At 61.9% G+C, this 101,837-nt stretch carries 110 protein-coding genes, 2 tRNA genes and 1 riboswitch; of the genes, 103 read left to right on the top strand and 9 right to left on the bottom strand.

Features of this window, described 5'->3' with window-relative positions:
• The 46 genes from tuf (NCS03_RS13010) to dsbD form a co-directional block, all read left to right on the top strand.
• A partial coding sequence (gene tuf / locus NCS03_RS13010; RefSeq protein WP_250435275.1) for an elongation factor Tu occupies positions 1-1,185 on the top strand: 1,185 nt, incomplete at its 5' end.
• Between the two features lie 67 nt (positions 1,186-1,252).
• Positions 1,253-1,328 (top strand) — tRNA-Trp (locus tag NCS03_RS13005).
• A 35-nt stretch (positions 1,329-1,363) separates the two neighbouring features.
• Positions 1,364-1,744, top strand: coding sequence for a preprotein translocase subunit SecE (secE, locus tag NCS03_RS13000; protein ID WP_008343790.1), 381 nt, complete (start codon positions 1,364-1,366; stop codon positions 1,742-1,744).
• Position 1,745: 1 nt separating this feature from the next.
• Positions 1,746-2,303, top strand: a complete 558-nt coding sequence (gene nusG, locus NCS03_RS12995) for a transcription termination/antitermination protein NusG (RefSeq protein ID WP_014192489.1) — start codon at positions 1,746-1,748, stop codon at positions 2,301-2,303.
• A 147-nt stretch (positions 2,304-2,450) separates the two neighbouring features.
• Positions 2,451-2,882 carry a 50S ribosomal protein L11 gene (rplK, locus tag NCS03_RS12990; protein WP_008343796.1) on the top strand — a complete coding sequence of 144 codons (432 nt, stop codon included), beginning with the start codon at positions 2,451-2,453 and terminating at the stop codon, positions 2,880-2,882.
• Positions 2,883-3,581: a 50S ribosomal protein L1 gene (gene rplA / locus NCS03_RS12985; protein ID WP_008343797.1), complete on the top strand. Its 699-nt coding sequence runs from the start codon at positions 2,883-2,885 to the stop codon at positions 3,579-3,581. It abuts the gene before it with no gap.
• A 303-nt stretch (positions 3,582-3,884) separates the two neighbouring features.
• Positions 3,885-4,382: a 50S ribosomal protein L10 gene (gene rplJ, locus NCS03_RS12980; protein ID WP_034473109.1), complete on the top strand. Its 498-nt coding sequence runs from the start codon at positions 3,885-3,887 to the stop codon at positions 4,380-4,382.
• An 83-nt stretch (positions 4,383-4,465) separates the two neighbouring features.
• Entirely contained in the window at positions 4,466-4,843 is a 378-nt protein-coding gene (gene rplL / locus NCS03_RS12975) for a 50S ribosomal protein L7/L12 (protein WP_008343803.1), read from the top strand.
• 368 nt (positions 4,844-5,211) lie between these two features.
• Positions 5,212-9,318 carry a DNA-directed RNA polymerase subunit beta gene (gene rpoB / locus NCS03_RS12970; RefSeq protein ID WP_008343804.1) on the top strand — a complete coding sequence of 1,369 codons (4,107 nt, stop codon included), beginning with the start codon at positions 5,212-5,214 and terminating at the stop codon, positions 9,316-9,318.
• Positions 9,319-9,339: 21 nt separating this feature from the next.
• Complete coding sequence (gene rpoC / locus NCS03_RS12965; protein ID WP_008343805.1) at positions 9,340-13,581, top strand: DNA-directed RNA polymerase subunit beta'; 4,242 nt, start codon at positions 9,340-9,342, stop codon at positions 13,579-13,581.
• Between the two features lie 166 nt (positions 13,582-13,747).
• On the top strand, positions 13,748-15,595 hold the full coding sequence (recQ, locus tag NCS03_RS12960) for a DNA helicase RecQ (RefSeq protein ID WP_008343806.1): 1,848 nt from the start codon (positions 13,748-13,750) through the stop codon (positions 15,593-15,595).
• Positions 15,596-15,813: 218 nt separating this feature from the next.
• Entirely contained in the window at positions 15,814-16,194 is a 381-nt protein-coding gene (gene rpsL / locus NCS03_RS12955) for a 30S ribosomal protein S12 (RefSeq protein WP_006998493.1), read from the top strand.
• 183 nt (positions 16,195-16,377) lie between these two features.
• Positions 16,378-16,848, top strand: a complete 471-nt coding sequence (gene rpsG, locus NCS03_RS12950) for a 30S ribosomal protein S7 (RefSeq protein WP_008343817.1) — start codon at positions 16,378-16,380, stop codon at positions 16,846-16,848.
• A gap of 119 nt (positions 16,849-16,967) precedes the next feature.
• Positions 16,968-19,070: an elongation factor G gene (gene fusA, locus NCS03_RS12945; protein WP_008343818.1), complete on the top strand. Its 2,103-nt coding sequence runs from the start codon at positions 16,968-16,970 to the stop codon at positions 19,068-19,070.
• 69 nt (positions 19,071-19,139) lie between these two features.
• Positions 19,140-20,330: an elongation factor Tu gene (gene tuf / locus NCS03_RS12940; protein WP_008343820.1), complete on the top strand. Its 1,191-nt coding sequence runs from the start codon at positions 19,140-19,142 to the stop codon at positions 20,328-20,330.
• 145 nt (positions 20,331-20,475) lie between these two features.
• On the top strand, positions 20,476-20,787 hold the full coding sequence (gene rpsJ / locus NCS03_RS12935) for a 30S ribosomal protein S10 (RefSeq protein WP_006998489.1): 312 nt from the start codon (positions 20,476-20,478) through the stop codon (positions 20,785-20,787).
• 223 nt (positions 20,788-21,010) lie between these two features.
• Positions 21,011-21,670 carry a 50S ribosomal protein L3 gene (gene rplC / locus NCS03_RS12930; protein WP_008343843.1) on the top strand — a complete coding sequence of 220 codons (660 nt, stop codon included), beginning with the start codon at positions 21,011-21,013 and terminating at the stop codon, positions 21,668-21,670.
• The gene (gene rplD, locus NCS03_RS12925) at positions 21,670-22,290 is read left to right on the top strand and encodes a 50S ribosomal protein L4 (RefSeq protein ID WP_008343845.1); all 621 of its coding nucleotides are present in this window, start codon (positions 21,670-21,672) and stop codon (positions 22,288-22,290) included. Before rplC ends, rplD begins: the two co-directional genes overlap by 1 nt.
• A complete protein-coding gene (gene rplW, locus NCS03_RS12920; protein WP_008343846.1) occupies positions 22,287-22,601 on the top strand; it encodes a 50S ribosomal protein L23 in 315 nt (104 codons plus the stop codon). Before rplD ends, rplW begins: the two co-directional genes overlap by 4 nt.
• Positions 22,602-22,603: 2 nt before the next feature.
• A complete protein-coding gene (gene rplB / locus NCS03_RS12915) occupies positions 22,604-23,431 on the top strand; it encodes a 50S ribosomal protein L2 (RefSeq protein ID WP_008343849.1) in 828 nt (275 codons plus the stop codon).
• A 10-nt stretch (positions 23,432-23,441) separates the two neighbouring features.
• Positions 23,442-23,717 carry a 30S ribosomal protein S19 gene (rpsS, locus tag NCS03_RS12910; RefSeq protein WP_008343850.1) on the top strand — a complete coding sequence of 92 codons (276 nt, stop codon included), beginning with the start codon at positions 23,442-23,444 and terminating at the stop codon, positions 23,715-23,717.
• Between the two features lie 12 nt (positions 23,718-23,729).
• Positions 23,730-24,059, top strand: a complete 330-nt coding sequence (gene rplV / locus NCS03_RS12905; RefSeq protein ID WP_007730533.1) for a 50S ribosomal protein L22 — start codon at positions 23,730-23,732, stop codon at positions 24,057-24,059.
• A 10-nt stretch (positions 24,060-24,069) separates the two neighbouring features.
• Complete coding sequence (gene rpsC / locus NCS03_RS12900) at positions 24,070-24,864, top strand: 30S ribosomal protein S3 (protein ID WP_008343851.1); 795 nt, start codon at positions 24,070-24,072, stop codon at positions 24,862-24,864.
• A gap of 2 nt (positions 24,865-24,866) precedes the next feature.
• Entirely contained in the window at positions 24,867-25,283 is a 417-nt protein-coding gene (gene rplP / locus NCS03_RS12895) for a 50S ribosomal protein L16 (RefSeq protein WP_008343852.1), read from the top strand.
• Between the two features lie 10 nt (positions 25,284-25,293).
• Entirely contained in the window at positions 25,294-25,488 is a 195-nt protein-coding gene (rpmC, locus tag NCS03_RS12890) for a 50S ribosomal protein L29 (RefSeq protein WP_008343853.1), read from the top strand.
• Positions 25,485-25,757, top strand: coding sequence for a 30S ribosomal protein S17 (gene rpsQ, locus NCS03_RS12885; RefSeq protein ID WP_008343854.1), 273 nt, complete (start codon positions 25,485-25,487; stop codon positions 25,755-25,757). The genes rpmC and rpsQ overlap by 4 nt, the downstream gene beginning before the upstream one ends.
• 302 nt (positions 25,758-26,059) lie before the next feature.
• The gene (rplN, locus tag NCS03_RS12880) at positions 26,060-26,428 is read left to right on the top strand and encodes a 50S ribosomal protein L14 (protein ID WP_006998478.1); all 369 of its coding nucleotides are present in this window, start codon (positions 26,060-26,062) and stop codon (positions 26,426-26,428) included.
• Positions 26,429-26,437: 9 nt separating this feature from the next.
• Positions 26,438-26,746, top strand: coding sequence for a 50S ribosomal protein L24 (gene rplX / locus NCS03_RS12875; RefSeq protein ID WP_008343860.1), 309 nt, complete (start codon positions 26,438-26,440; stop codon positions 26,744-26,746).
• Between the two features lie 14 nt (positions 26,747-26,760).
• Entirely contained in the window at positions 26,761-27,300 is a 540-nt protein-coding gene (gene rplE, locus NCS03_RS12870; protein ID WP_008343862.1) for a 50S ribosomal protein L5, read from the top strand.
• 7 nt (positions 27,301-27,307) lie between these two features.
• Positions 27,308-27,613: a 30S ribosomal protein S14 gene (rpsN, locus tag NCS03_RS12865; RefSeq protein WP_008343864.1), complete on the top strand. Its 306-nt coding sequence runs from the start codon at positions 27,308-27,310 to the stop codon at positions 27,611-27,613.
• 14 nt (positions 27,614-27,627) lie between these two features.
• Entirely contained in the window at positions 27,628-28,023 is a 396-nt protein-coding gene (rpsH, locus tag NCS03_RS12860; protein WP_008343866.1) for a 30S ribosomal protein S8, read from the top strand.
• Positions 28,024-28,041: 18 nt separating this feature from the next.
• Positions 28,042-28,572 carry a 50S ribosomal protein L6 gene (gene rplF, locus NCS03_RS12855; RefSeq protein WP_008343868.1) on the top strand — a complete coding sequence of 177 codons (531 nt, stop codon included), beginning with the start codon at positions 28,042-28,044 and terminating at the stop codon, positions 28,570-28,572.
• Between the two features lie 12 nt (positions 28,573-28,584).
• Positions 28,585-28,950 carry a 50S ribosomal protein L18 gene (rplR, locus tag NCS03_RS12850; protein WP_008343872.1) on the top strand — a complete coding sequence of 122 codons (366 nt, stop codon included), beginning with the start codon at positions 28,585-28,587 and terminating at the stop codon, positions 28,948-28,950.
• A 14-nt stretch (positions 28,951-28,964) separates the two neighbouring features.
• Positions 28,965-29,483: a 30S ribosomal protein S5 gene (rpsE, locus tag NCS03_RS12845; protein WP_008343875.1), complete on the top strand. Its 519-nt coding sequence runs from the start codon at positions 28,965-28,967 to the stop codon at positions 29,481-29,483.
• Between the two features lie 10 nt (positions 29,484-29,493).
• On the top strand, positions 29,494-29,676 hold the full coding sequence (gene rpmD / locus NCS03_RS12840) for a 50S ribosomal protein L30 (RefSeq protein ID WP_006400644.1): 183 nt from the start codon (positions 29,494-29,496) through the stop codon (positions 29,674-29,676).
• Positions 29,677-29,705: 29 nt separating this feature from the next.
• Positions 29,706-30,140 carry a 50S ribosomal protein L15 gene (rplO, locus tag NCS03_RS12835; protein ID WP_008343934.1) on the top strand — a complete coding sequence of 145 codons (435 nt, stop codon included), beginning with the start codon at positions 29,706-29,708 and terminating at the stop codon, positions 30,138-30,140.
• 41 nt (positions 30,141-30,181) lie between these two features.
• A complete protein-coding gene (gene secY / locus NCS03_RS12830) occupies positions 30,182-31,528 on the top strand; it encodes a preprotein translocase subunit SecY (RefSeq protein ID WP_008343935.1) in 1,347 nt (448 codons plus the stop codon).
• A gap of 8 nt (positions 31,529-31,536) precedes the next feature.
• Complete coding sequence (gene infA, locus NCS03_RS12825; protein ID WP_004521905.1) at positions 31,537-31,755, top strand: translation initiation factor IF-1; 219 nt, start codon at positions 31,537-31,539, stop codon at positions 31,753-31,755.
• A gap of 20 nt (positions 31,756-31,775) precedes the next feature.
• The gene (gene rpmJ, locus NCS03_RS12820) at positions 31,776-31,892 is read left to right on the top strand and encodes a 50S ribosomal protein L36 (protein WP_004199844.1); all 117 of its coding nucleotides are present in this window, start codon (positions 31,776-31,778) and stop codon (positions 31,890-31,892) included.
• Positions 31,893-31,933: 41 nt separating this feature from the next.
• Entirely contained in the window at positions 31,934-32,299 is a 366-nt protein-coding gene (rpsM, locus tag NCS03_RS12815; RefSeq protein WP_008344037.1) for a 30S ribosomal protein S13, read from the top strand.
• 28 nt (positions 32,300-32,327) lie between these two features.
• Entirely contained in the window at positions 32,328-32,732 is a 405-nt protein-coding gene (rpsK, locus tag NCS03_RS12810) for a 30S ribosomal protein S11 (RefSeq protein ID WP_006052224.1), read from the top strand.
• Between the two features lie 160 nt (positions 32,733-32,892).
• Complete coding sequence (gene rpsD / locus NCS03_RS12805) at positions 32,893-33,516, top strand: 30S ribosomal protein S4 (protein ID WP_008344042.1); 624 nt, start codon at positions 32,893-32,895, stop codon at positions 33,514-33,516.
• A 134-nt stretch (positions 33,517-33,650) separates the two neighbouring features.
• The gene (locus NCS03_RS12800; protein ID WP_008344045.1) at positions 33,651-34,628 is read left to right on the top strand and encodes a DNA-directed RNA polymerase subunit alpha; all 978 of its coding nucleotides are present in this window, start codon (positions 33,651-33,653) and stop codon (positions 34,626-34,628) included.
• A gap of 138 nt (positions 34,629-34,766) precedes the next feature.
• Positions 34,767-35,162 (top strand): 50S ribosomal protein L17, encoded by a 396-nt coding sequence (gene rplQ / locus NCS03_RS12795; protein ID WP_008344047.1) that lies wholly within the window; start codon positions 34,767-34,769, stop codon positions 35,160-35,162.
• Positions 35,163-35,330: 168 nt separating this feature from the next.
• Positions 35,331-35,642, top strand: a complete 312-nt coding sequence (gene cutA / locus NCS03_RS12790; RefSeq protein WP_250529240.1) for a divalent-cation tolerance protein CutA — start codon at positions 35,331-35,333, stop codon at positions 35,640-35,642.
• On the top strand, positions 35,635-37,455 hold the full coding sequence (dsbD, locus tag NCS03_RS12785; protein WP_250529239.1) for a protein-disulfide reductase DsbD: 1,821 nt from the start codon (positions 35,635-35,637) through the stop codon (positions 37,453-37,455). Before cutA ends, dsbD begins: the two co-directional genes overlap by 8 nt.
• A 36-nt stretch (positions 37,456-37,491) precedes the next feature.
• On the opposite strand, the gene hemB is transcribed toward dsbD, so the two are convergent.
• Both hemB and yihA read right to left on the bottom strand, forming a co-directional pair.
• A complete protein-coding gene (gene hemB, locus NCS03_RS12780) occupies positions 37,492-38,490 on the bottom strand; it encodes a porphobilinogen synthase (protein WP_008344053.1) in 999 nt (332 codons plus the stop codon).
• A gap of 254 nt (positions 38,491-38,744) precedes the next feature.
• Positions 38,745-39,407 (bottom strand): ribosome biogenesis GTP-binding protein YihA/YsxC, encoded by a 663-nt coding sequence (yihA, locus tag NCS03_RS12775; protein WP_008344055.1) that lies wholly within the window; start codon positions 39,405-39,407, stop codon positions 38,745-38,747.
• A gap of 301 nt (positions 39,408-39,708) precedes the next feature.
• Between yihA and NCS03_RS12770 the strand changes: the two genes are divergently transcribed.
• The 5 genes from NCS03_RS12770 (at position 39,709) to msrQ (ending at position 45,762) form a co-directional block, all read left to right on the top strand.
• Positions 39,709-40,383, top strand: coding sequence for a c-type cytochrome (locus tag NCS03_RS12770; protein WP_239295394.1), 675 nt, complete (start codon positions 39,709-39,711; stop codon positions 40,381-40,383).
• A 176-nt stretch (positions 40,384-40,559) separates the two neighbouring features.
• Entirely contained in the window at positions 40,560-42,791 is a 2,232-nt protein-coding gene (locus NCS03_RS12765; protein WP_250529238.1) for a cytochrome c biogenesis protein ResB, read from the top strand.
• Between the two features lie 4 nt (positions 42,792-42,795).
• Complete coding sequence (gene ccsB / locus NCS03_RS12760; RefSeq protein ID WP_008344060.1) at positions 42,796-43,998, top strand: c-type cytochrome biogenesis protein CcsB; 1,203 nt, start codon at positions 42,796-42,798, stop codon at positions 43,996-43,998.
• A gap of 132 nt (positions 43,999-44,130) precedes the next feature.
• Positions 44,131-45,120, top strand: a complete 990-nt coding sequence (msrP, locus tag NCS03_RS12755) for a protein-methionine-sulfoxide reductase catalytic subunit MsrP (RefSeq protein ID WP_175983045.1) — start codon at positions 44,131-44,133, stop codon at positions 45,118-45,120.
• Between the two features lie 3 nt (positions 45,121-45,123).
• Positions 45,124-45,762: a protein-methionine-sulfoxide reductase heme-binding subunit MsrQ gene (gene msrQ / locus NCS03_RS12750; RefSeq protein ID WP_008344065.1), complete on the top strand. Its 639-nt coding sequence runs from the start codon at positions 45,124-45,126 to the stop codon at positions 45,760-45,762.
• Between the two features lie 50 nt (positions 45,763-45,812).
• Here the strand turns inward: msrQ and lysA are convergent, their stop codons facing one another.
• Both lysA and lptM read right to left on the bottom strand, forming a co-directional pair.
• The gene (gene lysA / locus NCS03_RS12745) at positions 45,813-47,075 is read right to left on the bottom strand and encodes a diaminopimelate decarboxylase (protein WP_175983046.1); all 1,263 of its coding nucleotides are present in this window, start codon (positions 47,073-47,075) and stop codon (positions 45,813-45,815) included.
• A gap of 44 nt (positions 47,076-47,119) precedes the next feature.
• Entirely contained in the window at positions 47,120-47,401 is a 282-nt protein-coding gene (lptM, locus tag NCS03_RS12740) for an LPS translocon maturation chaperone LptM (protein ID WP_008344068.1), read from the bottom strand.
• Between the two features lie 35 nt (positions 47,402-47,436).
• Between lptM and cyaY the strand changes: the two genes are divergently transcribed.
• Positions 47,437-47,754: an iron donor protein CyaY gene (cyaY, locus tag NCS03_RS12735; protein WP_008344070.1), complete on the top strand. Its 318-nt coding sequence runs from the start codon at positions 47,437-47,439 to the stop codon at positions 47,752-47,754.
• Positions 47,755-47,816: 62 nt separating this feature from the next.
• Here cyaY and NCS03_RS12730 read toward each other — a convergent pair whose 3' ends face one another.
• Complete coding sequence (locus tag NCS03_RS12730) at positions 47,817-50,225, bottom strand: penicillin-binding protein 1A (RefSeq protein WP_250529237.1); 2,409 nt, start codon at positions 50,223-50,225, stop codon at positions 47,817-47,819.
• A gap of 262 nt (positions 50,226-50,487) precedes the next feature.
• Here NCS03_RS12730 and pilM point away from each other — a divergent pair, with 262 nt between their 5' ends.
• The 12 genes from pilM to ugpQ all read left to right on the top strand — a co-directional run bounded on the left by pilM (position 50,488) and on the right by ugpQ (position 62,520).
• Positions 50,488-51,489 (top strand): type IV pilus biogenesis protein PilM, encoded by a 1,002-nt coding sequence (pilM, locus tag NCS03_RS12725; RefSeq protein WP_175983049.1) that lies wholly within the window; start codon positions 50,488-50,490, stop codon positions 51,487-51,489.
• Positions 51,486-52,166: a PilN family protein gene (locus tag NCS03_RS12720; RefSeq protein WP_033536969.1), complete on the top strand. Its 681-nt coding sequence runs from the start codon at positions 51,486-51,488 to the stop codon at positions 52,164-52,166. Before pilM ends, NCS03_RS12720 begins: the two co-directional genes overlap by 4 nt.
• Positions 52,163-53,032 (top strand): type IV pilus inner membrane component PilO, encoded by an 870-nt coding sequence (locus NCS03_RS12715; protein ID WP_250529236.1) that lies wholly within the window; start codon positions 52,163-52,165, stop codon positions 53,030-53,032. Before NCS03_RS12720 ends, NCS03_RS12715 begins: the two co-directional genes overlap by 4 nt.
• A gap of 53 nt (positions 53,033-53,085) precedes the next feature.
• The gene (locus tag NCS03_RS12710; protein ID WP_250529235.1) at positions 53,086-54,540 is read left to right on the top strand and encodes a type IV pilus secretin PilQ; all 1,455 of its coding nucleotides are present in this window, start codon (positions 53,086-53,088) and stop codon (positions 54,538-54,540) included.
• Positions 54,541-54,633: 93 nt separating this feature from the next.
• Complete coding sequence (locus NCS03_RS12705) at positions 54,634-55,179, top strand: shikimate kinase (protein WP_008344080.1); 546 nt, start codon at positions 54,634-54,636, stop codon at positions 55,177-55,179.
• A 16-nt stretch (positions 55,180-55,195) separates the two neighbouring features.
• The gene (gene aroB, locus NCS03_RS12700; RefSeq protein WP_034473117.1) at positions 55,196-56,272 is read left to right on the top strand and encodes a 3-dehydroquinate synthase; all 1,077 of its coding nucleotides are present in this window, start codon (positions 55,196-55,198) and stop codon (positions 56,270-56,272) included.
• Between the two features lie 44 nt (positions 56,273-56,316).
• On the top strand, positions 56,317-57,537 hold the full coding sequence (locus NCS03_RS12695; protein WP_250435266.1) for a deoxyguanosinetriphosphate triphosphohydrolase: 1,221 nt from the start codon (positions 56,317-56,319) through the stop codon (positions 57,535-57,537).
• 29 nt (positions 57,538-57,566) lie between these two features.
• Positions 57,567-58,892 carry a sn-glycerol-3-phosphate ABC transporter substrate-binding protein UgpB gene (gene ugpB, locus NCS03_RS12690; protein ID WP_250435264.1) on the top strand — a complete coding sequence of 442 codons (1,326 nt, stop codon included), beginning with the start codon at positions 57,567-57,569 and terminating at the stop codon, positions 58,890-58,892.
• Positions 58,893-58,941: 49 nt separating this feature from the next.
• Positions 58,942-59,826: a sn-glycerol-3-phosphate ABC transporter permease UgpA gene (ugpA, locus tag NCS03_RS12685; RefSeq protein ID WP_008344088.1), complete on the top strand. Its 885-nt coding sequence runs from the start codon at positions 58,942-58,944 to the stop codon at positions 59,824-59,826.
• Positions 59,823-60,668, top strand: coding sequence for a sn-glycerol-3-phosphate ABC transporter permease UgpE (gene ugpE, locus NCS03_RS12680; RefSeq protein WP_008344090.1), 846 nt, complete (start codon positions 59,823-59,825; stop codon positions 60,666-60,668). Before ugpA ends, ugpE begins: the two co-directional genes overlap by 4 nt.
• 3 nt (positions 60,669-60,671) lie before the next feature.
• Complete coding sequence (locus tag NCS03_RS12675; protein ID WP_008344091.1) at positions 60,672-61,757, top strand: sn-glycerol-3-phosphate import ATP-binding protein UgpC; 1,086 nt, start codon at positions 60,672-60,674, stop codon at positions 61,755-61,757.
• Positions 61,758-61,770: 13 nt separating this feature from the next.
• On the top strand, positions 61,771-62,520 hold the full coding sequence (ugpQ, locus tag NCS03_RS12670; protein WP_250529234.1) for a glycerophosphodiester phosphodiesterase: 750 nt from the start codon (positions 61,771-61,773) through the stop codon (positions 62,518-62,520).
• A 10-nt stretch (positions 62,521-62,530) separates the two neighbouring features.
• Here the strand turns inward: ugpQ and NCS03_RS12665 are convergent, their stop codons facing one another.
• Together NCS03_RS12665 and NCS03_RS12660 are read right to left on the bottom strand one after the other, a co-directional pair.
• Positions 62,531-62,908, bottom strand: coding sequence for an ElaB/YgaM/YqjD family protein (locus NCS03_RS12665; RefSeq protein WP_033536968.1), 378 nt, complete (start codon positions 62,906-62,908; stop codon positions 62,531-62,533).
• A 294-nt stretch (positions 62,909-63,202) separates the two neighbouring features.
• On the bottom strand, positions 63,203-63,928 hold the full coding sequence (locus tag NCS03_RS12660) for an OmpW/AlkL family protein (protein WP_034473121.1): 726 nt from the start codon (positions 63,926-63,928) through the stop codon (positions 63,203-63,205).
• A 206-nt stretch (positions 63,929-64,134) separates the two neighbouring features.
• Between NCS03_RS12660 and NCS03_RS12655 the strand changes: the two genes are divergently transcribed.
• The 3 genes from NCS03_RS12655 (at position 64,135) to NCS03_RS12645 (ending at position 71,411) form a co-directional block, all read left to right on the top strand.
• On the top strand, positions 64,135-64,842 hold the full coding sequence (locus NCS03_RS12655; protein WP_008344100.1) for a transposase: 708 nt from the start codon (positions 64,135-64,137) through the stop codon (positions 64,840-64,842).
• 330 nt (positions 64,843-65,172) lie between these two features.
• A complete protein-coding gene (locus tag NCS03_RS12650; RefSeq protein ID WP_250529233.1) occupies positions 65,173-69,876 on the top strand; it encodes a glutamate synthase-related protein in 4,704 nt (1,567 codons plus the stop codon).
• A 68-nt stretch (positions 69,877-69,944) separates the two neighbouring features.
• Complete coding sequence (locus NCS03_RS12645; protein ID WP_008344103.1) at positions 69,945-71,411, top strand: glutamate synthase subunit beta; 1,467 nt, start codon at positions 69,945-69,947, stop codon at positions 71,409-71,411.
• A 69-nt stretch (positions 71,412-71,480) separates the two neighbouring features.
• Here NCS03_RS12645 and NCS03_RS12640 read toward each other — a convergent pair whose 3' ends face one another.
• Entirely contained in the window at positions 71,481-73,223 is a 1,743-nt protein-coding gene (locus NCS03_RS12640) for an ABC transporter ATP-binding protein/permease (RefSeq protein ID WP_008344104.1), read from the bottom strand.
• Between the two features lie 231 nt (positions 73,224-73,454).
• Positions 73,455-73,579: riboswitch (TPP riboswitch) on the top strand.
• 187 nt (positions 73,580-73,766) lie between these two features.
• Between NCS03_RS12640 and NCS03_RS12635 the strand changes: the two genes are divergently transcribed.
• The 29 genes from NCS03_RS12635 to tatC all read left to right on the top strand — a co-directional run bounded on the left by NCS03_RS12635 (position 73,767) and on the right by tatC (position 95,140).
• The gene (locus NCS03_RS12635; RefSeq protein ID WP_250529232.1) at positions 73,767-74,909 is read left to right on the top strand and encodes an FAD-dependent oxidoreductase; all 1,143 of its coding nucleotides are present in this window, start codon (positions 73,767-73,769) and stop codon (positions 74,907-74,909) included.
• A 16-nt stretch (positions 74,910-74,925) separates the two neighbouring features.
• On the top strand, positions 74,926-75,123 hold the full coding sequence (gene thiS / locus NCS03_RS12630; RefSeq protein ID WP_008344107.1) for a sulfur carrier protein ThiS: 198 nt from the start codon (positions 74,926-74,928) through the stop codon (positions 75,121-75,123).
• Positions 75,124-75,146: 23 nt separating this feature from the next.
• Positions 75,147-75,953 (top strand): thiazole synthase, encoded by an 807-nt coding sequence (locus NCS03_RS12625; protein ID WP_008344109.1) that lies wholly within the window; start codon positions 75,147-75,149, stop codon positions 75,951-75,953.
• Entirely contained in the window at positions 75,950-77,023 is a 1,074-nt protein-coding gene (thiE, locus tag NCS03_RS12620) for a thiamine phosphate synthase (protein ID WP_250529231.1), read from the top strand. Before NCS03_RS12625 ends, thiE begins: the two co-directional genes overlap by 4 nt.
• Positions 77,024-77,120: 97 nt before the next feature.
• Positions 77,121-77,936: an ABC transporter ATP-binding protein gene (locus NCS03_RS12615; protein ID WP_250529230.1), complete on the top strand. Its 816-nt coding sequence runs from the start codon at positions 77,121-77,123 to the stop codon at positions 77,934-77,936.
• Entirely contained in the window at positions 77,933-78,700 is a 768-nt protein-coding gene (mlaE, locus tag NCS03_RS12610; protein ID WP_008344114.1) for a lipid asymmetry maintenance ABC transporter permease subunit MlaE, read from the top strand. Before NCS03_RS12615 ends, mlaE begins: the two co-directional genes overlap by 4 nt.
• Positions 78,701-78,793: 93 nt before the next feature.
• Entirely contained in the window at positions 78,794-79,390 is a 597-nt protein-coding gene (gene mlaD / locus NCS03_RS12605; RefSeq protein ID WP_250529229.1) for an outer membrane lipid asymmetry maintenance protein MlaD, read from the top strand.
• A 10-nt stretch (positions 79,391-79,400) separates the two neighbouring features.
• Complete coding sequence (locus tag NCS03_RS12600) at positions 79,401-80,303, top strand: MlaA family lipoprotein (protein WP_008344117.1); 903 nt, start codon at positions 79,401-79,403, stop codon at positions 80,301-80,303.
• A 124-nt stretch (positions 80,304-80,427) separates the two neighbouring features.
• On the top strand, positions 80,428-81,057 hold the full coding sequence (locus NCS03_RS12595) for an MlaC/ttg2D family ABC transporter substrate-binding protein (RefSeq protein WP_008344118.1): 630 nt from the start codon (positions 80,428-80,430) through the stop codon (positions 81,055-81,057).
• Complete coding sequence (locus NCS03_RS12590) at positions 81,054-81,341, top strand: STAS domain-containing protein (protein ID WP_081851876.1); 288 nt, start codon at positions 81,054-81,056, stop codon at positions 81,339-81,341. Before NCS03_RS12595 ends, NCS03_RS12590 begins: the two co-directional genes overlap by 4 nt.
• A gap of 198 nt (positions 81,342-81,539) precedes the next feature.
• Positions 81,540-82,466: an ABC transporter ATP-binding protein gene (locus NCS03_RS12585; RefSeq protein WP_008344124.1), complete on the top strand. Its 927-nt coding sequence runs from the start codon at positions 81,540-81,542 to the stop codon at positions 82,464-82,466.
• A complete protein-coding gene (locus NCS03_RS12580) occupies positions 82,463-83,218 on the top strand; it encodes an ABC transporter permease (protein ID WP_008344126.1) in 756 nt (251 codons plus the stop codon). The genes NCS03_RS12585 and NCS03_RS12580 overlap by 4 nt, the downstream gene beginning before the upstream one ends.
• A 20-nt stretch (positions 83,219-83,238) precedes the next feature.
• The gene (locus NCS03_RS12575) at positions 83,239-83,478 is read left to right on the top strand and encodes a BolA family protein (protein ID WP_008344127.1); all 240 of its coding nucleotides are present in this window, start codon (positions 83,239-83,241) and stop codon (positions 83,476-83,478) included.
• Between the two features lie 151 nt (positions 83,479-83,629).
• On the top strand, positions 83,630-84,901 hold the full coding sequence (murA, locus tag NCS03_RS12570) for a UDP-N-acetylglucosamine 1-carboxyvinyltransferase (protein WP_008344128.1): 1,272 nt from the start codon (positions 83,630-83,632) through the stop codon (positions 84,899-84,901).
• Positions 84,898-85,590, top strand: coding sequence for an ATP phosphoribosyltransferase (gene hisG / locus NCS03_RS12565; protein WP_008344130.1), 693 nt, complete (start codon positions 84,898-84,900; stop codon positions 85,588-85,590). The genes murA and hisG overlap by 4 nt, the downstream gene beginning before the upstream one ends.
• Before the next feature lie 46 nt (positions 85,591-85,636).
• A complete protein-coding gene (gene hisD / locus NCS03_RS12560) occupies positions 85,637-86,959 on the top strand; it encodes a histidinol dehydrogenase (RefSeq protein ID WP_008344133.1) in 1,323 nt (440 codons plus the stop codon).
• A gap of 75 nt (positions 86,960-87,034) precedes the next feature.
• A complete protein-coding gene (gene hisC / locus NCS03_RS12555) occupies positions 87,035-88,111 on the top strand; it encodes a histidinol-phosphate transaminase (RefSeq protein WP_175983057.1) in 1,077 nt (358 codons plus the stop codon).
• A 16-nt stretch (positions 88,112-88,127) separates the two neighbouring features.
• The gene (gene hisB, locus NCS03_RS12550; RefSeq protein WP_008344136.1) at positions 88,128-88,715 is read left to right on the top strand and encodes an imidazoleglycerol-phosphate dehydratase HisB; all 588 of its coding nucleotides are present in this window, start codon (positions 88,128-88,130) and stop codon (positions 88,713-88,715) included.
• 41 nt (positions 88,716-88,756) lie between these two features.
• The gene (locus tag NCS03_RS12545; RefSeq protein WP_008344137.1) at positions 88,757-89,377 is read left to right on the top strand and encodes a YchE family NAAT transporter; all 621 of its coding nucleotides are present in this window, start codon (positions 88,757-88,759) and stop codon (positions 89,375-89,377) included.
• Positions 89,374-90,015, top strand: a complete 642-nt coding sequence (gene hisH, locus NCS03_RS12540; RefSeq protein WP_008344139.1) for an imidazole glycerol phosphate synthase subunit HisH — start codon at positions 89,374-89,376, stop codon at positions 90,013-90,015. Before NCS03_RS12545 ends, hisH begins: the two co-directional genes overlap by 4 nt.
• Positions 90,016-90,167: 152 nt before the next feature.
• Positions 90,168-90,920, top strand: coding sequence for a 1-(5-phosphoribosyl)-5-[(5-phosphoribosylamino)methylideneamino]imidazole-4-carboxamide isomerase (hisA, locus tag NCS03_RS12535; protein WP_008344140.1), 753 nt, complete (start codon positions 90,168-90,170; stop codon positions 90,918-90,920).
• 77 nt (positions 90,921-90,997) lie between these two features.
• On the top strand, positions 90,998-91,771 hold the full coding sequence (gene hisF, locus NCS03_RS12530) for an imidazole glycerol phosphate synthase subunit HisF (RefSeq protein ID WP_250480707.1): 774 nt from the start codon (positions 90,998-91,000) through the stop codon (positions 91,769-91,771).
• Positions 91,772-91,787: 16 nt separating this feature from the next.
• Positions 91,788-92,180 carry a phosphoribosyl-AMP cyclohydrolase gene (gene hisI / locus NCS03_RS12525; protein WP_174447750.1) on the top strand — a complete coding sequence of 131 codons (393 nt, stop codon included), beginning with the start codon at positions 91,788-91,790 and terminating at the stop codon, positions 92,178-92,180.
• Positions 92,177-92,545 (top strand): phosphoribosyl-ATP diphosphatase, encoded by a 369-nt coding sequence (locus tag NCS03_RS12520; RefSeq protein WP_008344143.1) that lies wholly within the window; start codon positions 92,177-92,179, stop codon positions 92,543-92,545. The genes hisI and NCS03_RS12520 overlap by 4 nt, the downstream gene beginning before the upstream one ends.
• A gap of 32 nt (positions 92,546-92,577) precedes the next feature.
• Positions 92,578-92,970 carry a DUF4870 family protein gene (locus NCS03_RS12515; RefSeq protein WP_008344144.1) on the top strand — a complete coding sequence of 131 codons (393 nt, stop codon included), beginning with the start codon at positions 92,578-92,580 and terminating at the stop codon, positions 92,968-92,970.
• A 30-nt stretch (positions 92,971-93,000) separates the two neighbouring features.
• Positions 93,001-93,363 carry a histidine triad nucleotide-binding protein gene (locus NCS03_RS12510; RefSeq protein ID WP_008344145.1) on the top strand — a complete coding sequence of 121 codons (363 nt, stop codon included), beginning with the start codon at positions 93,001-93,003 and terminating at the stop codon, positions 93,361-93,363.
• Between the two features lie 155 nt (positions 93,364-93,518).
• The gene (tatA, locus tag NCS03_RS12505; RefSeq protein WP_008344146.1) at positions 93,519-93,755 is read left to right on the top strand and encodes a Sec-independent protein translocase subunit TatA; all 237 of its coding nucleotides are present in this window, start codon (positions 93,519-93,521) and stop codon (positions 93,753-93,755) included.
• A gap of 36 nt (positions 93,756-93,791) precedes the next feature.
• The gene (tatB, locus tag NCS03_RS12500; RefSeq protein ID WP_008344147.1) at positions 93,792-94,319 is read left to right on the top strand and encodes a Sec-independent protein translocase protein TatB; all 528 of its coding nucleotides are present in this window, start codon (positions 93,792-93,794) and stop codon (positions 94,317-94,319) included.
• 44 nt (positions 94,320-94,363) lie between these two features.
• Positions 94,364-95,140: a twin-arginine translocase subunit TatC gene (tatC, locus tag NCS03_RS12495; RefSeq protein WP_008344148.1), complete on the top strand. Its 777-nt coding sequence runs from the start codon at positions 94,364-94,366 to the stop codon at positions 95,138-95,140.
• 97 nt (positions 95,141-95,237) lie between these two features.
• Here the strand turns inward: tatC and NCS03_RS12490 are convergent, their stop codons facing one another.
• Complete coding sequence (locus NCS03_RS12490) at positions 95,238-96,455, bottom strand: S1C family serine protease (protein ID WP_008344149.1); 1,218 nt, start codon at positions 96,453-96,455, stop codon at positions 95,238-95,240.
• Positions 96,456-96,475: 20 nt separating this feature from the next.
• Here NCS03_RS12490 and NCS03_RS12485 point away from each other — a divergent pair, with 20 nt between their 5' ends.
• From NCS03_RS12485 to NCS03_RS12455, 7 genes are all read left to right on the top strand, one after another.
• Positions 96,476-97,222 carry a Nif3-like dinuclear metal center hexameric protein gene (locus tag NCS03_RS12485; RefSeq protein WP_008344150.1) on the top strand — a complete coding sequence of 249 codons (747 nt, stop codon included), beginning with the start codon at positions 96,476-96,478 and terminating at the stop codon, positions 97,220-97,222.
• A gap of 218 nt (positions 97,223-97,440) precedes the next feature.
• Entirely contained in the window at positions 97,441-98,061 is a 621-nt protein-coding gene (gene petA / locus NCS03_RS12480) for a ubiquinol-cytochrome c reductase iron-sulfur subunit (protein ID WP_008344151.1), read from the top strand.
• Positions 98,062-99,444: a cytochrome b gene (locus NCS03_RS12475; RefSeq protein ID WP_250435251.1), complete on the top strand. Its 1,383-nt coding sequence runs from the start codon at positions 98,062-98,064 to the stop codon at positions 99,442-99,444.
• Positions 99,445-99,467: 23 nt separating this feature from the next.
• Entirely contained in the window at positions 99,468-100,223 is a 756-nt protein-coding gene (locus tag NCS03_RS12470) for a cytochrome c1 (RefSeq protein WP_175983059.1), read from the top strand.
• Between the two features lie 93 nt (positions 100,224-100,316).
• Positions 100,317-100,928: a glutathione S-transferase N-terminal domain-containing protein gene (locus NCS03_RS12465; RefSeq protein ID WP_008344155.1), complete on the top strand. Its 612-nt coding sequence runs from the start codon at positions 100,317-100,319 to the stop codon at positions 100,926-100,928.
• A 62-nt stretch (positions 100,929-100,990) separates the two neighbouring features.
• Entirely contained in the window at positions 100,991-101,473 is a 483-nt protein-coding gene (locus NCS03_RS12460) for a ClpXP protease specificity-enhancing factor (RefSeq protein WP_008344157.1), read from the top strand.
• 18 nt (positions 101,474-101,491) lie between these two features.
• Positions 101,492-101,567 (top strand) — tRNA-Thr (locus NCS03_RS12455).
• Positions 101,568-101,837: the final 270 nt, after the last annotated feature.

Genomic DNA, 101,837 nt, shown 5'->3' with positions numbered 1-101,837 from the left:
AAAGGTAAATTCGAGCGGACCAAGCCGCACGTAAACGTGGGCACGATCGGTCACGTTGACCACGGCAAGACCACGCTGACGGCAGCGATCACGACGGTTCTCACGCAGAAGTTCGGCGGCGAAGCGAAGGCGTACGACCAGATCGACGCAGCGCCGGAAGAAAAGGCACGCGGTATTACCATCAACACCGCGCACGTCGAGTACGAAACGGCTAACCGCCACTACGCACACGTCGACTGCCCGGGCCACGCCGACTACGTGAAGAACATGATCACGGGCGCCGCGCAGATGGACGGCGCAATCCTGGTGTGTTCGGCTGCTGACGGCCCGATGCCGCAAACGCGTGAGCACATCCTGCTGGCCCGTCAGGTTGGCGTGCCGTACATCATCGTGTTCCTGAACAAGTGCGACATGGTGGACGACGCCGAGCTGCTCGAGCTCGTCGAAATGGAAGTGCGCGAACTGCTGTCGAAGTACGACTTCCCGGGCGACGACACCCCGATCATCAAGGGTTCGGCCAAGCTGGCGCTGGAAGGCGACAAGGGCGAGCTGGGCGAAGTGGCGATCATGAACCTGGCCGACGCGCTGGATTCGTACATCCCGACGCCGGAGCGTGCAGTTGACGGCGCGTTCCTGATGCCGGTGGAAGACGTGTTCTCGATCTCGGGTCGCGGCACGGTGGTGACGGGTCGCGTCGAGCGCGGCATCGTCAAGGTCGGCGAGGAAATCGAAATCGTCGGTATCAAGCCGACGGTGAAGACGACCTGCACGGGCGTGGAAATGTTCCGCAAGCTGCTCGACCAAGGTCAGGCAGGCGACAACGTCGGTATCCTGCTGCGCGGCACGAAGCGTGAAGACGTGGAGCGCGGCCAGGTTCTGGCCAAGCCGGGTTCGATCACGCCGCACACGCACTTCACGGCTGAAGTGTACGTGCTGAGCAAGGACGAAGGCGGCCGTCACACGCCGTTCTTCAACAACTACCGTCCGCAGTTCTACTTCCGTACGACGGACGTGACCGGCTCAATCGAGCTGCCGAAGGACAAGGAAATGGTGATGCCGGGCGACAACGTGTCGATCACGGTCAAGCTGATCGCTCCGATCGCCATGGAAGAAGGCCTGCGCTTCGCAATCCGCGAAGGCGGCCGTACCGTCGGCGCCGGTGTCGTGGCGAAGATTATCGAGTAAGAGCCAGAAATCGTCTCGGTAGTTAGTGGTTTCGGGGTCGGCAATGTCCGTCGACCCCAAATGGTTTAGGGGTATAGCTCAACTGGCAGAGCGTCGGTCTCCAAAACCGAAGGTTGGGGGTTCGATTCCCTCTGCCCCTGCCAAAATTCTCGCGCCAAGTGGCGCTGTTTAAGGTGTTATGGCGAATCCTTCCGTCGAAACTGTAAATACTTCCGGCGACAAGTTGATGTTGGTGGCGGGCGTATTGTTGGTCTTGGCCGGGTTCGTTGGATTCTTCTGGCTCTCGGGCCAAGAATGGTACGTCCGCGGCGCAGCGCTTGCTGTTGGTGTCATCGCGGGTGTCGCAGTCGGTCTGCTCTCTGCGCCGGGCAAGGGTTTCATCGCTTTTGCCAAAGACTCGTACAAGGAAGTCCGCAAGGTTGTCTGGCCGACTCGCAAAGAGGCCACGCAAACGACCCTGGTGGTCTTCGCGTTTGTTCTGATCATGGCCATCTTCCTTTGGCTTAGCGATAAGTCGATCGAATGGGTGATTTTCTCGGCGATTCTGGGTTGGAAATGATATGAGCGATACTCCGACATCCCCGAGTGGAAAGCGTTGGTATGTGGTGCACGCCTACTCCGGCATGGAGAAGAGCGTGCAACGTGCGCTTCAGGAGCGCATCGAGCGCGCAGGCATGCAAGATCAATTCGGTCAGATTCTTGTCCCGACCGAAGAAGTTGTTGAAGTAAAAGGCGGCCACAAATCGGTCACCGAGCGTCGTTTCTTCCCGGGTTATGTCCTGGTCGAAATGGAAATGACGGACGAAACGTGGCATCTGGTCAAGAACACGGCCAAAGTAACCGGTTTCGTTGGTGGTGCGCGCAATCGCCCGAGTCCCATCTCGCCACGTGAAGTCGAAAAGATCATGTCGCAGATGCAGGAAGGCGTCGAGAAGCCGCGGCCGAAGACGCTCTTCGAAGTCGGCGAGATGGTCCGCGTGAAGGAAGGTCCGTTCACCGACTTCAATGGCAACGTCGAAGAAGTGAATTACGAAAAGTCCCGAGTGCGTGTTTCTGTCACGATTTTCGGGCGTTCGACGCCGGTCGAACTCGAGTTCGGTCAGGTCGAGAAGCTTTAATCGAATACATCGCGCGTGGCTTTCGGGCCATCGCGCGATTCGCGCTTACGGTCCGCGTCATGACCGTTGAGGAGCGTCAGTAGTCGGCAACGTCGAACGCGCGCTATCACTCACCGAACGCTCACGCGTTCAGCAGAGGTTTTCAACATGGCAAAGAAAATCATCGGCTTTATCAAGCTGCAGATTCCTGCAGGTAAAGCCAACCCGTCGCCGCCGGTCGGTCCGGCACTGGGCCAGCGTGGCCTGAACATCATGGAGTTCTGCAAGGCGTTCAACGCGCAGACTCAGGGCATGGAGCCGGGTCTGCCGGTGCCGGTCGTCATTACGGCATTCGCGGACAAGAGCTTCACCTTCATCATGAAGACGCCGCCGGCTACCGTTCTGATCAAGAAGGCGGCCGCAGTGCAGAAGGGTTCGAGCAAGCCGCACACCGACAAGGTCGGCAACATCACCCGCGCTCAAGCGGAAGAAATCGCGAAGACCAAGATGCCGGATCTTACGGCAGCTGATCTGGATGCAGCCGTGCGTACGATCGCCGGCAGCGCGCGTTCGATGGGCATCACTGTGGAGGGCGTGTAAATGGCTAAGCTTTCTAAGCGCCTTCAGGCATTTGCGAACAAGGTTGATCGTCAGAAGCTGTACGCGATCGACGACGCGCTGGCTCTCGTGAAGGAATGCGCGAGCGCCAAGTTCGACGAGTCGATCGACGTTGCAGTGCAGCTCGGCATCGACGCGAAGAAGTCGGATCAGGTGGTTCGCGGCTCCGTGGTTCTGCCGGCTGGTACCGGCAAGTCGGTTCGCGTCGCAGTGTTCGCGCAAGGCGACAAGGCTGAACAGGCTCGCGCAGCTGGCGCAGACGTGGTCGGCATGGAAGACCTGGCCGAGCAAGTCAAGGCCGGCAATCTGAATTTCGACGTCGTGATCGCTTCGCCGGACACGATGCGTGTCGTCGGTACGCTGGGTCAGATCCTCGGTCCGCGTGGTCTGATGCCGAACCCGAAGGTCGGTACGGTTACGCCGGACGTCGCTCAAGCGGTCAAGAACGCGAAGGCGGGTCAGGTTCAGTTCCGCGTCGACAAGGCCGGTATCATCCACGGCACGATCGGTCGCGCATCGTTCGAGCCGGCATCGCTGCGTCAGAACCTGTCGGCGCTGATCGAAGCGCTGCAAAAGGCGAAGCCGGCGACCAGCAAGGGCGTGTACCTGCGCAAGATCGCGGTGTCGAGCACGATGGGTGTCGGCGTTCGCGTGGATCAAGCCACGCTGGCGCAACAGTAAGAATTTCGAGCGCGGTCAGATGACCGCGCTTCATATGGGCTTTGGGCGGTTGCAAGATTGCAGTTTCGATTGAGCAACCGGTTGTCAAAGACCGTTGGTGGCGGTGCAGCAGGCAGGCATTGCCTTAATTCAAGCCAACGCAGATGGCGAACCCGAAACAGTTTTGCAGTGGTTGAAATCGGTTATCGAGCGTCGTGAGACGTCTCACCAATCGATCGAAATACTCCTAACAGTCGGACGCCGTTGTTGAACGTGGTGCATGAGGGTAGTTCGCCCGAGTGCATCGAATCTGGAGGTTTAACCGTGCCACTGAACAAAGAAGATAAGCAGGCAGTCGTCGCTGAAGTCGCCGCGCAAGTCGCGAAGGCTCAGACGATGGTGCTCGCTGAGTATCGTGGGATCACGGTTGGCGATCTGACCAAGCTGCGCGCGAAAGCGCGTGAGCAACAGGTGTATCTGCGCGTGTTGAAGAACACGCTGGCGCGTCGCGCCGTCGAAGGTACGCCGTTCGCTCCGCTGGCTGAGCAGATGACCGGTCCTCTGATCTACGGCATCTCGGAAGATGCCATTGCCGCTGCAAAGGTCGTCAACGACTTCGGCAAGAGCAATGACAAGTTGATCATCAAGGCTGGTTCCTACGAAGGCAACGTGATGGACAAGGCAGGCGTGCAAGCGCTGGCCAACATCCCGAGCCGCGAAGAACTGCTCTCCAAGTTGCTGTTCGTCATGCAGGCACCTGTTTCCGGCTTTGCGCGCGCTCTGGCCGCGCTGGCTGAAAAGAAGCAGGGCGAAGCTGCGTAACGACCGCGCTTGGGCGCTAGTCGCTTAAGTTAGGCAAAGCTAGATCGCTAGCTCGATCCGAATTCAATCTAGGAGTATTTCACATGGCAATCGCAAAAGAAGACATCCTCGAAGCCGTTGGCTCGATGTCGGTGCTGGAACTGAACGAGCTGGTCAAGGCGTTCGAAGAGAAGTTTGGCGTGTCGGCTGCTGCTGTCGCAGTTGCTGGGCCCGCAGGTGCCGGTGGCGCCGCTGCTGCTGCTGAAGAGCAGACGGAGTTCACCGTGAACCTGCTCGAAGCAGGCGCGAACAAGGTTTCCGTCATTAAGGCTGTTCGTGAACTGACCGGTCTCGGCCTGAAGGAAGCGAAGGATCTGGTTGACGGCGCACCGAAGCCCATCAAGGAAGCGGTGCCCAAGGCTGCTGCTGAAGAAGCCAAGAAGAAGCTGGAAGACGCGGGCGCGAAGGCTGAAATCAAGTAAGTTTCATTGCGCTATGCGAAGGCTGGCGGTTTTTCACCGCCGGCCTTTTTGTGCTTTGTGGGGACGCAGTTTGTATGCTGGTCAGCAAGCATAAATGTCTCCACAGAAGCCAAAGATAACGGTCGGAACGGCAGAATTTTCCGATTGTTCTCTTTGTCTTCTGAAGCGACTGCAGAAGGCAAGTTTGGTCGGGTAGCGGGAAACACAGGCATCCGCTGCCGTCAGCCAGCGGTTGGTAGCGGCCAACCACCAAGCTTCTAGATTCGCGCGTCCTCCCCGGACAGTTGCGCGGGTCTCAGTCGGTGAACACCGGGCTGTGGCATCGAGGTATCCCGCCTCGGTAACGCCCGCCGTGATTCGGAGATCGTATGCAATATTCCTTCACCGAGAAGAAGCGTATTCGCAAGAGTTTCGCGAAGCGCCCCATCGTTCACCAAGTTCCCTTTTTGCTGGCGACCCAGCTTGAATCATTCCAGACGTTTCTGCAAGCGGACACGTCTTCCTCGCAGCGCAAGTCCGAAGGCTTGCAGGCTGCGTTCAGCTCTGTTTTCCCGATCGTCTCGCACAACGGTTTCGCGCGTCTCGAGTTCGTCAGCTACATGCTGTCGCCGCCCGCGTTCAACATCAAGGAATGCCAGCAGCGCGGTCTGACGTACTGCTCGGCGCTGCGCGCGAAAGTGCGCCTGGTTCTGCTCGACAAGGAATCGCCGAGCAAGCCGGTCGTCAAGGAAGTGAAGGAGCAGGAAGTGTACATGGGCGAAATTCCGCTCATGACGCCGACGGGTTCGTTCGTCATCAACGGTACCGAGCGCGTGATCGTGTCGCAGCTCCACCGTTCGCCTGGTGTCTTCTTCGAGCACGACAAGGGCAAGACGCACAGCTCCGGCAAGCTGCTGTTCTCGGCTCGTATCATTCCCTATCGTGGCTCGTGGCTCGACTTCGAATTCGATCCGAAGGACGTGCTGTACTTCCGCGTCGACCGTCGCCGCAAGATGCCGGTCACGATCCTGCTGAAGGCTATCGGCATGTCGCCGGAGCAGATCCTCGCGAACTTCTTCGTGTTCGACAACTTCGCGCTGATGAGCGAAGGCGCGCAAATGGAATTCGTGCCTGAGCGTCTGCGCGGCGAAGTCGCGCGCTTCGACATCCAGGATCGCGATGGCAACGTCATCGTCACGAAGGACAAGCGGATCAACGCGAAGCACATTCGCGACCTCGAAAACGCCAAGACGAAGTTCATCTCGGTGCCGGAGGAATACCTGCTCGGCCGCGTACTGGCGAAGAACGTGATTGACCCCGAAACGGGCGAAGTGATCGCGAACGCCAACGAAGAAATCACGGAAACGGTTCTCGAGAAGCTGCGCGAAGCGAAGGTCAAGGACATCCAGACGCTCTACACGAACGATCTGGATCAGGGTCCGTACATTTCGTCGACGCTGCGTATCGACGAAACCGCCGACAAGATGGCCGCGCGCATCGCGATCTACCGCATGATGCGCCCGGGCGAGCCGCCGACCGAAGAAGCGGTCGAGGCGCTGTTCAACCGTCTGTTCTACAGCGAAGACGCGTACGACCTGTCGAAGGTCGGCCGCATGAAGTTCAACCGCCGCGTCGGCCGTGACGAAATCATCGGACCGATGACGCTGCAGGACGACGACATCCTCGCGACCATCAAGATCCTCGTCGAGCTGCGTAACGGCAAGGGCGAAGTGGACGATATCGACCACCTCGGCAATCGTCGCGTGCGTTGCGTCGGCGAGCTCGCGGAGAACCAGTTTCGCGCGGGTCTCGTGCGCGTCGAACGGGCTGTGAAGGAACGCCTCGGCCAGGCCGAAAGCGAAAACCTGATGCCGCACGACCTGATCAACTCGAAGCCGATTTCGTCGGCGATTCGCGAGTTCTTCGGTTCGTCGCAGCTCTCGCAGTTCATGGACCAGACCAACCCGCTGTCGGAAATCACGCACAAGCGTCGCGTTTCCGCACTGGGCCCGGGCGGTCTGACGCGCGAGCGCGCGGGCTTCGAAGTCCGCGACGTGCATCCGACGCACTACGGCCGTGTGTGCCCGATCGAAACACCGGAAGGTCCGAACATCGGTCTGATCAACTCGCTCGCTCTGTACGCGCACCTCAACGAGTACGGCTTCCTCGAAACGCCGTACCGCAAGGTCGTGGACAGCAAGGTGACGGATCAGATCGACTATCTGTCGGCGATCGAAGAAGGCCGCTACGTGATCGCGCAGGCGAATGCCGCCGTGAGCGAAGACGGCACGCTGACCGACGAACTCGTGTCGTCGCGTGAAGCGGGCGAAACGCTGATGGTCACGCCGGACCGCATCCAGTACATGGACGTGGCGCCGTCGCAGATCGTGTCGGTGGCTGCATCGCTGATCCCGTTCCTCGAGCACGACGACGCGAACCGCGCGTTGATGGGTTCGAACATGCAGCGTCAGGCCGTGCCTTGCCTGCGTCCGGAAAAGCCGGTCGTCGGTACGGGCATCGAGCGCACGGTCGCGGTCGACTCGGGCACGACGGTTCAGGCGCTGCGCGGTGGCGTGGTGGATTACGTCGACGCGGGCCGTATCGTGATTCGCGTGAACGACGATGAAGCCGTCGCCGGCGACGTCGGCGTGGACATCTACAACCTGATCAAGTACACGCGTTCGAACCAGAACACGAACATCAACCAGCGTCCGATCGCGAAGGTCGGCGACAAGGTTGCGCGCGGCGACGTGCTGGCTGACGGTGCATCGACGGATTTGGGCGAGCTCGCGCTCGGCCAGAACATGCTGGTCGCGTTCATGCCGTGGAACGGCTACAACTTCGAAGACTCGATTCTGATCTCGGAGAAGGTCGTTGCGGACGATCGCTATACGTCGATCCACATCGAAGAACTGAATGTCGTTGCTCGCGACACGAAGCTCGGACCGGAAGAAATCACGCGCGATATCTCGAACCTCGCGGAAGTGCAGCTTGGCCGTCTCGATGAGTCGGGCATCGTCTACATCGGCGCGGAAGTCGAGGCGGGCGACGTGCTGGTCGGCAAGGTCACGCCGAAGGGCGAAACCCAACTGACGCCGGAAGAAAAGCTGCTGCGCGCGATCTTCGGCGAGAAGGCATCGGACGTGAAGGATACGTCGCTGCGCGTGCCCTCGGGCATGAGCGGTACGGTCATCGACGTGCAAGTGTTCACGCGCGAAGGCATCACGCGTGACAAGCGCGCGCAACAGATCATCGACGACGAACTGAAGCGTTATCGCCTGGATTTGAACGACCAGCTGCGCATCGTGGAAGGCGACGCGTTCTCGCGTCTCGCCCGCATGCTGAACGGCAAGGTCGCGAATGGCGGTCCGAAGAAGCTCGCGAAGGGCACGAAGATCGACCTCGCGTACCTCGAAGATCTCGATCACTACCACTGGTTCGACATCCGCCTCGCGGACGAAGAAGCCGCGGCACAGCTGGAAGCGATCAAGGACTCGATCGAGCAGAAGCGTCACCAGTTCGATCTCGCGTTCGAAGAGAAGCGCAAGAAGCTCACGCAAGGCGACGAACTGCCGCCGGGCGTGCTGAAGATGGTCAAGGTGTATCTCGCCGTGAAGCGTCGCCTGCAGCCTGGCGACAAGATGGCGGGTCGTCACGGTAACAAGGGTGTCGTGTCGAAGATCGTGCCGATCGAAGACATGCCGTACATGGCCGATGGCCGTCCGGCCGACGTCGTGCTGAACCCGCTCGGCGTGCCGTCGCGGATGAACGTGGGTCAGATTCTCGAAGTGCACCTCGGCTGGGCCGCGAAGGGTCTCGGCTGGCGCATCGGCGAGATGATGCAGCGTCAGGCGAAGATCGAAGAAATGCGTCAGTTCCTCACGCAGATCTATAACGAGTCGGGCCGTCAGGAAGAGCTGGACAAGTTCTCCGACGACGAGATCCTCGAACTCGCGAAGAACCTGCGCGAAGGTGTGCCGTTCGCGACGCCGGTGTTCGACGGCGCGACGGAACACGAAATGACGCGTGCGCTCGATCTGGCGTTCCCGGACGACATCGCCACGAATCTCGGCATGACGCCGTCGAAGAACCAGGTCACGCTGTACGACGGCCGCACCGGCGAAGCATTCGAGCGCACGGTCACGGTCGGCTACATGCACTACCTGAAGCTGCACCACTTGGTCGACGACAAGATGCACGCACGTTCGACCGGTCCGTACTCGCTCGTCACGCAGCAGCCGCTGGGTGGTAAGGCGCAGTTCGGTGGTCAGCGCTTCGGTGAGATGGAAGTGTGGGCACTCGAGGCGTATGGCGCGTCGTATGTGCTGCAAGAAATGCTGACGGTCAAGTCGGACGACGTGACGGGCCGGACGAAGGTTTATGAGAACCTCGTCAAGGGCGATCACGTCATCGACGCGGGCATGCCGGAATCCTTCAACGTGTTGGTGAAGGAAATCCGCTCGCTCGGTATTGATATCGATCTGGACCGCAACTAATCGGACTACGGAGAGAAAGCAATGAAAGCTCTGCTCGATCTATTCAAGCAAGTCCAACAAGAAGAAGTTTTTGATGCGATCAAGATCGGCCTCGCGTCGCCCGACAAGATTCGTTCTTGGTCGTTCGGCGAAGTGAAGAAGCCGGAGACCATCAATTACCGCACGTTCAAGCCGGAGCGGGATGGTCTGTTCTGCGCGAAGATTTTTGGTCCGATCAAGGACTACGAATGCCTGTGCGGCAAGTACAAGCGCCTGAAGCATCGCGGCGTGATCTGCGAGAAGTGCGGCGTCGAAGTGACGCTGGCCAAGGTGCGCCGCGAACGGATGGGCCACATCGAACTGGCCTCGCCGGTCGCGCACATCTGGTTCCTGAAGTCGCTGCCGTCGCGTCTGGGCATGGTGCTCGACATGACGCTGCGCGACATCGAGCGCGTGCTGTACTTCGAAGCATACGTGGTGATCGATCCGGGCATGACGCCGCTGAAAGCGCGGCAGATCATGACCGAAGAGGATTACTACAACAAGGTCGAAGAGTACGGTGACGAGTTCCGTGCCGAAATGGGCGCGGAAGGCGTGCGCGAACTGCTGCGCGCGATCAACATCGACGAACAGGTCGAGACGCTGCGCACGGAACTGAAGAACACCGGTTCCGAAGCGAAGATCAAGAAGTACGCGAAGCGCCTGAAAGTGCTCGAGGCTTTCCAGCGTTCGGGCATCAAGCCTGACTGGATGGTGCTCGACGTGCTGCCGGTGCTGCCGCCGGAACTGCGTCCGCTCGTGCCGCTGGACGGCGGCCGTTTCGCGACGTCGGACCTGAACGACCTGTATCGCCGCGTCATCAACCGTAACAACCGGTTGAAGCGTCTGCTCGAACTGAAGGCGCCTGAAATCATCGTCCGCAACGAAAAGCGGATGCTGCAGGAAGCCGTCGATTCGCTGCTCGACAACGGCCGTCGCGGCAAGGCGATGACCGGCGCGAACAAGCGTCCGCTGAAGTCGCTCGCTGACATGATCAAGGGTAAGGGCGGTCGTTTCCGTCAGAACCTGCTCGGTAAGCGTGTGGACTATTCGGGCCGTTCGGTGATCGTGGTCGGCCCGACGCTCAAGCTGCATCAGTGCGGTCTGCCGAAGCTGATGGCGCTCGAACTGTTCAAGCCGTTCATCTTCAACAAGCTGGAAGTGATGGGCGTCGCGACGACCATCAAGGCCGCGAAGAAGGAAGTCGAGAACCAGACGCCGGTCGTGTGGGACATTCTCGAAGAAGTCATTCGCGAGCATCCGGTGATGCTGAACCGCGCGCCTACTCTTCACCGTCTCGGCATTCAGGCTTTCGAGCCGGTGCTGATCGAAGGGAAGGCGATCCAGCTGCATCCGCTCGTTTGCGCGGCGTTCAACGCCGACTTCGACGGCGACCAGATGGCCGTGCACGTTCCGCTGTCGCTCGAAGCGCAGATGGAAGCGCGCACGCTGATGCTGGCGTCGAACAACGTCCTGTTCCCGGCCAACGGCGATCCGTCGATCGTGCCGTCGCAGGATATCGTGCTGGGCCTGTACTACGCGTCGCGCGAAGCGATCAACGGCAAGGGCGAAGGCATGACGTTCACGGGCGTGTCGGAAGTGATCCGCGCGTACGAGAACAAGGAAGTCGAACTGGCATCGCGCGTCAACGTGCGTATCACCGAAATGGTGGCGAACGAAGACCAGAGTGAAGGTGCGCCGAAGTTCGTGCCGAAGATCTCGCTGTACGCGACGACCGTCGGCCGTTCGATCCTGTCGGAGATTCTGCCGCCGGGCCTGCCGTTCACGGTGCTGAACAAGCCGCTGAAGAAGAAGCAGATTTCGCAGCTGATCAACACGGCGTTCCGCAAGTGCGGTCTGCGCGAAACGGTGATCTTCGCCGACCAGCTGATGCAAATGGGCTTCCGTCTCGCAACGCGCGCCGGTATCTCGATTTGCGTCGACGACATGCTCGTGCCGCCGCAGAAGGAAACCATCGTCGGCGACGCCGCGAAGAAGGTGAAGGAATACGACCGTCAGTACATGTCGGGTCTCGTCACCGCGCAGGAGCGCTACAACAACGTGGTCGACATCTGGTCGGCAACGTCGGAAGCGGTCGGCAAGGCGATGATGGAGCAGCTCGCAACGGAGCCGGTGGTCGATCGCGACGGCAACGAAACGAAGCAGGAGTCGTTCAACTCCATCTACATGATGGCCGACTCGGGCGCGCGTGGTTCCGCGGTGCAGATTCGTCAGCTCGCCGGTATGCGCGGCCTGATGGCTAAGCCGGACGGCTCGATCATCGAGACGCCGATTACCGCGAACTTCCGCGAAGGCCTGAACGTGTTGCAGTACTTCATCTCGACGCACGGCGCTCGTAAGGGTCTGGCGGACACGGCGTTGAAGACCGCGAACTCGGGTTACCTGACGCGTCGTCTCGTCGACGTGACGCAGGATCTGGTCGTCGTCGAAGACGATTGCGGCACGTCGAACGGCGTGGCGATGAAGGCGTTGGTGGAAGGCGGTGAAGTCGTCGAAGCGCTGCGTGACCGTATTCTCGGTCGCGTCGCGGTGGCGGACGTCGTCAATCCGGAAACGCAGGAAACGATCTACGCTTCGGGCGATCTGCTCGACGAAGATGCGGTGGAGGAAATCGAGCGCCTCGGCATCGACGAAGTGCGCGTGCGCACGCCGCTCACCTGCGAGACGCGTTATGGCCTGTGCGCCGCGTGCTACGGCCGCGACCTGGGCCGCGGTTCGCGCGTGAACGTCGGTGAGGCAGTCGGTGTGATCGCTGCTCAGTCGATCGGCGAGCCGGGCACGCAGCTGACGATGCGTACGTTCCACATCGGTGGTGCGGCATCGCGTGCGGCGGTGGCTTCGACGGTGGAAGCGAAGAGCAACGGTACGCTGCGCTTCACGGCCACGATGCGTTACGTCACCAACGCGAAGGGCGAGCAGGTCGTCATTTCGCGTTCCGGCGAGGCGATCATCGCGGACGACTTCGGTCGCGAGCGTGAGCGTCACAAGATTCCGTACGGCGCAACGCTGCTGCAACTCGACGGCGCTGCGATCAAGGCCGGTACGCAACTGGCTCAATGGGATCCGCTGACGCGTCCGATCATCACCGAGTGGGGCGGTACGGTGAAGTTCGAGAACGTCGAGGAAGGCGTGACGGTCGCGAAGCAGATCGACGACGTGACCGGTCTTTCGACCCTGGTCGTGATCGACGCGAAGCGCCGTGGCTCGCAGGCTGGCAAGAGCGTGCGTCCGCAGGTGAAGCTGCTCGACGCGAACGGCGAGGAAGTGAAGATCCCGAACACCGAGCATTCGGTGCAGATCGGCTTCCAGGTCGGCGCACTGATCACCGTGAAGGATGGTCAGCAGGTGCAGGTCGGTGAAGTGCTGGCGCGTATCCCGGTTGAAGCGCAGAAGACGCGTGACATTACCGGTGGTCTGCCGCGCGTGGCCGAACTGTTCGAAGCGCGCTCGCCGAAGGACGCCGGCATTCTGGCGGAAGTCACGGGCACGACGTCGTTCGGCAAGGACACGAAGGGCAAGCAGCGTCTCGTCATCACGGACCTCGAGGGCAATCAGCACGAGTTCCTGATCGCGAAGGAAAAGCAGGTGCTGGTGCACGACGGTCAGGTCGTCAACAAGGGCGAAATGATCGTCGACGGTCCTGCCGATCCGCACGACATCCTGCGTCTGCAGGGTATCGAGGCGTTGTCGCGCTACATCGTGGACGAAGTGCAGGACGTGTACCGTCTGCAGGGCGTGAAGATCAACGACAAGCACATCGAAGTGATCGTGCGTCAGATGCTGCGCCGCGTGCAGATCGTCGACAACGGCGATACGCGTTTCATTCCTGGCGAACAAGTCGAGCGTTCGGACATGCTCGACGAGAACGACAAGATGATCGCGGAAGACAAGCGTCCGGCGACGTACGACAACGTGCTGCTCGGTATCACGAAGGCATCGCTGTCGACCGATTCGTTCATCTCGGCGGCGTCGTTCCAGGAAACGACCCGCGTGCTGACCGAAGCGGCGATCATGGGCAAGCGCGACGATCTGCGTGGCCTGAAGGAAAACGTGATCGTCGGCCGTCTGATTCCGGCCGGTACGGGTCTCGCGTTCCACAAGGCGCGCAAGGCGAAGGAATCGTCGGACCGCGAGCGTTTCGACCAGATCGCGGCCGAAGAGGCTTTCGACTTCGGTACGCCGGAAACGCCGGCGGCGGAGCAGCAGCCGCACACCAACGAGTAAGCGTCTCTCGCTAGTAGCATCGATGAACCGCTCAGCTTCGGCTGGGCGGTTTTTTTTCGTCTGCACGTTTCGCTGTCGGCATCGTCCGAATGGCTAACGCCGGTTTCACGCGCTAATGCGTTGGTAGAATTCGTTATCTCCCACGTCGCAGTGCGCGCTTTTCCACATGTCCCGGTCGCTCGAAATACTCAACGAAATCTTCGGCTATCCCGCATTTCGCGGACAACAGGCGGAGATCGTCGAGCATGTCGCGAACGGCGGCGATTCCCTCGTGCTGATGCCCACCGGCGGCGGCAAGTCGCTGTGCTATCAGATACCGTCGCTGGTACGGCGCGAGGCGGGTTTCGGGGCGGGCATCGTCGTGTCGCCTCTCATCGCGTTGATGCAGGATCAGGTCGCCGCGCTGACCGAGGTGGGCGTGCGCGCCGCGTATCTCAATTCCACGTTGTCCGGCGCCGAAGCAGCCGCGACCGAGCGCGCCCTGCGCAACGGCGAGATCGACTTGCTGTATGTCGCGCCTGAACGCCTGATGACACCGCGCTTTCTCGATCTCCTCGACAGCGCGCCGGTCGGTCTTTTCGCGATCGACGAGGCACATTGCGTTTCGCAATGGGGGCACGATTTCCGCCCTGAATACATTCAGCTTTCCGTGCTGCACGAGCGGTTTCCCGATGTGCCGCGCATCGCGCTCACCGCGACCGCCGATGCGATCACGCGCGACGAAATCGTGCATCGCCTCGCGCTCGACGACGCGCGCATCTTCGTTTCGAGCTTCGATCGGCCGAACATTCGTTATCGGATCGTCGAAAAGGACAATGCGCGCTCGCAGCTGCTCGATTTCATCCGCGCGGAGCATACGAACAAGGACGGCACCACCGATGCGGGCGTCGTCTATTGTCTGTCGCGCCGCAAAGTCGAGGAAACCGCAGACTGGCTGAAGGGCCAGGGCATCCGCGCGTTGCCGTATCACGCGGGCATGGAGTTCGAGACGCGCCAGAAGCATCAGGAGATGTTCCAGCGCGAGGAAGGCATCGTCATGTGCGCGACCATCGCGTTCGGCATGGGCATCGACAAGCCGGACGTGCGCTTCGTCGCGCATCTGGATTTGCCGAAGAGCGTCGAGGGCTACTACCAGGAAACCGGACGCGCTGGCCGCGACGGCTTGCCGGCGAACGCGTGGATGGCTTACGGATTGGGCGACGTCGTGCAGCAGCGGAAGATGATCGACGAATCCGACGCCGACGACGCCCACAAGCGGGTGCAGACCGGCAAGCTCGATGCACTGCTTGGACTTTGCGAGGCGGCCACGTGCCGCCGCGTGCGTTTGCTCGCGTACTTCGGCGAGACGAGCACGCCGTGCGGCAATTGCGATACGTGCATCGAGCCGCCCGCGTCCTTCGATGCCACTCGCGAGGCGCAGATGGCGCTGTCGTGCGTGTATCGCGCACAGCGGGCGAGCGGATTCCATTTCGGTGCCGGGCACCTGATCGACATTCTGCGCGGCACGCGCAGCGAAAAGGTCCTGCAACGCGGCCACGAGAAAATTTCGACGTTTGGCGTCGGCGCGGCGCTGTCCGAGCCCGAGTGGCGCGCAGTGTTCCGGCAATTGGTGGCGTTCGGCTATCTCGCAGTCGATCACGACGGCTTCGGCGCGCTCGTTCTGACGGATGCCAGCAAGCCAGTACTCAAGGGCGAAGAGCGCGTCACGCTGCGCAAATACGTGAAGCCGACGCGCGCGCGGCAGTCGTCGAGCCGCACGGGCGAACGCGCGGATCCGACCGCTGGCATGTCACCGCGCGAGAAGTCGCGCTGGGAGCGCTTGCGGACCTGGCGCGCGGAAACCGCAAAGAGCGACGGCGTGCCCGCCTACGTCATCTTCCACGACGCGACGCTCGCCGAAATCGCGCGCAGCGACCCCGATACGATCGACGACTTGCGCCATATTCCCGGCATCGGCGTGCGCAAACTGGAGCGTTTCGGCGACGAACTGCTCGACGTCGTCGGTTCGGATTGAGATTCGTCGCTCGAAAATCCATCGAAATCGTCGCAACGTATTGACCCGATTGCGATTTTCAGAATATCATGCTTGGTTCTCGTCATTGGTCCGTCTTCGGATCTGGCCTAGCGCCGGATGCGAAGCGCGGGAATCGTCGGCGAGATCGCTAAACACGCAATTCTTTTCGCTTTGCCCGATCGAATTGCGTGGATTTTGTTCATTTTTAGGATTAGACAATGCCAACCATCAATCAACTGGTTCGCAAAGGCCGCGCGTCGGAAACGACGAAGAGCAAGTCGCCGGCCCTGCAGGACTGCCCGCAGCGTCGCGGCGTGTGCACCCGCGTGTACACGACGACGCCGAAGAAGCCGAACTCGGCACTCCGTAAGGTCGCCAAGGTTCGCCTGACCAACGGCTTCGAAGTCATTTCGTACATCGGCGGTGAAGGCCACAACCTGCAAGAGCACTCGGTCGTGCTGATCCGCGGCGGCCGTGTGAAGGACTTGCCGGGTGTGCGTTACCACATGGTTCGCGGCTCGCTGGATACCCAGGGCGTCAAGGACCGTAAGCAAGCTCGCTCGAAGTACGGTGCGAAGCGCGCTAAGGCTGGCAAGTAAGTCGCCGGTCGGAAGTAACGAATCAAGGTCGCCGCAAGGCGGTAAAGGCGGTGGTGCCGGAAGTGCCGGTGCTATCGAGTAAGTGGTCACCCGGCCAAGCTGGTTTAGTCGAATAGATGGATCGGGTTAGTTGGTGGCCGCGGAGCGGGGAATCGCTCCAACTGAAAAAGTAAAGGAAGAATCATGCCGCGTCGTCGCGAAGTCCCCAAGCGGGAAGTGTTGCCGGATCCGAAGTTCGGCAACGTAGATGTAGCCAAGTTCATGAACGTGCTGATGCTCTCCGGCAAGAAGTCGGTTGCCGAGCGTATCGTGTACGGCGCTTTTGAACAGATCCAGACCAAGGGTGGCAAGGACCCGCTGGAAGTGTTCACGGTTGCGCTCAACAACGTGAAGCCGGTGGTCGAAGTGAAGAGCCGTCGCGTTGGTGGTGCGAACTATCAGGTTCCGGTCGAAGTGCGTCCCTCGCGTCGTATGGCATTGGCGATGCGTTGGTTGCGTGAAGCCGCGAAGAAGCGCAGCGAAAAGTCGATGGCCCTGCGTCTCGCAGGTGAACTGCAGGAAGCGGCTGAAGGCCGTGGTGGCGCAATGAAGAAGCGCGACGAAGTTCACCGCATGGCAGAAGCCAACAAGGCATTCTCGCACTTCCGTTTCTAAGCTCCCGCTCACCGGGCAAACGGAAAATCAGGGCGGGTGCGCTAGTTTTGGCGCCTCGCCCGTTTGTGTTAGGACGCGGCCGGTATTTCGCCGGCGCGTCGACCGAAAAAGGATCCAAAGTGGCTCGCAAGACACCTATCGAGCGCTACCGCAATATCGGTATTAGCGCTCACATCGACGCCGGCAAGACGACGACGACCGAGCGCATCCTGTTCTACACGGGCGTGAACCACAAGATCGGTGAAGTTCACGACGGCGCAGCAACGATGGACTGGATGGAGCAGGAGCAGGAGCGCGGCATCACCATCACGTCGGCTGCTACCACGGCCTTCTGGAAGGGCATGGGCGGCAACTACCCCGAGCACCGCATCAACATCATCGACACGCCGGGACACGTCGACTTCACGATCGAAGTGGAACGCTCGATGCGCGTTCTCGACGGCGCGTGCATGGTCTACTGCGCAGTGGGCGGCGTGCAGCCGCAGTCGGAAACCGTGTGGCGCCAGGCGAACAAGTACAAGGTTCCCCGTCTCGCGTTCGTCAACAAGATGGACCGTACCGGCGCGAACTTCTTCAAGGTCTATGACCAACTGAAGAACCGCCTGAAGGCGAACCCGGTTCCCGTCGTCGTGCCGATCGGCGCTGAAGAAAACTTCAAGGGCGTCGTCGACCTCCTGAAGATGAAAGCGATCATTTGGGACGAAGCATCGCAAGGCACGAAGTTCGACTACGTCGACATCCCGGCCGAACTCGTTGACACGTGCAACGAGTGGCGCGAGAAGATGATCGAGTCGGCTGCGGAAGCCAGCGAAGAGCTGATGGAAAAGTACCTCGGCGGCGAAGAGCTGAGCGAAGCGGAGATCGTCAAGGCGATCCGCGACCGGACCATCGCGTGCGAAATCCAGCCGATGCTGTGCGGCACCGCGTTCAAGAACAAGGGCGTGCAGCGCATGCTCGACGCCGTGATCGACTTCCTGCCGTCGCCGGTCGACATTCCCCCGGTTACGGGCGAACTCGAAAGCGGTGAAAAGGCCGAGCGTCGCGCAGCCGACGACGAGAAGTTCTCGTCGCTGGCGTTCAAGATCATGACGGACCCGTTCGTCGGTCAGCTGATCTTCTTCCGCGTGTACTCGGGCGTCGTGAATTCGGGTGACACCGTGCTGAACGCGACCAAGGACAAGAAGGAACGTCTGGGCCGTATTCTGCAGATGCACGCGAACCAGCGCGAAGAAATCAAGGAAGTTCGCGCGGGCGACATCGCCGCGGCCGTCGGCCTGAAGGAAGCGACCACGGGCGACACGCTGTGCGATCCGCAGCACCCGATCGTTCTGGAGCGCATGATTTTCCCGGAACCGGTGATTTCGCAGGCAGTCGAGCCGAAGACGAAGGCTGACCAGGAAAAGATGGGCCTGGCGCTGAACCGTCTCGCGCAGGAAGACCCGTCGTTCCGCGTCCAGACGGACGAAGAATCGGGCCAGACCATCATTTCGGGCATGGGCGAGCTCCACCTCGAAATTCTGGTCGACCGCATGAAGCGTGAATTCAACGTGGAAGCGACCGTCGGCAAGCCGCAGGTTGCATACCGCGAAACGATCCGCACGACGGCGGCAGACGTCGACGGCAAGTTCGTCAAGCAGTCGGGTGGTCGCGGCCAGTACGGTCACGCGGTCATCACGCTCGAGCCGAACGAGCAGGGCAAGGGCTACGAGTTCCTGGACGAGATCAAGGGCGGTGTGATTCCGCGCGAATACATCCCGGCAGTGGACAAGGGCATCCAGGAAACGCTGAAGTCGGGCGTGCTGGCTGGCTTCCCGGTTGTGGACGTGAAGGTTCACCTGACGTTCGGTTCGTACCACGACGTCGACTCGAACGAAAACGCGTTCCGCATGGCCGGTTCGATGGCCTTCAAGGAAGCAATGCGCAAGGCAAGCCCGGTCATCCTCGAACCGATGATGGCTGTGGAAGTCGAAACGCCTGAAGACTACATGGGCAACGTGATGGGCGATTTGTCGGGCCGTCGCGGTATCGTCCAGGGCATGGAAGACATGGTTGGCGGCGGCAAGATCGTCCGCGCCGAAGTGCCGCTGTCGGAAATGTTCGGCTACTCGACCTCGCTGCGTTCGCTGACGCAAGGCCGTGCAACGTACACGATGGAATTCAAGCACTATGCTGAAGCTCCGCGTAACGTCGCCGACGCGATCATCAACGCCAAGGGTAAGTAATTCCCGCAAGTAATTCGGCGCAAGCCACAAGCTTTAAACCGATAACCAAACTTTTGAACGAAGGTAATCATGGCAAAAGGTAAATTCGAGCGGACCAAGCCGCACGTAAACGTGGGCACGATCGGTCACGTTGACCACGGCAAGACCACGCTGACGGCAGCGATCACGACGGTTCTCACGCAGAAGTTCGGCGGCGAAGCGAAGGCGTACGACCAGATCGACGCAGCGCCGGAAGAAAAGGCACGCGGTATTACCATCAACACCGCGCACGTCGAGTACGAAACGGCTAACCGCCACTACGCACACGTCGACTGCCCGGGCCACGCCGACTACGTGAAGAACATGATCACGGGCGCCGCGCAGATGGACGGCGCAATCCTGGTGTGTTCGGCTGCTGACGGCCCGATGCCGCAAACGCGTGAGCACATCCTGCTGGCCCGTCAGGTTGGCGTGCCGTACATCATCGTGTTCCTGAACAAGTGCGACATGGTGGACGACGCCGAGCTGCTCGAGCTCGTCGAAATGGAAGTGCGCGAACTGCTGTCGAAGTACGACTTCCCGGGCGACGACACCCCGATCATCAAGGGTTCGGCCAAGCTGGCGCTGGAAGGCGACAAGGGCGAGCTGGGCGAAGTGGCGATCATGAACCTGGCCGACGCGCTGGATTCGTACATCCCGACGCCGGAGCGTGCAGTTGACGGCGCGTTCCTGATGCCGGTGGAAGACGTGTTCTCGATCTCGGGTCGCGGCACGGTGGTGACGGGTCGCGTCGAGCGCGGCATCGTCAAGGTCGGCGAGGAAATCGAAATCGTCGGTATCAAGCCGACGGTGAAGACGACCTGCACGGGCGTGGAAATGTTCCGCAAGCTGCTCGACCAAGGTCAGGCAGGCGACAACGTCGGTATCCTGCTGCGCGGCACGAAGCGTGAAGACGTGGAGCGCGGCCAGGTTCTGGCCAAGCCGGGTTCGATCACGCCGCACACGCACTTCACGGCTGAAGTGTACGTGCTGAGCAAGGACGAAGGCGGCCGTCACACGCCGTTCTTCAACAACTACCGTCCGCAGTTCTACTTCCGTACGACGGACGTGACCGGCTCAATCGAGCTGCCGAAGGACAAGGAAATGGTGATGCCGGGCGACAACGTGTCGATCACGGTCAAGCTGATCGCTCCGATCGCCATGGAAGAAGGTCTGCGCTTCGCAATCCGCGAAGGCGGCCGTACCGTCGGCGCCGGTGTCGTGGCGAAGATTATCGAGTAAGATATCGGGCTTGCTCGATTGAACTCGAAGTAAAGCAGTAGCAGTATCGACCGGGACCGGGCGTTCGCTCTCCGCGAGCGCTTAGTCCCACGCTCTTTTGCCAATGTGCGGTGCAATACCGCCTCGCTCTTTTCAAGGAATCGTCATGCAGAACCAGAAAATCCGCATTCGTCTGAAGGCTTTCGACTATCGCCTGATCGATCAATCGGCAGCCGAGATCGTCGACACGGCGAAGCGGACTGGCGCGATCGTTCGTGGCCCGGTGCCGCTGCCGACGCGTATTCAGCGTTTTGACATCCTGCGTTCGCCGCACGTCAACAAGACGTCGCGCGACCAGCTCGAAATCCGTACCCACCAGCGCCTGATGGACATCGTCGATCCGACGGACAAGACCGTCGACGCGCTGATGAAGCTCGACCTGCCGGCAGGCGTCGACGTCGAAATCAAGCTGCAGTAAGTCCAAAAGCTCCGCTGGCGTGCCAGACGGAGCTAAGTCTTTGATTGCTTGCAGGATTCGAAAAGCCTTGTTATACTCCAAGGCTTTTCGCGCCTATGCGCATGCAAAGGCGCAAGAAAGTGGTGCAAGAAAGTGGTGCAAGAATAGCCGACCCAGTTTCTCGTAACGAAGCCGGCATTTGTAAATCAGCCCCGACCAATCGCAGTTGGGAATGGAGAAAACGATGAGCCTTGGACTCGTAGGTCGCAAGGTTGGCATGACCCGTATCTTCACGCCTGAGGGGGATTCGATCCCCGTCACCGTGCTGGACGTGTCGGACAACCGCGTGACGCAGATCAAGACCGTTGAAACGGATGGTTATACCGCCGTTCAGGTTGCATTCGGTACTCGCCGCGCATCGCGCGTGACGAAGCCGTTGGCGGGCCACCTCGCCAAAGCCGGCGTTCAAGCCGGTGAAATCCTTAAGGAATTCCATATCGATGCGGCCAAGGCAGGTGAACTGTCGAATGGTGCCGTCGTCGGTACGGATATTTTCGAAGTCGGCCAGAAAGTTGACGTGCAAGGCACGTCGATCGGTAAGGGCTACGCCGGTACGATCAAGCGCTACAACTTCGCTTCGGGCCGCGCATCGCACGGTAACTCGCGTTCGCACAACGTTCCGGGTTCGATCGGTATGGCGCAGGATCCGGGCCGCGTGTTCCCGGGCAAGCGCATGACCGGTCACCTCGGTGACGAGACCGTCACGGTCCAGAATCTCGAAATCGCCCGCATCGACGCTGAGCGCAATCTGCTGCTCGTCCGCGGTGCTGTTCCGGGTGCGAAGGGCGGCAAGGTCTTCGTGACCCCGGCCGTCAAGACGCGTGCTGTGAAAGGAGCGAAATAATGGAACTTAAGCTCCTGAATGCCAATGGTCAGGAAGGCGCTGGCGTGAACGCATCGGACGTCGTGTTCGGTCGCGATTACAACGAAGCCCTGATTCACCAGGTCGTCGTCGCTTATCAGGCGAACGCACGTAGCGGCAACCGCGCGCAGAAGGACCGCGAGCAGGTCAAGCACACCACCAAGAAGCCGTGGCGTCAGAAAGGTACGGGCCGCGCTCGTGCCGGTATGTCGTCGAGCCCGTTGTGGCGCGGCGGTGGTCGTATCTTCCCGAATTCGCCGGAAGAAAACTTCTCGCACAAGGTCAACAAGAAGATGCATCGCGCGGGTCTCCGCTCGATTTTCTCGCAGTTGGCTCGCGAAGGCCGTATCGCCGTGGTCGAAGACTTCGTGCTCGAAGCCCCGAAGACCAAGCTGCTGGCCGAAAAATTCAAGGCAATGGGTCTCGACTCCGTGTTGGTCATCACCGATACGGTCGACGAAAACCTGTACCTCGCGTCGCGCAACCTGGCCCACGTGGCGGTTGTCGAGCCGCGTTACGCCGACCCGCTCTCGCTGATCTACTTCAAGAAGGTTCTGATCACGAAGGCTGCGGTCGCTCAGATCGAGGAGTTGCTGTCATGAGCGAGATTCGCAAAAACGATCATCGTTTGATGCAAGTTCTGCTCGCGCCGGTGATCTCCGAAAAGGCGACGCTGGTTGCCGACAAGAACGAACAAGTCGTGTTCGAAGTCGCGCCGGACGCCACGAAGCAGGAAGTCAAGGCTGCTGTCGAGCTGCTGTTCAAGGTCGAAGTCAATTCCGTCAACGTGCTCGTCACGAAGGGCAAGGCAAAGCGCTTTGGCCGCTTCAATGGCAAGCGCAAGGACGTGAAGAAGGCGTACGTCTGCCTGAAGCCCGGCCAGGAAATCAACTTTGAAGCGGAGGCCAAGTAATCATGGCAATCGTGAAAGTTAAGCCGACCTCGCCGGGTCGCCGCGCGATGGTCAAGATCGTCAACAAGGATCTGCACAAGGGCAAGCCGCACGCAGCGCTGCTCGACACGCAATCCAAGTCGGCGGGCCGTAACAACAACGGCCGTATCACCACGCGTCACCAAGGTGGTGGTCACAAGCAGCACTACCGTATCGTCGATTTCCGTCGCAACAAGGACGGCATTCCGGCAAAGGTCGAACGTCTCGAGTACGACCCGAACCGTAGCGCGAACATCGCGCTGGTTCTGTACGCAGACGGCGAGCGTCGCTACATCATCGCGCCGAAGGGCGTGGCGGTCGGCGCGCAACTGATGTCCGGTTCGGAAGCGCCGATCCGCGCAGGCAACGCTCTGCCGATCCGCAATATCCCGGTCGGTACCACGATCCACTGCATCGAAATGCTGCCGGGCAAGGGCGCGCAGATCGCGCGTTCGGCTGGTACGTCGGCAATGCTGCTGGCGCGCGAAGGCGTCTACGCTCAAGTGCGTCTGCGTTCGGGCGAAATCCGCCGCGTGCACGTCGAGTGCCGCGCAACGATCGGTGAAGTCGGCAACGAAGAGCACAGCCTCCGTCAAATCGGTAAGGCCGGTGCGAACCGCTGGCGCGGTATCCGTCCGACGGTGCGTGGTGTTGCAATGAACCCGGTCGATCACCCGCACGGCGGTGGTGAAGGTAAGACGGCTGCAGGTCGCGATCCGGTGAGCCCGTGGGGCACGCCGACGAAGGGCTATCGCACCCGCAGCAACAAGCGCACGACGACGATGATCGTCCAGCGCCGTCACAAGCGTTAAGGAGTAGGCAATGACACGTTCTGCTAAAAAAGGTCCGTTCTGCGACGCTCATTTGCTGAAGAAGGTTGAGGCGGCTGCATCGACGCGTGACAAGAAGCCGATCAAGACCTGGTCGCGTCGTTCGACGATTCTGCCGGACTTCATCGGTCTGACGATCGCTGTTCACAACGGTCGCCAACACGTTCCGGTGTACGTCACGGAAAACATGGTCGGCCACAAGCTTGGCGAGTTCGCACTGACCCGTACGTTCAAGGGTCACGCGGCCGACAAGAAGGCCAAGAAATAAGGGGCAATCAAGATGGAAGTGAAAGCAATTCATCGCGGTGCCCGCATCTCGGCGCAGAAAACGCGCCTTGTGGCTGACCAGATTCGTGGTTTGCCGGTCGACAAGGCGCTGAACGTCCTGACGTTCTCGCCGAAGAAGGCGGCGGGTATCGTCAAGAAGGTCGTGCTGTCTGCGATCGCGAATGCGGAACACAACGAAGGCGCCGACATCGACGAGCTCAAGATCACGAGCATCTACGTCGACAAGGCTGCTTCGCTGAAGCGTTTCACCGCACGCGCAAAGGGTCGTGGTAACCGCATCGAGAAGCAATCCTGTCACATCACTGTGACGGTCGGGAATTAAGGAGCCAACGATGGGACAGAAAATTCATCCGACTGGCTTCCGTTTGGCCGTCAGCCGCAATTGGGCTTCGCGCTGGTATGCGAACAACAACAATTTCGCGGCGATGTTGCAGGAAGACATCGGTGTTCGTGAATACCTGAAGAAGAAGCTGAAGAACGCTTCGGTTGGTCGCGTCGTCATCGAGCGTCCGGCGAAGAACGCGCGCATCACGATTTACAGCTCGCGTCCGGGCGTTGTCATCGGCAAGAAGGGCGAGGACATCGAATCGCTGAAGGCTGAACTGCAGAAGCGCATGGGCGTTCCGGTTCACGTCAACATCGAAGAGATTCGCAAGCCGGAAACGGACGCGCAACTGATCGCCGATTCCATCACGCAGCAGCTCGAGCGCCGGATCATGTTCCGCCGTGCGATGAAGCGCGCGATGCAAAACGCGATGCGTCTTGGTGCACAAGGCATCAAGATCATGAGCGCGGGTCGTCTGAACGGTATCGAAATCGCTCGTACCGAGTGGTATCGCGAAGGTCGCGTGCCCCTCCATACGCTGCGTGCGGATATCGACTACGCGACGTCCGAAGCGAAGACCACGTACGGCATCATCGGCGTGAAGGTGTGGGTCTACAAGGGCGATACCCTGGGCCGCAACGAAGCGCCGGTCGTGGAAGAAGTGGCGGAAGAAAAGCGTCCGCGCCGCAACGCACGTCCGGGTGGCGATCGCCGTCCGCGCCGTGACGGTGAAGGCGCTCCGGGCGGCGCGCGTCGTGGCGCACCCCGTCGCGCTGGCGGTGACGCGAAGACTGGAGAATAACGATGCTGCAACCGAAACGCAGAAAGTATCGCAAAGAGCAGAAAGGTCGTAACACCGGTAAGGCGACGCGCGGCAACGCGGTGTCGTTCGGTGAATACGGTCTGAAGGCTATCGGTCGCGGCCGTTTGACCGCGCGTCAAATCGAAGCGGCGCGTCGTGCAATGACGCGTCACATCAAGCGTGGCGGCCGGATCTGGATCCGTATCTTCCCGGACAAGCCGATTTCGCAAAAGCCGGCCGAAGTGCGTATGGGTAACGGTAAGGGTAACCCTGAGTACTACGTCGCTGAAATTCAACCGGGCAAGATGCTGTACGAAATGGACGGTGTCTCCGAAGAACTGGCGCGCGAAGCGTTCCGTCTGGCGGCAGCCAAGCTGCCGCTCAAGACGAACTTCGTGGTCCGTCAGCTCGGCGCCTAAGGAGTAAATGATGAAGGCAACTGAACTTCGCCAAAAAGACCAGGCCGCGCTCAACAAGGAGCTGTCGGATCTGCTCAAGGCGCAATTTGGCTTGCGTATGCAGCTCGCGACCCAGCAGCTCACGAACACGAGCCAGCTGAAGAAGGTCCGTCGCGACATCGCACGCGTGCGTACCGTCATGACCGAGAAGGCGAACCAGAAATGAACGATAGCGTAAAAACCTCGCTCAAGCGGACGCTGGTCGGCAAGGTCGTCAGCAACAAGATGGACAAGACGGTCACCGTGCTGGTCGAGCACCGCGTGAAGCATCCGATCTACGGCAAGTACGTCGTGCGTTCGAAGAAGTACCACGCGCATGACGACGCGAACACGTACAACGAAGGCGATCTCGTCGAAATCCAGGAAACTCGTCCGATTTCGAAGACGAAGGCCTGGGTTGTGTCGAAGCTGGTTGAAGCGGCTCGCGTGATCTAAAGCTGAAGTTGTAGTGCCGCGATGCTGTAAGTAGTTGTATCGCAGTAAGTTTCGCTTGCAAGACCGGGATTATTTGTTATAATCTCGGTCTTCCCTCTTTGTGGGAGCCCCGTCGCGGGCGAAATTGGTGGGGGAAGCCGGTTCGGGCGCTAGCCTGAGTCGACAGATTCACCGGATTGCGATGGCGGGTTTCGTCTGCCGTTGCTGCCTGTTCTAACCCAAGCAGCCATTTGGCTGACGGGACCAAGACTGACCGGCTGTGCCATGGTGGTGCAATCGGATTAAGTTGGGAAAGATAAACCATGATCCAGACCGAAACTCGGCTTGAAGTGGCCGACAACACGGGTGCGCGTGAAGTCATGTGCATCAAGGTGCTCGGCGGCTCGAAGCGTCGTTACGCAAGCATTGGCGACATCATCAAGGTGACCGTCAAGGAAGCGACGCCGCGCGGACGCGTGAAAAAGGGCGAAATCTACAACGCCGTGGTCGTTCGCACGGCCAAGGGCGTGCGTCGCCAGGATGGCTCGCTCATCAAGTTCGACGGCAATGCCGCCGTTCTGCTGAACACGAAGCTCGAGCCGATCGGCACGCGTATTTTCGGGCCGGTTACGCGTGAACTGCGTAGCGAACGATTCATGAAGATCGTTTCGCTCGCTCCGGAAGTGCTGTAAGGAGTCGCGATGAACAAGATTCGCAAGGGTGACGAAGTCATCGTCACCACCGGCAAGGACAAGGGCAAGCGCGGCACCGTGCTGGCCGTTGCGGACGACCGTGTCACCGTCGAGGGCATCAACCTCGTCAAGAAGCACGTGAAGCCGAACCCGATGAAGGGTACGACGGGCGGTGTGGAAGCCAAAACGATGCCGCTGCATATTTCGAACGTCGCATTGGTCGACGCGAATGGCAAGGCATCGCGTGTGGGCATCAAGGTCGAAGACGGCAAGAAGGTTCGCTTCTTGAAGTCGACCGGCGCCACGCTTAACGCCTGACGCGGAGTTAAAAAATGGCTCGTCTGCAAGAGATTTACAAAGAAAAGGTTGTGCCGGAACTGGTTGAAAAGTTCGGCTACAAGTCGATTATGGAAGTGCCGCGCCTCACCAAGATCACCCTGAATATGGGGCTTGGCGAAGCCGTCGCTGACAAGAAGGTGCTTGAGCACGCCGTTGGTGACCTCACGAAGATCGCGGGCCAAAAGCCCGTCATCACCAAGTCGCGCAAGGCAATCGCTGGTTTCAAGATCCGCGAAGGCTACCCGATTGGCACGATGGTTACCCTGCGTGGCAATGCCATGTACGAATTCCTGGACCGTTTCGTGACGGTTGCGCTGCCTCGCGTGCGCGACTTCCGCGGTGTGTCGGGCAAGGCGTTCGACGGCCGTGGTAACTACAACATCGGTGTGAAAGAGCAAATCATTTTCCCCGAAATCGACTACGACAAGATCGACGCGCTGCGTGGGCTGAACATCAGCATCACGACCACCGCGAAGACCGACGAAGAAGCAAAGGCATTGCTCGCCGGCTTCAAGTTCCCGTTCAGAAACTGAGGTTACCGTGGCTAAACTGGCACTGATCGAACGTGAAAAGAAGCGCGCGCGCCTGGCAGCCAAGTACGCTCCGAAGCGTGCTGAGCTGAAGGCTGTGATCGACGACGCAAGCAAGTCGGACGAAGAGCGTTACCTCGCGCGTCTGGCACTGCAACAACTGCCGCGTAACTCGAACCCCACTCGCAAGCGTAACCGCTGCGCGATCACGGGTCGTCCGCGTGGCACGTTCCGCAAGTTCGGACTCGCACGCGGCAAGATTCGTGAAATCGCTTTCCGCGGCGAAATCCCTGGCCTGACCAAGGCGAGCTGGTAATAGGAGAAACATAAATGAGCATGAGTGATCCTATCGCCGATATGCTGACTCGCATCCGCAATGCGCAGATGGTCGAGAAGGTTTCGGTGACTATGCCCTCGTCGAAAGTCAAGGTTGCGATTGCGCAGGTTTTGAAGGACGAAGGTTATATCGACGACTTCGCAGTCAAGTCGGAAGGTGCGAAGACGGAATTGAACATCGCGTTGAAGTACTACGCTGGCCGTCCGGTTATCGAGCGCCTCGAGCGCGTATCGAAGCCCGGTCTGCGCGTGTACCGCGGTCGCAATGACATCCCGACCGTGATGAACGGCCTGGGCGTTGCAATCGTGTCGACGCCGAAGGGTGTGATGACCGACCGCAAGGCGCGCCAGAACGGCGTCGGTGGCGAAGTCATCTGCTACGTCGCTTAACGCCTAAGGAGAAGAAACATGTCTCGAGTAGGTAAAAGCCCGATCGCGCTGCAAGGCGCGGAAGTGGCCATCAAGAGCGACGTCATCACCGTGAAGGGTCCGCTCGGCACGATCTCGCAACCGGTCAACAAGCTGGTTGCCGTGACGAACGAAGACGGCACGTTGAAGCTGGCTCCGACGGATGAAAGCCGCGAAGCGAACGCGATGTCCGGCACGATGCGCGCCCTCCTGGCGAACATGGTGCAAGGCGTCACCAAGGGTTTCGAGCGCAAGCTGACGCTGGTTGGCGTCGGTTATCGTGCGCAAGCGCAAGGCGACAAGCTGAACCTGTCGCTGGGTTTCTCGCACCCCGTGGTGCACCAGATGCCGGAAGGCGTCAAGGCTGAAACCCCGTCGCAGACCGAAATCGTGATCAAGGGGATCGACAAGCAGAAAGTCGGACAGACCGCAGCAGAAGTGCGCGGCTATCGTCCGCCCGAGCCGTACAAGGGCAAGGGCGTGCGCTATTCCGACGAGGTCGTGATCCTCAAAGAAACGAAGAAGAAGTAAGGGTGCGCAATCATGGATAAGACTCAATCTCGCCTGCGCCGCGCTCGTCAGACGCGTATCAAGATCGCTGAGCTGCAGGTTCCGCGTCTGGCCGTGCATCGCACGAATACGCATATCTACGCGCAAGTGTTCTCGGCATGCGGCACGAAGGTCGTGGCAAGCGCCTCGACGCTGGAAGCTGAAGTGCGCGCTGAACTGGCCGACAAGTCGGGCAAGGGCGGCAACGTCAACGCCGCGACCTTGATCGGCAAGCGTATCGCCGAAAAGGCCAAGGCTGCCGGCATCGAATCCGTCGCCTTTGACCGCTCGGGTTTCCGCTACCACGGCCGCGTGAAGGCGCTGGCTGATGCGGCGCGTGAAGCCGGGCTCAAGTTCTAAGGGAAGAATTCGTCATGGCAAAGATGCAAGCGAAAGTTCAGGCTGACGAACGCGACGACGGCCTGCGCGAAAAGATGATTTCGGTCAACCGCGTGACCAAGGTCGTGAAGGGTGGCCGTATTCTCGGCTTCGCCGCACTGACCGTGGTTGGCGACGGTGACGGCCGGATCGGCATGGGCAAGGGCAAGGCCAAGGAAGTTCCGGTTGCCGTTCAAAAGGCAATGGAGCAGGCCCGCCGCAACATGTTCAAGGTGCCCCTGAAGAACGGCACGCTGCAACACGAAGTGCACGGCAAGCACGGCGCATCGGCGGTTCTCCTCGCTCCGGCGAAGGACGGTACCGGCGTGATCGCTGGCGGCCCGATGCGCGCAGTGTTCGACGTGATGGGCGTTCAAAACGTTGTGGCCAAGAGCCACGGTTCGACGAACCCGTACAACCTCGTTCGTGCGACGCTGGACGGCCTGCGCAAGCAGTCGACCCCGGCAGACATCGCTGCGAAGCGTGGTAAGTCCGTCGAAGACATTCTGGGCTAAGGTGGTCACCATGTCTGAAAAAACTGTCAAGGTTCAGCTCGTCAAGAGCCTGATCGGGACCCGCGAATCGCACCGCGCAACGGTGCGTGGCCTCGGCCTGCGTCGCCTGAACTCGGTTTCCGAGCTGCAGGACACGCCGGCAGTGCGCGGGATGATCAACAAGGTCTCGTACCTCGTTAAGGTCATCGCCTAAGCGCGACCTACGGATCCAAGGAGTTGAACATGGAATTGAATAACCTGAAGCCGGCGGAAGGCGCGAAGCACGCTAAGCGTCGCGTCGGTCGCGGTATCGGTTCGGGCCTCGGCAAGACCGCTGGCCGCGGCCACAAGGGTCAGAAATCGCGTTCGGGCGGCTTTCACAAGGTCGGCTTCGAAGGCGGTCAGATGCCTCTGCAGCGTCGTCTGCCGAAGCGCGGCTTCACCTCGCTGACGAAGGAATTCGTCGGTGAAGTGCGCCTGGCTGATCTCGAGAAGCTGCCGGTCGACGAAATCGATCTGTTGGCGTTGAAGCAAGCGGGTCTGGTCGGCGAGCTCATCAAGAGCGCGAAGATCATCAAGACCGGCGAGATCACGCGCAAGGTCACGGTGAAGGGCCTGACGGCAACGAAGGGCGCCCGTGAGGCAATCGAAGCCGCTGGCGGCTCTTTCGCCGAGTAACGCGCTTTCGCCGTTACTAGCACTAGCATCGGAGAAGGTACTTGGCTAACAGCCCGAGTCTCGCAAAAACCGGTCGAAGCGCGGCGAAATTCGGCGATCTGCGCCGGCGTGCAGTGTTCCTGCTGCTTGCGCTGATCGTCTACCGCATTGGGGCGCATATTCCGGTGCCCGGCATCGATCCGGATCAACTGGCGAAGCTGTTCCAGAGCCAGTCGGGCGGCATCCTTGGCATGTTCAACATGTTCTCGGGTGGCGCACTGTCGCGGTTCACGATCTTTGCGCTGGGCATCATGCCCTACATTTCGGCGTCGATCATCATGCAGTTGCTGTCGATCGTGTCGCCGCAGATGGAGGCGCTGAAGAAGGAAGGGCAGGCGGGACAACGTAAGATCACGCAGTACACGCGTATCTTCACGGTGGTTCTGGCGACCTTCCAGGCGTTCGGTATCGCGGTCGCGCTGGAAAACCAGCCGGCTCTGGTGCTGGACCCCGGCATGGTGTTCCGGCTGACGACGGTCGTCACGCTCGTGACGGGCACGATGTTCCTGATGTGGCTCGGTGAGCAGATCACGGAGCGTGGTCTCGGCAACGGCATCTCGATCATCATCTTCGGTGGTATCGCAGCGGGTTTCCCGAACGCGATCGGTGGTCTGTTCGAACTGGTTCGCACCGGTTCGATGAGCATCATCTCGGCGATCATCATCGTGGTCTTGATCGCGGCGGTCACGTATCTGGTCGTGTTCATCGAACGCGGTCAGCGCAAGATCCTCGTGAACTATGCGAAGCGCCAGGTCGGTAACAAGATTTACGGCGGACAGTCGTCTCATCTGCCGCTGAAGTTGAACATGTCGGGTGTGATTCCGCCGATCTTCGCGTCGTCGATCATCCTCTTCCCGGCAACCATCCTGAACTGGTTCAGTTCGGGTACGCGCACCAACTGGTTCGCGAACACGCTGCACAACGTGGCCGAGGCGCTGAAGCCCGGTCAACCCGTGTACGTGCTGCTGTATGCGTTGGCGATCGTCTTCTTCTGCTTCTTCTACACCGCATTGGTGTTCAACAGCCGGGAGACCGCCGACAACTTGAAGAAGAGCGGTGCTTTCGTTCCGGGTATCCGTCCGGGCGATCAGACTGCACGATATATCGACCGCATCCTCACGCGTCTTACGCTGGCTGGTGCGATCTACATCGTATTCGTGTGCCTGCTGCCTGAGTTTCTGGTGTTGCGCTGGAACGTGCCGTTTTATTTTGGTGGAACGTCGCTGCTGATCATTGTCGTCGTCACGATGGACTTCATGGCTCAGGTGCAGTCGTACGTTATGTCGCAACAATATGAATCGCTGCTCAAGAAGGCAAACTTCAAGGGTGGCAACGTCCCGATGCGTTAATAAGGACTATGGCCAAAGACGATGTTATCCAGATGCAGGGTGAGGTCATCGAAAACCTTCCCAACGCTACTTTCCGGGTGAAATTGGAAAATGGCCATGTCGTCCTGGGACATATTTCCGGAAAGATGCGGATGCACTACATCCGCATCCTGCCGGGCGACAAGGTTACGGTTGAATTGACGCCTTACGATCTGTCTCGTGCACGGATCGTGTTCCGGGCGAAGTGATTTGAAAAAAGGGTAATATCATGAAAGTGATGGCATCGGTTAAGCGCATTTGCCGCAATTGCAAGATCATCAAGCGCAAGGGCGTTGTGCGCGTGATTTGCAGCTCTGATCCGCGCCACAAACAGCGTCAAGGCTGAACGCCGCGCTTTTGCTTGCGCTTTTTGTTTGAGGAAAAACAATGGCTCGTATCGCAGGGGTTAACATCCCGAATCACCAGCATACCGAGATCGGCCTGACGGCAATCTTCGGCATCGGCCGCACGCGTTCGCGTGGCATCTGCACCGCTGCTGGCGTGGAATTTTCGAAGAAGGTCAAAGACCTTACCGACGCAGACCTCGAAAAGCTGCGTGACGAAGTGGGCAAGTTCATCGTCGAAGGCGACCTGCGCCGTGAAGTGACGATGAACATCAAGCGCCTGATGGACTTGGGTTGCTACCGCGGCATGCGCCATCGCAAGGGCCTGCCCCTGCGTGGCCAGCGTACGCGCACGAATGCCCGTACGCGCAAGGGTCCGCGTCGTGCAGCGCAATCGCTGAAGAAGTAAGCGGAACTGACAGTTACAGGAAAACGTAATGGCTAAGGCTTCGAACAACTCCGCGGCGCAACGCGTTCGCAAGAAGGTCAAGAAGAACGTCGCCGAGGGCGTGGTTCACGTTCACGCGTCGTTCAACAACACCATTATCACGATCACCGACCGTCAAGGTAACGCGCTGGCATGGGCGACCTCGGGTGGTCAGGGCTTCAAGGGCTCGCGTAAGTCGACGCCCTTCGCAGCTCAGGTCGCAGCCGAATCGGCTGGTCGCGTGGCAATGGAATACGGCGTAAAGAACCTCGAAGTGCGGATCAAGGGCCCCGGTCCTGGCCGCGAATCGGCGGTGCGCGCGTTGCATGGTCTTGGCATCAAGATCACCGCGATCTCCGACGTGACGCCGGTCCCGCACAACGGCTGCCGTCCGCCGAAGCGCCGTCGTATCTAATACGTCGACGCAACCGCATGTTGCCTGTCGATGCGCGAGTATCGGCGGGTTTCGTGCGTTAGTAAGTTTTGACTAAGCCCACCGTTCGGCCCAAAGGGTTCGGACTAGCGCAGACTGAAGTTCAACGGAAGTCTGCGTGATCAATATTTAAGGATGCAACGTGGCACGCTATACCGGTCCCAAAGCAAAGCTGTCCCGCCGTGAAGGCACTGATCTGTTCCTGAAGAGCGCACGCCGCTCCCTCGCCGACAAGTGCAAGCTCGACAGCAAGCCCGGCCAGCACGGCCGCACCTCGGGCGCGCGTACGTCCGACTACGGTACCCAGTTGCGCGAAAAGCAGAAAGTGAAGCGTATCTACGGTGTGCTGGAGCGTCAGTTCCGCCGCTACTTCGCTGAAGCCGACCGCCGCAAGGGCCCGACGGGCGAAAACCTGCTGCAATTGCTCGAGTCGCGTCTCGACAACGTCGTTTATCGCATGGGCTTCGGCTCGACGCGCGCTGAAGCACGTCAGCTCGTGAGCCACAAGGCGATCATGGTGAACGGCCAAGTCGCGAACATCCCGTCGCTGCAAGTGAAGTCGGGCGACGTCGTGTCCGTGCGCGAGCAGTCGCGCAAGCAGGCTCGTATCGTCGAAGCTCTCTCGCTGGCGCAGCAAGGCGGCATGCCGAGCTGGGTGTCGGTCGACGAGAAGAAGTTCGAAGGCACGTTCAAGTCGATGCCCGAGCGTAGCGACATCGCCGGCGACATCAACGAAAGCCTGATCGTCGAATTGTATTCGCGTTAATCGCGGCGGTAATGGATGGACAGCCGGGGAGCCTGATTGCTCGTGGCAAGAGGTGGCCTCGGCTGTTTATTTTCAGGTTGTCACCGGTCAGCCTTATCGGTGTAACGAGCCGAGGGTATTGAAAAGGAAAACCTATGCAAACCAGTTTGTTGAAGCCCAAGATCATTGCAGTTGAATCGCTTGGTGAGAACCATGCGAAAGTGGTTATGGAGCCGTTCGAACGCGGCTATGGCCACACCTTGGGTAACGCGCTTCGGCGCGTGCTGCTGTCGTCGATGATCGGCTACGCGCCGACAGAAGTGACGATCGCAGGCGTCGTGCACGAATACTCGACGCTCGATGGTGTGCAAGAGGATGTGGTCAACCTGCTGTTGAACCTGAAGGGTGTCGTCTTCAAGCTGCACAACCGCGACGAAGTCACGGTGACGCTGCGCAAGGAAGGCGAAGGCGTTGTCACGGCCGGCGATATCGAACTCGCGCACGACTGCGAGGTCATCAATCCGGAACACGTGATCGCTCACCTGTCGAAGGGCGGCAAGCTCGACGTTCAGATCAAGATCGAAAAGGGCCGCGGCTACGTGCCGGGCAACGTGCGTCGCTATGGCGAAGAGTCGGCCAAGATCATCGGCCGCATCGTGCTGGACGCGTCGTTCTCGCCGGTTCGCCGCGTGAGCTACGCCGTCGAAAGCGCACGTGTCGAACAGCGCACCGACCTCGACAAGCTCGTGATGAACATCGAGACCAACGGCGTGATTTCGCCGGAAGAAGCGATCCGCCAGTCGGCTCGCATTCTGGTCGATCAGTTGTCGGTGTTCGCCGCACTGGAAGGCACGGAAGCGGCAGCAGAAGCACCGTCGCGCGCACCGCAGATCGACCCGATCTTGCTGCGTCCGGTGGACGATCTCGAACTCACGGTTCGCTCGGCGAACTGCCTGAAGGCCGAGAACATCTACTACATCGGCGACCTGATCCAGCGCACGGAAAACGAGCTGCTGAAGACGCCGAACCTCGGCCGCAAGTCGCTGAACGAAATCAAGGAAGTGCTGGCTTCGCGCGGTCTGACGCTTGGTATGAAGCTCGAAAACTGGCCGCCGGCCGGGTTGGACAAGTAATACCAAACGCAGTCGCGTAACTTGGCAAAGACGCGGATTTTGCTTTAAAATCCGCGTCTTGCTTTTACCTGACCGGCCCGTGCACCCAAATTAGGGTGCAATAGAAGAGCTGGACCAAAACTCGTTAAAGGAACTGAAATGCGTCATAAGCATGGTCTGCGGAAACTGAACCGCACGAGCAGCCATCGTCTGGCAATGCTCCGCAATATGTCGAACTCGCTGATCGAGCACGAAGTCATCAAGACGACGCTGCCGAAGGCCAAGGAACTGCGCAAGGTCGTCGAGCCCCTCATCACGCTGGGCAAGAAGCCGTCGCTCGCGAACCGTCGTCTGGCGTTCAACCGCCTGCGCGATCGTGATTCCGTCGCGAAGCTGTTCGACGTCCTCGGCCCGCGCTACGCGAACCGCCCGGGCGGCTACCTGAGCATCCTGAAGTTCGGTTTCCGCGTCGGCGATAACGCCCCGATGGCGCTGGTCCAACTGATGGATCGCCCGGAAGTCGAAGAGACGGAAGAAGTGCAAGAAGCGGAATAAATCCCGTTTTCGATTGTTAGCAGAAAGGCCAGGCTTAGAGCTTGGCCTTTTTGCTTTCTGGCTGCGACATTTCAGCGCGCCGAGGCGTAAAAGTGAGTGTCAGCCGCCGATGCTACGATACGCAATTAACCTCTCGGAGCACGCCGAGTGAACGTCCCCGTCGTTTTGATGCTGTCCACGCTGCCCGACGCCGCCGCAGCCGATGCGCTCGCGCAAGCGGCGCTGGACGCGCGGCTCGCGGCGTGCGTGACGAATCTCGGCGCCGTGTCGTCGCAATATCACTGGAAGGGCGTGCTGGAGTCGTCGCAGGAAGTGCAGTTGTTGTTCAAGACGAGCGTCGCGCGCAGCGCAGAATTGCAGCGCTTCGTCGAGGCTCGACATCCGTATGAAACGCCCGAAATCCTCGTCTGGCAGGTCGATGCATCGCCGGGATACGGCCAGTGGGTCAACGCAGAAACGCAGCGTCTTCTTCATGTTTGAGTTTTCTCGCCTTGTCACGCGGCGACTTTTCGGCGCGTTTCTCTTCCTGGCGGCGTTCGCGCTGCTGTCGGGCGCCGCGCGCGCAGCCGACGATTTCCTCGATCCCGACGTCGCGTTCAAATTCAGCGCATCCGAAAAGCCGGGCGAAGTGGACGTGCGCTACAAGATCGCCGACGGCTACTACATGTACCGTGAGCGTTTCGCGTTCGCGGTGAAGAGCGGCGACGCGACCATCGGCGCGGCGCAACTTCCGGCGGGCAAAGTTCATTTCGATCAGACGTTCAACAAGGACGTCGAGACGTATCGCGGCGAACTGATCATCCGTATTCCGGTGACGAAAGCGAACGGGCCGTTCGAGCTCGCGGTGACGTCGCAGGGTTGCGCGGATGGCGGCATCTGCTATCCGCCGATGGAGAAGGCCTATCGTGTGCGCGGCGACGCGCTCCAGCCCGCGGGCGCGGCACCGACCGCGACGACGAGCGCAAACACCGGCGACACCTGGTTCGAGCGCGCGACCAGCGCCGACTACGCGCAATCGATGCTCGAGGGCGGCGGATTCTTCACAGTCGTCGGACTCTATTTCCTTGCCGGCATGGTGCTGAGCCTCCTGCCATGCTCGTATCCGATGATCCCGATTCTGTCCGCGATCATCGTCGGCGAAGGCGCGCGTGTGACGCGTTCGCGCGGATTCGCATTGTCGGTTTCGTACGTGATCGGCATGGCGCTCGTCTATACCGCGCTCGGCGTCGCTGCCGCGTTGATCGGACAAAGCCTCGGCGCGTGGCTGCAGAACCCGTGGGTGCTCGGCGCGTTCGGCCTGCTGCTCGCGGCGTTCGCCATCGCGTTGATCTCGGGCGTCGATATCGCGCTGCCCGCGCGCTGGCAAGCGGGCGTCAACGAAGCATCGCAGAAGCGCAGCGGCGGCAAGTTCGCGGCAGTCGCGGCGATGGGCGCGCTGTCCGCGCTCGTGGTCGGCGCGTGCATGACTGCGCCACTTTTCGCGGTGCTCGCGTTCATCGCGCACACCGGCAACGCTGCGCTCGGCGGCGCCGCGCTCTTCGCAATGGGCATCGGACTGGGCGTGCCGCTGCTCGTCATCGGGCTCGGCGCGGGTTCGGTTCTGCCGCGCGCCGGTGCGTGGATGGACGGCGTGAAGGTCTTCTTCGGCGTCGTGCTGCTCGCGGCCGCGCTGTGGATCGTCTGGCCGGTCATCGGCGGCGTTGCGCAGATGCTGCTCGCGGCGCTATGGCTGCTGATCGCGGCGGCATCGCTCGGATTGTTCTCGTCGGGCGCGGCGGCGCCTGTCGGTGTGTGGAAGCGGCTCGGGCGCGGGCTCGGAGCGGCACTCGCGATCTGGGCGGCGACGCTGCTCGTCGGATTGGCGGCGGGTTCGACAGATCCGCTGCGCCCGCTCGCCGTGCTGGCTTCCCGCAGCGAGCCGTCGGCGAATGCGCGATCGCAGGGCCTGATCTTCGCGCCGGTGCGTTCATCGGCGGAACTGGACTCGGCGGTCAAAGCGGCGGCGCGTCCCGCGATGCTCGATTTCTACGCGGACTGGTGCGTGTCGTGCAAGGAAATGGAGAAGCTGACTTTCTCCGACGCCCGTGTGCAAGCGCGCCTCGCGCAACTGAATCTTCTGCGCGCGGACGTGACCGCCAACAACACGAACGATCAAATTCTCCTCAAGCGCTTCAAGCTTTTCGGGCCGCCGGGAATCATCTTCTTCGATGCGCAGGGCAACGAAGTCGCGCGCGTGGTCGGGTATGAATCGGCGGATACGTTCCTGAAGAGTCTCGATAAACTGAACGGATAAAAAAAGGGCGATGCACTCGCATCGCCCTTTTGGCGCTTACACGGAAGCGCGAATGATCCGCGCCGCATCCAGCGCGAAGTACGTCAGCACGCCGTCCGCGCCCGCGCGCTTGAACGCGAGCAGCGCTTCCATCATGACCTTGTCGTGATCGATCCAGCCGTTCTGCGCGGCCGCCTTGATCATCGCGTACTCGCCGCTCACCTGATACGCGTACGTCGGGAAGCGGAACTCGTCCTTCACGCGCCGCACGATGTCGAGGTACGGCATGCCCGGCTTGACCATCACCATGTCCGCGCCTTCCTCGATGTCCATGCGCACTTCGCGCATCGCTTCGTCGGAGTTGGCCGGGTCCATCTGATACGTCATCTTGTTGCTCTTGCCGAGATTCGCTGCGGAACCGACGGCGTCACGGAACGGGCCGTAGAACGCCGACGCGTACTTCGCCGCATACGCCATGATGCGCGTGTGGATGTGGCTTTCGCTTTCGAGCATCTCGCGGATCGCGCCGATGCGCCCGTCCATCATGTCCGACGGCGCGACGATATCCACGCCCGCTTCAGCTTGGGTGCGCGCCTGCTCGACGAGAATTTCGCTCGTTTCGTCGTTCTTCACGTAGCCTTCTTCGTCGAGCACGCCGTCCTGGCCGTGGCTCGTGTACGGATCGAGCGCGACGTCGGTCAGCACGCCGAGCATCGGGAAGTTCTTCTTCAGCTCGCGCACGGCGCGCGGAATGAGACCGTCCGGATTCGTGGCTTCGCGGCCATCGGGCGTCTTGATCGACGGTTCGATCGCCGGGAACAGCGACAGCACCGGCACGCCAAGTTCGACGCATTGCTCGGCGACTTTCATCAGCAAATCGACGGACGTGCGCTCGACGCCGGGCATCGACGGCACGGCCTGCCGCACATTCGTACCTTCGACGATGAACACGGGATAGATGAGGTCGTTCGTCGTGAGGATGTTTTCGCGCATCAGACGGCGCGAGAAGTCATCGCGGCGCATCCGGCGCGGGCGATGGTGAGGATAGAAGCTCATATTTCGACTCGAATTTGGGTGGTCTTCAGGGGAGGTCGAAAACGTGTTCCGAGACGCCTAAACCCTTGCCGAACAAGCACTTGGCTGCGTCTGAAACCGCTTTGAGACAATGGTATATCATACCGATCGAGCGAGGCGCTTGCCGCCGGACTCCCCGCTTCTCCTCCCTGAGCGGGTGCCTGTCGTTATTCGATTAGGCTATTAACCCGCCGTTATGCGGCGGGTTTTTTTATGCCGGCGCGCACGCGCCGCGCTCACTCGGCTGCGTCTTCTGACGCGTTTTCGCCGGCTTCTTCCGGTATCAGCCAGCTTTCGATCTGTTCGTGAGCCTCGTCGATGCCCGTCCGTTTGAGCGCCGAAAAGAGCTGCGCCGTAAGTTCGCCGCGATAGCCCGCGTCTTTATATTCGGCGAAGGATTTCTTGGTCGCACGCAGAGCGTTCGTCATCTCCTGTCGCGTCAATTTGTCGCATTTGGTGAGCAGCGCGTGAATCGGTTTTCCGGTCGGCGCGAACCAGTCGATCATGATGCGATCGAGGTCGGTGAGCGGCCGGCGCGAATCCATCATCAGGATCATGCCGCACAGTTGCGCGCGGCTTTGCAGGTACGTCGAAAGCAGCCGCTGCCAATGTTCCTTCGCGGCGCCCGGCACTTCGGCGTAACCGTATCCGGGAAGGTCGACGAGATAGCCGACCGGCGCGGCTTCCGGACCGACGGAGAAGTAATTGATGTGCTGCGTGCGCCCCGGCGTTTTACTCGCGAAAGCAAGCCGCTTCTGATTGCAGAGGATGTTGATCGCCGTCGATTTACCGGCGTTCGAGCGCCCCGCAAAAGCGATTTCGGGTTGCGGCGTCGGCGGCAGATCGCGCAGATGGTTGACGGTCGTGAAGAAGCGGGATTGATGAAGCAGGAATGACATGGGCGGGTCCAATCGAAAGCGCTGCGAAAACCGAAGCCTTGAGAACCCGGCAAATACTGGGCATGCCCCGACTGGCGTCTTTGCGTATAGCGGGTTATTGTACAATACGACGGATTTTTAAAGATCAGCGGGCACGCAAGACCCAAGCCGCAGGCGGCACCCACAAGGAGCGAGACAGTTTTCAGAGGCATACTTTTGGGCCTCTTCGTTCAGCGAGTTCGGGTATCTTGCGGCGATGATCGGTCGCCGTCGTTTTTTGCAGAACCTCACATTCTCACAAGACGAAAAACAGGGTACGCGAATGAACCGACTGTACAGGTCTCTGGTGGTGATTCGGGCAGCGGCGGCTTTCGGTGCAGGTTTGAGCGGTCTGGCGGTATCGATGTCAGTGAGTGCGGCGGAGCCCGCGCAAGCGGCCAAGCCGGATGTGACGCGAGGCCAGGCTATCGCGACTCAGGTGTGCGCGGCGTGTCACGCGGCAGACGGCAACAGCGCCGGCGCGGCATTTCCGCGGCTCGCGGGGCAGCACGCCGAGTACATCGTCAAGCAGTTGAAGGATTACAAGACGCAGCCGGGCGCAAAGGCACCGGCGCGCAACAATCCGATCATGGCGGGCATCGCGGGCGCGCTATCGGATCAGGACATGGTGAACGTCGCGGCGTACTTCGCGTCGCAGAAGGCAAAGCCCAATTACGCGCGCGACAAGAACGACGTCGCGTTGGGCCAGAAGATCTACCGCGGCGGCATCGCGGACAAGGGCGTGCCGGCGTGTGCGGCGTGCCACGGCGCGACGGGCATGGGCATTCCGGTGCAGTATCCGCGGCTGTCGTGGCAGTGGGGCGATTACACGGTGGCGCAGTTGAACGCCTTCGCATCGGGACAACGCAACAACAGCGAGCCGATGCACCAGATTTCCTCGCGCCTGAACGAAGCGGAGATGAAGGCGGTCGCCGACTACATCGCCGGTTTGCATTGAACGCATAGCAGTCAGCGTCCAGCGGTTCTCCATGCAGAGACGGAGAATCGCCCATACTACGAAGCCGGTCCCGGACTATCCGAGAAGACCGGCGCGAAAACAAGAAAAGGGTGGGACGTCGGTCGACAAAGACCGCCAGCGTCTCCACCCTTTTTTGCTGTCCAGCCGGAGTTTGAATGAGCGTCACCACATCGGGTTTGCAGTCGAAGTCGAGCCGTCGGGCCATCAGGCATTTCGTCGAACTCGTCAGTTCGATGCGCTTCGCCATCGCATTGCTGGTCATTCTGGCGATCGCGAGCATCATCGGCACGGTGCTTACGCAGGACGATCCGTATCCCAACTACGTCAATCAGTTCGGCCCGTTCTGGGCGGACATCTTCCGTGGCTTGAGCATCTACACCGTGTACAGCGCATGGTGGTTCATGCTGATCCTGATTTTCCTCGTGATCTCGGTGTCGCTGTGCGTGATCCGAAACAGCCCGAAGATGATCGCGGACATCAAGAGCTGGAAGGATCGCGTGCACGAAGGCGGGCTGCGCGCGTTCCATCACAAGGGCGAGTTCACGGTCACGGCCGATCGCGCGCAGACCGCCGCGACGCTCGAACGCCTGTCCGCGAAGATGGGCTACCGCTTCAAGACGCGCGAGACCGACAACGGCGCGACGCTCATCACCGCCAAGCGCGGCGCGATGACCAAGATCGGCTATATCTCGGCGCATCTGGCGATCGTCGTGATCTGTATCGGCGGTCTGCTGGACAGCAATCTGCCCATCAAGCTGCAGATGTGGATGTTCAACAAGACGCCGATCAACAGCAACGCCGTCATCAACGACATTCCGCGCGAGCATCGTCTTTCAACGTCGAATCCGACTTTCCGCGGCTACGCATGGGTGCCCGAAGGGCAGTTCGTCGGCACGGCGATACTGAATCAGCAAGACGGCTCGATCATTCAGGACCTGCCGTTCTCGATTCAGCTCAATAAGTTCATCGTCGATTACTACTCGACCGGCATGCCGAAGCTCTTCGCGAGCGATATCGTCGTCATCGATCACAAGACAGGCAAGCGCATTCCGGCGCGCATCGAAGTGAACAAGCCGTTCACGTATGACGGCATTTCGATCTATCAATCGAGCTTTCAGGACGGCGGCTCGAAACTCGAAATGACCGCCTGGCCGATGACCGGCGGCAGCGCGAAGACCGCGCCGTTCAGCGGGACGATCGGCGGCACGGCGCCCATCGGCGCGCAGTTCGCGGGCGCGCAGGGCGAGACGGTCGAGTTCACGGATTTCCGCGCGATCAACGTCGAGAACATGACCGACGGCAGCGGCGCGCCCGACGCGCGCGGCGTCAGCAAGAAGGAAACGCTGCGCGATGCATTCGACGAGCGCCTCGGCTCAGGCGCCAAAACGTCGAGACCGACGGATCTGCGCAATATCGGCCCGTCGGTGCAATACAAGGTGCGCGGCACGGACGGCCAGGCGCGCGAATACAGCAACTACATGGTGCCCGTGGACGTGAGCGGCCAGCGTATGTTCCTCGCGGGCATGCGCCTGAGCCCGAACGATCCGTTCCGCTATCTGCGCATTCCCGCCGACGATCAGGGCACCGTCAAACAGTGGATGGACCTGCGCGCCGCGCTCGCGACGCCGGCGACGCGCGCCGAAGCCGCGCATCGTTTCGCGTTGCGTTCGGTGCCGCAGGAAAACGGTGAACTGCAGAAACATCTGGAGGAAAGCGCCGTCCGCGTGCTGAATCTTTTCGCAGGCGCCGATGAAACCGGCAAGGCGACGACGAATCCGCAGATGATTGGCGGTTTCCAGAGCATCGCGATGTTTATCGACAAATCGGTGCCGAAGGGCGAGCAGGAGAAAGCCGCCGGCCTGCTGATGAGGATGCTCGAAGGGGCGATGTGGGACGTATGGCAGATTTCCCGAGAGCAAAACGGCCAGCCCGCGGCTAAAGTGGACGATAAGAACGCCGCGTTCGTGCAATCGTCCATCAACGCGCTTTCCGACAGCTTTCTGTACGGTTCGCCGGTCTTTCTGCAACTGGACAACTTCAGGCAGGTGCAAGCTTCGGTATTCCAGTTGACGCGCGCGCCGGGTAAAAATCTGGTGTATCTTGGCAGCCTTCTGCTGGTCGTCGGCATTTTCGCGATGTTTTACGTGCGCGAACGCCGGCTCTGGTTCTGGCTCAAAGATGCGGGCCAGGGCGGCGCGAGCGTGCTGATGGCGATGTCCACCGCCCGCCGCACGTTCGATTTCGAGAAAGAGTTCGTGCGTACGCGCGCGCAGATCGCAGCGGCGCTCGGCGTGAAGCCGGAAGTACCGGCCGATCCGTCCCCGGCGCAAAACGCGCACCGGCATTCGCAAACCGAGACCCCGAGCTCGGAAGTTTCAACACGGTAAGATCATGGACCTCACACAGACTTCCTCCCACGCCTCCGCCAAGACGGAACGTCCGGCATCGGGGCTTCCCGATGTCGCCGAGTTCGACGATCGTCCGTTCCTGCGCAGGCTCACGCTGATCGACTGGCTCTTCGCCCTCGCGATGGTCGCGGGCGCGGGTTTCGCGCTGAACCGCTATCACGCGTACATGGACGTGTACGACACGGCCGTGCTGGTCGGCGCCGTGCCGACGTTCGTCGTGCTCGGCTGGCGCTGGAAACCGGTACGCCTGCTGATCGCGTTGATCGCGGTGTTGTCGCTTTTCTCGATCCAGCTCTATCAGCACGACCTCGCTCGCGCCGACACGAACTTCTTCCTCAAGTACTTCCTGTCGAGCCAGTCCGCGATCTTGTGGATGAGCGCGCTCTTCATCCTCGCGACGCTCTTCTACTGGATCGGCCTTGCGACGCGCTCGCAGACGGGCGGCGCGATCGGCTCGCGCATGACGTGGGTCGCGGTGCTGATGGGCTTCACCGGCCTGATGGTGCGCTGGTACGAGTCCTACATGATCGGCTCGGACGTCGGCCATATTCCGATTTCGAATCTGTACGAAGTCTTCGTGTTGTTCTGCCTCATCACGTCGCTGTTTTATCTCTACTACGAGCAGCATTACTCGACGCGCGCGATGGGCGCGTTCGTGCTGCTCGTCATCAGCGCGGCGGTCGGTTTCCTGATGTGGTATTCGATCGCGCGCGATGCACAGCAGATTCAGCCGCTCGTCCCCGCGCTGCAAAGCTGGTGGATGAAGATCCACGTTCCGGCGAACTTCATCGGCTATGGCAGCTTCGCGCTATCGGCGATGGTCTCCGTCGCGTATCTCGCGAAGCAGCGCGGTTTCATGGCGGACCGCCTTCCGTCGCTCGAAGTGCTCGACGACGTGATGTACAAGTCGATCGCCGTCGGCTTCGCGTTCTTCACCATCGCGACGATCCTCGGCGCGCTGTGGGCGGCGGAAGCGTGGGGCGGCTACTGGAGCTGGGATCCGAAGGAAACCTGGGCGCTGATCGTCTGGCTGAACTACGCCGCGTGGCTGCACATGCGCCTGATGAAAGGCCTGCGCGGCGCCGCCGCCGCATGGTGGGCGCTGACGGGCCTGATCGTCACGACCTTCGCGTTCCTCGGCGTCAACATGTTCCTTTCGGGCTTGCATAGTTACGGCAAGCTCTGATCGGCAGCGTCGAATCGAAAAAGACCGCCATGCGTGACGAGCGCTGGCGGTTTTTTTTCGTTTTGCGGTGGAATACTGGCATCCAATCTGCTGTTTTCTCCGTACAAGAATGAACGGAAGGAGTCACGCTTCATGTGGATCAAACAAGGCCGTAATCTGTACGGCGATGACATTGCGAGTCACGAAATCACGCCGCGCGACGTGTTCGAGAATCGCCGGCGCACGCTTCGTTCGCTCGGCGCGCTTGCCGCGACAGGACTCGCCGGCGCGAGCGGCCTCGCCCACGCGACGCTGACATCGCCCGACGCCAAAGGCCAGAAGCTGGCCGCGACGACCAACCCGAAGTTCGTCGCGCTCGACAAGCCGACGCCGTTCAAGGACATCACGAGCTACAACAACTTCTACGAGTTCGGCACCGACAAGGACGATCCCGCCGCCCACGCCGGCACGCTGCGTCCGCGGCCGTGGAAAGTGTCCGTCGAGGGCGCGATCAAGAATCCGAAGGTCTACGACATCGACGACATTCTCAAGCTCGCGCCGCTCGAGGAACGCGTGTACCGGCTGCGCTGCGTCGAAGGCTGGTCGATGGTGATTCCGTGGATCGGCGTGTCGTTGTCGGAGCTCATCAAGCGCGCCGAGCCGACGGGCAACGCGAAGTACGTGCAGTTCATCACGCTGGCCGATCCGTCGCAGATGCCGGGACTTTCGACGCCGATCCTCGAATGGCCGTATTCCGAAGGTCTGCGCATGGACGAGGCGATGAATCCGCTCACGCTGCTGACCGTCGGCTTGTACGGCGAAGTGCTGCCGAATCAGAACGGCGCGCCGGTGCGTGTCGTCGTGCCGTGGAAGTACGGTTTCAAGAGCGCGAAATCGCTGGTGAAAATCCGCTTTGTCGAGAAGCAGCCGCCAACGAGCTGGAATCTCTACGCGCCGAGCGAATACGGCTTCTTTTCGAACGTGAATCCGAATGTCGATCATCCGCGCTGGAGTCAGGCGACCGAGCGGCGCATCGGCGAGGACGGTTTCTTTCAGCCGAAACGCAAGACGCTCATGTTCAACGGCTACGGCGATCAGGTCGCGTCGATGTATGCCGGCATGGATCTGAAGAAGAACTTCTGAACGATGTCGTCCGCTTCCCAGATCAAAAGCGCGCGCGTCGCGACGGGACCGCGATGGATCGTTCCGGTCAAGATCGTCGTGTTCGTCGCGATGCTGTTTCCGCTCGCACGTCTCGTGCTGCTCGGCGCGACGGGCGGCCTGGGCGCGAATCCGATCGAATTCATCACGCGCTCGACCGGCCTCTGGACGCTCGTGTATCTGTGCATCACGCTCGCGATCACGCCCGTGCGCCGCCTGACGGGCGTGACGGCGCTCGCGCGCTTTCGCCGGATGATCGGTCTCTTCGCGTTCTTCTTCGCCGTACTGCACTTCACGACGTACATCTGGTTCGACAAATGGTTCGATGTCGCCGCGATGCTGAAGGACATCGGCAAGCGGCCGTTCATCACGGTCGGTTTCGCGGCGTTCGTGCTGCTGATTCCGCTCGCGGTCACATCGCCGAAAGCGATGGTGCGCAAGCTCGGCCGTCGCTGGCAGACCTTGCATCGCGCGATCTATCTGATCGCCGCGCTCGCGATCCTGCATTTCTGGTGGATGAAGGCGGGCAAACACGATCTCGAACTGCCGAAGATCTACGGCTCGATCGTGATCGTGCTGCTCGGCTGGCGCGTGATCGCCTGGCTCAAAGCGCGACGCGCATAAAAAAAGCGATGCTTGTCAGGGCATCGCTTTTTCGTTCGAAGCGCGGCGCTTCAGTCCGGCAGAATCGATTCGCCGGCGAACAGCTGCTTCACTTCCTCACGCTCGCGCACGAGCCGCGCGCGTTCCCCATCGACCATGATTTCGGCGGCGCGCGGACGCGTGTTGTAGTTTGAGCTCATCACGAAGCCGTACGCGCCCGCCGAGCAGATCGCGAGCAGATCGCCGGGCGCGATGGACAGCTCGCGATCGCGTCCGAGCCAGTCGCCGCTTTCGCATACCGGACCGACGACATCGTATGTATGCGCTTTCTCGTCGCGCTTCACGACCGGCACGATGCGATGAAACGCCTCGTACATCGCGGGACGCGCGAGGTCGTTCATCGCGGCATCGACGATGGCGAAGTTCTTTTCCTCGCCCGGCTTCAGGAACTCGACGCGCGTCAGCAGCACGCCCGCGTTGCCGACGAGCGAGCGCCCCGGCTCGAAATACACTTCGCGCTGACCGTGGCCGCGCTTCTCGATGTGATCGAGCAGCGTCTTCACGAACACGCCGATATCGGGCGGCGTTTCGTCGTCGTAGGTGATGCCGAGACCGCCGCCGACATCGACGTGACGAATGCTCATGCCGTCCGCTTCGATCTGCTCGACGAGTTCGAGCAGCTTGTCGAGCGCGTCGAGATACGGGCTGATTTCGGTGATCTGCGAGCCGATATGGCAATCGATGCCGACGACATCGAGATTCGGCATGGCATGCGCTTGCGCGTACGTCGCGCGCGCATCGCTGAACGCGACGCCGAACTTGTTCGACTTGAGGCCGGTGGAGATGTACGGATGCGTTTTTGCATCGACGTCGGGATTCACGCGCAGCGAAACCGGCGCTTTCTTGCCGAGCGACTTCGCGACTTCGTTGAGCGCGTGCAACTCGGGAATCGACTCGACGTTGAAGCACTTGACGCCCGCTTCGAGCGCCTCGCGCATTTCGGCCGCCGTCTTGCCGACGCCCGAAAACACCGTGTTCTCCGCCTTGCCGCCGGCCGCGAGCACGCGCGCGAGCTCGCCCGACGACACGATGTCGAAGCCCGCGCCCATGCGCGCGAACACGTTGAGCACCGCGAGATTGCTGTTCGCCTTCACCGCGACGTGCACCGTTGCCTTGCGGCCGGCGCAGGCATCGGCGTAAGCGTGATAGGCGCGCGTGAGGGCATCGCGCGAATAGACGTAGAGCGGCGTGCCGAACTGGTCCGCGAGCGACGCGGCTGAGACGCCTTCGACGTGCAACACGCCGTCGACGTAGTGGAATGCGGAATCACTCATGCGTGGAATCGAAAGTGCGCCACGAAGGCGTTAAGGCTCGAGGATCAGTAAGCGGACGACGCGGCTTTCGGCGCCGATGCACCATTGGGACTGGTTTTGAGATCGGTCTCGGGCGAAAGCGAGAGCGGCTGTCTCGATGCCGTTTCGCTGTCCGGAGCGACGTTCGAAGGCGGCGTATTCTGGAGGTCGTTGGGACGTTGCGGCAGCGGCGGCACTCTTGGCAGATACAGCGGACCGCGTTGCCCACAACCGCCGAGCGAGAGCGTTGCCGCGGCGCCGATGCTCAAAGCCGCTACAATCGCGCTCATCTTGAAAACGACTCGCATGACCGTCCCTATACGTTTAATCGATGGAGTTTAGCATGACAGACCAGGAATACCTGACGCTGGCGGAGGCCGCGCTGACGGCCATCGAGCGCTCGGTGGACAACGCCGAAGCGGACATCGAATTCGAGCGCAGCGGCAATGTGCTCACGCTGGAATTCGAGAATCGCACGAAGGTGATCGTCAACTTGCAGCCGCCGAAGCACGAAATCTGGCTCGCGGCGAAGGCGGGCGGATTCCACTACAAATACGTCGACGGCGCCTGGCGCGACACGCGCGACAACAGCGAATTCTTCGCGACGCTGAGCAAATATTCGAGCGAGCAGGCCGGCGAGCCGATCCGCTTCAAGGCATAAATCGAGGCGTAAAAAAAACGAGCGGCCTTTCGGTCCGCTCGCTTTGCTTTGCAGGGGCCGGGTTACTGCCCCTTGAACAGATTCATGATGTCCTGCTTTTCCTGCTCGCCAACCTCGGGCGCGGGCGCAGTCACGCCTGACACGCCTTCCTGCGGCGGCGCCTGGCTCACACCGATCGTTGCGACGAAGCCGCGGCCCGGCGTCATGTCGTCGTAGTACAGCTCGTTGCCGAGCGACGTGATATCGGGCGGCATCATCGGCTTGTACTCGGGCACGCCCTTCAGCGCGCGGCCCATGTAATCCATCCACACCGGCAGCGCGAGACCGCCGCCCGTTTCCTTGTCGCCGAGGCTGCGCGGATTGTCATAGCCGATCCACGCGATCGCCACGAGCGTGCGCTGATAACCGGCGAACCACGCATCGCGCGAATCGTTCGTCGTGCCCGTCTTGCCGGCCAGATCGCCGCGCTTCAGTTGATTCGTCTTCGCGCCCGTGCCGTGCTGCGCGACGCTCTGCAACAGGCTGTTCATCACGAAAGCGTTGCGCGGCGTGATCGCGAGCGGCGCGCTTTGCTGCGCGACGAGCGGCTGCGGATGCGACACGACGCGCCCGTACGGATCGGTGATATCGGCGATCAGATACGGATTCACACGATATCCACCGTTCGCGAACACCGCGTAACCGGCTGCCATTTGCAGCGGTGTGACGAGGCCGGCGCCGAGCGCCATCGGCAGATAAGCGGGATGACGGTCCGCATCGAAGCCGAAGCGCGTGATGTACTGCTGCGCGTACTTCGTGCCGATATGACTCAGGATGCGGATCGACACCATGTTCTTCGAGCGCTGCAACGCGGAGCGCATGGTCATCGGGCCGTCGAAGCCGCCGCCGTAGTTCTTCGGCTCCCACGCCTGGCCGCCCGTCTCGGCGGCGCTGAAGAAAAGCGGTCCGTCGTTGATGATCGTCGCGGGCGAGAGACCCTTTTCGAGCGATGCCGAATAGATGAACGGCTTGAAGCTCGATCCCGGCTGGCGCCATGCCTGCGTGACGTGATTGAACTTGTTCTTGTTGAAGTCGAAGCCGCCGACGAGCGCACGGATCGCGCCGTCCTGCGGCACCATCGACACGAGCGCGCCTTCGACTTGCGGCAATTGCGTGATGATCCAGTCGCCGTCGTCGTCCTTCATGAGACGCACGATCGCGCCCGGACGAATGCGCGAGTTCGGCTGCGCGCGCGACGAGAGCGCGAACTGCACGAAACGCAGATCGTTGCCGCTGATGGTTGCCGTGTTGCCGTCGATGAAGCTCGCCTTCACTTCCTTCGGACTCGCCGACGTCACGACCGCCGCGACGATCTCGCCGTTGTCGGGATGCTCGGCGAGCGCATCGTCGATGGCCTGCTCGCGGTCATCCGCGTTCGCCGGCAGATCGATGTAACCTTCCGGCCCGCGATAGCCGTGCCGGTGCTCGTAATCCATCAGGCCCTTGCGCACCGCGCGATACGCGGCGTCCTGGTCGGCGGAATCGATCGTCGTCACGACATTCAGGCCGCGCGTGTACGCTTCTTCGCGGTATTGCGCGTACAGCATCTGACGCACCATTTCCGCGACGTACTCGGCGTGCACGCTGAATTCGCGGCCCTGTCCCTTCACGACGAGCGGCTGCTGCACGGCCTGCTCGTACTCAGCCTGCGTGATGAAGTTCAGCTCGCGCATGCGTTGCAGGATGTAATCTTGCCGCACCTTCGCGCGCTTCGGATTGACGACCGGGTTGTACGCCGAGGGCGCTTTCGGCAGACCCGCGAGCATCGCCGCCTCGGCGAGCGAGACGTCCTTCAGATCCTTGCCGAAATAGACCCGCGCCGCGCTCGCGAAACCATACGCGCGCTGCCCGAGATAGATCTGATTCATATAGACCTCCAGAATCTGATCCTTCGTCAACGCGCGCTCGATCTTGTACGCGAGCAGCATTTCATAAATCTTGCGCGTGTAGGTCTTCTCGCTCGACAGGAAGAAATTGCGCGCGACCTGCATCGTGATCGTGCTCGCGCCTTGCGACGCGTGGCCGTTGGTCAGGGCGACCGAGCCCGCGCGCAGAATGCCGGTGAGATCGACGCCGCCGTGATCGTAAAAGCGCGCGTCTTCGATGGCGAGCACGGCTTTTTTCAGATGATCGGGCACGTCCTGAATGCGCACGACGCTGCGGCGCTCTTCGCCGAATTCGCCGATCAGAACGTGATCGGCCGTGTAGATGCGCAGCGGCACCTTCGGCTTGTAATCGGTGAGCGCTTCGAGCGACGGCAGGTTCGGCATCGCAACGACAAGCGCGTAGCCGAGCACCAGACCCGCGCAGACGACGAGCGCGAAAACGCTGACGAAAAATCCGAGCATGAGCCTCGCCCACCATGGGCGTTTGGCTTTTTTCGGCTTCTCGGGCGGCGTGGACGGCGGGTTGGACGGGGAAGAGGATTGCATAGCACCACCAAAAACAGTCACGCGATTATAGCTGCCCGGGTTTCGGACTTTTCTTGACGCACACGGCGCACGCTGCCGCCGTGTGCGCCTGCACACGCGTCTGCCGTTGTCTTCAAGATACGCGCGATCCTGCGCGGAAGCATCCCTCCGACGCGAGCGTTGGCCATTCGGCCGAGTGTTCGCCGCGATCGGCGCTCGCGACAATTCTTCCGACATCAAGCGCCCGAACGGTTCGGTGCGCGATCGAATGGAAGGAGCGGTCATGAGCAAGGAAAACATGCTGCGCGGCACGATGCTGACGGTCACGCGGCGCTACGCGGCGGGCATCGACGTGAGCGAGGACGCGGTGCGCCTCGCCATCGTGAGCAGGCGGTTGAGGGCGAATGCGGCGGTGTGCGTCGAGCATCTGGAGTCGGTGGCGCTGCCGTCGGGTGCGGTGGTCGGCGGCGATTTCGTCGATCGCGCGCCTATCGTCGCGGCGTTGCGCGAGGCGTTCGGGCGGCTGCCGGAAAGCGGCGCTTGGCGTGCGCTGCGTTGCGCGATGGGCTTGCCGTCGTCGGCGACGCTTACGACGCAAGTTCCGCTCGCCCGACTCATCGACACCCACGAGCAGCTCGCAGCCCCGATCGGCGGCGATCCGCGCGGCTTGCTCGAGCCGGCCGTACTCGCCGAAGCCGAGCGCGCGGCGGGCATCGAACGCGGCGCGCTGGCGGTCGACTGGTCCGTGCAGACGCGGGAAGACGGCGACGCGCTGGTCGCGATAGCGGCGACGGCGCGGCGACACGTCGAGGCGCGAGTCGAGACCGCGGCGGAGGCGGGCATCGCGCTATCGGCCATCGACAGCGAGCCGGCCGCCGCATTGCGCGCGATGCGCCATGCAGGTTCCGTCGAACTGGACGCCGACGCGCGCTATCTCGTCTGCTGGCTGGAAAGCAGCGGCTTGCACGGCTGGCTCGTCGGCTCGCGCGGCGTCGAAAACGAAGTCCGGTATCCCGCGCCCGAGCATCGGAGCATTTCGGACGCGTTGCACGAACTCGCTGGCGAACACGCGCCGCTCGATTGCATCTACGTCGGCGGGCAGATCGAGTTGATGGCGCACGCGGGCCTTCCGCTTCCCGTGCTCGGCAAGACTTTCGGCTGCGCGGCATTGCCGTTCGAAGCCGCGCCGTATTGCAACGGGGTGGCCGAGATTCAGACGGTGCACAAGCATTCGCCGCGTTTCGCGGTTGCGGTAGGCCTGGCGTTGCGCGAGGTGATGCAATGAACGCTGCCATGCTCGACGGATTCAATCTGTTGCCTTATCGCGCGCGAAAGCGACGCGAGCTACGGCGGCAGCGGCTCGCGCTGATCGGCGCGGTGACGCTCGCGGGCTGCGCGGCCGTTGGCGCCGTCGCTGGCCGCGACTTGTTCGAGCGCGCGCGACTGGATGAACGGCGTGTCGCGCTGGAGACGTCGCTGCGTGCTTCGAGCGCGCAGATCGACGAACACGCACGGCTCGTGCGCGCAGAAAGCGAACGGCGGCGCGCGCGTGAGGCCGCGCAGCCGTTGGCGTTGCCGCGCGAGCGTTTCCTCGCGCTGCTCGAAGCGCTCGCCGACTCGCCTCTTCAACGCGGCGTCGCGCTTCAACGCGTGTCGCAGCGAACGAATGAGGTCGAGCTGGCGGCGCTCGCACCCGATTCGCAGGCAGCGTCGCAATGGCTCAAGCGGCTGGAGCGCCTGCGCGGCGTGCAGGCGGTGGAAGTGATCGAAATGAAACGGCGCGCGAACGGAATTCCGTCGACGCAGCCTGCCAGGCGCGCTGCATCGACGGCCTCCGACGAGCACGCCGCGCGATTCGAGTTCGTCGCGCTGGTGCGCTATGCGCCGGATCATTCGCGCGATGAAACGGCGTCGCGTCAGGCACGTCCGGTTTTGGCGGCAACGCAGGGGGAACGCCCATGAGCACGATTCCGATGAACATCGCCATGAAGACGCGCTCGCGCGGCGCGCTCTCCATCCTGCAACCGCTTGACGAATGGTCGTGGCGACGGACCGCGTGTGTCGCGCTCGCGTTGAGTGTCGTCGTGTTTGCGTTCGGCCTGCGCGCGTGGCGCATGTCGGACGCGAGCCGGCTCGATGAAAGCCGCGTCGCGTTGGCCGCGGCACAAGCGAAGGCGCAGGACGCGGCGCGCATTGCCGACGAACTGTCCGGCTTGCGAGCGCGCGCGTCGTCGGGGCGCCTCGATCCGGAGCACTGGAGCGCCGCCGACGCGTTGCGCGCGGTCGCGGATCTGGCCGCCCAGAGCGGCGTGTGCGTCGCGGACATCGAGCCTGTCGCCGTCAAGGGCGGGGCGCCGAAGCAGCGAGAGCCGTTTCCTGAGCGCGCGCTCAAGCTGCGCGCGGACGGCAGCTTCGCGGAGCTACGGCGCTTTCTCGATGCGCTCGCCGGCCTGCCGCGACTCGTCGTTCCCGAGAACGTGCAGATCAAGCGGCAGGCGAACGCGCTCGCCATCGAAGCGACATTGCGCATCTTCGAAACGTTGCCGGCGGTCGCGCCCGCCGCAGTGTCGCGCGCCAACGCGTTCGTCATCGATCCGTTCGGCAGCGCGGACGCCGCCGCGCAGGGAAGCGACATGCTGCTGGTGGGCACGTTCGTCGCACGGCGTCGCGCGATGGCGCTTTTGCAAAGCGGCCGCGACGTCGACAGCTTCGCGCCGGGGCAGAAAATCGGCGACGAACGGCTCGGGCGCGTCGTGCCGCGCGCAATCGAACTCGCCCGAGAAGACGGCATGTCGCGCAAGCTGACTTTCGCGGAGGATCGCACGTGAGCCGGTTCGCGAAGCTTTCATGCAGATTCATCGGAATGGCGGCTGCGCTGTCGATGTCTGCGCACACGGCGTTTGCCGCCGATAGCGCCGATGCGATCGTCCCGCCGCTACCGCCGCTGCCCGCATCGTTCGACGCGCAGGCTGTCGACCCGCCTATCGTCGCGACGTCCGACGCGCAGCCCGCGAAGCCCGCGGCGGAGCAGGCGGAAACGGAGAAGACAGAAACGGCAGAGGCGCTGGAAGGCCCGCCCATGCCTTTGCCGAAACTCGAGCGTCTGAGCGACGCATCGCAGAGCGACGACGACGGCAAGCCGATCACGCTCGATCTGAAAAACGCCGACTTGAGCGCCGCGCTGCACGCATTCGCGCGCTTCACCGGCCTGAACATCGTCGCGAGCGAAAAGGTGCGTGGACAAGTGTCGATGAATCTCGTCGCCGTGCCGTGGCGGCGCGCGTTCGACACGTTCCTCGAAGTCCACGGACTCGCGATGGAGCGGCACGGCAATGTCATTTGGGTCGCGCCGCTCGCGGAACTGGCGGCGCGCGAGAAGCTGCGGTTCGAGGCCCACGCGCGCGCCGCGGACCTCGAGCCGCTCGCGAGCCGTACGTTCGTGCTGCGTTATTCGCGCGCGGAAGAGCTGCGCAAGATGCTGTCCGGCTCGGGCAGCCAGCGCGTGCTGTCGAAGCGCGGTTCCGCCATCTCCGATGCGCGCACGAATCTGCTCTTCATCACCGATCTCGACGCTCGCGTGCGGCAGATCGCCGAACTCGTCGCGCTGATCGACAAGCCGACGCCGCAGGTGATGATCGAGGCGAAGATCGTCGAGGGCGAGGCGGGACTGTCGCGCAATCTCGGCGTCAAGCTGGGCATCGCGGCGCAGAACGATCCGGCGACCGGGTTCGCGGGCGGCGCGGACGGTGTGGTATACGATTTGTCGGCGGGGCCGATCAACGGTTTCGACGCGGCGACGGCCGGGCTCACGTTGTTCGTCGCGCAGGCCACCCGGCTGCTCAACGTGCAACTGAGCGCGCTGGAGGCGCAAGGGCGCGGACAAATCGTTTCGCGGCCGCGCGTCGTGACGGCGGACCGCGTGAAGTCGATCGTCGAGCAGGGCATGGAAGTGCCGTATCAGGCGAAGGTTGGCAATGGCATGTCGGGCGTGCAGTTTCGGCGCGCAACGCTCAAACTGGAGGTTGAGCCGCAGATCACGCCGCATGGCCACGTCATTCTCGATCTCGACATCACGAAAGACAGTGTCGGCGAGCAGACGGCGAACGGGCCGGCAATCCATACCAAGCATATCCAGACGCGCGTGGAAGTGGAAAACGGCGGCACCGTGGCGATCGGCGGCATTTATTCCGATGACGAACACGAAGACACGACCGGCGTGCCGGGACTGTCGAAATTGCCGCTGATCGGCTGGCTGTTTCGCAACGACGCGCGGCGCAGCTCGAAGAGCGAGCTCGTCATTTTGATTACGCCGCATGTGATCGCGTCGAGCGGCTAGGCCCGTCACGAGGGCCGCGAAACTCGACAAAGCGGGCGGTTTGCCCTTAAGCTGCCGCACGAACAAATTGCATCGAACTGGAAGGAAACCGAGTTGCAGGAAGGGCACGCGAACGCGAACATTTTTTTCGTCGGACTCATGGGGGCGGGTAAAACCACCGTGGGACGTGCGGTTGCGCGCCGTCTGCAGCGCTCCTTCATCGATTCGGATCATGAGATCGAGGCGCGCACGGGCGCCCGCATCCCGGTGATCTGGGAACTCGAGGGCGAAGCGGGTTTCCGCCAGCGCGAGGCGAACGTCATCGACGAGCTGTCGCAGCGCGATGGCATCGTGCTCGCGACGGGCGGCGGCGCGGTGCTGCGCCCCGACAATCGCGAACATCTGAAGAATCGCGGCATCGTCATCTATCTGCGCGCCAATCCGCACGATCTCTGGCAGCGCACACGGCGCGACAAGAATCGCCCGCTGCTGCAGACCGAAGATCCGCGCGGCAAGCTCGAAGCGCTCTTTCAGGCGCGCGATCCGCTGTACCACGAATGCGCGCATTTCGTCGTGGAAACCGGACGGCCGACCGTGAACGCGCTCGTCAATATGGTCCTGATGCAACTGGAGGTCGCCGGCGTCGTCAAACCGGCCTGAAGATCACATGTCCGCCATGATTACCGTCAACGTCGAACTGGGCGAGCGCGCCTATCCCATTCATATCGGTGCAGGGCTGATCGGCCGCACCGAGCTCTTTGCTCCGCACATCAAGGGCGCGTCCGTGGCGATCGTCACGAACTCGACCGTCGATCCGCTCTACGGCGAGCAGTTGCGCGCGGCTCTCGCGCCGCTCGGCAAGAAAGTCACGACCGTCGTGCTTCCGGACGGCGAAGCGCACAAGAACTGGGAAACGCTCAACACGATCTTCGACGCGCTCTTGACCGAGCGCGCCGACCGCAAGACGACGCTGATCGCGCTAGGCGGCGGCGTCGTCGGCGACATGACGGGCTTCGCGGCCGCATCGTATATGCGCGGCGTGCCGTTCATCCAGGTGCCGACCACGCTGCTCTCGCAAGTGGATTCGTCGGTGGGCGGCAAGACGGGCATCAATCATCCGCTCGGCAAGAACATGATCGGCGCGTTCTATCAGCCGCAAGCGGTAATCGCGGACATCGGCGCGCTGCACACCTTGCCGGAGCGCGAGCTGGCGGCGGGCATCGCGGAAGTCATCAAGACGGCCGCCATCGCGGACGCCGAATTCTTCGACTGGATCGAAAGCAATATCGACGCGCTGAATCGCCGCGACGACGACGCCCTCGCGCACGCGGTGAAGCGTTCGTGCGAGATCAAGGCGTCGGTGGTGGCATCCGACGAGCGCGAGGGCGGGCAGCGCGCGATTCTCAATTTCGGCCATACGTTCGGTCATGCGATCGAAGCCGGTCTCGGCTACGGCGAATGGCTGCACGGCGAGGCGGTCGGTTGCGGCATGGTGATGGCGGCGGATTTGTCCGTGCGCCTCGGCAGGCTCGACGAAGCCGCGCGCCAGCGTCTCGTGCGCGTGATCGAAGCGGCGAAGCTGCCGGTCACGGCGCCGAAGCTCGGCGACGACCGCTACGTCGATCTGATGAAGGTCGACAAAAAGGCCGAAGCCGGTGAAATCAAATTCATTTTGCTGACTCGCTTCGGCGCGACCGAGATCACGAGCGCGCCAGATCAGGCCGTGCGCGCGACGCTCGCAGCCAGCGTCTGATCCGCGCGAGCGGCGGCCAGAACCATGACGATGCGGAGCAGCCGGTGAGCGAAGAAGAGCATCAAGTTTTGCCGGGCGCGCCGTCGACGCTCGCGCTCGAAGCGCATCTCGCGGCGTACGCCGCGCACGCGTCGCAATCGCGCGGACGGCGTTTCGCCGAAGCGCCCCCGGCGGCGCGCACCGAGTTCCAGCGAGATCGCGACCGCATCGTGCATTCGACCGCGTTTCGGCGGCTCGAATACAAGACGCAGGTCTTCGTCAATCACGAAGGCGACCTGTTTCGCACGCGCCTCACGCACAGCCTCGAAGTCGCGCAGATCGCGCGTTCCGTCGCGCGCAATCTGCGGCTGAACGAGGATCTCGTCGAAGCCATTTCGCTCGCGCACGATCTCGGCCACACGCCGTTCGGTCACGCCGGACAGGACGCGCTGCACGACTGCATGCGCGATCACGGCGGCTTCGAGCACAACCTGCAAAGCCTCGCGGTGGTCGATCAGCTCGAAGAGCACTACGGCGCGTTCAACGGCCTGAACCTGTGCTTCGAGACGCGCGAAGGCATTCTCAAGCATTGCTCGCGCGAGAACGCGCGCAAGCTCGGCGATCTCGGCGAGCGCTTTCTCACGGGCAAGCAGCCTTCCCTCGAAGCGCAGATCGCCAATGTCGCCGATGAAATCGCGTACAACAATCACGATGTCGACGACGGCCTGCGCTCCGGCCTCATCACGCTCGAGCAGCTTGCCGAAGTGAGCCTCTGGCACACGCATTTCGACGCGGCGCGCGCGGAGTATCCGGACATCGAAGGGCGCAGGCTCATTCACGAAACCATCCGCCGCATCATCAATACGCTGATCGTCGATCTGATCGAGGCGACGAGCCGCAATCTCCAACGCGTCGCGCCGCAATCGCTCGACGACGTGCGCAACGCGCCCACGCTCGTCGCGCACAGCGATGAAGTCGCGGCACAGGCGGCGCAACTCAAGCGTTTCCTGTTCAAGAACCTGTACCGGCACTATCGCGTGATGCGTATGGCCAACAAGGCGAAGCGCGTCGTGACGGGCCTTTTCGAAGCCTTCTCCGACGATCCGCGTCTCTTGCCGCCCGCGTATCAGGCGCGCGGACCGGTGACGGAGGAATCGGCGAACGACGCGGCTTCGTCGAGCCACGACAGTTCGCAGGCGCGGCTCATCGCGCATTACATCGCCGGAATGACGGACCGTTACGCATTGAAGGAATATCAACGACTGTTTGTCATCGATAACAATTAACTTATAACGTTTCATACGGAGACTCATCGATGGTCCGCAAGCCCCTGTTTCGCCTGGTCACGACCGCTGCCGCCTTGACGTTCGGCGTCAGCACCGCCGCGCACGCCGCGACGGAAATCCAGTTCTGGCACGCGATGGAAGCCGCGCTCGGCGAGCGCGTGAACGACATCGCCAACGATTTCAACAAGTCTCAGAGCGATTACAAGATCGTCCCGGTGTTCAAGGGCACGTATGACCAGGCGCTCGCAGCGGGCATCGCGGCGTATCGCAGCGGCAATGCGCCCGCGATCCTGCAAGTCTACGAAGTCGGCACCGCGACGATGATGCAGGCGAAAAAGGCCGTCATCCCGGTCTCCGACGTGTTCAAGCAGGCCGGCGTGCCGCTCGACGAAAAGGCGTTCGTGCCGACCATCGCCGGTTACTACAGCGACGCCAAGACCGGCCATCTCATCTCGATGCCGTTCAACAGCTCGACGCCCGTTCTCTACTACAACAAGGACGCGTTCAAGAAGGCCGGCCTCGATCCGAACCAGCCGCCGAAAACCTGGGCCGATGTCGAAGCCGACGCGAAGAAGCTGAAGGCCGCGGGCTATTCGTGCGGATATTCGTCGGGCTGGCAGAGCTGGATTCAGCTCGAGAACTACAGCGCGTGGCACGCCGCGCCGTTCGCGACGAAGAACAACGGCTTCGACGGCCTCGATGCGAAGCTCGAATTCAACAAGCCGCTGCAGGTCGCGCACATCCAGTTCCTGCAAAACATGGCGAAGGAAGGCACGTTCACGTATGTCGGCCGGAAGGACGAGCCGGTGTCGAAGTTCTATAGCGGCGATTGCGGGATCATCACGAATTCGTCGGGTTCGCGCGCGACCATCGCGAAATTCGCGAAGTTCGATTACGGCGTCGGCATGATGCCGTACGACGCGAATGTGAAAGGCGCGCCGCAGAACGCGATCATCGGCGGCGCGAGTCTGTGGGTTCTGGCGGGCAAGGATACGGCCGTCTATAAGGGCGTCGCCAAGTTCCTCGCGTATCTCGCGACGCCGGAAGTGGCGGCGAAGTGGCATCAGGACACGGGCTATCTGCCGGTCACGCAGGCCGCGTACGAGCTCACGCAAAAGCAGGGCTTCTACGACAAGAATCCCGGCGCGGACATCGCGATCAAGCAGATGCTGAACAAGCCGCCGCTCGCGTACACGAAGGGCCTGCGCCTCGGCAACATGCCTCAGATCCGCACGATCGTCGACGAAGAGCTCGAGCAAGTTTGGGCCGAGAAGAAGACGCCGCAACAGGCGCTGGACGCGTCGGTGCAACGCGGCGACGAACTGCTGCGCCGCTTCGAGAAGGCGGGCAATTAAGGTCACGCGCCCGCGTGTAGAAGCGCGGGCGCTTCCGGGAAATCAAAGCATGGAAAAGCGCTCTCGTTTCGATACGAGCGTCTTGCCGTATCTGCTCGTCGCGCCACAACTCGCGATCACCGCGCTGTTCTTTCTCTGGCCCGCGGGCGAAGCGCTCTGGCAGGCCACGCAAAGCCAGGATGCGTTCGGCACGTCGAGCGAGTTCGTCGGCCTGCAGAACTTCAAACAGCTGTTCGCCGATCCGCTCTACCTGTCGTCGTTCAACACGACGATGATCTTCTGCGCGCTCGTCACCGTGTCGGGCCTCGTGATCTCGCTTCTGCTCGCCGCGTGCGCCGATCGCGTGACGCGCGGCGCGAAGGCGTATCAGACGCTGCTCATCTGGCCGTATGCGGTCGCGCCCGCGATCGCCGCCGTGCTGTGGTCGTTCCTGTTCAATCCGAGCATCGGGCTCGTGACGTATGCGCTGGCGAAGCAGGGCGTCATCTGGAATCACGCGTTGAACGGCACGCAGGCCATGTTCCTCGTCGTGCTCGCGTCGGTGTGGAAGCAGGTCAGCTACAACTTCCTGTTCTTCTATGCGGGTCTTCAGGCGATCCCGAAATCGCTGATCGAAGCCGCCGCCATCGACGGGGCCGGTCCGGTGCGCCGCTTCTTCGGCATCGCGCTGCCGCTCCTGTCGCCGACGTCGTTCTTTCTGCTCGTCGTGAATCTCGTCTACGCGTTCTTCGATACGTTCCCCGTCATCGACGCCGCGACCGGCGGCGGTCCCGCGCAATCGACCAAGACGCTCATCTACAAGATCTTCGCGGAAGGCTTCCAGGGACTCGACATCGGCAGTTCGGGCGCGCAGTCGGTCGTGCTGATGGTGATCGTCGTCGTGCTCACCGTGGTCCAGTTCCGCTTCGTCGAACGCAGGGTGCAATACTCATGATCGAAAACCGTCGCGGCTTCGATATCTTCTGTCACGCGGTGCTGTTGCTCGGCGTCGCGCTGATCGTGTTTCCTGTGTACGTCGCGTTCTGCGCGGCCACGATGAATTCGAAGGAAGTGTTCAGCGTGCCGCTCTCGCTCGTGCCGAGCACGCATCTGTTCGAGAACATCGCGTATATCTGGGCGCACGGCAGCGGCAACGCGGCCGCTCCCTTCGGACGCATGCTGGCGAACAGTCTCGTGATGGCGCTGGTCATCTCCATCGGCAAGATCGCGGTGTCGATCGTGTCCGCCTATGCAATCGTCTTCTTCCGCTTTCCGCTGAAGAACCTCGCGTTCTGGCTCATCTTCATCACGCTGATGCTTCCCGTCGAAGTGCGTATCTTCCCGACGGTGCAAGTCGTTTCGTCGATGCATCTGTCGAACACGTATGCGGGATTGACGCTGCCGCTGATCGCCTCCGCAACGGCTACGTTCCTCTTCCGACAGTTCTTCATGACGCTGCCCGACGAACTGATGGAAGCGGCGCGCATCGACGGCGCGGGGCCGCTGCGTTTCTTCTGGGACGTTGTGCTGCCGCTTTCGAAGACCAACATCGCGGCGCTTTTCGTCATCACGTTCATCTACGGCTGGAATCAATATCTCTGGCCGATTCTCATCACCAACGAAGTGTCGCTGCAGACGGCGGTGGTCGGCATCAAGAGCATGATCGCGTCCGGCGACACAGCGACCGAATGGCACTACGTGATGACCGCGACGCTGCTCGCGATGCTGCCGCCGCTCGCGGTGGTCCTGACGATGCAGCGCTGGTTCGTGCGCGGACTCGTCGATTCCGAGAAATAAAACATGGCTGCATTGAATCTAAAAAGCGTCAAGAAAACATACGACGGCTCGAACTACGTACTGCACGGCATCGACGCCGCGATCGAGGACGGCGAATTCGTCGTGATGGTGGGGCCGTCGGGCTGCGGAAAGTCGACCTTGCTGCGCATGGTCGCGGGGCTCGAAAGCGTGTCCGAAGGCGCGATCGAAATCGGCGGCAAGGTCGTGAACAAGCTGGAGCCGAAGGATCGCGACATCGCGATGGTTTTTCAGAACTACGCACTTTATCCGCACATGAGCGTCGCGCAGAATATGGCGTACGCGCTGAAGATCGGCGGCGCGGACAAGAAGACCATCGAGTCGCGCGTCGCGAATGCCGCGCGTATCCTCGAACTCGAACATCTGCTCGAACGCAAGCCGCGCGAATTGTCGGGCGGTCAGCGGCAGCGCGTTGCAATGGGCCGCGCGATTGTCCGCGAGCCGGCGGTGTTCTTGTTCGACGAACCGTTGTCGAATCTGGACGCCAAGCTGCGCGTGCAGATGCGCCTCGAAATTCAGCGGCTGCACGCGCGTCTCGCGACCACGAGCCTTTACGTTACGCACGATCAGATCGAAGCCATGACGCTCGCGCAGCGCGTCATCGTGATGAACAAGGGTCACGCGGAGCAGATCGGCGCGCCGACCGAAGTGTACGAACGCCCGGCAACCGTATTCGTGGCGAGCTTCATCGGATCGCCGGCGATGAATCTGCTCGAAGGACGTCTGTCCGAAGACGGATCGACTTTCGAGATCGCGGGCGGCGGTCCGAAGCTGCCGGTCGCGGGCGCGAATGGCGTGACGAGCGCGATGCACGGGCGCGAGTGGATCGTGGGCATTCGTCCCGAGCACATGACGCCCGGCAACGAGAACGCGCCAAGCGCCACGCTCGATGTGGATTCGGCTGAACTGCTTGGCGCGGACAATCTCGCGCACGGCAAGTGGGGCAAGCACGACGTCGCAGCGCGCTTGCCGCATGAGCATCGCCCGCAGCGTGGCGAGCGGTTGAGCGTATCGTTGCCCGCGCGGCATCTGCATTTTTTCGATCCGGCAACGCGACTGCGCGCGAACTAAAGGAGGCGATGCGATGAGAACCTGGCCTTATCCCGCGATCGTCGCGCATCGCGGCGGCGGCAAACTCGCGCCGGAGAACACGCTCGAAGCAATCGACGTGGGCGCGCGCTTCGGCCACAAGATGATCGAGTTCGACGCGAAGCTTTCTGCTGACGACATCGTCTTCCTGCTGCACGACGACGCGGTCGATCGAACGTCGAACGGACGCGGCGCGGCAAAAGCGATGACCTACGCGCAGTTGCGCGCGCTCGATGCAGGCACCTGGTTCGGCGCCGAATTCGCAAACGCGCGTATGCCGACGCTCGCCCAAGTGCACGAGCGATGCGTGAAGCATGGGCTTGCGGTGAACATCGAGATCAAGCCGAGTCAGGGGCGCGACGTGGAAACAGGCGTGCTCGTCGCGCGTGAGGCGGCGCACTTGTGGGCAGACGCTGAAGTTGCGCCGCTGATGTCGTCGTTCTCGTATGCGGCGCTGGAAGCCGCACGCGACGTCGCGCCGAATCTTCCGCGAGGGATGCTTTACGAGCGCGTTCCCGTGAACTGGCGCGCGCAAACTTCAGCGTTATCGTGTGTGTCGCTGCACGCGAACCATCGCACGCTCGATGAAGCGCTCGTCGCGCAGATCAAGGATGCCGGCTTGCGCATTCTCGCCTACACGGTGAACGATCCGGCGCGCGCGCGGGTGCTCGCGCAATGGGGCGTCGATGCGATCTGCACGGATCGCATCGACATTATTGGCGCGGATTTTCTGGAGGCGTCGTAGGGTTGAAATGTCAGCGAACGCGAGCGAGCAGCACGCCCGCAACCAGCGCCAGCCCGCCAACCAATGCAATGGTTTGCCAGGGCTTTTCGTGAAGGAAGGCGTCGGCGTCTTCGAACGCTGCGCCCGCGCGCTCGCGAAGCGCCGCGTGCGTATCGTTCAGACGTGCGCGCGCGCTGACGAGCCGGTCGCTGATCTGCGCGCGTAGCGCAGCCGCATCGGCCGACGTGCCTTCGGCCAGGGTGTTTTCGAGTTCGCTGAGAAGGGTGCGCAGTTCGGAGCCGATATCCTCGGCTGCTTCGCGGCCATGCCGTGCCATGCGTCGTGCGCGGCGGCTCGTCGTGGTCCAGGAATCTCCGATGGCGTCTCGCGTATTAGGCAGTGCGTTCATAGATCGCTCCGTCGATGGATGAGTCGTGGATAGCCCGCGCGAGGTGGCGGGGAAACTTATCATGTAGCAAATTCGATGCCGATGCTTCGACGTTGCGCAAAGCTTCGGTAAGCGCGACCGCGAAACACATTCCGCGCGCGATCGCGCGTAAGAACTGCAAGCAAACCGCTTTTACGAAGGTCACATTTACAAGGGCGATGCAAAAAGTAACGCCGGCATATGTGAATCATGCCGGCGTTATCTCTCTTTTTATGGCGCTTATATCGTCGTTACATGCTTGTGAGCAGTCTCACTTCAGAATCGATAGCCCACTCGCAAATATGTGACGATCGGGTTCAGCGTGATTTTCGCCTGCGATTGAACGTTGAGCGTGCCGACAGGCGTTTGAGCCTGCGTGTTCAACTTCGCGGTGGCCTTCAACGGAATGAACGACACGGAAAATCCGGCGAACCAGTGCTCCGTGAAATTGTAGGTTGCGCCGACATTAAACACGGGCGCCCACGAACTATCCGTGTCGACGGTGGTCGGACCATGCAGGACCGAGCCTTCGAATTGCTGATTCGTGATCTGCGCGTCGGTAAACCAGGTGCGCGTCACGCCAAGACCCACGAACGGACGGAACTTCGCCGTGGGAGCATTGAAGAAGTATTTGAATAGCAGCGTCGGGCTCCACTGCTTCGCGCTGCCGAGCTTTCCGTACTGGGACAAGGTGCCCTTGCCTTCGAGATCGAACGTGGGCGGCACGCCCATTTCGAGTTCGGCGGCAATGTGGTCGGTCGCGAAGTAGCCCAACGTGAAGCCGGCGGTGTCGGCGCTCGAAATGCCTGCGCCTGTGCCGGGAACGTCGATATTGACCGGAGATCCGCCTACACTTGTTTCTTTGAGCGGACCACTACTGTCTTGCGGGGCGAAGTGAAACCAGCCTGCTGTTGCATAGAAGGATCCAGCAGATTGCGCATGTGCCGCGGTGGACACACACGCTAATGCCGCGATCCCCGTGATGACTTGTTTTATTTTCAATTTGTGCTCCTCCGAAAAAGCACGCTCATTATGAACACAAGATTTCACATTAACCATAGCGGTGCCGTAGAGCATTCTCCCTAGGGCAAAGAGCGGCTTTGGGGTCTGGTTGCACGGCAATTGCATGTGTTCTCTCCACGCTGCCGCAACGGCTCCAAAAGGTCCCCGAACGGGGTAACACAAACGCGACCAACGGAAAATCCAGAATGGCACGGCTTGCACGACTCTACGTTCCCGAACAGCCGCAGCATGTCATCCTGCGTGGTCTCGACCAGCAACCCGCCTTCGTCGACGACCAGGACTACGAGCTCTTCATCGACTGCTTGAGGACTGCTTCACGTGATCATCACCTCTCTATCCACGCCTATGCGCTGATGCCGCAGGCGGTACATCTGCTCGTCACGCCGCGCGACGAATCCAGTCTGCCCAAAGCGATGCAAGCGGTGGGACGTCGTTACGTGGCGCACTTCAATCGCCGATACATGCGACGCGGCACGCTCTGGGAAGGCCGCTATCGCGCGACGGTCATCGAGGGCGAACGATACTTTCTGCTCGCCACGCGCGTCGTAGAAATGGCGCCCGTGCGCGCGCAACTGGTCGCGGCGCCGCAGGACTACAAATGGTCCAGCTTCCGTCATCACATCGGGCTCACGCTCGATAGCCTCATCACCGACCATCCGCTGTTCTGGTCACTCGGCAATACGCCGTTCGAACGCCAGCACGCCTACAAGGAACTGTGCGAGCAACCGCCCGATGAGCGCGAGGCCAACCGTCTCCTGCAAGCGACACTTAAAGGCTGGGTGCTCGGCAGCGATGCCTATCGGGAATGGGCGTCGCATGCTGCCAACCGCCGGGTGTCGCCGCTGCCGCGGGGACGTCCGCGCAAGATTCGCGAAACTCCACAGACTCAATAACGGCCTTCACGGGCGTTCCTGAAGCAAAAAACGAAACGGCGTCTCGAATTTTCCGAGTCTCGCCGTTTCTTTTTGACTGCCGGCGATGCGGCCCCAATATATTGGGGCACATTTGCACCATATCGATAATCGGTGTCAGATCATCAAGTTTTATTTGCCATCGCTTTGATTCGTCGCGTATATTTCGATTTCCGGCAATTGCCGCGGTGCAGCGTGCCGCGCACGACCGTGCTTCGTGACACATCAAGTTGAAAGAAACCGTCGCAAGCGACAAGAAAATGGTTCAACGGCCGAGTCGATTCGGCCCCTCACAGTAGAGACGGTGTCCCCATGAACGATCATCAGCAGCCGGCAGCCGGTTCGCTTCCCGCCGCGCAGGGCATGTACGACCCTGCGAACGAACACGACGCGTGCGGCGTCGGTTTCGTCGCCCATATCAAGGGAAAAAAGAGCCACGAGATCATTCAGCAGGGTCTCAAGATTCTTGAGAATCTCGATCACCGCGGCGCGGTCGGCGCCGATCCGCTTATGGGCGACGGCGCCGGCATCCTCATTCAGGTGCCGGACGGCTTCTATCGCGAAGAAATGGCCAAGCAAGGCGTGACCTTGCCGCCTGCTGGCGAATACGGCGTCGGCATGATCTTCCTGCCGAAGGAGCATGCATCGCGTCTCGCGTGCGAGCAGGAACTGGAGCGCACGGTCAAGGCCGAGGGCCAAGTCGTGCTCGGCTGGCGCGACGTGCCGGTCGATTCCACCATGCCGATTTCGCCGACCGTGAAGGCGAGCGAGCCGCTGATCCGCCAGATTTTCATCGGGCGCGGCAAGGACATCGTCGTGACGGACGCGCTCGAGCGCAAGCTGTACATCATCCGCAAGACGGCGAGCCATCGCATCCAGGCGTTGAAGCTCAAGCACGGCAAGGAATACTTCGTGCCGTCGATGTCGTCGCGCACGGTCGTCTACAAGGGTCTGCTGCTGGCCGGCCAGGTCGGCGTGTATTACCGCGATCTGCAGGACGAGCGCGTCGTGTCGGCGCTCGCGCTCGTGCACCAGCGCTTCTCGACGAACACGTTCCCCGCGTGGGAACTCGCGCACCCGTATCGCATGATCGCGCACAACGGTGAAATCAACACCGTGAAGGGCAACGTCAACTGGCTGAACGCGCGCACCGGCGCGATCGCGTCGTACGTGCTCGGCGACGATCTGCCGAAGCTCTGGCCGCTGATCTATCCGGGCCAGTCCGACACGGCTTCGTTCGACAACTGTCTCGAACTGCTCGTGATGGCCGGCTACCCGCTCGTCCACGCAATGATGATGATGATCCCGGAAGCGTGGGAACAGCACACGCTGATGGACGACAACCGCCGCGCGTTCTACGAATACCACGCCGCGATGATGGAACCGTGGGACGGCCCCGCCGCCATCGCGTTCACGGACGGCCGCCAGATCGGCGCGACGTTGGACCGTAACGGCCTGCGTCCGGCGCGCTATCTCGTCACCGACGACGATCTCGTGATCCTCGCGTCGGAATCCGGCGTGCTGCCTATTCCCGAGTCGAAGATCGTCAAGAAGTGGCGTCTGCAGCCGGGCAAGATGTTCCTGATCGACATGGAGCAGGGCCGCATCATCGAGGACAAGGAGCTGAAGGACAACCTGTCCAACGCGAAGCCGTACAAGAGCTGGATCGACGCGGTTCGCATCAAGCTCGACGAGATCGAGCCGAAGGCGGAAGACGTCGAAACGCAGCGCCGCGAAGCCGCCGCACTGCTGGACCGTCAGCAGGCGTTCGGCTACACGCAGGAAGACCTCAAGTTCCTGATGGCGCCGATGGCGCAATCGGGCGAAGAGGCCGTCGGCTCGATGGGCAACGACTCGCCGCTCGCGGTCATGTCCAACAAGAACAAGACGCTCTACAACTACTTCAAGCAGCTGTTCGCGCAGGTGACGAACCCGCCGATCGACCCGATCCGCGAAAACCTCGTCATGTCGCTCAACTCGTTCATCGGCCCGAAACCGAACCTGCTCGACACGACGAACATCAACCCGACGATGCGCCTCGAAGTGTCGCAGCCCGTGCTCGACTTCAAGGACATCGCGAAGATCCGCGCGATCGACAAGTACACCGGCGGCAAATTCAGCTCGTATGAGCTGAACATCTGCTATCCGGCGGCGTGGGGCAAGGAAGGCATCGAGGCGCGTATCGCGTCGCTGTGCGCGGAAGCCGTGGATGCCGTGCGCTCCGGCTACAACATCCTGATCGTGTCCGATCGCAAGATGGACCGCGACAACGTCGCGATCCCGGCGCTGCTCGCCACGTCCGCGATCCACTCGCATCTCGTCGCGCACGGTCTGCGCACGAGCACGGGTCTCGTCGTGGAAACGGGCTCGGCGCGCGAAACGCATCACTTCGCGCTGCTCGCGGGCTACGGCGCGGAAGCCGTTCACCCATACCTCGCGCTGGAAACGCTCGCCAACATGGCCGAAGGCCTGAGGGGCGATCTGTCGGCGGAGAAGGCCATCTACAACTTCACGAAGGCGGTCGGCAAGGGCCTGTTGAAGGTCATGTCGAAGATGGGCATTTCGACGTACATGTCCTACACCGGCGCGCAGATTTTCGAAGGCGTCGGCCTGTCGTCGGAACTCGTCGAGAAGTATTTCAAGGGCACGGCGACGAAGGTCGGCGGCATCGGCATCTTCGAAGTGGCGGAAGAAGCGATTCATCTGCATCGCGAAGCGTTCGGCGACAACCCGGTCCTCGCGAACATGCTCGACGCGGGCGGCGAATATGCGTATCGCGTGCGCGGCGAAGAGCACATGTGGACGCCGGATGCGATCGCCAAGCTGCAGCACTCGGCGCGCAGCAACTCGTATCAGACGTACAAGGAATACGCCCACATCATCAACGACCAGACGAAGCGTCACATGACGTTCCGCGGTCTGTTCGAGTTCAAGGTGTCGCCGTCGAAGGCGATTCCGCTCGATGAAGTCGAATCGGCGAAGGAAATCGTCAAGCGCTTTGCGACGGGCGCGATGTCGCTCGGCTCGATCAGCACGGAAGCGCACGCCACGCTCGCCGTCGCGATGAACCGCATCGGCGGCAAGTCGAACACGGGCGAAGGCGGCGAGGACGAAACGCGTTATCGCAACGAACTGCGCGGCATTCCGATAAAGAACGGCGACACGCTGCAATCGATCATCGGCAAGGAAGTCGTCACCGACATCCCGCTGAAGGAAGGCGATTCGCTGCGCTCGAAGATCAAGCAGGTCGCGTCGGGACGTTTCGGCGTGACGGCGGAGTATCTGTCGTCGGCGGACCAGATCCAGATCAAGATGGCGCAGGGCGCGAAGCCGGGCGAAGGCGGTCAGCTGCCGGGCCACAAGGTGTCCGAATACATCGGCAAGCTGCGTTATTCGGTGCCGGGCGTCGGCCTCATTTCGCCGCCGCCGCACCACGACATCTATTCGATCGAAGACCTCGCGCAACTCATTCACGATTTGAAGAACGTGAATTCGTCGTCGAGCATTTCGGTGAAGCTGGTGTCGGAAGTCGGTGTCGGCACGGTGGCCGCGGGCGTTGCGAAGGCGAAGGCGGATCACGTTGTGATCGCGGGCCATGACGGTGGCACGGGCGCATCGCCGCTGTCGTCGCTCAAGCACGCTGGCACGCCGTGGGAACTCGGCCTCGCCGAAACGCAGCAGACGCTGGTGCTGAACCGTCTGCGCGGGCGCATTCGCGTGCAGGCCGACGGTCAGATGAAAACCGGCCGCGACGTCGTGATCGGCGCGCTGCTCGGCGCGGACGAATTCGGCTTCGCGACGGCGCCGCTCGTCGTCGAAGGCTGCATCATGATGCGCAAGTGCCATCTGAACACGTGCCCGGTCGGCGTCGCGACGCAGGACCCGGTGCTGCGCGCGAAGTTCTCGGGCCAGCCGGAACACGTCGTCAACTTCTTCTTCTTCGTTGCGGAAGAAGTGCGCGAAATCATGGCGCAGTTCGGTATCCGCAAGTTCGACGACCTGATCGGCCGCGTCGATCTGCTCGACATGAAGAAGGGCATCGAGCACTGGAAGGCTAAGGGCCTCGACTTCTCGCGCATCTTCTATCAGGTGCCGGTGGGCGAAGACGTCGCGCGCAAGCACGTCGACGTGCAGGATCACGGTCTCGACAAGGCGCTCGATCACGTGCTGATCGAGAAGTCGAAGGCGGCGATCGAGAAGGGCGAGCATGTGTCGTTCATCCAGCCGGTGCGCAACGTGAATCGCACGGTCGGCGCGATGCTGTCCGGCCTCATCGCGAAGACGCACGGTCACGACGGCCTGCCCGACGACTCGATTCACATCCAGTTGAAGGGCACGGCGGGCCAGAGCTTTGGCGCGTTCCTCGCGAAGGGCGTGACGCTGGATCTCGTCGGCGACGGCAACGACTACGTCGGCAAGGGCCTGTCGGGCGGGCGCATCATCATTCGCCCGACCAACGACTTCCGCGGCAAGTCCGAGGAAAACATCATCTGCGGCAACACGGTGATGTACGGCGCGATCGAAGGCGAATCGTATTTCCGCGGCGTCGCGGGCGAGCGCTTCTGCGTGCGCAACTCGGGTGCGACGGCGGTCGTCGAAGGCACGGGCGATCACGGCTGCGAATACATGACGGGCGGCACGGTGGTCGTGCTCGGCGAGACGGGCCGCAACTTCGCGGCGGGCATGTCGGGCGGCATCGCGTTCGTGTACGACCCGGAAGGCGCGTTCGCTGGCAAGTGCAACAAGTCGATGGTCGCGCTCGATCCGGTGCTGCAGCAGGCCGAACAGGAGCGCACGGTGGATCGCACGCTGTGGCACGCCGGCAAGACCGACGAAGCGCTGCTCAAGGGGCTGATCGAGCGTCACTTCCAGTTCACCGGCTCGCCGCGCGCGAAGTCGCTGCTGGAAAACTGGGATTCGGCTCGCCGTCAGTTCGTCAAGGTGTTCCCGACCGAGTACCGTCGCGCGCTCACCGAAATGGGCGCGAAGAAGGGCAAGGAAGCGGTCGCGGCTTAAGCCTCGTTCAATCAGACAGACGCGCGCTCCGGGAGCGCGCGCGATCCTCACCAAATACAGAGAAAGAAATGGGCAAGGCAACCGGTTTTCTCGAGTTCGAACGCCGCCACGAGGCGTACGAAGCTCCGCTTACCCGCGTCAAGCATTACAAGGAATTCGTCGCCGCGCTGACCGATGAAGACGCGAAGGTTCAAGGCGCGCGCTGCATGGACTGCGGCATTCCGTTCTGCAACAACGGCTGCCCGGTCAACAACATCATTCCGGACTTCAACGATCTCGTGTTCCAGCAGGACTGGAAGAGCGCGATCAACGTGCTGCATTCGACCAACAACTTCCCGGAATTCACGGGCCGCATCTGCCCGGCGCCGTGCGAAGCGGCGTGCACATTGGGCATCAACGACGATCCGGTCGGCATCAAGTCGATCGAGCACGCGATCATCGACAAGGCTTTCGCCGAAGGCTGGGTCGTGCCGCAACCGCCGAAGCACAAGACGGGCAAGAAGGTCGCCGTCGTCGGTTCGGGGCCCGCGGGTCTCGCGGCCGCGCAGCAACTCGGACGCGCGGGCCATGAAGTCGTCGTGTTCGAGAAGAACGATCGCATCGGCGGTCTGCTGCGTTACGGCATCCCCGATTTCAAGCTGGAGAAGTGGCTGATCGATCGCCGCATGCGTCAGATGGAGGCGGAAGGCGTGTCGTTCCGCACGAACGTGTTCATCGGCAAGGATGCGCTGCCGGAATACATCGCGAATACGGCGAAGGAAACCATCACGCCCGACGAGCTGAAGGAACAGTTCGACGCGGTCGTGATCGCGGGCGGCTCGGAAACGCCGCGCGATCTGCCGGTGCCGGGGCGCGAGCTCGAAGGCATCTACTACGCGATGGAATTCCTGCCGCAGCAGAACAAGGTCAACGCGGGCGACAAGCTGCCGGATCAACTGCTCGCGAAGGGCAAGCATGTCGTCGTGATCGGCGGCGGCGATACGGGTTCGGATTGCGTGGGCACGTCGAATCGTCATGGCGCGAAGAGCGTGACGCAGTTCGAACTGCTCGCCCAACCGCCCGAGGAAGAGAACAAGCCGCTCGTGTGGCCGTACTGGCCGATCAAGCTGCGTACGTCGTCGTCGCATGAAGAAGGTTGCGAGCGCGACTGGTCGGTTGCGACGAAGCGCTTCGAAGGCAAGAACGGCAAGGTCGAGAAGCTGATCGCCGTGCGCGTCGAGTGGAAGGGCGGCAAGATGCAGGAAGTGCCGGGTTCCGAGTTCGAGATGAAGGCCGATCTCGTGCTGCTCGCGATGGGCTTCACGCAGCCGGTGTCGCCGGTGCTGGATGCGTTCGGCGTCGAGAAGGATGCGCGCGGCAACGTGCGCGCCGCGACCGAAGGCGACAAGGCGTATTACACGTCGGTCGATAAAGTCTTCACCGCCGGCGATATGCGTCGCGGGCAGTCGCTGGTCGTCTGGGCGATTCGCGAAGGACGTCAGTGCGCACGATCGGTGGATGCGTATCTGATGGGATCGAGCGAGTTGCCGCGGTAAGCGTCGCTCGACGCTTCATGCAAAAAGGCCACGCAATCGCGTGGCCTTTTGCTTTTGAGCGCGGACGGGTCAAACCTCCGCCATCGCCCTCTCGATCTCGATCTTGTAATCATGGAACATCGCGACCGACTCGCGATGCGCCACGCTCACAATCGCCGCCTTCGGAAGCCGCTCGACCAGCATGTTGTAGATATGCAGCTCGTTCTCGGCGTCGAGCGCGCTCGTGGCTTCGTCGAGGAACACGAAGTCCGGCTTGTGCAACAGCACGCGCGCGGCAGCAAGCCGTTGCTGCTCGCCCGGCGACAGACTCCGCGCCCAATGCGCGCTTTCCTCCAGCCGATCCGCATACGCCTCGAGATTGCACAGACGCAGCGCGTCGCGCGACTCTTCATCACTGAACGTTCCGCCCGCCGACGGATACGAAAGCGCCGCGCGCAACGTGCCGATCGGCAGATAACTCATCTGCGGGACGAACATCATCTTCGCGTCGACGGGCGCGTCGATCGTGCCGTCGCCGAACGGCCAAAGACCCGCGAGCGCGCGCATCAACGTGCTCTTGCCCGAGCCCGATGGACCGACGACCAGCCAGCGCGAACCCGGCTCGATCGACACGTTCGCCACGCGCGAAAGCGGCGTGCCGTTGGGCAGCGCGAGCATGAGCCCGTTGGTCGTGAGCGACGGCGTGCTCGTGTAGTGCAGGTTGATGCCGCCGCGCTCCGTCGCCGGCGACGTTTCTTCGCGGATATGCGTCGAGCGCATTACGCGCTTGAATTCGCGCAGACGATTCACGGTCGCGCGCCATTCGACCAACGTCGAATAACTGTTGATGAACCACGAAAACGAATCGCTGACCGTGCCGAACGCCGATGAAATCTGCATCAGCACGCCGAACGAAAACGCGCCCGCGAAGTAGCGCGGCGCGGCGACCATGATCGGGAAAATGATCGCGATCTGCCCGTAGAACGACAGCACGAAGGTCATGCGCTTCGTGTACTTCATGATCATCCACCAGTTGTCGCGAATGCGCTGGAAGATGGTCTTTGCGTTCGCCGTTTCGGTCGCGATGCCGTCATAAAACGCAATCTGTTCGGCGTTCTCGCGCACGCGGATCAGGCCGAAACGGAAATCGGCCTCGACCTTCTGCTGCTGATAGTTGATCGACACGAGCGGATGCCCGACCTTCTGGATGATCAGCGAGCCGAGAATCGCGTAGAGCGCGGCGGCCCAGACCATGTAGCCCGGAATCGTGATCGGCGTGCCGCCGAGCGAGAAGGTCAGCGCGCCCGCGATGGTCCAGAGAATCGTGATGAAAGTGACGAGCGTGACGAGCGTCGAAAGCAGATCGAGCGAGAGCGAAAGCGTGGTGGTGGCGAAGGATTGCAGGTCGTCGGAAATACGCTGGTCGGGGTTGTCGGCGAGGCGGTCGCGCTCGATGCGGTAGAACGCCTTGTCACCGAGCCATTGTTCCAGAAAGCGGTTGGTGAGCCATTGACGCCAGCGAAACGCGAGCATCTGCCGCAGATATCGACCGTACACCGCGAGCAGGATGTACGCGAACGCGAGGCCCGTGAAGATCAGCAGCAGATGCGGAAAGTCCTTGACGTTCTTGTTCTGCAGCGCGTTGTAGAAGTCGGCGTTCCAGCTGTTGAGCCGGACGTTGATCCACACAACGGTCATGTTGATCGCGATGATCGCGACGAGAAGGCCCCACGCGAAGCCGCGCTCCTCCGACACCCAGTAGGGCTTGATGAGGCTCCACGCCGAGACTTCGTCGGCCTTCTGCTGCGTGCTTTCGGTATGGGTGTTGGTCATGAGCTTCCTGCTGATGCGCCTCGTGGCGCCCGATTGTTACGTCCGCGGCCGGGCCGCGCGCGGCGTTTTCCGGCTCCGCAGATTGTTCCGGGGTTCGCTTAACGCTCACTTAATTTCGGGCGATCGTCCTGCGAACCATGTTCGCGGCATTGTGCCAGAGTGCCGCCGCGCACGATAAAAGGCGGGGAATCCCGGTTTGCAGCGCCTTCGCCTTTCATGTTTTAATGACCCTCGACGAAACAGGGGTGCTTCGCGTGCATCGGCGGCCGGAACGGTCGGCAGCGCGGCGAGGCTGAGAGAGACCCTTTGCACCCGATCCGGGTAATACCGGCGAGGGAAGTTTCCGGAGACCGCGCGAGCCTCGCGCCATTCCTCCAGTCTCTTCCAGTCCTTTCTTCGCGCCCGGCGCGCTTCATGCGCTGCCGAGCCGGTCTCTCCCGCTGATTTCGTCCTCGTGATGTGGCGCCGCGCCAGCACGATCGGGATCGCGTCTTTCGTCTCCATCGTGCAGCGCAGCGTTACGCGTATGGAGACATCGAATTGATGAACAGAATCGATCAGGGCGCCGCGCGCCGGCCGGATTTCGCCGTCGTCGGCGGCGGGCTCGTCGGACGGCTCGTCGCCTGGCAACTCGCGGGCGCGGGCCACGACGTCGCGCTTTACGAACGCGGCGACGCCGCCGGCACGCAGTCGGCCGCGTGGGTCGCCGCCGCCATGCTCGCGCCGCTCGCGGAAGCGGCGAGCGCGGAGCCGCTCGTCGTCGGGCTGGGGGCGGCATCGCTCGAACGCTGGCCTGAACTCATCGTGCAATTGCCCGAGCCGGTTTTCTTTCAGCGCAACGGCACGCTCGTCGTCTGGCACGGCGCGGATCGCGCCGAAGCGCCGCTCTTCGAACGCCGTCTCAAGGCCAATTCGCCCGCCGATCTGCTCGACGGCGGCTTCGTCAAGCTCGCGGGCGCGCAAGTCGCGCAAGCCGAACCGGCGCTCGGAACGCGCTTCGCGCAGGGCTGGCTGCTGCCGAACGAAGGCCAACTCGACAACCGTCAGGCGCTTGGCGCGCTCGCCGCCGGACTTGCCGCGCGCGGCGTGCGTACGCACTGGAACACCGCCGTCGATGCGATGCCCGACGCGCGCTGGATCATCGATTGCCGCGGCCTCGGCGGCAAGCCCGCGTGGCCCGCGCTGCGCGGCGTTCGCGGCGAAGTCGCGCGCGTGCACGCGCCGGGCATCGGGCTGACGCGGCCGGTGCGGCTCTTGCATCCGCGCTATCCGCTCTACATCGCGCCGAAGGAGAACGATCTCTACGTGATCGGCGCGACGGAAGTCGAGGGCGAGGACATGTCGCCCGTGAGCGTACGTTCGGCGCTCGAGCTGCTGAGCGCCGCGTTCGCGGTGCATCCGGGTTTCGGCGAGGCGCGCATCCTCGAACTGAACTCGCATTGCCGGCCGACCTTGCCGGATCACCGGCCGGCGATCGTCTGGGACGGGGCGCGGACCTTGCGCGTGAACGGCTTGTACCGGCACGGCTTCATGATCGCGCCCGAAGTCGCGGATGCCGCGTGCCGTCTCGCCGACGCGCTCGCTTCCGGCGATATCGCCGATGCCGAGGCCTTCTCCGATTTCCGCAGCGCCGCGCGCTGGCCCGAACTGCTGCACGGCGAGTTCGCGGTTGCGCCAGCGCTCTAGTCATCAGGAAACAACCATGAACATCCACATCAATCAGCGCGTCTTCGATTTGCCCGACGCCACCACCGTCACCGACGCGCTCGCCGCGTTCGGCGCGAAACCGCCGTTCGCGGTCGCGCTGAACGGCCAGTTCGTCGCGCGCGGCGAACACGCCACGAAAACGCTCGCCGCCGGCGACAAGCTCGACGTCGTGTCGCCCGTCGCGGGCGGCTGAACTCCGAACCGAAGGATCGAACCATGACCATTTCCACCGCCGACGTCCTCACGCTCTACGGCGAGACGTTTCCGAGCCGCGTGCTGCTCGGCACGTCGCGTTATCCGTCGCTGCAATCGCTTTCCGACTCCATCGACGCCGCTCGGCCGGGCATGGTCACGGTCGCGCTGCGCCGTCAGTCGGAGACCGGGGAAGCCGGCTTCTTCGATGTGCTCAAGCGCCACGGCGTCGCGCTTTTGCCGAACACGGCGGGCTGCCAGAGCGTCGACGAGGTGCTCACGACCGCGCACATGGCGCGCGAGGTGTTCGAGACGCCGTGGATCAAACTGGAATTGATCGGCGACGACTACACGCTGCAGCCCGATCCGATCGGCCTCGTCGAAGCGGCGGCCAAGCTGATCCGCGATGGCTTCAAGGTGCTGCCTTACTGCACGGAAGATCTCGTCATCGGCCGGCGTCTGCTCGATGCCGGCTGCGAAGCGCTGATGCCGTGGGGCGCGCCCATCGGGACGGGCAAGGGCGTGACGAATCCATACGGGCTGCGCACCTTGCGCGAGCGTCTGCCGGATGTGCCGCTGATCGTCGATGCCGGTCTCGGCGTGCCGTCGCATGCGTGTCAGGTGATGGAATGGGGCTTCGATGGCGTGCTGCTCAACACGGCCGTCTCGCAGGCAACCTTCCCGCCGCAGATGGCGCGCGCGTTCGCGCTCGGCGTCGAAGCGGGGCGCACCGCGTTCCTCGCGGGCCCCATGGCCGAGCGCGACAGCGCGCAGGCGAGCACGCCGGTCGTCGGCATGCCGTTCTGGCATCAGGACGGAGGCGCGGCATGAGCTTGTTGAATCGTGAAGTGTTCTGGCCGCCGGCGGACGAGCTGACTGAAGTCGCCGAGCGGATTCGCGCGCGTCTGGGCGAATGGCCGGCGGCGGAAACGCGCTGGCGCATCTGCCTGACCGCGCCGGAATCGCCGCAGGCGAGCGACATCATCGTGTTCAACGAGCCGCACGATGTGGCCGCGAACGGCGCCGCGGCAATCCTCGAAGCGCATGGCGATCGCGTCACGCTGCGTCGTGGCGACGAGCGTTTCGCGCTCGAAGGCGAATGGTCGGATGATTGGCTGTCCGCGCTCGCCGCTTTCCTCGACTGCAATTTCGAGCCGCACGACGCGCTGACGCTCGCGCTCGCCTGGCGCGCGGGCGATGAGAACAAGGACGACGCGTGGCCCGTCGATTTCGCGACGTTTCCGCGCGTCGCCGATCTGCCCGCCGCGCCCGAAGGCGGATTCCCGGCGTGCCCCGATCGGCTCGGCCTGTATCCGGTGCTGCCGAGCGCCGACTGGGTCGAGCGCGTGCTCGATCTCGGCGTCCGCACGACGCAACTGCGCCGCAAAACCGCCGACGCCGCCGACTTGCAGCGCGAAATCTCGCGCTCGGTCGAGGCGGGACGTCGGCATGACGCGCAGGTTTTCATCAACGATCATTGGCGCGAGGCGATTGCGGCGGGCGCGTACGGCGTGCACCTCGGACAGGAAGACGTGCAGACGGCCGACCTGAACGCCATCGCGAAAGCCGGCGTGCGGCTCGGTCTGTCGACGCACGGCTATTACGAGATGTTGCGCGCGCTGCACTTCAAGCCGAGCTACCTTGCGCTCGGCGCCGTCTTCCCGACCACGACGAAAGTCATGCCGACCAAGCCGCAAGGGTTGGCGCGCCTGTCGCGCTACGTGCAACTGCTGTCGGGGCGGGTGCCGCTTGTCGCCATTGGTGGAATCGACGCCAAGGCGATGCCGGGCGTGCTGGAAACCGGCGTGCTCAGCGCGGCGGTCGTGCGCGCGGTCACCGAGGCGCCGGACACAGCCGCGGCGGTTTTGTCACTGCAAAAAATGTTCGCAGGTCAACGGTGAAAAGTCCCAAAAGCAAGGGGATACACGCCTAGGCAAAGCACCGATTGCGCGCAGGCCCTATAATTCGGCCTCTTGCGCCAACGGAATCTCTTACCCAGTGCCTGCTTTCTCCGAGACTCTGCTAGAGCTACGCGACGTCGACTTCGGCTACGGCGACCGGCTCGTCCTGTCGAACCTGAACATGCGATTCACGCGTGGGCAGGTGGTCGCGGTCATGGGCGGCTCAGGCTGCGGCAAAACCACGACCTTGCGTCTGGTCGGCGGTCTCGTGAAGGCGAGTCGCGGCAAAGTCATGTTCGACGGACAGGACGTCGGCGCCCAGACGCGCGACGGTCTGTACGCGCTGCGCCGGAAGATGGGCATGCTGTTCCAGTTCGGCGCGTTGTTCACCGACCAGACGGTGTTCGAGAACGTCGCGTTCCCGCTGCGCGAACACACGGACCTTCCGGAAGCGCTGATCCGCGATCTCGTGCTGATGAAGCTGAACGCGGTCGGCCTGCGCGGCGCGCGCGATCTCACGCCGTCGGAGATTTCGGGCGGCATGGCGCGCCGCGTGGCGCTCGCCCGCGCAATCGCGCTCGATCCCCAGTTGATGATGTACGACGAGCCGTTCGCCGGCCTCGATCCCATTTCGCTCGGCATCACGGCGCAGCTCATCCGCACGATCAACGACGCGCTCGGCGCAACGTCCATTCTCGTTACGCACGACGTACCGGAATCCTTCGCGATCGCGGACTACGTGTATTTCATCGCGAACGGCGGCATTCACGCCGAAGGCACGCCGGCGCAACTGCGCGCATCGCAGGATCCGACCGTGCGCCAGTTCATCGACGGCACGCCCGACGGCCCATTCAAGTTCCACTATGCGAGCACGCCGCTCGCCGCAGATTTCGGCATCGGAGGGCAGGCATGATCAGCGCGCTCGGACGCTGGGTGCTCGACGGTTTCGGCACCGCAGGCTACGCAACGCGCATGTTCCTGCGCCTCGTGGTCGAATTTTTTCCGCTGTTGCGCCGCCCGCGCCTCGTCACGAAACAGATCCACTTCGTCGGCAATTATTCGCTCGTCATCATCGCGGTGTCGGGTTTGTTCGTCGGCTTCGTGCTCGGCTTGCAGGGCTATTACACGCTGAGCCGCTACGGTTCGGAACAGGCGCTCGGGCTTCTGGTGGCGCTTTCGCTCGTGCGCGAGCTCGGGCCGGTCGTCACGGCGCTACTGTTCGCGGGGCGCGCGGGCACGTCGCTGACCGCCGAAATCGGCTTGATGAAAGCCGGCGAGCAACTCACCGCAATGGAAATGATGGCGGTCGATCCGCTCAAGGTGGTCGTCGCGCCGCGCATGTGGGCGGGCATCGTCGCCATGCCGGTGCTGGCGGCCATTTTCAGCGCGGTCGGCATCATCGGCGGCTACGTCGTCGGCGTGATGCTGATCGGCGTCGATCCGGGCGCGTTCTGGTCGCAGATGCAAGGCGGCGTGGACGTGTGGCGCGATGTCGGGAACGGCGTCATCAAGAGCATCGTGTTCGGCTTCGCGGTGACGTTCATCGCGTTGTTCCAGGGCTACGAAGCACGGCCAACGCCCGAAGGCGTGTCGCGCGCGACGACGAAAACGGTCGTATATGCGTCGCTCGCCGTGCTCGGGCTCGATTTCCTGCTCACCGCACTGATGTTCAGCTAATGAACCAAGCGCAGGCGCCGCACGAGGCGCAGGCGTTGTGAAGGGCACAGACCGTCACGCGCCATCTGCGAAAAGATTCTCTTTGGGAAGACGATGAAAAAGACTGCTCTCGACTTTTGGGTCGGCCTCTTCGTGGTGCTCGGTTTCGTGGCGCTGCTCTTTCTCGCGCTGAAGGCGGGCAACATGAGCTCCCTGTCGTTCCAGCAAACCTACGCGGTGAAACTGAAGTTCGACAACATCGGCGGACTGAAGGCGCGCGCGCCCGTGAAGAGCGCGGGCGTGACGGTCGGGCGCGTCGGCAGCATCGGCTTCGATGCGAACACGTATCAGGCCGTGGTCACGATCGATATCGACAAGCAGTATCAGTTTCCGAAGGATTCGTCCGCGAAGATCCTGACTTCCGGCTTGCTCGGCGAGCAATACATCGGCCTCGAGCCGGGCGGCGACGATCAGATGCTCAAGAACGGCGACACCATCACGATGACGCAATCGGCCGTGGTGCTCGAAAACCTGATCGGCCAGTTCCTCTACAACAAGGCGGCGGATTCGGGCGCCTCGAAATCGTCGGGGGCGCCGGCTGTGCCCGAGCCCGCACGCGCGCCGGCTTTCCCGGGCGCGGCGAGCGCGATGGGCGCATCGGGTGCGGCGGGCGCGGCAGGTGCGAGCGCCGCATCGGGCGCCGCTCAATAAGGAGAAGAACATGCAGGCGATTGGGATGCGGCGCGCAATCATGGTGGCGGGCGTCGTTGCGCTCACCGGTTGCGCGACGGTGACGACGCCGACCAAAGGGGACCCATTCGAGAGCTATAACCGGACGATGTTCACGATCAACGACACTGTTGATCAGTACGCGGTGAAGCCGGTGGCGAAGGGTTACGTGTGGCTCGTACCGGAGCCGGTGCGCAACAGCGTGACCAACTTCTTCTCGAATATCGGCGACGTGTACATCGCCGCGAACAATCTGGCGCAACTGAAAATTGCGGACGGCGTGTCGGACATCATGCGCGTCGCGATCAACACGCTGTTCGGCGTCGGCGGCCTGTTCGACGTCGCGACCATCGCGCGGCTGCCGAAGCATTCCGGCGATTTCGGGCTGACGCTCGGCCACTATGGCGTGCCGTCCGGTCCGTACGTGGTGCTGCCGCTGCTCGGGCCGAGCACGGTGCGAGATTCCGCCGGACTCGTGGTCGACTATTTCGGCAATCCGCTCACCTACGTGAGCCCGGATTCGGTGAGCTGGGCGCTCTATGGCGTGAACCTCGTCAACGTGCGCGCGAATCTTCTGGGGGCGACCGACGTGCTCGCCGATGCCGCGCTCGACAAGTATTCGTTCGTCCGAAACGCATACTTGCAGCGTCGTCAGTATCTGATTTCGGGCGGCGACGGCAGCATGCCGGACTACGGCGAAGCGCCGCTGCCGAATTACGGCGATGAAGGCACGGAAGGCGCATCGGCGACGGCGGCGCCTGCCGCGGCCGCATCGGCGGCTTCGGGTACGGCGGCGGCACCCGCACCGGCGAGCGGTAGCGCCAACACCGTGCCGGGCAACCAGTATGTTCCGCCGCGCGCGCCGCCGGGTTTCCCTTCATTCCGCTTGCGTTGAGCGGCCTGTCGCTAACGCGCGGTAACATATCTAACGATATTTCTTACGCTTTGGATGCCGCGTCGCCTGAACTCGAATCGGGCGGCGCGCTCAAACCGGAGCATCTACTTTTGCAGGGTCCGTGATGAAAAAATTCTTGCTTCTCCCCATCTTCGCGATGTTCGTCGCGTTTTGTGGCACAGCGTCGGCGCAAAGCGTCGATACGAGCTCGCCCGACACGATGATCAAGACGGTCACGCAACAAGTCCTCGACGAAATCAAGTCGGACTCGAAGATCCGCTCGGGCGACATCAACAAGATCACCGAGCTCGTCAATCAGAAGATCCTGCCGTACACGGATTTCACGCGCACGACGCGTCTCGTGATGGGCCGCAACTGGAATTCGGCGACGCCCGAACAGCAGAAGCAGATCGTCGAGCAGTTCAAGATGCTCCTGATCCGCACGTATTCCGGCGCGCTCGCGCAAGTGCGCGACCAGACGGTTCAATACAAGCCGTTCCGCGCCAATCCGGACGACACCGACGTCGTTGTCCGCTCGGTCGTGATGAACAACGGCTCGCCGGTCGAGCTCGACTATCGCCTGTACAAGACGGCGCAAGGCTGGCGCGTGTACGACATCAACGTGCTCGGCGCGTGGCTGATCCAGGCGTATCAGCAGCAATTCAACGAGCAGATTTCGCGCAATGGCGTGAGCGGCTTGCTGCAGTTCCTGACGCAGCGTAACGAGCAACTCGCGAGCGGCAAGGCATCGTGAGCACGCCAGCCACAGGCGGCCGTTTTCAGACGGCCGCGACGCTGACCCACGAGAGCGCGAAGGCCGCGCTCGAAGCGGGTCTGTCGCGCATCGCTGCGGGCGCGACCGAAGTCGATTGCGCGCCGCTCACGCAGTTCGATTCTTCCGCGCTCGCCGTGCTGCTCGCATGGCAGCGCGCAGCCACCGCGCGCGGCGCCGCGCTCGGCGTCGTCAATCTTCCTTCCGGGCTCGTCAGTCTTGCGCGAGCCTATGGCGTCGATACGCTCCTCTCGTTCCGACATTGATCCTGTTCTGACTCCGCGCAGAAGCGGCGGCTCTGCGTCGCCGCAATCAGGATCGCTCCGAAGTCGGCTCCAACGGCTTTGCCCTATAATCAAACGTTTTTTTCGCAGCCGCTCCCGGCCCTTTTTGTCTGAGGAAGGGAACGTCAGGCGAAAGTCCGCACAATCGAGGCGCGGCCGCACGAGGCGCGCGCACTGTCCATGTCAGCCATAGAAATCCGAAACGTCAGGAAGCGCTACAAGGATCTCCAGGCGCTCAAAGGCGTGAGCCTCACGGTGGAAGAGGGCGAGTTCTTCGGCTTGCTCGGCCCCAACGGTGCGGGCAAAACCACGTTGATCAGCATTCTGGCCGGTCTGGCGCGCGCCGATAGCGGCACGATCTCCGTGCGTGGTCACGATGTCGTCAGCGACTTCCGGGCCGCGCGCCGTGCGCTCGGCGTCGTGCCGCAGGAACTGGTGTTCGATCCGTTCTTCACCGTGCGCGAGTCGTTGCGCATCCAGTCGGGCTATTTCGGCTTGCGCAACAACGACGACTGGATCGACGAGGTCATGGCCAATCTCGATCTCACCGAGAAAGCCGACGTCAACACGCGCGCCCTCTCCGGCGGGATGAAGCGCCGCGTGCTCGTGGCGCAGGCGCTCGTGCATCGGCCGCCGGTGATCGTGCTCGACGAGCCCACCGCCGGCGTCGATGTCGAACTGCGTCAGACACTCTGGAAATTCATCTCGCGCCTGAATCGCGAGGGCCACACGATCGTCCTGACGACGCACTATCTCGAAGAAGCCGAGTCGCTGTGTCATCGGCTCGCGATGCTTCGTCGCGGCGAAGTCGTCGCCCTCGAACGCACGAGCACGCTGCTGCAGCGCTTTTCAGGCATGCAACTGTATCTGCGTCTGTCGAACGGCGCGTTGCCGGCGGACTTGCGCGCGCTCGAAGTCGATCCGCACGCGGTGATGGGCGCGCAACATCTGCTGCGTCTCGCGAGCTATGACGACGTCGAGCCGATTCTCGCGAAATGCCGCGCGGCCGGCTGCACGTTCGATGAAATCGAAGTGCGCAAGGCGGATCTGGAAGACGTGTTCGTGCAGGTGATGAACGAGCCGGAAGTGGTCGAGGGACTTTCATGAGCGGCTTCCAGACGTTGTTCTACAAGGAGCTGCTGCGCTTCTGGAAGGTTTCGTTTCAGACGGTCCTCGCGCCGATCGTGACGGCGCTTCTGTACCTGACGATCTTCGGTCATGCGCTTTCCGGCCGCGTCGAGGTGTATCCCGGCGTCGGTTATACGAGTTTTCTCGTGCCCGGCCTCGTGATGATGAGCGTGCTGCAGAACGCGTTCGCGAACAGTTCGTCGTCGCTGATCCAGTCGAAGATCACCGGCAATCTGGTGTTCGTGCTGCTGCCGCCGATCGCGCATTGGGAGATGTTCTTTGCGTATGTGCTGGCGTCGGTCGTGCGCGGCCTGTGCGTCGGCTTCGGCGTGTTCGTCGTGACGATATGGTTCATCCCGATGTCGTTTTCCGCGCCGCTCTACATCATTGCGTTCGCGATCCTCGGTTCGGGCATTCTCGGCACGCTGGGTCTGATCGCGGGCATCTGGGCCGACAAGTTCGACCAGCTGGCCGCGTTCCAGAACTTCCTCATCATGCCGCTCACGTTTCTTTCAGGCGTGTTCTACTCGACACATACGCTGCCGCCCGTGTGGCGCGCGGTGTCGCATCTGAACCCGTTCTTCTACATGATCGACGGCTTTCGCTATGGCTTCTTCGGCCTGTCCGACGTGAATCCGTTGATGAGCCTCGGCATCGTCGGCGGATTTTTGGCCGTGCTGGCGTTGATCGCCGTGCGACTGCTCGCGAGCGGCTACAAGCTGCGTCACTAATTCTCAAGGAGACTTCCACCATGTTGCCGACTCCGGAGCAGGTGAAGGATTACATCGCCAAAGGCCTCGCTTGCCAGCATTTGGAAGTGGAGGGCGATGGCCAGCATTTTTTCGCGACCATCGTGAGCGACGCGTTCGTCGGCAAGCGGCTGATCGCGCGTCATCAACTGGTTTATGCGGCGCTCGGCGAGCGCATGAAACAGGAGATTCATGCACTCAGCATGAAGACCCTGACCCCCGACGAGTGGAAATCGGCCTGAGTCCACCCGGCGAAGCCAAATCAGGTCATACGACTCAACACACGTAACACCGGCATCACCGGAAAGACAAAGGCAGTAAAGAGTGCGATTCATTCAAGACAACGGCGGCGCTGAAAAGGGCACCGCAGGCAGCTCGGTCGAAGGACAAGCCATGGATAAACTGGTCATCACGGGAGGCGCGAAGCTCTCCGGCGAAATCACCGTTTCGGGTGCGAAGAACGCGGCGCTGCCGATTCTTTGCGCAAGCCTTCTCACCGCCGACGACGTCCATCTGTCGAACGTGCCGAATCTTCAGGACGTTCGCACGATGGTCAAGCTGTTGCGCCAGATGGGCGTGCAGTCCGAAGTGTCCGGCGACGGGCGCGTGAACCTCAACGCGTCGAAGGTCGACAAGCTCGTCGCGCCGTACGAAATGGTCAAGACGATGCGCGCGTCGATTCTCGTGCTCGGTCCGCTCGTCGCGCGCTTCGGCGAAGCGAAGGTGTCGCTGCCCGGCGGCTGCGCGATCGGCGCGCGTCCGGTCGATCAGCACATCAAGGGCCTGCAGGCGATGGGCGCCGAGATCAACATCGAGCACGGCTTCATCGAAGCGCGCGCGAAGCGTCTGAAGGGCGCGCGCATCATCACCGACATGATCACCGTCACCGGCACCGAGAACCTGCTGATGGCGGCGGTGCTGGCCGACGGCGAGACGGTCATCGAGAACGCCGCGCGCGAACCCGAAGTGAGCGACCTCGCGCATCTGCTCGTGAAGATGGGCGCGAAGATCGACGGCATCGGCACCGACCGTCTCGTGATTCAGGGCGTCGACAAGCTGCACGGCGCGAAGCACGACGTCGTGCCGGACCGCATTGAAGCGGGCACGTTCCTGTGCGCGGTCGCGGCCGCGGGCGGCGACGTCACGCTGCGTCGCGTGAGCTCGCATCTGCTCGACGCCGTGACGGCGAAGCTGCGCGAAGCCGGCGTGACGATCGAGGAAGGCGACGACTGGATGCGCGTGCGTATGGGCAAGCGCGCCGAAGCGGTGAATATCCGCACGTCCGAATACCCCGCGTTCCCGACCGACATGCAGGCGCAGTTCATGGCGCTCAACACGATCGCGAAGGGCACGTCGCAAGTCGTCGAGACGATCTTCGAGAACCGCTTCATGCACGTTCAGGAGCTGAATCGTCTGGGCGCGAGCATCACCATCGACGGCAACACGGCGCTCATCGCCGGCGTCGAGAAGCTGTCCGGCGCGAAGGTCATGGCGACCGATCTGCGCGCGTCGGCGAGTCTCGTGATCGCGGCGATGTGCGCGGACGGCGAAACGCTGATCGACCGCATCTACCATCTGGATCGCGGCTACGACCGCATGGAATCGAAGCTGACGGCGGTCGGCGCGAACGTGCGCCGCATCAAGGGCAGCGGGAGCGAGCAATGAGTTCGCTGCCGCAGACGTCGTCGTCGGTGCAGCCGAGCGCGCCCCTCACGCTCGCGTTGTCGAAAGGGCGTATCTTCGAGGAGACGCTGCCGCTGCTCGCCGCCGCGGGCGTGCAGGTGGCCGAAGATCCGGAAAGCTCGCGCAAACTGATCCTTCCGACGACGAATCCGAATCTGCGCGTGATCATCGTGCGCGCGACCGATGTGCCGACTTACGTCGAGTACGGCGCGGCCGATTTCGGCGTCGCGGGTAAGGACGTGCTGATCGAGCACGGCGGCAGCGGCCTGTATCAGCCGGTCGATCTCGATATCGCGCGCTGCCGTATGTCGGTGGCCGTGAAGAACGGTTTCGACTATGCGAGCGCGGTGCGCCAGGGCGCGCGTCTGAAGGTCGCGACGAAGTACACGGAAACCGCGCGTCAGCATTTCGCGGCGAAGGGCGTGCACGTCGATCTGATCAAGCTGTACGGATCGATGGAACTCGCGCCGCTCGTCGGCCTGGCCGATGCGATCGTCGATCTGGTCAGCTCGGGCGGCACGCTGCGGGCGAACAATCTCGTCGAAGTCGAAGAGATCATGCAGATTTCCTCGCGCCTCGTCGTGAATCAGGCGGCGCTGAAGCTGAAGCGCGCGGCGCTCAAGCCGTTCCTCGACGCGTTCGAGCGCGCGACGGTCAGCAAGGGAAATTAGGCGGGCCGCACGACGCGGCGCGCCAACAGCAAAACGGAAAACCAGCATGTCTATCAAGATTCGCAAACTCGATTCCAGCGCCGACGGTTTCCAGAAGGCGCTGCGTGCGGTCCTCGCGTTCGAAGCGAGCGAGGATGAGGCGATCGAGCGCTCGGTCGCGCAGATTCTCGCGGACGTGAAGGCGCGCGGCGACGAAGCCGTGCTCGAATACACCAACAAGTTCGATCGTCTGAAGGCGGACAGCGTCGCGGCGCTCGAACTGCCGCTCTCGGAGATGGAAGCCGCGCTCGAAGGGCTCGAACCGAAGCGCCGCGCGGCGCTCGAAGCGGCGGCGGCGCGCGTGCGCGGCTATCACGAGAAGCAGCGCATCGAATGCGGCAGCCATAGCTGGCACTACACCGAAGCCGACGGCACCGTGCTCGGCCAGAAGGTCACGCCGCTCGATCGCGCGGGCATCTATGTGCCGGGCGGCAAGGCGGCGTATCCGTCGTCCGTGCTGATGAACGCGATTCCGGCGCGCGTGGCGGGCGTGAAGGAAATCGTGATGGTCGTGCCGACGCCCGATGGCGTGAAGAATCCGCTGGTGCTCGCGGCGGCGCTGCTCGGCGGCGTGGATCGCGTGTTCACGATCGGCGGCGCGCAAGCGGTGGCCGCGCTCGCGTACGGCACGCAAAGCGTGCCTGCCGTCGACAAGATTTGCGGTCCGGGTAACGCGTATGTCGCGTCGGCGAAGCGGCGCGTGTTCGGTACGGTCGGCATCGACATGATCGCGGGGCCGTCCGAAATTCTCGTGATCTGCGACGCCACCACCGATCCGCGCTGGGTCGCGATGGACCTCTTCTCGCAGGCCGAGCACGACGAACTCGCGCAATCCATTCTGCTGTGCCCGGACGACGACTTCATCCAGCGCGTGGAAGACGCGATCGTCGAGCTGCTGCCGGCGATGCCGCGTCGCGACGTCATCCAGCGCTCGCTCGAAGATCGCGGCGCGCTCATCAAGGTGAAGGACATGGCCGAGGCGTGCGCGATCGCCAACGATATCGCGCCGGAGCATCTTGAGATTTCCGCGCTCGATCCGCATCAGTGGGCCGCGCAAATTCACAACGCAGGCGCGATGTTCCTCGGCCGCTACACGAGCGAAAGCCTCGGCGATTACTGCGCGGGCCCGAACCACGTATTGCCGACGTCGCGCACCGCGCGCTTCTCGTCGCCGCTCGGCGTCTACGACTTCATGAAGCGTTCGAGCGTGATCGAAGTGAGCGCGGACGGCGCGCAGACGCTCGGCGAAATCGCGGCGGAACTGGCGTACGGCGAAGGCCTGCAGGCGCACGCGAAGAGCGCCGAATACCGGATGAAAAAAGTCGGCTGAAGCGAAAACCGGCCCGAATGAACGAGGCGGCCTGAGAGCCGCCACCCGAACCGGCGAGAGAGACGCCGGGAAAACATGACGACATCACAAGACATCATCCGACCCGACGTCCTCGCGATGACGAGCTATCCCGTGCCCGATGCCACGGGCCTCATCAAGCTCGACGCGATGGAAAATCCCTACACGCTGCCCGCCGACCTCGCCAAAGCATTGGGCGAGCATCTCGCGGGCGTCGCGCTGAACCGTTATCCCGCGCCGCGTCCGGCGGAATTGCTCGCCAAGATCAAGCGCACCATGAACGTGCCCGACGCCTGCGACGTGCTGCTCGGCAACGGTTCGGACGAGCTCATCAGCATGATGTCGGTCGCGTGCTCGAAGCCGGGCGCGAAGGTCGTCGCTCCGGTGCCGGGCTTCGTGATGTACGAAATGTCGGCGAAATTCGCGCATCTCGAGTTCATCGGTGTGCCGCTGAAGGCCGACTTCACGCTCGACGCCGACGCGCTCGTCGCCGCCATCGATGAGCACGCGCCGGCGCTCGTGTATCTGGCGTATCCGAACAACCCGACCGGCACGCTCTACGACGACGCCGACATCGAACGCGTGATCGCCGCGTCGAAGAAGAGTCTCGTCGTGATCGACGAGGCGTATCAGCCGTTCGCCGAAAAAAGCTGGATGCCGCGCGCGGCGGAGTTCGACAACGTCGTCGTGATGCGGACTGTCTCGAAGCTCGGGCTCGCGGGCATCCGTCTCGGCTACATGGCGGGCCGCCCCTCGTGGATCACGCAGTTCGACAAAGTGCGCCCGCCGTACAACATCAACGTGCTGACGCAGGCCACGGCCGATTTCCTGCTCGATCACCTCGACGTGCTCGACGCTCAAGCGGCCGAACTGCGCGCGCAACGCACGAAACTCGCACGCGAAGTGGCGGCGCTGCCCGGCATGACGGTATTCCCGAGCGCGGGCAATTTCCTGCTCGTGCGCGTTCCGGACGCCGCCGTTGCTTTCGAAACCCTTCTGACTTCGCGGGTTTTGGTAAAAAACGTGGGTAAAATGCACCCATTGCTGGCTAACTGCGTGCGTTTGACGGTCGGCTCTGCCGAAGAAAACGCGCAAATGATCGCCGCGCTCAAGAAGCTCCCCACTCTCGATTAAGTCTCAAGGAATCACCATGCGTATTGCGGAAGTCGTTCGCAACACCAGCGAAACGCAGATCCGTGTGAAGCTCGATCTGGACGGCACCGGCAAGCAGAAGCTCGCCACCGGCGTCCCGTTCCTCGATCACATGCTCGACCAGATTGCCCGTCACGGGCTCATCGATCTCGACATCGAAGCGCATGGCGACCTCCATATCGACGATCACCATACGGTAGAAGACACCGGCATCACGCTCGGAATGGCCATCGCGAAGGCCATCGGCGACCGCAAGGGCATTCGCCGTTACGGGCATTCGTACGTACCGCTCGACGAAGCGCTGTCGCGCGTCGTCATCGATTTTTCGGGGCGTCCGGGGCTCGAGTTCCATGTGCCGTTCACGCGCGCGCGCATCGGCACGTTCGACGTCGATCTGACCATCGAATTCTTCCGCGGATTCGTGAATCACGCCGGCGTGACGCTGCATATCGACAACCTGCGCGGCATCAACGCGCATCATCAGGTCGAAACCGTGTTCAAGGCGTTCGGCCGCGCGCTGCGCATGGCGTGCGAAGTCGACGAGCGCGCGGCGGGGCAGATTCCGTCGACCAAAGGCAGTCTCTAAGCCGACTGACCGGTTCGGCGCGTTGCTGCGCCGGAAAAAAGATGGATTTGTTCAAGTCGTTTATCTCATTGCTCGCGCTGATCAACCCGATCGGCGCGATACCGTTTTTTCTCAGCCTGACCTCGCAGCAATCCGATCTCGAAAGACGCAACACGATTCGCGTCGCTTCGATTTCAGTCTTCTGCGTGATCGCGGTGACGGCGCTGCTCGGCCAGCAGATCATCGCGTTCTTCGGGATTTCGGTCGGGTCGTTCGAAGTGGGCGGCGGCATCATCATGCTGCTCATGGCGATCAGCATGTTGAACGCGCAGGTCGGCAATGCGCGTTCGACGCCGGAAGAACGCATGGAAGCCGAGGAGCGCAATAGCATCGCGGTCGTGCCGCTCGCGATTCCGCTGCTTACCGGTCCCGGCTCGATCAGCACGGTGATCGTCTATGCTGCGAATGCGCAACACTGGTACGACCGCTTCGGGCTCGTCGTGCTGGGCGCGATCATCGCGGGGCTGTGCTTCGGCGCGCTGAATCTCGCAGAGCCGATCGCGCGCGTCGTCGGGCGCACGGGAATCAACATCGGCACGCGTCTCATGGGTTTGATGTTGTCCGCATTGGCGGTGGAGTTCATCGTCGACGGGTTGAAGGCCTTGATGCCATCTTTGAAATGAATACTTCGATTGCGATTGTTGATTACGGAATGGGCAACCTGCGCTCGGTCTACCAGGCGCTGAAGAAGGCTGCACCCGAAGCGAACGTGGCGATCGTCGATCAGCCGCAAGGCATTCACGCGGCGGATCGCGTCGTGCTGCCGGGCCAGGGCGCGATGCGCGACTGCATGGGGCATCTCGCCGAATCCGGTTTGCAGGAAGCGGTGATGCAGGCGGCGCGCGAAAAGCCGATGCTCGGCGTGTGCGTCGGCGAGCAGATGCTCTTCGACTGGAGCGAGGAAGGCGACACGAAGGGCCTCGGTCTTCTGCCCGGCAAGGTCGTGCGCTTCCAGCTCGACGGTCTGCTGCAGGACGACGGCTCGCGCTTCAAGGTGCCGCAAATGGGCTGGAATCGCGTGCGTCAGACACAGGCGCATCCGGTCTGGGACGGCGTCGCGGACGGCGCGTTCTTCTACTTCGTCCACAGCTACTACGTGGTGCCGGACAATCCGGCTCACACATCCGGCGAAACCGTGTACGGCAGCGCGTTCACGTCGGCGGTGGCGCGCGACAATATCTTCGCCACCCAATTCCACCCCGAAAAGAGCGCGGACGCAGGATTGCGTCTCTATCGCAATTTCGTGCACTGGAACCCGTGAAATACCGTGCCCGCTAGCGTTTTCGCCTATTACTACGGGCGCATGACCGTTGCAAGACTTGTACTACACTAGCGAGACGGCCCGCGGCACAGGCACGAAAGACCGCACGCGCGCCGTTTTGATCAACTTCACCCAGAAAATACGCGATACCTATGCTGCTCATTCCGGCCATCGATCTTAAGGACGGTCAGTGCGTGCGCCTCAAGCAGGGCGATATGGACCAGGCGACCATTTTTTCAGAGGATCCGGCGGCCATGGCCCGACATTGGGTCGATCGCGGCGCACGGCGATTGCATCTGGTCGATCTGAACGGCGCGTTCGCCGGCAAGCCCAGAAACGGCGACGCGATCCGCGCGATCCTCGATGAAGTCGGCAGCGAGATTCCCGTGCAGTTGGGCGGCGGCATCCGCGATCTGGAAACCATCGAGCGCTATCTGGACGACGGCCTGTCGTACATCATCATCGGCACGGCGGCGGTGAAGAATCCGGGCTTCCTGCAGGACGCGTGCAGCGCGTTCGGGGGACACATCATCGTCGGACTGGACGCGAAGGACGGCAAGGTCGCGACGGACGGCTGGAGCAAGCTCACCGGTCACGAGGTCGTCGATCTCGGCCGCAAGTTCGAAGACTACGGCTGCGAATCGATCATCTACACGGACATCGGCCGTGACGGCATGCTTCAGGGCCTCAACCTCGAAGCAACCGTGCGTCTCGCGCGGGCGGTGAAGATTCCGGTGATTGCGAGCGGCGGGCTGTCGAGCATCGCGGACATCGAATCGCTCTGCGAAGTCGAGGACGAAGGCATCGAAGGCGTGATCTGCGGCCGCGCGATCTACTCCGGCGATCTCGATTTCAAGGCCGCCCAGACCCGCGCCGACGCGCTGCGCGAGGCCGACGGCGCCTGATACGCCCGAGCGCGAGCACATCTGAGCAGCACTCCGGGCGGCCGCGGCGCCGCCCTTACTCCGTAAGTGGCAAGAACATGGCTCTCGCAAAACGCATCATTCCCTGTCTCGACGTAACCGCCGGCCGCGTCGTGAAGGGCGTCAATTTCGTCGAACTGCGCGACGCGGGCGATCCCGTCGAAATCGCGCGGCGTTACGACGATCAGGGCGCCGACGAACTCACGTTCCTCGATATCACCGCGACTTCCGATCAACGCGATCTCATTCTGCCGATCATCGAATCGGTGGCGTCGCAGGTGTTCATTCCGCTGACGGTCGGCGGCGGCGTGCGCGCGGTCGAAGACGTGCGGCGTCTGCTCAACGCGGGCGCGGACAAGATCAGCATGAATTCGTCGGCGGTCGCGAATCCGCAACTCGTGCGCGACGCGTCGGACAAGCACGGCTCGCAGTGCATCGTCGTCGCGATCGATGCGAAACGCGTGTCGGCCGAAGGCGAAACGCCGCGCTGGGAAGTCTTCACGCACGGCGGCCGCAAGGCGACGCGCATCGACGCGATCGAATGGGCGCGCAAGATGGCCGAATTCGGCGCGGGCGAAATCCTGCTCACCAGCATGGATCGTGACGGCACCAAAGCCGGCTTCGATCTCGCGTTGACGCGCGCCGTGTCGGACGCGGTGCCGGTGCCGGTGATCGCGTCGGGCGGCGTCGGATCGTTGCAGCATCTGGCGGATGGCATCGTCGAAGGTCACGCGGACGCGGTGCTTGCCGCGAGCATCTTCCACTACGGCGAGCACACCGTCGGCGAAGCGAAGCGCTTCATGGCCGATCACGGCATTTCGGTGAGGACTTGAAACCGTGAGCGATCAGATGATCTGGCTCGACAAAGTCAAGTGGGACGCGAACGGCCTCGTGCCGGTGATCGCGCAGGAAGCATCGACCAACGACGTGCTCATGTTCGCGTGGATGAATCGCGAGGCGCTCGCAAAGACCATCGAACTGAAGCGCGCGGTGTATTTCTCGCGCTCGCGGCAGCGCCTGTGGTTCAAGGGGGAAGAGTCGGGCCACGTTCAGCACGTTCACGACGTGCGCCTCGATTGCGACGAAGACGTCGTGCTGCTCAAGGTCGAGCAGGTTTCGGGCATCGCGTGCCACACCGGCCGCCATTCCTGTTTTTTCCAGAAATTCGAAGGCACGGCGGAGAACGGCGAGTGGGTCGCCGTCGAGCCGGTCCTGAAAGACCCAGAAAGCATCTACAAATGACGCAAGCCAATACGCTGGACACGCTGCTGCGCCTCGCCTCGGTCATCGACAGTCGCAAGGGCGGCGATCCGGAACAATCTTACGTTTCCCGACTCTTTCACAAGGGCGACGATGCGGTCCTGAAGAAGATCGGCGAGGAAGCGACGGAAGTCGTGCTTGCCGCGAAGGACGCCCGTCATGGCGGCGCGCCGAAGGCGCTCGTCGGCGAAGTCGCCGATCTGTGGTTTCATTGTCTCGTCATGCTGTCCCATTTCGATCTGAGCCCCGCCGACGTGGTCGCGGAACTGGAACGTCGCGAAGGTCTGTCGGGAATCGAGGAAAAGGCGCTGCGCAAGTCGCGCGAGCGTGAGCAGAACGGCGGCTGACGAGCGTCTGGCATCAGCGAAGGAGGGCACGAATGAACCGGCAATATGAACCCTATCCGCCGCCCGTCGTTCAGAACGCGAACGATCCCGAACGCCTGCGCAACATGCGCACGTTCACGCATGTTCTGTACGGCTTGTACGCCGTCTATTGGCTGACCGGCGGTCTCACGGGACTGGTCGCGATCATCCTCAACTACATCAAGCGCGGCGATGCGGCGGGCACGCCGTACGAAGATCACTTCACCTGGCAGATCCGCACCTTCTGGTGGGCGGTGCTGGGCCACGTGATCGGTTTCGCGACGATTTGGATCGGCATCGGCTTTCTGATTCTCGGTGCGGTCAGCATCTGGACGCTTTATCGCATCATCAAAGGCTGGCTGTTTCTCTACGAGAACAAGCCGATCGAACCGCGCGCGTGGTTTTGATCACATCCGTCAACGAAATCCGGCAACTCAATGAGTCAAGACAACTGCATTTTCTGCAAGATCGCTTCCGGGCAACTGCCGAGCACGAAGGTCTATGAGGACGATGAGTTCGTCGCCTTCAACGACATCAATCCTGCCGCGCCGGTGCACGTGCTGGTCATTCCGCGCAAACATATTGAAACACTTTCCCACTGCACAGAAAGTGACAGTCCGCTACTTGGTAGAATGGTGAGTCTCGTCGGACGGTTGGCGAAAGATCTGGGTGTCTCCTACACGGGAGGCGACACCGGCTTTCGAACGGTAATCAATACCGGTCCGGGCGGCGGGCAAGAGGTGTATCACATCCACGCGCATTTGTTGGCCGGCGAGCGCCCGTGGCGCCGAATGGGGTAATGCTGCAATCTTTGTTTGCATTCTCCTTTCCAATGAAATATTGGGCGAGCAAAATCGATAGTTGAGCCGAGGCGACGTGCCTCGGCCGGGGCCGCCAGGCCGATCTTCCGTCATCGGTACCCAAATCGGGGCGGAATCACGGAGAGTTTTCATTCATGGGTTCGTTAAGCATTTGGCATTGGTTGATCGTTCTGCTGATCGTGGCGCTCGTGTTCGGCACGAAGAAGCTGCGCAATATCGGCGGCGATCTGGGCGGTGCGGTGAAGGGCTTCAAGGAAGGCATGCGCGAGGGCGACACGCCGGCGAATTCGGCCGATCAACGCGAACTGCCGCGTAACGGCGCCGTGGACGTCGAGGCGAAAGACAAGTCGCGCTCGGGCGACTATCGCTGATCCGTCTGCCGACGGTAACTCTCCACTTTTCGTTCAATGCTCGATCTCGGTCTGACCAAAATGGCGGTCATCGGCGTCGTGGCGCTGGTGGTCCTCGGGCCGGAGCGCCTGCCCGGCGTCGCACGTACGGCGGGGGCGCTCTTCGGGCGCGCGCAGCGCTATATCAACGACGTCAAATCGGAAGTCGCGCGCGAGATGGAACTCGATGAGCTGAAGAAAATGCGGACCGAGTTCGAAAACGCGGCGTCGAATGTCGAATCGACGATTCACGACACGCTGAAGCGCCACGAATCCGAGCTGAACGATGCCTGGAAAGACGGCACGTCGGTCGCGCCGAGCATCGCTGGCGGCGCTGATTCAGCGGACAGCGCCGCGTCGGACAAGCCCTGGGCCGCTACGTCTTCATCGACGTCGACCCGGCGCAAGAACTGGCGCGTGAAGCAGGCGGCGATTCCCAACTGGTACAAGCGCACGACCTCGCGTCGCACGCGGGTTCAATCGGGCGCGGCGCGCGTCGCTCGCCACACGCCCGCCACCCTGCGCCGGCAGACGAAGTTCTTCTGAGCGTGCCGCGATTCCTTCATCGATGATTTCTACCGAGGGCCGGCGTGAGCGACCCGCAACACACTAAAGAAGAGCCCGTCGAAGAGACGTTCATTTCGCATCTGGTCGAATTGCGCGACCGCATCATCCGCGCGGGCGCATCGGTCATCGTCGTGTTCATCGCGCTTGTGTATTGGGCGCCGGACATCTTCAAGCTGCTGGCGCGTCCGCTGATGCAGAACCTGCCCGCGGACGGCAAGATGATCGTCACGGACGTCACCGGCTCGTTCTTCGTGCCGATGAAAGTCACGATGCTCGTCGCCTTCGTGATCGCGCTGCCCTTCGTGCTGTATCAGGTCTGGGCGTTCGTCGCGCCGGGTTTGTATCAGCATGAAAAGAAGCTCGTCGGGCCGCTCGTTTTCAGCAGCTATACGCTTTTTCTGTGCGGCATGGCGTTCGCGTACTTCGTCGTGTTCCCGACCATCTTCCGCGTGATGGCGCACTACAACGCGCCGCTCGGCGCGGAGATGACCACGGATATCGACAATTACCTGAGCTTCGTGCTGACGATGTTCATCGCGTTCGGCGTGACGTTCGAGGTGCCGATCGTCGTCGTGCTGCTTGCGCGCATGGGCGTCGTCTCGATTCAGAAGCTCAAGCAGATTCGTCCTTACGTGATCGTCGGCGCGTTCATCATTTCCGCGGTCGTCACGCCGCCCGACGTTTTCTCGCAACTCATTCTCGCGATTCCCCTCGTCATTCTTTATGAAGCGGGGATCATCGCGGCGCGGCTCGTCGTCGGCAAGGAACAGGTCAAGAACGAGGAGCCGGCGGCGGAGTAAAGTGCGGCGTATTGTCGCGCCAGAGCGAGTGTTCGAGATAAGAAAAAGGCAGCTTCGAGCGATCGAAGCTGCCTTTTCGTTTTACGGACGTCGCGTTTTACTCGTCGCCCTGATCGCCTTGATCGTCATCCGGCATTTGCGGTGCGCGCGGCGGCGCGGGGCGCTTGCCGATCATCACGTTGAGATCCAGTTCCTTGTTCTTGCGCATCAGATGGACCTTCACCGACGTGCCCGGCTTGATCTGCGCGACGACGTTGAGCAGGCGCGTCGTGTCGGTGATCGTGTCGTCGTTGATCGACACGAGGATATCGCCCGGCTTGATGCCCGCCTTGTCCGCCGGGCCGCCCTGCAGCACGCCCGCGACAATCGCGCCGGACTTCTGATCCAGCCCGAACGATTCGGCGATCTCCGGCGTCACGTCCTGCGGTTCGACGCCGATCCAGCCGCGCGTCACGCTGCCCGTCGTGATGATGCTTTCCAGCACGCTGCGCGCGGTCGACACGGGAATCGCGAAGCCGATGCCGAGCGAGCCGCCGCTGCGCGAATAGATCGCCGTGTTGATGCCCAGCAGGTTGCCGTTCACGTCGACCAGCGCACCGCCCGAATTGCCGGGGTTGATGGCGGCGTCGGTCTGGATGAAGTTCTCGAACGTGTTGATGCCGAGGTGATTGCGCCCGAGCGCGCTGACGATGCCCATCGTGACCGTCTGGCCGACGCCGAACGGATTGCCGATCGCGAGCACGACATCGCCGACGCGCGTCTGATCCATTCGCCCGAGCGTGATGGTCGGCAGGTTGGTCATGTTGATCTTCAGCACGGCGAGGTCGGTTTCCGGATCGACGCCGATCACTTTCGCGCTGGACGTGCGACCATCGGCGAGCGCGACTTCGATTTGATCCGCCCCGTCGACGACATGCTGGTTCGTTAGAATGTAACCTTCCGAGCTGACGATGACACCGGAGCCGAGATTCGACGCGGGCGGCTCGTCGCTCTTGCGCTTGTTCTTGTCGCCGAAGAAGTAGCGGAACAGCGGGTCTTTCGCGCGCGGGTCGGGCGGCAGATTGCCGTCCTTGCTGGAGAACACGTTCACGACGGCCGGCATCGCCTTTTGCGCGCCTTCCGAAAAGGACGACTGAACGGGGCGCGAGCCGATGCTCGGCGCCACTTCCTGCAACGCGACGATCGGCTCGGCAAGCTGCTTGCCGAATTGACCCTGACGTTGAAGCCACTGCGGCTTCAAGGTCGCGATGATGAACATCAGGGCCAAAAGCACGGTGACCGCTTGGGCAAAAAATAGCCAGAAGCGTCTAAGCATTTGAAGGGATAGAGGAATTCATGGATCGGATCGAACTCGAATTGTATCTGAACAATCTGCTGGAAATCGGCCGCTTCAAGGACTATTGCCCGAACGGTCTGCAGGTTGAAGGCGCGCGCCGCGTGCAGAAGATCGCAACCGGCGTGACCGCCTCGCAAGCCTTTCTCGAAGCCGCGCTGGAGTGGGGCGCGGACACGGTGCTCGTGCATCACGGCTACTTCTGGCGCAATGAGGCGCCGCAGATCACCGGGCGCAAGCATCGAAGATTGCGCACGCTGATTGCCAACGACATCAATCTCTTCGCCTACCATCTTCCGCTCGACTCGCATCCGGAACTCGGCAACAACGCGCAGATCGGCGCACGCCTCGGACTGATCGCGGACGCGCGCTTCGCGAATCAGGATCTCGGCTGGATCGCGACGCTCGGCATGCCGCTCCCGCTCGAGCACTTCAGCGCGATGGTCGAGAACGCGCTCGGCAGGAAGCCGCTCGTGTTCGGCGACACAGACAAGGAATTGCGCCGCGTGGCGTGGTGCACGGGCGGCGCACAAGGTTACTTCGAAGAGGCCATCGCGGCGGGCGCGGACGTGTATCTGAGCGGCGAAGTCTCGGAGCAAACCATGCATATCGCGGCGGAATCGGGCGTGGCGTACATCGCGGCCGGGCATCACGCGACGGAGCGCTACGGCGTGCAGGCCGTGGGCGCGCATCTGTCCGAGCAATTCGATATCGAGCATCTTTTTATCGATATCGATAATCCGGTTTAATGACCGATTAAGCTGTGGGCGCGATTATCTGCGCTTGCGGTTGCCTTAAATGAACGCTTCACGATGTTGCGCGAAAAACGTGGGGAAAACCCTGAAGCATCAATCACTTCGAGTGATTTTTGCTAGTCAGCCCTTGTAAATGCCAACTCCATTCGCGCACACTAACGGCGGAACAACTGATGTGACGGTATAAATCCAACTCAGAAGTGGGGCGTGTGATGCGAGACAAGGATGAAAAACGCGTCGACGGCGGCCGCCGTACCTGGCTGATTGCGACGACCGCAGCAGGTGGTTTCGGAGCAGTGGCAACCGTAGTTCCCTTTGTAGGTTCGTTTGCTCCATCGGAGAAGGCCAAGGCGGCGGGCGCGCCTGTCGAGGTCGATATCAGCGGACTGAAGCCGGGCGACATGATGACCGTCGCCTGGCGCGGCAAGCCGGTGTGGATCGTGAATCGCACCGACGAAATGCTGGCCGACGTCAAGAAGGCCGACAACGAAGTAGCCGACCCGAAGTCGAAGATGGAATTCTCGATGCCGTTGCCGGAGTACTGCAACAACGAGTATCGTTCGCGCGCGGATCACAAGAACATTTTCGTGGCGGTTGCCGTGTGCACGCATCTGGGCTGCACGCCGACGCCGCGTTTCACCGAGGGTCCCCAACCCAATCTCCCCGATAACTGGCCGGGCGGCTTCCTTTGCCCGTGCCACGGCTCGACCTATGACATGGCCGGCCGCGTCTTCAAGAACAAGCCCGCGCCGCAGAACCTGGACATTCCACCGTTCATGTTCACTTCCGCGACGCAACTCGTGATCGGCAAGGACGAAAAGGGAGAGGCGTAAATGGCGACCGCAGACAAGGAAGTAGAGACAACGGGCCTGACCGGTTGGATCGATCGCCGGTTTCCGCTGACCTCGACCTGGAAGAAACACGTATCCGAGTATTACGCGCCGAAGAACTTCAACTTCTGGTACTTCTTCGGCTCGCTCGCGTTGCTGGTGCTGGTGAATCAGATCGTCACCGGTATTTTCCTCACGATGAACTACAAGCCCGATGCGACGCTCGCGTTCGCCTCGGTCGAGTACATCATGCGCGAGGTGCCGTGGGGCTGGCTCATTCGCTACATGCATTCGACGGGCGCGTCGATGTTCTTCGTCGTCGTGTATCTGCACATGTTCCGCGGGCTGATGTACGGGTCGTATCGCAAGCCGCGCGAACTCGTGTGGATCTTCGGTTGCGCGATCTTCCTGTGCCTCATGGCCGAAGCGTTCTTCGGCTATCTGCTGCCGTGGGGGCAGATGTCGTTCTGGGGCGCGCAGGTGATCGTCAACCTGTTCTCGGCGATTCCGTTCATCGGTCCGGATCTGTCGCTGTGGATTCGCGGCGATTACGTCGTTTCCGATGTCACGCTGAACCGCTTCTTCGCGTTCCATGTCATCGCGATTCCGCTCGTGCTGATCGGACTCGTGGTCGCGCACCTCGTCGCGCTGCACGAAGTCGGCTCGAATAATCCGGACGGCGTCGAGATCAAGGCGAAGAAGGACGCGAACGGCATTCCGCTCGACGGCATTCCGTTTCATCCGTACTACTCGGTGCACGACTTCATGGGCGTGTGCGTGTTCCTGCTGATCTTCGCGGCGATCATCTTTTTCGCGCCGGAAATGGGCGGCTATTTCCTCGAAGCCAACAACTTCGTGCCGGCCAATCCGTTGCAGACGCCGCCGGAAATCGCGCCGGTGTGGTACTTCACCGCGTTCTACGCGATGCTTCGCGCGACGACCGATCCGTTCAAGATCGTGCTGATGATCGTGATCGCGCTGCTCGGCGTGCTCGCGCTCGTCAAGGCGCGCGGGAAATGGAAGCTCGGCCTGCCGGTGCTCGCCGTGGTGGTGCTGGTTTTCATGGCGCTGACGGAATCGAAGTTCTGGGGCGTCGTCGTGATGGGCACGGCGGTCGTGTCGCTGTTCTTCCTGCCCTGGCTGGACCGCAGTCCGGTGAAGTCGATTCGCTATCGGCCGCTCTTTCACAAGGTCTTCTACGCGATATTCGTGTTCGCGTTCCTGATGCTCGGCTTCCTGGGCACGCGACCGCCATCGCCGGCCGCGACGCTGATCGCGCAGATCTGCGCGCTGATCTACTTCGCGTTCTTCCTCGGCATGCCTTTCTGGACGCCGCGCGGCAAATTCAAGACGCCGCCTGAGCGAGTGCACTACAAACCTCACTGAGCGCACGTCCGGAGACGAATACGATGAAAAAATGGCTCTCTACAATAGCGATGATCGGTGCGGCGATGCTCTCGTTCAGCGCACCGCCGGCGTTCGCGCAGGAAGAAGCGGTGCTCGATCGGGCGCCCGACAGTTCGGACAATCTCGCGTCCTTGCAGCACGGCGCACAAGTTTTTGTAAACTACTGCCTGAATTGCCACAGCGCGACGTTGATGCGGTACAACCGGCTGACCGATATCGGCATCAGCGAGAAGCAGATTCGAGAGAATCTGCTCTTTACGACGGACAAGGTCGGCAACACGATGTCGATCGCGATGCGCCCGGAAGATGCGAAAGCGTGGTTCGGTGCGTCGCCGCCGGATCTGTCCGTCGAAGCGCGGGCGCGCGGCAGGGACTGGCTCTACACGTACCTGCGGAGTTTCTATCACGATCCGACGCGGCCGACCGGCTGGAATAATCGCGTCTACGAAAACGTCGGCATGCCGCACGTGCTTTGGACGCTCCAAGGCGTCCGGGACGCGAAATTCGAGACCGATACGGACGAAAAGACGGGCGAAAAGGTACGAAGATTCGTCGGTTACACTCAGGTTACACCTGGTGCCATGTCGTCCGTGGATTATGATTCAACTGTGGCCGATCTCGTTTCGTACATGTCGTGGATGGCGGAACCCGCGCAGCAGACGCGCAAGCGGCTCGGCGTCTGGGTTTTGCTGTTCCTGGCGTTCTTGAGCTTCCTCGCGTGGCGCCTGAACGCGGCATACTGGAAAGATATCAAATAGCGCGCCTTCGAAGGCGTGGGTCGGCGCGACGGCGTTTTCCGCGAGGAAACGCCGCGGCCGGCCCTTCGAGTTTACTGAAGGAACTTTAAAAACATGATGGTTCTGTATTCCGGCACTACTTGCCCCTTCTCCCAGCGCTGCCGGCTGGTGTTGTTCGAAAAGGGCATGGATTTCGAGATTCGCGACGTTGACCTGTTCAACAAGCCGGAAGACATCGCGGTGATGAACCCTTACGGACAGGTCCCGATCCTCGTCGAGCGCGACCTGATCCTGTACGAGTCGAATATCATTAACGAATATATCGACGAGCGTTTCCCGCATCCGCAACTCATGCCGGCCGATCCGGTGCAGCGCGCCCGCGCACGCCTGTTCCTGCTGAACTTCGAAAAGGAACTGTTCGTTCACGTCGGCACGCTGGAAAACGAAAAGGGCAAGGCCGCCGAGAAGAATCACGAGAAGGCGCGCAGCGCGATCCGCGATCGCCTCACGCAGCTCGCCCCGATCTTCCTGAAGAACAAGTACATGCTGGGAGAGGAGTTCTCGATGCTCGACGTCGCGATTGCGCCGCTGCTGTGGCGTCTGGATCACTACGGCATCGAACTGTCGAAGAACGCAGCACCGTTGATGAAGTACGCCGAGCGGATTTTCAGCCGTCCGGCCTATATTGAAGCGCTGACGCCTTCCGAAAAGGTGATGCGTCGATAGTTTGAGTGCGTTGGGACGCGGCGGCGCGCGTTGCGCGGCCGCATTCCGACAGAGGAAAGTTGATGCAAGAGATTTCCACCAAGCCGTATTTGTTGCGCGCACTGTACGAATGGTGCACGGACAATGGTTTTACGCCTCACATCGCCGTTCGGGTCGATGCGGCTACGCGCGTGCCGCGCCAGTTCGTCCGCAACGACGAGATCGTGTTGAACATCAGTTTCGAGGCGACGAGCCAGTTGCAGATGGGCAACGAGTGGATCGAGTTCAGCGCGCGTTTCTCCGGCAAGTCACACAAGATCGAAGTGCAGGTCGCGAACGTGCTCGCTATCTACGCACGCGAGAACGGACAGGGGATGGCGTTCCCGGTCGAGCAGTCGCATTCCGGCTCGGATTTGACGAGCGCTCCCGTCGGCGCGCGATCGGCCGAGCGCGATACGCGGCAGATCGAGGAACCCGCAGACACCGCGCCGAAAGAGGATGCGCAAACTGCAGCGGATGACGATTCGAAATCGCCTGCGAGGTCTCACCTCAAAGTCGTTAAATGAAGTAGAATTCCGTGCTTCGCCGGCTTAGCTCATCTGGTAGAGCAGTTGATTTGTAATCATCAGGTGGCGGGTTCGAGTCCTGCAGCCGGCACCAAGACTTATGTCGACGGGTCGTGCGATGTCCGCACGACCCGTTTGCTTTGAGTCGGTAAGACGAGTAGGTCGAATCGATAAGAAACGTTTCAAAAACTTGTTGACACGAACCGAAGCGTTCTTCATAATCTCGTTTCTCTGCTGCTGATGCAGCGACGCAAGACGGAAGTTGAAGTAAGGCTTGTCTTGCGATGTGCTCTTTAAAAACTAACAGCCGATAAGTGTGGGCGCTTGATGGCGAGTGCGGCTGGTTCTTTGGAATCGGCGATAG

The sequence above is a fragment of the Caballeronia sp. ATUFL_F1_KS4A genome, assembly GCF_023630905.1.
In the GTDB taxonomy this organism is placed as follows: Bacteria; Pseudomonadota; Gammaproteobacteria; order Burkholderiales; family Burkholderiaceae; genus Caballeronia; species Caballeronia zhejiangensis.
The sequence above is the reverse complement of the archived record's forward strand: the minus strand, read 5'-3'. Positions and strand labels throughout refer to the sequence as shown.

Coding starts and splice junctions, on each gene's coding strand:
- cutA (WP_250529240.1), top strand. CDS start 35,331: ATGCTGTCCACGCTGCCCGACGCCGCCGCAGCCGATGCGCTCGCGCAA.
- infA (WP_004521905.1), top strand. CDS start 31,537: ATGGCCAAAGACGATGTTATCCAGATGCAGGGTGAGGTCATCGAAAAC.
- rplD (WP_008343845.1), top strand. CDS start 21,670: ATGGAACTTAAGCTCCTGAATGCCAATGGTCAGGAAGGCGCTGGCGTG.
- NCS03_RS12600 (WP_008344117.1), top strand. CDS start 79,401: ATGCAGGCGATTGGGATGCGGCGCGCAATCATGGTGGCGGGCGTCGTT.
- rpsG (WP_008343817.1), top strand. CDS start 16,378: ATGCCGCGTCGTCGCGAAGTCCCCAAGCGGGAAGTGTTGCCGGATCCG.
- rplO (WP_008343934.1), top strand. CDS start 29,706: ATGGAATTGAATAACCTGAAGCCGGCGGAAGGCGCGAAGCACGCTAAG.
- rpoB (WP_008343804.1), top strand. CDS start 5,212: ATGCAATATTCCTTCACCGAGAAGAAGCGTATTCGCAAGAGTTTCGCG.
- hisB (WP_008344136.1), top strand. CDS start 88,128: ATGCGTATTGCGGAAGTCGTTCGCAACACCAGCGAAACGCAGATCCGT.
- NCS03_RS12470 (WP_175983059.1), top strand. CDS start 99,468: ATGAAAAAATGGCTCTCTACAATAGCGATGATCGGTGCGGCGATGCTC.
- recQ (WP_008343806.1), top strand. CDS start 13,748: ATGTCCCGGTCGCTCGAAATACTCAACGAAATCTTCGGCTATCCCGCA.
- rplP (WP_008343852.1), top strand. CDS start 24,867: ATGCTGCAACCGAAACGCAGAAAGTATCGCAAAGAGCAGAAAGGTCGT.
- NCS03_RS12475 (WP_250435251.1), top strand. CDS start 98,062: ATGGCGACCGCAGACAAGGAAGTAGAGACAACGGGCCTGACCGGTTGG.
- cyaY (WP_008344070.1), top strand. CDS start 47,437: ATGACAGACCAGGAATACCTGACGCTGGCGGAGGCCGCGCTGACGGCC.
- NCS03_RS12770 (WP_239295394.1), top strand. CDS start 39,709: ATGAACCGACTGTACAGGTCTCTGGTGGTGATTCGGGCAGCGGCGGCT.
- msrP (WP_175983045.1), top strand. CDS start 44,131: ATGTGGATCAAACAAGGCCGTAATCTGTACGGCGATGACATTGCGAGT.
- ugpB (WP_250435264.1), top strand. CDS start 57,567: ATGGTCCGCAAGCCCCTGTTTCGCCTGGTCACGACCGCTGCCGCCTTG.
- hisD (WP_008344133.1), top strand. CDS start 85,637: ATGTCTATCAAGATTCGCAAACTCGATTCCAGCGCCGACGGTTTCCAG.
- yihA (WP_008344055.1), bottom strand. CDS start 39,407: ATGTCATTCCTGCTTCATCAATCCCGCTTCTTCACGACCGTCAACCAT.
- NCS03_RS12575 (WP_008344127.1), top strand. CDS start 83,239: ATGTTGCCGACTCCGGAGCAGGTGAAGGATTACATCGCCAAAGGCCTC.
- rpsE (WP_008343875.1), top strand. CDS start 28,965: ATGGCAAAGATGCAAGCGAAAGTTCAGGCTGACGAACGCGACGACGGC.
- NCS03_RS12645 (WP_008344103.1), top strand. CDS start 69,945: ATGGGCAAGGCAACCGGTTTTCTCGAGTTCGAACGCCGCCACGAGGCG.
- rplR (WP_008343872.1), top strand. CDS start 28,585: ATGGATAAGACTCAATCTCGCCTGCGCCGCGCTCGTCAGACGCGTATC.
- NCS03_RS12490 (WP_008344149.1), bottom strand. CDS start 96,455: ATGCTTAGACGCTTCTGGCTATTTTTTGCCCAAGCGGTCACCGTGCTT.
- rplV (WP_007730533.1), top strand. CDS start 23,730: ATGGAAGTGAAAGCAATTCATCGCGGTGCCCGCATCTCGGCGCAGAAA.
- msrQ (WP_008344065.1), top strand. CDS start 45,124: ATGTCGTCCGCTTCCCAGATCAAAAGCGCGCGCGTCGCGACGGGACCG.
- NCS03_RS12800 (WP_008344045.1), top strand. CDS start 33,651: ATGCAAACCAGTTTGTTGAAGCCCAAGATCATTGCAGTTGAATCGCTT.
- rpmD (WP_006400644.1), top strand. CDS start 29,494: ATGTCTGAAAAAACTGTCAAGGTTCAGCTCGTCAAGAGCCTGATCGGG.
- NCS03_RS12715 (WP_250529236.1), top strand. CDS start 52,163: ATGAGCACGATTCCGATGAACATCGCCATGAAGACGCGCTCGCGCGGC.
- NCS03_RS12710 (WP_250529235.1), top strand. CDS start 53,086: ATGTCTGCGCACACGGCGTTTGCCGCCGATAGCGCCGATGCGATCGTC.
- rplX (WP_008343860.1), top strand. CDS start 26,438: ATGAACAAGATTCGCAAGGGTGACGAAGTCATCGTCACCACCGGCAAG.
- rpsH (WP_008343866.1), top strand. CDS start 27,628: ATGAGCATGAGTGATCCTATCGCCGATATGCTGACTCGCATCCGCAAT.
- rplA (WP_008343797.1), top strand. CDS start 2,883: ATGGCTAAGCTTTCTAAGCGCCTTCAGGCATTTGCGAACAAGGTTGAT.
- hisI (WP_174447750.1), top strand. CDS start 91,788: ATGATCTGGCTCGACAAAGTCAAGTGGGACGCGAACGGCCTCGTGCCG.
- rplF (WP_008343868.1), top strand. CDS start 28,042: ATGTCTCGAGTAGGTAAAAGCCCGATCGCGCTGCAAGGCGCGGAAGTG.
- rplK (WP_008343796.1), top strand. CDS start 2,451: ATGGCAAAGAAAATCATCGGCTTTATCAAGCTGCAGATTCCTGCAGGT.
- NCS03_RS12585 (WP_008344124.1), top strand. CDS start 81,540: ATGTCAGCCATAGAAATCCGAAACGTCAGGAAGCGCTACAAGGATCTC.
- rpmJ (WP_004199844.1), top strand. CDS start 31,776: ATGAAAGTGATGGCATCGGTTAAGCGCATTTGCCGCAATTGCAAGATC.
- rplL (WP_008343803.1), top strand. CDS start 4,466: ATGGCAATCGCAAAAGAAGACATCCTCGAAGCCGTTGGCTCGATGTCG.
- NCS03_RS12635 (WP_250529232.1), top strand. CDS start 73,767: ATGAACAGAATCGATCAGGGCGCCGCGCGCCGGCCGGATTTCGCCGTC.
- rpsL (WP_006998493.1), top strand. CDS start 15,814: ATGCCAACCATCAATCAACTGGTTCGCAAAGGCCGCGCGTCGGAAACG.
- hisG (WP_008344130.1), top strand. CDS start 84,898: ATGAGTTCGCTGCCGCAGACGTCGTCGTCGGTGCAGCCGAGCGCGCCC.
- NCS03_RS12650 (WP_250529233.1), top strand. CDS start 65,173: ATGAACGATCATCAGCAGCCGGCAGCCGGTTCGCTTCCCGCCGCGCAG.
- rpsJ (WP_006998489.1), top strand. CDS start 20,476: ATGCAGAACCAGAAAATCCGCATTCGTCTGAAGGCTTTCGACTATCGC.
- NCS03_RS12730 (WP_250529237.1), bottom strand. CDS start 50,225: ATGCAATCCTCTTCCCCGTCCAACCCGCCGTCCACGCCGCCCGAGAAG.
- rplW (WP_008343846.1), top strand. CDS start 22,287: ATGAGCGAGATTCGCAAAAACGATCATCGTTTGATGCAAGTTCTGCTC.
- lptM (WP_008344068.1), bottom strand. CDS start 47,401: ATGCGAGTCGTTTTCAAGATGAGCGCGATTGTAGCGGCTTTGAGCATC.
- rpsS (WP_008343850.1), top strand. CDS start 23,442: ATGACACGTTCTGCTAAAAAAGGTCCGTTCTGCGACGCTCATTTGCTG.
- thiS (WP_008344107.1), top strand. CDS start 74,926: ATGAACATCCACATCAATCAGCGCGTCTTCGATTTGCCCGACGCCACC.
- mlaE (WP_008344114.1), top strand. CDS start 77,933: ATGATCAGCGCGCTCGGACGCTGGGTGCTCGACGGTTTCGGCACCGCA.
- tuf (WP_008343820.1), top strand. CDS start 19,140: ATGGCAAAAGGTAAATTCGAGCGGACCAAGCCGCACGTAAACGTGGGC.
- aroB (WP_034473117.1), top strand. CDS start 55,196: ATGATTACCGTCAACGTCGAACTGGGCGAGCGCGCCTATCCCATTCAT.
- rplE (WP_008343862.1), top strand. CDS start 26,761: ATGGCTCGTCTGCAAGAGATTTACAAAGAAAAGGTTGTGCCGGAACTG.
- rpoC (WP_008343805.1), top strand. CDS start 9,340: ATGAAAGCTCTGCTCGATCTATTCAAGCAAGTCCAACAAGAAGAAGTT.
- NCS03_RS12460 (WP_008344157.1), top strand. CDS start 100,991: ATGCAAGAGATTTCCACCAAGCCGTATTTGTTGCGCGCACTGTACGAA.
- rplQ (WP_008344047.1), top strand. CDS start 34,767: ATGCGTCATAAGCATGGTCTGCGGAAACTGAACCGCACGAGCAGCCAT.
- tatA (WP_008344146.1), top strand. CDS start 93,519: ATGGGTTCGTTAAGCATTTGGCATTGGTTGATCGTTCTGCTGATCGTG.
- ugpE (WP_008344090.1), top strand. CDS start 59,823: ATGATCGAAAACCGTCGCGGCTTCGATATCTTCTGTCACGCGGTGCTG.
- ugpA (WP_008344088.1), top strand. CDS start 58,942: ATGGAAAAGCGCTCTCGTTTCGATACGAGCGTCTTGCCGTATCTGCTC.
- NCS03_RS12720 (WP_033536969.1), top strand. CDS start 51,486: ATGAACGCTGCCATGCTCGACGGATTCAATCTGTTGCCTTATCGCGCG.
- NCS03_RS12485 (WP_008344150.1), top strand. CDS start 96,476: ATGGATCGGATCGAACTCGAATTGTATCTGAACAATCTGCTGGAAATC.
- ugpQ (WP_250529234.1), top strand. CDS start 61,771: ATGAGAACCTGGCCTTATCCCGCGATCGTCGCGCATCGCGGCGGCGGC.
- NCS03_RS12515 (WP_008344144.1), top strand. CDS start 92,578: ATGAACCGGCAATATGAACCCTATCCGCCGCCCGTCGTTCAGAACGCG.
- rpsM (WP_008344037.1), top strand. CDS start 31,934: ATGGCTCGTATCGCAGGGGTTAACATCCCGAATCACCAGCATACCGAG.
- rplC (WP_008343843.1), top strand. CDS start 21,011: ATGAGCCTTGGACTCGTAGGTCGCAAGGTTGGCATGACCCGTATCTTC.
- pilM (WP_175983049.1), top strand. CDS start 50,488: ATGAGCAAGGAAAACATGCTGCGCGGCACGATGCTGACGGTCACGCGG.
- NCS03_RS12595 (WP_008344118.1), top strand. CDS start 80,428: ATGAAAAAATTCTTGCTTCTCCCCATCTTCGCGATGTTCGTCGCGTTT.
- NCS03_RS12765 (WP_250529238.1), top strand. CDS start 40,560: ATGAGCGTCACCACATCGGGTTTGCAGTCGAAGTCGAGCCGTCGGGCC.
- NCS03_RS12665 (WP_033536968.1), bottom strand. CDS start 62,908: ATGAACGCACTGCCTAATACGCGAGACGCCATCGGAGATTCCTGGACC.
- rpsC (WP_008343851.1), top strand. CDS start 24,070: ATGGGACAGAAAATTCATCCGACTGGCTTCCGTTTGGCCGTCAGCCGC.
- NCS03_RS12465 (WP_008344155.1), top strand. CDS start 100,317: ATGATGGTTCTGTATTCCGGCACTACTTGCCCCTTCTCCCAGCGCTGC.
- NCS03_RS12520 (WP_008344143.1), top strand. CDS start 92,177: ATGACGCAAGCCAATACGCTGGACACGCTGCTGCGCCTCGCCTCGGTC.
- petA (WP_008344151.1), top strand. CDS start 97,441: ATGCGAGACAAGGATGAAAAACGCGTCGACGGCGGCCGCCGTACCTGG.
- mlaD (WP_250529229.1), top strand. CDS start 78,794: ATGAAAAAGACTGCTCTCGACTTTTGGGTCGGCCTCTTCGTGGTGCTC.
- NCS03_RS12655 (WP_008344100.1), top strand. CDS start 64,135: ATGGCACGGCTTGCACGACTCTACGTTCCCGAACAGCCGCAGCATGTC.
- ccsB (WP_008344060.1), top strand. CDS start 42,796: ATGGACCTCACACAGACTTCCTCCCACGCCTCCGCCAAGACGGAACGT.
- dsbD (WP_250529239.1), top strand. CDS start 35,635: ATGTTTGAGTTTTCTCGCCTTGTCACGCGGCGACTTTTCGGCGCGTTT.
- rpsQ (WP_008343854.1), top strand. CDS start 25,485: ATGAACGATAGCGTAAAAACCTCGCTCAAGCGGACGCTGGTCGGCAAG.
- NCS03_RS12545 (WP_008344137.1), top strand. CDS start 88,757: ATGGATTTGTTCAAGTCGTTTATCTCATTGCTCGCGCTGATCAACCCG.
- rplB (WP_008343849.1), top strand. CDS start 22,604: ATGGCAATCGTGAAAGTTAAGCCGACCTCGCCGGGTCGCCGCGCGATG.
- hisA (WP_008344140.1), top strand. CDS start 90,168: ATGCTGCTCATTCCGGCCATCGATCTTAAGGACGGTCAGTGCGTGCGC.
- murA (WP_008344128.1), top strand. CDS start 83,630: ATGGATAAACTGGTCATCACGGGAGGCGCGAAGCTCTCCGGCGAAATC.
- lysA (WP_175983046.1), bottom strand. CDS start 47,075: ATGAGTGATTCCGCATTCCACTACGTCGACGGCGTGTTGCACGTCGAA.
- NCS03_RS12625 (WP_008344109.1), top strand. CDS start 75,147: ATGACCATTTCCACCGCCGACGTCCTCACGCTCTACGGCGAGACGTTT.
- nusG (WP_014192489.1), top strand. CDS start 1,746: ATGAGCGATACTCCGACATCCCCGAGTGGAAAGCGTTGGTATGTGGTG.
- tatB (WP_008344147.1), top strand. CDS start 93,792: ATGCTCGATCTCGGTCTGACCAAAATGGCGGTCATCGGCGTCGTGGCG.
- rpmC (WP_008343853.1), top strand. CDS start 25,294: ATGAAGGCAACTGAACTTCGCCAAAAAGACCAGGCCGCGCTCAACAAG.
- hisC (WP_175983057.1), top strand. CDS start 87,035: ATGACGACATCACAAGACATCATCCGACCCGACGTCCTCGCGATGACG.
- hisH (WP_008344139.1), top strand. CDS start 89,374: ATGAATACTTCGATTGCGATTGTTGATTACGGAATGGGCAACCTGCGC.
- rpsK (WP_006052224.1), top strand. CDS start 32,328: ATGGCTAAGGCTTCGAACAACTCCGCGGCGCAACGCGTTCGCAAGAAG.
- rplN (WP_006998478.1), top strand. CDS start 26,060: ATGATCCAGACCGAAACTCGGCTTGAAGTGGCCGACAACACGGGTGCG.
- hemB (WP_008344053.1), bottom strand. CDS start 38,490: ATGAGCTTCTATCCTCACCATCGCCCGCGCCGGATGCGCCGCGATGAC.
- thiE (WP_250529231.1), top strand. CDS start 75,950: ATGAGCTTGTTGAATCGTGAAGTGTTCTGGCCGCCGGCGGACGAGCTG.
- NCS03_RS12675 (WP_008344091.1), top strand. CDS start 60,672: ATGGCTGCATTGAATCTAAAAAGCGTCAAGAAAACATACGACGGCTCG.
- secE (WP_008343790.1), top strand. CDS start 1,364: ATGGCGAATCCTTCCGTCGAAACTGTAAATACTTCCGGCGACAAGTTG.
- NCS03_RS12640 (WP_008344104.1), bottom strand. CDS start 73,223: ATGACCAACACCCATACCGAAAGCACGCAGCAGAAGGCCGACGAAGTC.
- NCS03_RS12510 (WP_008344145.1), top strand. CDS start 93,001: ATGAGTCAAGACAACTGCATTTTCTGCAAGATCGCTTCCGGGCAACTG.
- NCS03_RS12580 (WP_008344126.1), top strand. CDS start 82,463: ATGAGCGGCTTCCAGACGTTGTTCTACAAGGAGCTGCTGCGCTTCTGG.
- hisF (WP_250480707.1), top strand. CDS start 90,998: ATGGCTCTCGCAAAACGCATCATTCCCTGTCTCGACGTAACCGCCGGC.